At 58.1% G+C, this 113,305-nt stretch carries 109 protein-coding genes and 2 pseudogenes (1 of these 111 only partly in view); 41 read left to right on the top strand and 70 right to left on the bottom strand.

Features of this window, described 5'->3' with window-relative positions:
- Positions 1 to 396, top strand: partial view of a type I methionyl aminopeptidase gene (gene map / locus GOX73_RS07300; protein WP_171124164.1) — the end only. Its footprint begins 417 nt before the window's first position; the window shows 396 of its 813 coding nt (coding positions 418-813); its start codon lies off the left edge, out of view; its stop codon occupies positions 394 to 396.
- Here the strand turns inward: map and GOX73_RS07295 are convergent.
- From GOX73_RS07295 to GOX73_RS07285, 3 genes are read right to left on the bottom strand one after another with little or no spacing between them, the layout of a single operon-like run.
- Positions 384 to 563 (bottom strand): hypothetical protein, encoded by a 180-nt coding sequence (locus GOX73_RS07295; RefSeq protein ID WP_171122987.1) that lies wholly within the window; start codon positions 561 to 563, stop codon positions 384 to 386. The genes map and GOX73_RS07295 overlap by 13 nt on opposite strands.
- A 44-nt stretch (positions 564 to 607) precedes the next feature.
- Positions 608 to 1,165, bottom strand: coding sequence for a 16S rRNA (guanine(966)-N(2))-methyltransferase RsmD (gene rsmD, locus GOX73_RS07290; protein WP_171122989.1), 558 nt, complete (start codon positions 1,163 to 1,165; stop codon positions 608 to 610).
- Positions 1,162 to 2,373, bottom strand: a complete 1,212-nt coding sequence (locus GOX73_RS07285) for an NAD(P)/FAD-dependent oxidoreductase (RefSeq protein WP_171134839.1) — start codon at positions 2,371 to 2,373, stop codon at positions 1,162 to 1,164. Before GOX73_RS07285 ends, rsmD begins: the two co-directional genes overlap by 4 nt.
- 99 nt (positions 2,374 to 2,472) lie before the next feature.
- On the opposite strand from GOX73_RS07285, the gene GOX73_RS07280 reads away from it, so the two are divergent.
- The 4 genes from GOX73_RS07280 to GOX73_RS07265 all read left to right on the top strand — a co-directional run bounded on the left by GOX73_RS07280 (position 2,473) and on the right by GOX73_RS07265 (position 4,004).
- Positions 2,473 to 2,958 (top strand): peroxiredoxin, encoded by a 486-nt coding sequence (locus tag GOX73_RS07280; RefSeq protein ID WP_171124159.1) that lies wholly within the window; start codon positions 2,473 to 2,475, stop codon positions 2,956 to 2,958.
- Positions 2,959 to 3,059: 101 nt separating this feature from the next.
- Positions 3,060 to 3,305 carry a glycine zipper 2TM domain-containing protein gene (locus GOX73_RS20985; RefSeq protein ID WP_171124158.1) on the top strand — a complete coding sequence of 82 codons (246 nt, stop codon included), beginning with the start codon at positions 3,060 to 3,062 and terminating at the stop codon, positions 3,303 to 3,305.
- Positions 3,306 to 3,316: 11 nt separating this feature from the next.
- Positions 3,317 to 3,664: an EF-hand domain-containing protein gene (locus GOX73_RS07270; protein WP_254429133.1), complete on the top strand. Its 348-nt coding sequence runs from the start codon at positions 3,317 to 3,319 to the stop codon at positions 3,662 to 3,664.
- Between the two features lie 28 nt (positions 3,665 to 3,692).
- Positions 3,693 to 4,004, top strand: a complete 312-nt coding sequence (locus GOX73_RS07265) for a hypothetical protein (RefSeq protein WP_171122999.1) — start codon at positions 3,693 to 3,695, stop codon at positions 4,002 to 4,004.
- Here the strand turns inward: GOX73_RS07265 and GOX73_RS07260 are convergent.
- Genes GOX73_RS07260 through GOX73_RS07245 form a run of 4 tightly spaced genes read right to left on the bottom strand, consistent with a single transcriptional unit; the run spans position 4,001 to position 6,743 of the window.
- Positions 4,001 to 4,294 carry a 4a-hydroxytetrahydrobiopterin dehydratase gene (locus tag GOX73_RS07260; RefSeq protein ID WP_170387748.1) on the bottom strand — a complete coding sequence of 98 codons (294 nt, stop codon included), beginning with the start codon at positions 4,292 to 4,294 and terminating at the stop codon, positions 4,001 to 4,003. The two genes, GOX73_RS07265 and GOX73_RS07260, sit on opposite strands and share 4 nt — an antisense overlap.
- Positions 4,291 to 5,478 (bottom strand): GNAT family N-acetyltransferase, encoded by a 1,188-nt coding sequence (locus tag GOX73_RS07255; protein WP_171124154.1) that lies wholly within the window; start codon positions 5,476 to 5,478, stop codon positions 4,291 to 4,293. The genes GOX73_RS07260 and GOX73_RS07255 overlap by 4 nt, the downstream gene beginning before the upstream one ends.
- Positions 5,479 to 5,523: 45 nt before the next feature.
- A complete protein-coding gene (locus GOX73_RS07250; RefSeq protein WP_171124152.1) occupies positions 5,524 to 6,291 on the bottom strand; it encodes a glycerophosphodiester phosphodiesterase family protein in 768 nt (255 codons plus the stop codon).
- On the bottom strand, positions 6,288 to 6,743 hold the full coding sequence (locus tag GOX73_RS07245; protein ID WP_171123005.1) for a RidA family protein: 456 nt from the start codon (positions 6,741 to 6,743) through the stop codon (positions 6,288 to 6,290). The genes GOX73_RS07250 and GOX73_RS07245 overlap by 4 nt, the downstream gene beginning before the upstream one ends.
- Before the next feature lie 344 nt (positions 6,744 to 7,087).
- Between GOX73_RS07245 and GOX73_RS07240 the strand changes: the two genes are divergently transcribed.
- Both GOX73_RS07240 and GOX73_RS07235 read left to right on the top strand, forming a co-directional pair.
- Positions 7,088 to 7,858, top strand: a complete 771-nt coding sequence (locus GOX73_RS07240; RefSeq protein ID WP_171123229.1) for a VacJ family lipoprotein — start codon at positions 7,088 to 7,090, stop codon at positions 7,856 to 7,858.
- A complete protein-coding gene (locus tag GOX73_RS07235) occupies positions 7,848 to 8,456 on the top strand; it encodes a phospholipid-binding protein MlaC (RefSeq protein ID WP_171124150.1) in 609 nt (202 codons plus the stop codon). The genes GOX73_RS07240 and GOX73_RS07235 overlap by 11 nt, the downstream gene beginning before the upstream one ends.
- Positions 8,457 to 8,512: 56 nt before the next feature.
- On the opposite strand, the gene GOX73_RS07230 is transcribed toward GOX73_RS07235, so the two are convergent.
- The 4 genes from GOX73_RS07230 to GOX73_RS07215 are packed head-to-tail and all read right to left on the bottom strand — an operon-like array spanning position 8,513 to position 12,684.
- Positions 8,513 to 9,607 carry an ABC transporter ATP-binding protein gene (locus GOX73_RS07230; RefSeq protein ID WP_171123009.1) on the bottom strand — a complete coding sequence of 365 codons (1,095 nt, stop codon included), beginning with the start codon at positions 9,605 to 9,607 and terminating at the stop codon, positions 8,513 to 8,515.
- Positions 9,608 to 9,610: 3 nt separating this feature from the next.
- The gene (locus GOX73_RS07225) at positions 9,611 to 10,516 is read right to left on the bottom strand and encodes a carbohydrate ABC transporter permease (RefSeq protein ID WP_171124147.1); all 906 of its coding nucleotides are present in this window, start codon (positions 10,514 to 10,516) and stop codon (positions 9,611 to 9,613) included.
- Positions 10,509 to 11,381 carry a carbohydrate ABC transporter permease gene (locus GOX73_RS07220; RefSeq protein WP_170387762.1) on the bottom strand — a complete coding sequence of 291 codons (873 nt, stop codon included), beginning with the start codon at positions 11,379 to 11,381 and terminating at the stop codon, positions 10,509 to 10,511. The genes GOX73_RS07225 and GOX73_RS07220 overlap by 8 nt, the downstream gene beginning before the upstream one ends.
- 58 nt (positions 11,382 to 11,439) lie before the next feature.
- A complete protein-coding gene (locus tag GOX73_RS07215) occupies positions 11,440 to 12,684 on the bottom strand; it encodes an ABC transporter substrate-binding protein (RefSeq protein ID WP_171123013.1) in 1,245 nt (414 codons plus the stop codon).
- Positions 12,685 to 12,901: 217 nt separating this feature from the next.
- Here GOX73_RS07215 and GOX73_RS07210 point away from each other — a divergent pair, with 217 nt between their 5' ends.
- The gene (locus GOX73_RS07210; protein WP_171123016.1) at positions 12,902 to 13,636 is read left to right on the top strand and encodes a response regulator transcription factor; all 735 of its coding nucleotides are present in this window, start codon (positions 12,902 to 12,904) and stop codon (positions 13,634 to 13,636) included.
- Positions 13,633 to 15,075, top strand: a complete 1,443-nt coding sequence (locus tag GOX73_RS07205) for a HAMP domain-containing sensor histidine kinase (RefSeq protein WP_171124145.1) — start codon at positions 13,633 to 13,635, stop codon at positions 15,073 to 15,075. Before GOX73_RS07210 ends, GOX73_RS07205 begins: the two co-directional genes overlap by 4 nt.
- Before the next feature lie 4 nt (positions 15,076 to 15,079).
- Here GOX73_RS07205 and fliP read toward each other — a convergent pair whose 3' ends face one another.
- The 4 genes and pseudogenes from fliP to fliF form a co-directional block, all read right to left on the bottom strand.
- A complete protein-coding gene (gene fliP / locus GOX73_RS07200; protein ID WP_171134838.1) occupies positions 15,080 to 15,811 on the bottom strand; it encodes a flagellar type III secretion system pore protein FliP in 732 nt (243 codons plus the stop codon).
- A complete protein-coding gene (locus GOX73_RS07195) occupies positions 15,811 to 16,098 on the bottom strand; it encodes a FliM/FliN family flagellar motor C-terminal domain-containing protein (protein WP_171124141.1) in 288 nt (95 codons plus the stop codon). The genes fliP and GOX73_RS07195 overlap by 1 nt, the downstream gene beginning before the upstream one ends.
- Positions 16,091 to 16,687, bottom strand: a complete 597-nt coding sequence (locus GOX73_RS07190; RefSeq protein WP_171124139.1) for an ABC transporter ATP-binding protein — start codon at positions 16,685 to 16,687, stop codon at positions 16,091 to 16,093. Before GOX73_RS07190 ends, GOX73_RS07195 begins: the two co-directional genes overlap by 8 nt.
- A pseudogene (gene fliF / locus GOX73_RS07185) lies at positions 16,687 to 18,276 on the bottom strand (flagellar basal-body MS-ring/collar protein FliF). Before fliF ends, GOX73_RS07190 begins: the two are co-directional and overlap by 1 nt.
- A 119-nt stretch (positions 18,277 to 18,395) precedes the next feature.
- Here fliF and fliL point away from each other — a divergent pair.
- Genes fliL through GOX73_RS07160 form a run of 5 tightly spaced genes read left to right on the top strand, consistent with a single transcriptional unit; the run spans position 18,396 to position 23,023 of the window.
- A complete protein-coding gene (gene fliL, locus GOX73_RS07180; protein ID WP_254429132.1) occupies positions 18,396 to 18,893 on the top strand; it encodes a flagellar basal body-associated protein FliL in 498 nt (165 codons plus the stop codon).
- Between the two features lie 9 nt (positions 18,894 to 18,902).
- Entirely contained in the window at positions 18,903 to 19,403 is a 501-nt protein-coding gene (locus GOX73_RS07175; protein ID WP_171124135.1) for a DUF6468 domain-containing protein, read from the top strand.
- Entirely contained in the window at positions 19,400 to 19,972 is a 573-nt protein-coding gene (locus tag GOX73_RS07170) for a MotE family protein (RefSeq protein ID WP_171124133.1), read from the top strand. The genes GOX73_RS07175 and GOX73_RS07170 overlap by 4 nt, the downstream gene beginning before the upstream one ends.
- A 43-nt stretch (positions 19,973 to 20,015) precedes the next feature.
- Positions 20,016 to 20,885, top strand: coding sequence for a flagellar motor stator protein MotA (gene motA, locus GOX73_RS07165; RefSeq protein WP_171124131.1), 870 nt, complete (start codon positions 20,016 to 20,018; stop codon positions 20,883 to 20,885).
- Complete coding sequence (locus GOX73_RS07160; RefSeq protein WP_171124129.1) at positions 20,882 to 23,023, top strand: hypothetical protein; 2,142 nt, start codon at positions 20,882 to 20,884, stop codon at positions 23,021 to 23,023. The genes motA and GOX73_RS07160 overlap by 4 nt, the downstream gene beginning before the upstream one ends.
- Positions 23,024 to 23,072: 49 nt before the next feature.
- Here the strand turns inward: GOX73_RS07160 and GOX73_RS07155 are convergent, their stop codons facing one another.
- From GOX73_RS07155 to betB, 3 genes and pseudogenes are all read right to left on the bottom strand, one after another.
- Positions 23,073 to 24,425, bottom strand: coding sequence for an MmgE/PrpD family protein (locus GOX73_RS07155; protein WP_171124126.1), 1,353 nt, complete (start codon positions 24,423 to 24,425; stop codon positions 23,073 to 23,075).
- Positions 24,422 to 26,866 carry an FAD-dependent oxidoreductase gene (locus GOX73_RS07150; RefSeq protein ID WP_171124124.1) on the bottom strand — a complete coding sequence of 815 codons (2,445 nt, stop codon included), beginning with the start codon at positions 26,864 to 26,866 and terminating at the stop codon, positions 24,422 to 24,424. Before GOX73_RS07150 ends, GOX73_RS07155 begins: the two co-directional genes overlap by 4 nt.
- 141 nt (positions 26,867 to 27,007) lie before the next feature.
- A pseudogene (gene betB / locus GOX73_RS07145) lies at positions 27,008 to 28,464 on the bottom strand (betaine-aldehyde dehydrogenase).
- Between the two features lie 161 nt (positions 28,465 to 28,625).
- On the opposite strand from betB, the gene GOX73_RS07140 reads away from it, so the two are divergent.
- Positions 28,626 to 28,955: a hypothetical protein gene (locus tag GOX73_RS07140; protein ID WP_171124122.1), complete on the top strand. Its 330-nt coding sequence runs from the start codon at positions 28,626 to 28,628 to the stop codon at positions 28,953 to 28,955.
- A gap of 4 nt (positions 28,956 to 28,959) precedes the next feature.
- Here the strand turns inward: GOX73_RS07140 and GOX73_RS07135 are convergent, their stop codons facing one another.
- Together GOX73_RS07135 and GOX73_RS07130 are read right to left on the bottom strand one after the other, a co-directional pair.
- Positions 28,960 to 29,463, bottom strand: a complete 504-nt coding sequence (locus GOX73_RS07135; protein ID WP_171123045.1) for a potassium channel family protein — start codon at positions 29,461 to 29,463, stop codon at positions 28,960 to 28,962.
- 75 nt (positions 29,464 to 29,538) lie between these two features.
- The gene (locus tag GOX73_RS07130) at positions 29,539 to 30,444 is read right to left on the bottom strand and encodes a rhodanese-related sulfurtransferase (RefSeq protein WP_171123047.1); all 906 of its coding nucleotides are present in this window, start codon (positions 30,442 to 30,444) and stop codon (positions 29,539 to 29,541) included.
- A gap of 96 nt (positions 30,445 to 30,540) precedes the next feature.
- Here GOX73_RS07130 and pncA point away from each other — a divergent pair, with 96 nt between their 5' ends.
- On the top strand, positions 30,541 to 31,134 hold the full coding sequence (pncA, locus tag GOX73_RS07125; RefSeq protein WP_171124120.1) for a bifunctional nicotinamidase/pyrazinamidase: 594 nt from the start codon (positions 30,541 to 30,543) through the stop codon (positions 31,132 to 31,134).
- Here pncA and GOX73_RS07120 read toward each other — a convergent pair.
- The gene (locus GOX73_RS07120) at positions 31,131 to 31,664 is read right to left on the bottom strand and encodes a hypothetical protein (protein ID WP_171124118.1); all 534 of its coding nucleotides are present in this window, start codon (positions 31,662 to 31,664) and stop codon (positions 31,131 to 31,133) included. The genes pncA and GOX73_RS07120 overlap by 4 nt on opposite strands.
- Before the next feature lie 164 nt (positions 31,665 to 31,828).
- On the opposite strand from GOX73_RS07120, the gene pncB reads away from it, so the two are divergent.
- Positions 31,829 to 33,121, top strand: a complete 1,293-nt coding sequence (gene pncB, locus GOX73_RS07115) for a nicotinate phosphoribosyltransferase (protein WP_171124116.1) — start codon at positions 31,829 to 31,831, stop codon at positions 33,119 to 33,121.
- Between the two features lie 3 nt (positions 33,122 to 33,124).
- Here pncB and GOX73_RS07110 read toward each other — a convergent pair whose 3' ends face one another.
- Genes GOX73_RS07110 through GOX73_RS07085 form a run of 6 tightly spaced genes read right to left on the bottom strand, consistent with a single transcriptional unit; the run spans position 33,125 to position 40,617 of the window.
- Complete coding sequence (locus tag GOX73_RS07110) at positions 33,125 to 34,576, bottom strand: aldehyde dehydrogenase family protein (protein ID WP_171124114.1); 1,452 nt, start codon at positions 34,574 to 34,576, stop codon at positions 33,125 to 33,127.
- Positions 34,577 to 34,609: 33 nt separating this feature from the next.
- On the bottom strand, positions 34,610 to 36,208 hold the full coding sequence (locus GOX73_RS07105) for an ABC transporter ATP-binding protein (RefSeq protein ID WP_171134837.1): 1,599 nt from the start codon (positions 36,206 to 36,208) through the stop codon (positions 34,610 to 34,612).
- A complete protein-coding gene (locus GOX73_RS07100; RefSeq protein ID WP_171124110.1) occupies positions 36,205 to 37,020 on the bottom strand; it encodes an ABC transporter permease in 816 nt (271 codons plus the stop codon). The genes GOX73_RS07105 and GOX73_RS07100 overlap by 4 nt, the downstream gene beginning before the upstream one ends.
- The gene (locus tag GOX73_RS07095; protein ID WP_171134836.1) at positions 37,017 to 37,964 is read right to left on the bottom strand and encodes an ABC transporter permease; all 948 of its coding nucleotides are present in this window, start codon (positions 37,962 to 37,964) and stop codon (positions 37,017 to 37,019) included. The genes GOX73_RS07100 and GOX73_RS07095 overlap by 4 nt, the downstream gene beginning before the upstream one ends.
- Positions 37,965 to 38,004: 40 nt before the next feature.
- Complete coding sequence (locus GOX73_RS07090; RefSeq protein WP_254429131.1) at positions 38,005 to 39,081, bottom strand: hypothetical protein; 1,077 nt, start codon at positions 39,079 to 39,081, stop codon at positions 38,005 to 38,007.
- A gap of 48 nt (positions 39,082 to 39,129) precedes the next feature.
- Positions 39,130 to 40,617 (bottom strand): ABC transporter substrate-binding protein, encoded by a 1,488-nt coding sequence (locus GOX73_RS07085; protein ID WP_171124106.1) that lies wholly within the window; start codon positions 40,615 to 40,617, stop codon positions 39,130 to 39,132.
- 170 nt (positions 40,618 to 40,787) lie between these two features.
- On the opposite strand from GOX73_RS07085, the gene panB reads away from it, so the two are divergent.
- From panB to glpK, 3 genes are all read left to right on the top strand, one after another.
- Positions 40,788 to 41,627: a 3-methyl-2-oxobutanoate hydroxymethyltransferase gene (gene panB / locus GOX73_RS07080; protein ID WP_171124104.1), complete on the top strand. Its 840-nt coding sequence runs from the start codon at positions 40,788 to 40,790 to the stop codon at positions 41,625 to 41,627.
- The gene (gene panC / locus GOX73_RS07075) at positions 41,624 to 42,466 is read left to right on the top strand and encodes a pantoate--beta-alanine ligase (protein ID WP_171124102.1); all 843 of its coding nucleotides are present in this window, start codon (positions 41,624 to 41,626) and stop codon (positions 42,464 to 42,466) included. Before panB ends, panC begins: the two co-directional genes overlap by 4 nt.
- Before the next feature lie 66 nt (positions 42,467 to 42,532).
- On the top strand, positions 42,533 to 44,011 hold the full coding sequence (glpK, locus tag GOX73_RS07070) for a glycerol kinase GlpK (RefSeq protein WP_171124100.1): 1,479 nt from the start codon (positions 42,533 to 42,535) through the stop codon (positions 44,009 to 44,011).
- A gap of 13 nt (positions 44,012 to 44,024) precedes the next feature.
- Here the strand turns inward: glpK and smpB are convergent, their stop codons facing one another.
- The 10 genes from smpB to GOX73_RS07020 all read right to left on the bottom strand — a co-directional run bounded on the left by smpB (position 44,025) and on the right by GOX73_RS07020 (position 52,232).
- Positions 44,025 to 44,501: an SsrA-binding protein SmpB gene (gene smpB, locus GOX73_RS07065; protein ID WP_171123065.1), complete on the bottom strand. Its 477-nt coding sequence runs from the start codon at positions 44,499 to 44,501 to the stop codon at positions 44,025 to 44,027.
- A 41-nt stretch (positions 44,502 to 44,542) separates the two neighbouring features.
- Entirely contained in the window at positions 44,543 to 45,085 is a 543-nt protein-coding gene (gene idi / locus GOX73_RS07060; RefSeq protein ID WP_171123067.1) for an isopentenyl-diphosphate Delta-isomerase, read from the bottom strand.
- Positions 45,086 to 45,294: 209 nt separating this feature from the next.
- Positions 45,295 to 45,708 (bottom strand): cytochrome c family protein, encoded by a 414-nt coding sequence (locus GOX73_RS07055; RefSeq protein ID WP_171123069.1) that lies wholly within the window; start codon positions 45,706 to 45,708, stop codon positions 45,295 to 45,297.
- Between the two features lie 91 nt (positions 45,709 to 45,799).
- A complete protein-coding gene (locus tag GOX73_RS07050) occupies positions 45,800 to 46,840 on the bottom strand; it encodes a P1 family peptidase (protein ID WP_171124097.1) in 1,041 nt (346 codons plus the stop codon).
- 81 nt (positions 46,841 to 46,921) lie between these two features.
- On the bottom strand, positions 46,922 to 47,668 hold the full coding sequence (locus GOX73_RS07045; RefSeq protein WP_171124095.1) for an SDR family oxidoreductase: 747 nt from the start codon (positions 47,666 to 47,668) through the stop codon (positions 46,922 to 46,924).
- A gap of 60 nt (positions 47,669 to 47,728) precedes the next feature.
- Complete coding sequence (gene arfB, locus GOX73_RS07040; protein ID WP_171124093.1) at positions 47,729 to 48,148, bottom strand: alternative ribosome rescue aminoacyl-tRNA hydrolase ArfB; 420 nt, start codon at positions 48,146 to 48,148, stop codon at positions 47,729 to 47,731.
- A 263-nt stretch (positions 48,149 to 48,411) separates the two neighbouring features.
- Positions 48,412 to 49,056 (bottom strand): queuosine precursor transporter, encoded by a 645-nt coding sequence (locus GOX73_RS07035; RefSeq protein WP_171123077.1) that lies wholly within the window; start codon positions 49,054 to 49,056, stop codon positions 48,412 to 48,414.
- A gap of 91 nt (positions 49,057 to 49,147) precedes the next feature.
- Positions 49,148 to 50,032 carry an esterase-like activity of phytase family protein gene (locus tag GOX73_RS07030; protein WP_171124091.1) on the bottom strand — a complete coding sequence of 295 codons (885 nt, stop codon included), beginning with the start codon at positions 50,030 to 50,032 and terminating at the stop codon, positions 49,148 to 49,150.
- Positions 50,005 to 50,868, bottom strand: a complete 864-nt coding sequence (mepA, locus tag GOX73_RS07025) for a penicillin-insensitive murein endopeptidase (RefSeq protein ID WP_171124089.1) — start codon at positions 50,866 to 50,868, stop codon at positions 50,005 to 50,007. The genes GOX73_RS07030 and mepA overlap by 28 nt, the downstream gene beginning before the upstream one ends.
- Positions 50,865 to 52,232 (bottom strand): MFS transporter, encoded by a 1,368-nt coding sequence (locus GOX73_RS07020; protein WP_171124087.1) that lies wholly within the window; start codon positions 52,230 to 52,232, stop codon positions 50,865 to 50,867. Before GOX73_RS07020 ends, mepA begins: the two co-directional genes overlap by 4 nt.
- Before the next feature lie 130 nt (positions 52,233 to 52,362).
- Here GOX73_RS07020 and GOX73_RS07015 point away from each other — a divergent pair, with 130 nt between their 5' ends.
- The 3 genes from GOX73_RS07015 (at position 52,363) to yaaA (ending at position 55,571) form a co-directional block, all read left to right on the top strand.
- Positions 52,363 to 52,650 (top strand): YggT family protein, encoded by a 288-nt coding sequence (locus GOX73_RS07015; protein WP_171123085.1) that lies wholly within the window; start codon positions 52,363 to 52,365, stop codon positions 52,648 to 52,650.
- Positions 52,651 to 52,727: 77 nt separating this feature from the next.
- Positions 52,728 to 54,767 (top strand): DNA helicase RecQ, encoded by a 2,040-nt coding sequence (gene recQ, locus GOX73_RS07010; protein ID WP_171134835.1) that lies wholly within the window; start codon positions 52,728 to 52,730, stop codon positions 54,765 to 54,767.
- Between the two features lie 33 nt (positions 54,768 to 54,800).
- A complete protein-coding gene (gene yaaA, locus GOX73_RS07005) occupies positions 54,801 to 55,571 on the top strand; it encodes a peroxide stress protein YaaA (protein ID WP_171124083.1) in 771 nt (256 codons plus the stop codon).
- Here yaaA and GOX73_RS07000 read toward each other — a convergent pair.
- The 6 genes from GOX73_RS07000 to GOX73_RS06975 form a co-directional block, all read right to left on the bottom strand.
- The gene (locus GOX73_RS07000; protein WP_171124082.1) at positions 55,562 to 56,023 is read right to left on the bottom strand and encodes a VOC family protein; all 462 of its coding nucleotides are present in this window, start codon (positions 56,021 to 56,023) and stop codon (positions 55,562 to 55,564) included. The genes yaaA and GOX73_RS07000 overlap by 10 nt on opposite strands.
- Positions 56,024 to 56,041: 18 nt before the next feature.
- On the bottom strand, positions 56,042 to 58,249 hold the full coding sequence (locus tag GOX73_RS06995) for a response regulator (RefSeq protein WP_171124080.1): 2,208 nt from the start codon (positions 58,247 to 58,249) through the stop codon (positions 56,042 to 56,044).
- Between the two features lie 98 nt (positions 58,250 to 58,347).
- Entirely contained in the window at positions 58,348 to 60,390 is a 2,043-nt protein-coding gene (locus GOX73_RS06990; protein ID WP_171124078.1) for a hypothetical protein, read from the bottom strand.
- On the bottom strand, positions 60,387 to 63,149 hold the full coding sequence (locus tag GOX73_RS06985; protein WP_171134834.1) for a DUF4159 domain-containing protein: 2,763 nt from the start codon (positions 63,147 to 63,149) through the stop codon (positions 60,387 to 60,389). The genes GOX73_RS06990 and GOX73_RS06985 overlap by 4 nt, the downstream gene beginning before the upstream one ends.
- Positions 63,146 to 64,021: a DUF58 domain-containing protein gene (locus GOX73_RS06980; RefSeq protein ID WP_171124074.1), complete on the bottom strand. Its 876-nt coding sequence runs from the start codon at positions 64,019 to 64,021 to the stop codon at positions 63,146 to 63,148. Before GOX73_RS06980 ends, GOX73_RS06985 begins: the two co-directional genes overlap by 4 nt.
- Complete coding sequence (locus tag GOX73_RS06975; protein WP_171124072.1) at positions 64,018 to 65,025, bottom strand: MoxR family ATPase; 1,008 nt, start codon at positions 65,023 to 65,025, stop codon at positions 64,018 to 64,020. Before GOX73_RS06975 ends, GOX73_RS06980 begins: the two co-directional genes overlap by 4 nt.
- 64 nt (positions 65,026 to 65,089) lie before the next feature.
- On the opposite strand from GOX73_RS06975, the gene GOX73_RS06970 reads away from it, so the two are divergent.
- Positions 65,090 to 65,668 (top strand): DUF1285 domain-containing protein, encoded by a 579-nt coding sequence (locus GOX73_RS06970; protein ID WP_171124071.1) that lies wholly within the window; start codon positions 65,090 to 65,092, stop codon positions 65,666 to 65,668.
- Here GOX73_RS06970 and GOX73_RS06965 read toward each other — a convergent pair.
- Entirely contained in the window at positions 65,665 to 66,600 is a 936-nt protein-coding gene (locus GOX73_RS06965; protein ID WP_171124069.1) for a DMT family transporter, read from the bottom strand. The genes GOX73_RS06970 and GOX73_RS06965 overlap by 4 nt on opposite strands.
- A 179-nt stretch (positions 66,601 to 66,779) precedes the next feature.
- On the opposite strand from GOX73_RS06965, the gene GOX73_RS06960 reads away from it, so the two are divergent.
- Entirely contained in the window at positions 66,780 to 67,535 is a 756-nt protein-coding gene (locus GOX73_RS06960; protein ID WP_171124068.1) for a hydroxypyruvate isomerase family protein, read from the top strand.
- A 62-nt stretch (positions 67,536 to 67,597) separates the two neighbouring features.
- Positions 67,598 to 67,828 (top strand): DUF2798 domain-containing protein, encoded by a 231-nt coding sequence (locus tag GOX73_RS06955; protein ID WP_171124067.1) that lies wholly within the window; start codon positions 67,598 to 67,600, stop codon positions 67,826 to 67,828.
- A 51-nt stretch (positions 67,829 to 67,879) separates the two neighbouring features.
- Here the strand turns inward: GOX73_RS06955 and polA are convergent, their stop codons facing one another.
- The 3 genes from polA to GOX73_RS06940 all read right to left on the bottom strand — a co-directional run bounded on the left by polA (position 67,880) and on the right by GOX73_RS06940 (position 71,474).
- The gene (polA, locus tag GOX73_RS06950; protein ID WP_171124066.1) at positions 67,880 to 70,675 is read right to left on the bottom strand and encodes a DNA polymerase I; all 2,796 of its coding nucleotides are present in this window, start codon (positions 70,673 to 70,675) and stop codon (positions 67,880 to 67,882) included.
- A gap of 69 nt (positions 70,676 to 70,744) precedes the next feature.
- Positions 70,745 to 71,215 (bottom strand): hypothetical protein, encoded by a 471-nt coding sequence (locus GOX73_RS06945; protein WP_171124065.1) that lies wholly within the window; start codon positions 71,213 to 71,215, stop codon positions 70,745 to 70,747.
- Between the two features lie 82 nt (positions 71,216 to 71,297).
- Complete coding sequence (locus GOX73_RS06940; protein WP_171123113.1) at positions 71,298 to 71,474, bottom strand: zinc-finger domain-containing protein; 177 nt, start codon at positions 71,472 to 71,474, stop codon at positions 71,298 to 71,300.
- A gap of 197 nt (positions 71,475 to 71,671) precedes the next feature.
- Between GOX73_RS06940 and GOX73_RS06935 the strand changes: the two genes are divergently transcribed.
- The 3 genes from GOX73_RS06935 (at position 71,672) to GOX73_RS06925 (ending at position 76,098) form a co-directional block, all read left to right on the top strand.
- Positions 71,672 to 74,590, top strand: a complete 2,919-nt coding sequence (locus GOX73_RS06935; protein WP_171124064.1) for an error-prone DNA polymerase — start codon at positions 71,672 to 71,674, stop codon at positions 74,588 to 74,590.
- A gap of 48 nt (positions 74,591 to 74,638) precedes the next feature.
- Entirely contained in the window at positions 74,639 to 75,052 is a 414-nt protein-coding gene (locus GOX73_RS06930; protein WP_171124063.1) for a group III truncated hemoglobin, read from the top strand.
- Positions 75,053 to 75,159: 107 nt separating this feature from the next.
- Positions 75,160 to 76,098 (top strand): DMT family transporter, encoded by a 939-nt coding sequence (locus tag GOX73_RS06925; RefSeq protein ID WP_171123119.1) that lies wholly within the window; start codon positions 75,160 to 75,162, stop codon positions 76,096 to 76,098.
- A 10-nt stretch (positions 76,099 to 76,108) separates the two neighbouring features.
- On the opposite strand, the gene GOX73_RS06920 is transcribed toward GOX73_RS06925, so the two are convergent.
- Both GOX73_RS06920 and GOX73_RS06915 read right to left on the bottom strand, forming a co-directional pair.
- Positions 76,109 to 76,834, bottom strand: a complete 726-nt coding sequence (locus GOX73_RS06920; protein WP_171124062.1) for an NYN domain-containing protein — start codon at positions 76,832 to 76,834, stop codon at positions 76,109 to 76,111.
- 95 nt (positions 76,835 to 76,929) lie between these two features.
- The gene (locus tag GOX73_RS06915) at positions 76,930 to 78,042 is read right to left on the bottom strand and encodes an S-(hydroxymethyl)glutathione dehydrogenase/class III alcohol dehydrogenase (RefSeq protein ID WP_171124061.1); all 1,113 of its coding nucleotides are present in this window, start codon (positions 78,040 to 78,042) and stop codon (positions 76,930 to 76,932) included.
- Between the two features lie 130 nt (positions 78,043 to 78,172).
- On the opposite strand from GOX73_RS06915, the gene GOX73_RS06910 reads away from it, so the two are divergent.
- Both GOX73_RS06910 and GOX73_RS06905 read left to right on the top strand, forming a co-directional pair.
- The gene (locus GOX73_RS06910) at positions 78,173 to 78,460 is read left to right on the top strand and encodes an I78 family peptidase inhibitor (protein WP_171124060.1); all 288 of its coding nucleotides are present in this window, start codon (positions 78,173 to 78,175) and stop codon (positions 78,458 to 78,460) included.
- A gap of 61 nt (positions 78,461 to 78,521) precedes the next feature.
- On the top strand, positions 78,522 to 80,174 hold the full coding sequence (locus GOX73_RS06905) for a DUF6504 family protein (RefSeq protein ID WP_171124059.1): 1,653 nt from the start codon (positions 78,522 to 78,524) through the stop codon (positions 80,172 to 80,174).
- A gap of 3 nt (positions 80,175 to 80,177) precedes the next feature.
- Here the strand turns inward: GOX73_RS06905 and GOX73_RS06900 are convergent, their stop codons facing one another.
- Positions 80,178 to 80,903, bottom strand: coding sequence for an SDR family oxidoreductase (locus GOX73_RS06900; protein WP_171123129.1), 726 nt, complete (start codon positions 80,901 to 80,903; stop codon positions 80,178 to 80,180).
- 191 nt (positions 80,904 to 81,094) lie between these two features.
- Between GOX73_RS06900 and GOX73_RS06895 the strand changes: the two genes are divergently transcribed.
- Genes GOX73_RS06895 through GOX73_RS06875 form a run of 5 tightly spaced genes read left to right on the top strand, consistent with a single transcriptional unit; the run spans position 81,095 to position 85,301 of the window.
- On the top strand, positions 81,095 to 82,429 hold the full coding sequence (locus tag GOX73_RS06895) for an NAD(P)/FAD-dependent oxidoreductase (RefSeq protein WP_171134833.1): 1,335 nt from the start codon (positions 81,095 to 81,097) through the stop codon (positions 82,427 to 82,429).
- Positions 82,380 to 82,925, top strand: a complete 546-nt coding sequence (locus tag GOX73_RS06890; RefSeq protein ID WP_171134832.1) for a hypothetical protein — start codon at positions 82,380 to 82,382, stop codon at positions 82,923 to 82,925. The genes GOX73_RS06895 and GOX73_RS06890 overlap by 50 nt, the downstream gene beginning before the upstream one ends.
- Positions 82,925 to 84,148: an MFS transporter gene (locus GOX73_RS06885; protein WP_171124056.1), complete on the top strand. Its 1,224-nt coding sequence runs from the start codon at positions 82,925 to 82,927 to the stop codon at positions 84,146 to 84,148. The genes GOX73_RS06890 and GOX73_RS06885 overlap by 1 nt, the downstream gene beginning before the upstream one ends.
- On the top strand, positions 84,145 to 84,762 hold the full coding sequence (locus tag GOX73_RS06880; RefSeq protein WP_171124054.1) for a DUF3833 domain-containing protein: 618 nt from the start codon (positions 84,145 to 84,147) through the stop codon (positions 84,760 to 84,762). Before GOX73_RS06885 ends, GOX73_RS06880 begins: the two co-directional genes overlap by 4 nt.
- Positions 84,759 to 85,301, top strand: coding sequence for a DUF3833 domain-containing protein (locus GOX73_RS06875; protein ID WP_171124052.1), 543 nt, complete (start codon positions 84,759 to 84,761; stop codon positions 85,299 to 85,301). The genes GOX73_RS06880 and GOX73_RS06875 overlap by 4 nt, the downstream gene beginning before the upstream one ends.
- A gap of 64 nt (positions 85,302 to 85,365) precedes the next feature.
- Here GOX73_RS06875 and GOX73_RS06870 read toward each other — a convergent pair whose 3' ends face one another.
- The 11 genes from GOX73_RS06870 to GOX73_RS06820 form a co-directional block, all read right to left on the bottom strand.
- Entirely contained in the window at positions 85,366 to 86,394 is a 1,029-nt protein-coding gene (locus tag GOX73_RS06870; RefSeq protein WP_171123141.1) for a porin, read from the bottom strand.
- A 418-nt stretch (positions 86,395 to 86,812) separates the two neighbouring features.
- Positions 86,813 to 87,943 carry an energy transducer TonB gene (locus GOX73_RS06865; RefSeq protein ID WP_171124050.1) on the bottom strand — a complete coding sequence of 377 codons (1,131 nt, stop codon included), beginning with the start codon at positions 87,941 to 87,943 and terminating at the stop codon, positions 86,813 to 86,815.
- Complete coding sequence (locus tag GOX73_RS06860; protein WP_171123145.1) at positions 87,940 to 88,317, bottom strand: biopolymer transporter ExbD; 378 nt, start codon at positions 88,315 to 88,317, stop codon at positions 87,940 to 87,942. The genes GOX73_RS06865 and GOX73_RS06860 overlap by 4 nt, the downstream gene beginning before the upstream one ends.
- A complete protein-coding gene (locus GOX73_RS06855; protein WP_171124047.1) occupies positions 88,314 to 88,640 on the bottom strand; it encodes a biopolymer transporter ExbD in 327 nt (108 codons plus the stop codon). The genes GOX73_RS06860 and GOX73_RS06855 overlap by 4 nt, the downstream gene beginning before the upstream one ends.
- Before the next feature lie 31 nt (positions 88,641 to 88,671).
- Entirely contained in the window at positions 88,672 to 89,337 is a 666-nt protein-coding gene (locus tag GOX73_RS06850) for a MotA/TolQ/ExbB proton channel family protein (protein ID WP_171123149.1), read from the bottom strand.
- Entirely contained in the window at positions 89,334 to 89,765 is a 432-nt protein-coding gene (locus tag GOX73_RS06845) for a hypothetical protein (protein WP_171124045.1), read from the bottom strand. Before GOX73_RS06845 ends, GOX73_RS06850 begins: the two co-directional genes overlap by 4 nt.
- Positions 89,766 to 89,968: 203 nt before the next feature.
- Positions 89,969 to 92,572, bottom strand: coding sequence for a glycoside hydrolase family 9 protein (locus GOX73_RS06840; protein WP_171134831.1), 2,604 nt, complete (start codon positions 92,570 to 92,572; stop codon positions 89,969 to 89,971).
- A 41-nt stretch (positions 92,573 to 92,613) separates the two neighbouring features.
- Positions 92,614 to 93,549, bottom strand: a complete 936-nt coding sequence (locus GOX73_RS06835; RefSeq protein ID WP_171124041.1) for a glycosyltransferase — start codon at positions 93,547 to 93,549, stop codon at positions 92,614 to 92,616.
- 2 nt (positions 93,550 to 93,551) lie between these two features.
- Positions 93,552 to 94,622, bottom strand: a complete 1,071-nt coding sequence (locus tag GOX73_RS06830; RefSeq protein ID WP_171134830.1) for a glycosyltransferase family 2 protein — start codon at positions 94,620 to 94,622, stop codon at positions 93,552 to 93,554.
- Positions 94,603 to 95,475 (bottom strand): sulfotransferase, encoded by an 873-nt coding sequence (locus tag GOX73_RS06825; RefSeq protein WP_171123158.1) that lies wholly within the window; start codon positions 95,473 to 95,475, stop codon positions 94,603 to 94,605. Before GOX73_RS06825 ends, GOX73_RS06830 begins: the two co-directional genes overlap by 20 nt.
- 93 nt (positions 95,476 to 95,568) lie before the next feature.
- A complete protein-coding gene (locus GOX73_RS06820; RefSeq protein WP_171124037.1) occupies positions 95,569 to 96,369 on the bottom strand; it encodes a WecB/TagA/CpsF family glycosyltransferase in 801 nt (266 codons plus the stop codon).
- 260 nt (positions 96,370 to 96,629) lie between these two features.
- Between GOX73_RS06820 and GOX73_RS06815 the strand changes: the two genes are divergently transcribed.
- Positions 96,630 to 98,858, top strand: a complete 2,229-nt coding sequence (locus GOX73_RS06815; RefSeq protein WP_256367675.1) for an AAA family ATPase — start codon at positions 96,630 to 96,632, stop codon at positions 98,856 to 98,858.
- Positions 98,859 to 98,919: 61 nt separating this feature from the next.
- On the opposite strand, the gene GOX73_RS06810 is transcribed toward GOX73_RS06815, so the two are convergent.
- Complete coding sequence (locus tag GOX73_RS06810) at positions 98,920 to 99,321, bottom strand: GtrA family protein (RefSeq protein ID WP_171123164.1); 402 nt, start codon at positions 99,319 to 99,321, stop codon at positions 98,920 to 98,922.
- Between the two features lie 223 nt (positions 99,322 to 99,544).
- Between GOX73_RS06810 and GOX73_RS06805 the strand changes: the two genes are divergently transcribed.
- Positions 99,545 to 100,531, top strand: coding sequence for a glycosyltransferase family 2 protein (locus GOX73_RS06805; RefSeq protein WP_371808151.1), 987 nt, complete (start codon positions 99,545 to 99,547; stop codon positions 100,529 to 100,531).
- Here the strand turns inward: GOX73_RS06805 and GOX73_RS06800 are convergent.
- From GOX73_RS06800 to GOX73_RS06780, 5 genes are all read right to left on the bottom strand, one after another.
- A complete protein-coding gene (locus GOX73_RS06800; protein ID WP_171134829.1) occupies positions 100,528 to 102,042 on the bottom strand; it encodes a hypothetical protein in 1,515 nt (504 codons plus the stop codon). The genes GOX73_RS06805 and GOX73_RS06800 overlap by 4 nt on opposite strands.
- A gap of 124 nt (positions 102,043 to 102,166) precedes the next feature.
- Positions 102,167 to 103,474, bottom strand: coding sequence for a polysaccharide biosynthesis/export family protein (locus tag GOX73_RS06795; protein ID WP_171134828.1), 1,308 nt, complete (start codon positions 103,472 to 103,474; stop codon positions 102,167 to 102,169).
- A 41-nt stretch (positions 103,475 to 103,515) separates the two neighbouring features.
- Positions 103,516 to 104,091, bottom strand: a complete 576-nt coding sequence (locus GOX73_RS06790) for a sugar transferase (protein WP_171124029.1) — start codon at positions 104,089 to 104,091, stop codon at positions 103,516 to 103,518.
- Positions 104,092 to 104,604: 513 nt separating this feature from the next.
- On the bottom strand, positions 104,605 to 104,817 hold the full coding sequence (locus tag GOX73_RS06785) for a hypothetical protein (RefSeq protein WP_171124027.1): 213 nt from the start codon (positions 104,815 to 104,817) through the stop codon (positions 104,605 to 104,607).
- A 309-nt stretch (positions 104,818 to 105,126) separates the two neighbouring features.
- Entirely contained in the window at positions 105,127 to 106,530 is a 1,404-nt protein-coding gene (locus GOX73_RS06780; RefSeq protein ID WP_171124025.1) for an oligosaccharide flippase family protein, read from the bottom strand.
- A 378-nt stretch (positions 106,531 to 106,908) separates the two neighbouring features.
- Between GOX73_RS06780 and GOX73_RS06775 the strand changes: the two genes are divergently transcribed.
- The 3 genes from GOX73_RS06775 (at position 106,909) to GOX73_RS20730 (ending at position 110,240) form a co-directional block, all read left to right on the top strand.
- Positions 106,909 to 108,195: an O-antigen ligase gene (locus tag GOX73_RS06775; protein WP_171134827.1), complete on the top strand. Its 1,287-nt coding sequence runs from the start codon at positions 106,909 to 106,911 to the stop codon at positions 108,193 to 108,195.
- Positions 108,196 to 108,388: 193 nt separating this feature from the next.
- The gene (gene rfbF, locus GOX73_RS06770) at positions 108,389 to 109,303 is read left to right on the top strand and encodes a glucose-1-phosphate cytidylyltransferase (RefSeq protein ID WP_217350997.1); all 915 of its coding nucleotides are present in this window, start codon (positions 108,389 to 108,391) and stop codon (positions 109,301 to 109,303) included.
- Positions 109,230 to 110,240, top strand: coding sequence for an NAD-dependent epimerase/dehydratase family protein (locus GOX73_RS20730; RefSeq protein WP_371808231.1), 1,011 nt, complete (start codon positions 109,230 to 109,232; stop codon positions 110,238 to 110,240). The genes rfbF and GOX73_RS20730 overlap by 74 nt, the downstream gene beginning before the upstream one ends.
- 15 nt (positions 110,241 to 110,255) lie before the next feature.
- Here GOX73_RS20730 and GOX73_RS06760 read toward each other — a convergent pair whose 3' ends face one another.
- Genes GOX73_RS06760 through rfbC form a run of 3 tightly spaced genes read right to left on the bottom strand, consistent with a single transcriptional unit; the run spans position 110,256 to position 113,081 of the window.
- Positions 110,256 to 111,578 carry an NAD(P)/FAD-dependent oxidoreductase gene (locus GOX73_RS06760; protein WP_171124019.1) on the bottom strand — a complete coding sequence of 441 codons (1,323 nt, stop codon included), beginning with the start codon at positions 111,576 to 111,578 and terminating at the stop codon, positions 110,256 to 110,258.
- A 1-nt stretch (position 111,579) separates the two neighbouring features.
- On the bottom strand, positions 111,580 to 112,515 hold the full coding sequence (locus tag GOX73_RS06755) for an NAD(P)-dependent oxidoreductase (protein WP_171124017.1): 936 nt from the start codon (positions 112,513 to 112,515) through the stop codon (positions 111,580 to 111,582).
- 35 nt (positions 112,516 to 112,550) lie between these two features.
- Positions 112,551 to 113,081 carry a dTDP-4-dehydrorhamnose 3,5-epimerase gene (gene rfbC, locus GOX73_RS06750; protein ID WP_171124016.1) on the bottom strand — a complete coding sequence of 177 codons (531 nt, stop codon included), beginning with the start codon at positions 113,079 to 113,081 and terminating at the stop codon, positions 112,551 to 112,553.
- Positions 113,082 to 113,305 lie beyond the last annotated feature (224 nt).

Genomic DNA, 113,305 nt, shown 5'->3' with positions numbered 1-113,305 from the left:
GCCCTGTTCAAAGGCATTGAGATGGTAAAGCCGGGCAACACGTTCGGCGATATCGGCCACGCGATTCAGGCCTATGTTGAAGCGCATCGCATGAGCGTTGTGCGAGATTTCTGCGGTCACGGCCTTGGGCGCGTTTTCCACGCACCGCCCAACGTCCTGCACTATGGCCGGCCGGGTACGGGCGCAGTTTTGGAAGAAGGCATGTTCTTCACGATCGAACCGATGGTGAATCTTGGGCGGCCCGAAACCAAAACCCTGTCCGACGACTGGACGGCCGTGACGCGGGACAAGTCCCTGTCCGCGCAGTTCGAACATTCGGTGGGCGTGACGGCAGATGGATTCGACATCTTCACCCTGTCACCGGGCAACAAGTTCCACCCGACCTATTCGTCCTGATCGGCGTTCTGATCGCGCCAGAGTTTCAAGAGCAGTGTTTCAGACCCCCAAGGCGTCGCAGCGTCATGGATGAAAACCGGCGCGCGCAACGGTTTGCGCGCGGGGCCGGTATCGGCTGCGGCCTCATGTGACGATGCCCAGATCGGAGGAGTCAATACACGGTCCATGAACACAGCCTAACACAATCAGCCAAGTTCCCCAAAGGCACGCCTTATGCGTCCGAGACACCCTTCCACATCAACGTGATATGCGTGTCGCCATATTTGCGGCTGTTTTGCAGGGTGAACCCTTCGGGCGGCTGCATGGGCGCGTTTTCCTCCCACACGATCAGGGCGTCATCGGCGATCCAGCCGCGCAGCGCGCCGATTGCCTTTTCCCCCATGGATTTGCCGTAAGGCGGATCAAGGAAAATCAGATCGTAAGGCGCGTCGGGATTGTCACCCAACCGGGTCGCGTCGCGGCGGATCAACTGGGTTCGGTCGGTGCTGCGGGTCAGATCGATATTCTTGCGGATCAGCCCCTGCGCCACGCGCCCGTCATCCACGAAGGTCACATGGGCGGCCCCACGCGACAGCGCCTCAAGCCCCAACGCGCCGGTGCCCGCGAACAAGTCCAGCACTCGCAGACCGTCAAAATCGATCTGATGGGTCAGCACGTTGAACAGGCTTTCGCGCACCCGATCCGTTGTGGGCCGCAAATGCGCGCCCGCATCGCCCTTACCGACCGAGGTTAGGGCCCGACCGCGGAATTCTCCGGCAATGATCCTCACGCTTTGAGCAGCGGTTTAAGGTCCGCTGCGGGGTCGGTCACCACGGCGGGGTCAGCCGTTTTGCCCGCGTCGATCAGACGTTTGCCGACCATATAAGCGCGCGGGTCGTTCATAGCGTCCACCGCGATCAACTGATCGCCCTTGTAATACCAGAAAGACACGGTTGCGCCTTCTCCCCGCCGGGTCACAACGCGATCATAGCCGGTGTTCAACCCGGCGATCTGCAGTTTGACGTCATACTGATCCGACCAAAACCACGGCGTCGCGGTATATTCCTTGGCCGCGCCCAGCATGTTCTGGGCCACGTTCTCGGCCTGATCAATGGCGTTGGGCACGCTTTCCAGACGGATACGCCCCCCGGCATGAGGGAAAGACGCGCAATCCCCCGCCGCCCAGATAAACGGATCAGATGTGCGCCCATGCGCGTCGGTCTTGATGCCGTTGTCCAGCTCCAGCCCCGCCATTTCAGCCAGTTGAGTCGCGGGCGCGATACCCACACCCACAACGACAAAATCAACGTCAATCTCTGACCCATCGGTCAGAACCGCGCCCGTCACCTTGCCATCCTCACCCAGCAGACGGTCCAGCCCGACGCCCTCGCGGATATCGGCCCCATACCCCGTATGCAGCGCTCGGAAATAATCGCTGGTCTCGGGCGCGGCGACACGTTGCAGGATACGGTCGGCCATCTCGACTAAGGTCACTTTGACCCCGCGCTTGGCGCAAACCGCCGCAGCCTCAAGCCCGATATAGCCGCCGCCCACGATCAGCGCGCGAGCGCCGTCGGTCACGCGCGGTTCCATCTCGTGGATATGGGCCAGATCGCGCACCACATGCACGCCCGCCAGATCGCCGCCAATCGCGGCAGGCAGGCGGCGCGGGTCCGACCCGGTTGTCAGGGCTAGTTCATCATAGGATATGACCTCATCGCCCAGCGAAACGGTCTTGGCCTTCGGATCAATCGCGGTCACGCGCTGGCCCAGACGCAGGGTGATGTTGTTCTCGGCGTAAAAGCTCTCGGGGCGCAAGAACAGACGCTCCAACTCCATCTCGCCCAGCAGATAAGCCTTGGACAAGGGGGGGCGCTGATAGGGCAGATGCTGCTCGGCCCCGATCAGGGTGATGTCGCCGTCAAACCCATCCTTGCGCAGCCGCGCCACCAGCGATGCACCCGCCTGCCCGGCACCAATTACGACAATATGGCTCATCTTTCCCTCACCCTGTCGAATTCCCGTGGCCTGATCCACGCGACCACCTATATTGCGGCTAAGCCCGACTCTGCAAATCCAAACGACAGGAGCATAAAAATGATTTCAACAGGTGACACGCTGCCCGACGCCACCCTGACCCAGATGGGTGCAGAAGGCCCCGAAGAGGTTCGGATTTCAGACAAGACCAAAGGGCGCAAAGTGGTGATTTTCGCTGTGCCTGGCGCGTTCACACCTACCTGCCATTCGGCCCATGTGCCCAGCTTCCTGCGCACCAAGGACCAATTCAGCGCCAAAGGCGTGGATGAGATCATCTGCGTTTCGGTCAACGACCCCTTCGTGATGAAAGCCTGGGGCGAGGCCACCGGCGCGTCCGATGCGGGCCTGACCATGCTGGCCGATGCCGCGTCCGAATTCACCAAAGCCATCGGCATGGATTTCGACGCCCCGCCTGCCGGGCTGATCGCGCGGTCGAAGCGTTATGCGATGCTGGTCGAGGATGGCAAGGTCACCGCACTGAATCTGGAAGAAAACCCCGGCGCATGTGAAATTTCTGCCGGTGAGGGCCTGTTGGACGTTATCTGACACGGTCTGGCCCCGGCACATCCGGGGCCAAAACCTCTATTTAACTTGATAGACTGCCCCGTTGCGCGAATACTCGACCTGTATTCATCAGGGAGTTGTTTATGAGGCTCAAGGTTTTCGCCCTTTGTCTGGGCACAGCAGGCGCATTGGCCGCCTGCGGTCCGGCCCCCACCCCGCAACAACAGGCCGCCCGCCAGCATGAGATCGCGTGCCTCAGCGGCACGGTCGGCGGGGCCCTTTTGGGCGGAGTAATCGGCAACCAGTTTGGCGGCGGGTCCGGCAAAACGATCCTGACAGCGGCAGGTGCTGCGGCTGGCGGGATCGAAGGTCAGAAATTCGCATGCTGAGAGGAGGCGTCATGAAACTTGGGTTGATGACACTTGGCCTGACCGTTCTGGCAGGGACCGCAATGGCCGAAACCACTGCGGAACTGCATGAGAGCGAACTGAATGCGATAGACGCGAACAACGATGGATTCCTGTCCAAGGACGAATTCAACGCTTTTTCCGATTATGCGTTTCAGGCAATGGACGAGAATAAGAACGGCACCCTTGGTCTGGAAGAGGCCAAGCCGTTTCTGGACATAAAACAATTCCAAAGCGTTGACCGCAACCGGGACAACCTTATCTCTCGTGCAGAATACGACGCGCAGATGAATGAGGATTTTTCATCCGCCGATCAGAACGGAAACGGACAGTTGGACTAGCGTCGGTCGAACCGGACAGGAGCGTGCAATGAACAAATGGTTTACTCTGGGTGTTCTTGGCGTGCTTGCGGCCTGCGATGTGCCACAAGCACCCGTGGTCACAGGTCCCGACGGCCAACAACAAATCCAGATCAGCACCAGCGGCCTGACCTGTTATGAGTCGCGTTGCCTCGAGATCAACCCTGCCGCCAGATCCGTGCGCATGGTCGGGAACCGTCGAACCGGAATACCCGGCAATATTGATGTCAGCGACGGCACGGTTACCCCTGCCGAATTCAGGCGTCTGGGTGAAGTCGCCAGCCTTGCCGGAGGCATGGGCTCACGCGGGGATCGCGGTTAGGCCAGGCTATCCATCTTGCGGGCAAGTTTTGCGTCAAGCGACGACAGCCCGCCGACGTCATGCGTTGAAAGCGTCACTTCGACCGTGCGGTAGACATTGAACCATTCAGGGTGATGGTTCCACTTTTCAGCAAAAATCGCCACCTGCGTCATCCAACCAAACGCATGGACGAAATCTTCGAAAATGAAGGTTTTTGTAATCGCATCCCGGTCCTTGACCATGGTCCAGCCGTTCTTGAACAGCGGGTCCAGAAGGGGGCCGCGGGTCTCGGTCGACAATAATTCGGTCATTGCTGTTCCTCCGGGTTCGATTTTCTGAACGGGCCGTAATCCGTTAGAATCTCGATCTCTTCTCCCACTGCGTGGGCCTCGGCGTCCAGATATTTCTTGATCGCATCGGCAAAGCCGGGGTCGTTCACCCAGTGCAGACTATGCGTGCGCGTAGGCAGATAGCCGCGCGCCAGCTTGTGTTCCCCTTGCGCACCGGCTTCGACCCGCGCCAAGCCCTGTGAAATGGCGAAGTCGATCGCCTTATAATAGCACAGTTCGAAATGCAGGCAGTCATGGTGTTCAACGCACCCCCAGTAGCGGCCAAATAGCGTCTCACGCCCGATGAAATTCAACGCGCCCGCAATCGGATACCCGTCGCGTTCGGCCAGCACCAAGGCCATGTCGTCAGCCATGGTTTCGTGTGCAATATCAAAGAATTGCCGCGTCAGATATGGCATTCCCCACTTACGTGAGCCCGTGTCCTGATAGAACCGCCAGAACGCGTCCCAATGTTCAGGCCGCAGGTCATCGCCGCTTAGGGTATGGATCTGGCCTCCAAAACTGCAAGCCTGCGCACGTTCCTTTCGGATATTCTTGCGCTTGCGCGACGATAACGCGGCCAGGAACCCGTCGAAATCGTCATACTCGTCATTCAACCAGTGAAACTGCTGTGAATGGCGAACCATTAGACCCATTTCTTCGCCCGCGGCGGCCTCCGCCTCGGTGCAGAATGTCGCGTGAATGGAAGACACGTGATTGTCTGCCGCCAGCTGTACCGCCCCCTGCACCAGAGCGGACATACCTACCCCTTCATAGCCCGGCCGAACCAGAAACCGCCGCCCCGTTGCAGGTGTAAAGGGTACCGCGATCTGCAGCTTGGGGTAATAGCGCCCGCCCGCGTTTTCATAGGCATGTGCCCAGTTGTGATCGAAGATGTACTCGCCCTGAGAATGCGACTTGGCATACATCGGCGCCGCTCCGATCAGCATCCCGTCAAGATAGGCGGTCAGATACTGCGGCTGCCAGCCGGTGCCGCGCCCGACCGAACCGCTTTCTTCCAATGCCAGCAGAAACCGGTGCGTGGTGAAAGGATCAACCGGACGACCCCCGTCCAAGGCTTCGGGGCAGGCACAACTGTCCCACTCAGCCGCAGGAATCTGCGCGAGTGAATTCAGAACCCGAACCTCAATCTGTGCCTGATCCATGTGCCCTCCGCATCTGGTCTTTATCTGTGACGGACGGGGTTAGGTTCAACCCGGATGAGCGGCCAAATACCCCTCGAAGGTCACATTATCCGCAACCTTGCGGGCCTCTGCCTCTTGTTCGGGCGTGCGGATGGTCCAGCACAGGATAGGAACGTCCTGCGCCTTCAGTTCGGATACGCGGGCGCGCGCCAGGTCGGCGGCTTCGTGGCTGATAAAGCTGGCTCCGACCCGGTCGAAATCCGGAATGCCACGCAGATGGTCGCAAACATTCTGCGGCAACAGCTCTACCTTCGGTTCATAGGCGCAGGTTGTGATCCCACGCGGCAGATGCGGAGCGATACGCGCCAGTTCCGCCACCGAATTGGGGTTGAACGACATCAGCGCCACAGGGCCGTCATAGCCCTGCAAAGCGCGGACGGTGTCGTGCTCCAACGGGCCGACATTAGGGCCCATGGCACCATCCTGATCCTTGAGCTCGATCAAAAGAGGAACCTGGCCCGCGACGATGTCCAACACCTCGTCCAGTGCTGGAATGCCGTCATCGCCAAACAACAATGGCAGCTTCGAGGCCTCAGCCGACGAAACCTGACGGATCGGACCCGATTGGCCGGTCAAACGCGCCAAGTCATAGTCGTGGAACACCACGGCCCGGTCGTCTGCTGTCAGTTGCAGGTCGATCTCGATTCCATATCCGGCCTGAATCGCTGCGCGAATGGCCGCCCGGCTGTTTTCCGGGCGGTTGTCCGAGATGTCATGCAAGGCCCGATGCGCGATCGGGGCCTGCAGGAACGCGGCTGGTAAAGCAGACGTCATGCGATCTCGAAGATACCTTCGATCTCGACCGCCACGCCCAGCGGCAACGACGCAGCACTGACGGCCGAGCGTGAATGGCGGCCCGCTTCGCCCAGCGCCTCGACCAAAAAGTCGGATGCGCCGTTGATCACCTGCGGCTGCGCAGTGAAATCTGCGGTCGAATTCACGAACCCGGTCAGCTTGATCACGCGCACCAGCTTGTCGATATCCCCACCGCAGGCCGCCTTGACCTGTGCCAACAGGTTGATCGCGCAGACCTTCGCCGCGGCGGCTCCGGCCTCGACATCCATGTCATCGCCAAGCTTACCGGTAATCAGGTCGTCATCCTTGGAAATCTGGCCCGAGACATAGACAATGTTCCCGATACGCACGAAAGGGACGTAGTTGGCGGCCGGAGCAGGCGCGTCAGGCAAAGTGACGCCCAGGCTTTCCAGTTTTGCTGCGATGCTCATGTGATGATCCTCACCTAAATTCGACTCGGGTGGACGCTAACCGGGTTCAGGGATTTGGAAAAGCACGAAACCGGCGGTTTTTGGGGTTGCAGGCGCACTAAGCATAACTTCTCTTATTCCAGAGTGTTCCTCTCTGGTCACTTTACCTTGACCCTTCGTGCGGGTTAAACGCTGGCTGTTTCAATGTATTTGTGAAACACCTATGTGTCATCAAATTGAGCCGTCAATGCGCGGCCAGAACCAGTATTGATTAAGCGTTCGGCTGTATCGCATCCGAGCATGTTGGAGTGGCAAAAACCGTGTTGAGCAGAATTCGCTTAAAGCCCGTGATCGTCCTGTCCCTTATGGCAGTTCTTGGTGCATGTGCCACACGCCCACCCGAAGGAACGCCTCCGGGGGAAACTTTCGACCCGTATGAAAATGCCAATCGGGGCATCCACAAGTTCAATCTGGGCGTTGACCGGTTCCTGTTCCGCCCGGCCTCGAAGGGATACGTCAAGATCGTTCCGGATCCGATGGTCACCAGTTTCAACCATTTCGCCGAAAACCTGACGATGCCGGGGCAGGCGCTGGATTACCTGCTGCAAGGCAATCTCAAGCAATCCGGGAATGCCCTTCTGCGGTTCGTGATCAACACAACCGTCGGCGGCGCGGGCCTATCCGATCCTGCCAGCGAATTGAATCTGCCGCCGGTGGATACGGACTTCGGCGAAACCCTGCACGTCTGGGGTGTCGGCGAAGGCGCCTATGTGGAACTGCCGTTCTATGGCCCGTCAACCCAGCGGGATTCGATCGGCGTGATCGTCAATCTGTTCTCGAACCCCATCAACTTTACCCCCGTTCGCCCCGTCGACAATATCGGTGTCTACGCCGAGGTTGTACGCCGCATGGGGGATCGGGGCCGGTTCTCGGATACGGTTGATTCAATCCTGTACGAAAGCGCTGACAGTTACAGGCAGGCACAGACCATCTACCTGCAAAACCGGCGCTTTGAACTGGCAAGGGACGATGAAGAGGCCTATTTGGGTCTGTATGACGATCCCTACGCCGAAACCGGGACCGACCCTGTCAGGGACCCCTACCTAGACCCCTACGAGGACCCCTATGCCGAGTAACCATCTGAACCGACGCCACTTTATCGCCACCGGCTTGGCTGGTGCGCTGATGACCGCCCTTCCTGCTTTTGCCCAGACCGAAGCCAGCGCCAAGGCGTTGGTTGTCAGTGTCGTGGATGAAATCAACCGCGTGATCGCCTCGGGTAAATCCGAAAAAGCGATGATCCGCGATTTTGAGAAAATCTTCGTGAAATATGCCGACGTGCCGATCATGGCGCGCTATGTGCTTGGGGCCGATGGCCGGTCCGCCAGCCCTGCGCAACTGAAGCAATTTACCAGCGCATTTCAGGGCTATATCTCGAACAAATACGGTCGCCGTTTCCGCGAATTCATCGGCGGTCAGGTCACCGTGCGCAATGCCCGCAAAATCAAGGCCGGGTACGAGGTTCGCACCTCGGTCAAGCTACAGGGATCGTCGCCGTTTGAAGTGACCTTCCTTGTTTCCGACAAGTCGGGGCGTGACAAGTTCTTCAACATGTTCATCGAAGGCGTGAATATGCTGCTGACCGAACGGACCGAGGTCGGGGCCATGCTGGATGCCCGTGGTGGTGACCTGAACCGCCTGATCAAGGACATGAACCGGAACAAGGTGAGCTGATCCGCCTCACACTCAGACTGACGCCGCCCGATCCCTGATCGCGCGGCGCCTTTGTTTTAGTTCAGGCGCTCGCCGGTTTCTTTGGCAAAGTAGGACACCTTGCTCATGTCAAAGGCAAGGTTCAGCTTTTTGCCAGCCTGCGCACGGGTTTCCGCGTGCAGACGTGCCGTGACCTGTTTGCCGCCCAATTCCGAAACCACATAGGTATCGGCCCCCGCCGGTTCGACCATATCGACCAGACACTCGGCCTCTTGCACGCCATCACCTGCGCGGAACCCCGCTTCGGCGATGTCTTCGGGGCGCAGGCCCAGAATCACATCCTGCGGCAGCGACAAATCACGTGCATCATTCAGCACCAGTTCGCCGCCGTCGCGCGCGATGGCGATCTGGGTGCCCGAGCCATTCTTCCGCGCCTGCGCCGGGATCAGGTTCATCGCGGGCGAGCCCATGAAATCGGCCACAAACAGGTTGGCCGGGTTGTTGTAGATCTCGGCCGGGGTGCCGATTTGCTGAACCACCCCGCCTTTCAGCACGACGATCTTGGTCGCCAGCGTCATCGCCTCAATCTGGTCATGGGTCACGTAAACGATCGACGCATCCAGCGTCTGATGCAGTTTCTTGATCTCGGTCCGCATCTCGACCCGCAGCTTGGCGTCGAGGTTCGACAGCGGCTCGTCAAACAGGAACAGCTTGGGATCGCGCACTAGCGCCCGGCCCATCGCAACACGCTGTCGCTGCCCACCTGACAACTGGCTGGGGCGGCGGTTCAACAGAGGCTCGATCTGCAAAAGCTGCGCGACTTCTTTCAGCTTGGCATCCTGCGTCGCCTGATCCACCCCGCGCACTTTCATGCCGAACGTGATGTTCTTGGCGACAGTCATGGTCGGGTAAAGCGCATACGACTGGAAAACCATCGCGATGTCGCGGTCCTTGGGGCTGACATGGGTCATGTCATTGCCACCAATGGACAAGGTGCCGCCGGTGATCTCCTCCAGCCCTGCGATACAGTTCAGCAGGGTGGACTTGCCGCACCCCGAGGGGCCGACCAGAACCAGGAAATCACCCGGCTCGATCGAGATGTTGATGTCCTTTAGAATCTCGGTCGCGCCGTAATTTTTATACAGATTTTGGATATCGAGGATCGGAGCCATGATTTATCCCTTCACAGAACCGGCGGTCAGACCGCGGATGAAATACTTACCGGCAACGACATAGACGAGCAGCGTCGGCAGCCCTGCGATGATCGCGGCGGCCATGTCGACGTTGTATTCTTTGACGCCGGTGGTGGAGTTTACGATGTTATTCAGAGCTACGGTCACGGGCTGCGTGCCCGCCTGACTGAAGGACACGCCGAACAGGAAGTCGTTCCAAATCTGCGTGAACTGCCAGATCACGGTCACAACGATGATCGGCAGCGACAGCGGCAGGAAGATCGACCAAAAAATCCGCAGGAACCCAGCCCCATCGACACGCGCGGCCTTAGTCAGCTCGGCCGGGATGGTGACATAGTAGTTGCGGAAAAACAGCGTGGTGAAGCCCAAACCGTAGATGACGTGGACAAAGATCAGGCCCGGAATGGTCCCGGCGATCCCCATCATGCCCAGCAAACGCGCCATGGGCAGCAAAACCACCTGAAACGGGATGAAGCAGCCAAACAGCATGAGCGAGAAGATGATGTTCGCGCCTTTGAACCGCCACTGAGCGACGACATAACCATTCAGCGCGCCCAGCAGGGTCGAGATCGCCACAGCAGGTACCGCGATCAGGACCGAGTTCCAGAAATAAGGCCGCAAGCCCTCGCACTGAATACCGGTACAGGCACCGGACCATGCGGTTTTCCAGGCATCAAAGCTGACCTCGCGCGGCAGGGAAATCAGGGACCCGGTGCGGATTTCCTCAAGGCTTTTCAGCGATGTGGTCAACATCACGAACAGCGGCATCAGGTAATACAGCGCAAACAGGCCCAGCAGGACATAGAGCAACCATCGCAGGGCAATCTTGCCAGCGGCACTTTGGCTACGGGGTTCGGTTTGGGATTGGGGCATCGACAGATCAGTCATTTTTCGCCCTCAGCTCTGAGTAAAGATAGGGAACGACGATGGCAAAGACGACCAGCATCATGATCATCGCGGAAGAGGCCGCCTGACCGATGTCACCGCGCGAAAACGCCATGGCGTACATGTAGGTTGCCGGCAGATCGGTCGCGTAACCCGGACCACCACCTGTCAGGGCGATGACAAGGTCAAAGCTTTTGATCGCAAGATGCGCCAGCACGATAAAGGCCGACAGAAAGATCGGGGCCATCGAGGGGATGATGATCGCCGTATAAATGCGCCATGTTGGGATACCATCGACCTGGGCTGCCTTGATGATCTCTCCATCCACGGATCGCAGACCGGCCAGAAACAGCGCCATGACGAAGCCCGAGCTTTGCCAGATCGCGGCCATCACGATGGTGTAGATCGCGTAATCGGGGTTCACCAGCCAGTCGAACTCGAAATTCGTGAAGCCCCAGCCCTGCACCATGGATTCGATACCTAACCCTGGGTTCAAAATCCACTTCCACGCCGTGCCGGTCACGATCATCGACAGCGCCATCGGGTACAGGTAGATCGTGCGGATCGCCCCTTCGACGCGGATCTTCTGATCCAGCAGGATCGCCAGCAACAGACCCAGCACCATCGCAATCACGATGAACAGCGCGCCAAAGATATACAGGTTGTTAATTGCCGTATCCCAGCGGGGCGAGTCGAACAGGCGTTCATACTGGATGAAGCCCTTGATCTCGTATTTCGGCAGCAGTTTCGATCGGGTTAGCGACACCCAAGCCGTCCATCCGATAAAGCCGTAGACAAAAATCAATACGGCAATGAACGACGGTGCCAGCACCACCTTGGGCAGGTGGTTTTCCAGCCATTCGGACATTTTTTCCTCCGGGGAAAGATGCTCTGCCCCGTCAGTATAGGGGGCAGAGCGTATTGGATCAGTAGCTGTTTGCCACTGCGTCCGCCAGTTGCTGAACCGCGTCAGCCGAGGACATTTCCGAGTTGAAATGCGCGGTTACAACATCGGTAATCGCACCAGACTGCGACCCACGCAATGCCATGCCATGAGCATAGGACGGCAGCAGCGAACCGCTGGCCGAGGTCGAGCCCATGTCTTCGGCCGACAGGTTTGCGCAGATGTCAAAGTCATCCAGCGCCACGTCGGTCCGTGCCGGGATCGAACCTTTGTTCAGGTTGAACACTTTCTGGAAGTTCGGCGCGACGATCAGCTTGGCCAGCAGATCCTGACCCGCTTTCTTGTCATCTCCGTCCACGTCGAACATGGCGAAACTGTCTACATTGTAAAGGTAGCCGTCACCGGGGGTAGAGGCGCATAGGAAGTCCTCACCCGGTTTTTTGCCAGCCGCCAGAAACTCACCCTTGGCCCAATCACCCATGATCTGAAAGGCCGCTTCGCCGTTCATCACCATGGCCGTCGCCAGGTTCCAGTCACGGCCCGAGAAGTTTTCGTCCACATAACCACGCAGGGTCCGCATCTGGTCAAACACCTGCACCATCGTGTCCGAGGTCAACGCCTCGGGGTCCAGATCGACCAGCGCCTTTTGGTAGAATTCCGGTCCGCCGATGCCCAGCAGTACAGCTTCGAACACGGTCGCGTCCTGCCAGGACTGACCACCATGAGCCAGCGGAATTACTCCGGCATCCATCAGCTTGACGGCAGCCGCGTTGAACTCGTCCCACGTGGTCGGCATCTCGATGCCATTGGCGGCCAGGACATCCGCATTGGCCCAGATCCAGTCCACGCGGTGGACGTTCACAGGCGCGGCACACCATGTGCCTTCGCACATCATATGACCCGCGATCGAGGCCGGCAGAACATCGGCCCAGCCTTCGGCTTCGGCAACGGATGAGATATCGGCCAGAACGCCTTCTTCATACCATTCCTGAATCGCCGGGCCTTTCAACTGAACAGCGGTCGGCGCGTTCCCGGCCAGAACACGGGCACGCAGGGCTGTCATTGCAGCATCACCGCCGCCACCAGCGACCGGCATGTCGGTCCAGGTGCCGCCATTCGAGGCGAACTCTTCCTGCAGAACGGCTACCGACTTGGCCTCACCGCCCGACGTCCACCAATGCAGAACTTCGGCTTCGGGGCCCGCCAGCACCGACGATCCGGCCAAAACCGCCATCGTCGATACAGTGGCAAATGCAAAACGCTTCATTTTCTGTCTCCTCCCTGAGAACTTACAGGCTGCCGCAGCAGCGATAACGGCCATACTGGTGTTCGGGTGCCGTCTGGCAACGTGAAATCCGCGTCAAGCCGCTGCGATGGTCCAAATATTCACCGCTTCTGTTACAGCGTGTTACGTTGACATTGAATCTGTTTCCGTTCGTTACAATTGATGACGCCAGGAGGCAGAGCACGGGAGGACGAATACTGTGAGCATTCCGCGGCTGTTGGTGGTCGATGACGACCCGGACATGCGGTCAATGATGACCCAGTTCCTGCAGCAAAACGGCTTTATCGCCCTGCCCGCCAGTTCCGAGGCTGAAATTCGCGCACACCTGAACGCGGGCCGCATCGACCTTATTCTGCTGGACGTCATGCTGGGCGATGAGAACGGTGTTGAAATCTGTTCCCGGCTGCGTGCCGAACAGGACGTGCCGATCATTCTGGTATCCGCTTTGTCGGCAGATCACCAACGCATGGCGGGGTACGAGGTTGGGGCCGATGACTACATCGCCAAGCCGTTCAATCCTCAACTGCTGCTGGCCCGCGTGCGCGCAGTAATGCAACGGGCGCGCCGGACGCCTTCTCTGGCCTACCGCCGCCGGACTCGTAGCTTCCGGTTCGACGGGTGGCTCTATGACGGTAAACGGGATGAGGTGCACTCACCCGAGGGTTATCTGGTCGCGCTGTCGCAACGTGAAACGGCGCTGCTGAAGGTTTTGCTGGCCAATCCGCATATTCCACTGAAGCGCGACGAAATCGTTACCGCGCTGGACGTAACCGGCGACTCAGACAAGCCAGAAGCGCAAGGACGGGCCATCGACATGCTGGTTGGTCGCTTGCGGTCAAAGATCGAAGCCAATCCGAAGGACCCGCAGATGCTGCGCACTGAGCGCGGCGTTGGATACGTGTTCGCCGCAGATGTTTCGGTGCAAGAGGAATGACGTTGCGCCTGCGCAACCTCGGCTGGATCTGGGCGGTATCGGCATTTGCCGTCGGAGTGCTCTGCGCTAGCCTGTGGTTCGCGTCATCCCGCGCCTGGACCCAGTTCCAGATGCGTTCGTTTGTTGCCGGGTTTACGATCTATGAGGACCTGCGCACCGGAATGGTCTCCTCCCCTGAGTTTTCCATCACACCTTTGTCGCCTGACAATGCAACACTTGCAGAGAGAGGTGAATTCAACCGCGTTCCGGGTTTTTCCGACCGCCGGTTCGTGACCAACCTGTCCATCCTGACCGACAGTTCGTCCCCACTGAGTGGACGGGAACTGACGCTGGCCGTCCTGTCTGACCGGTTGGTCTATCCGGTGTCCGATATCGTTTCCGGCAGCGATCAGACCGGCCCCGAAAAGATGGGCAACCTGACCAAACTGCTGGCGACTTATTGCAGTGAGCCCATCGTGTTCGCGCAATTCGGACGGGGGCCATGGTACCAGGTGGATGGAACGAATATCTGGGGATGCCGGGCCGCGCCTGCCGACCTGAGATTGCCGGCAATCCTGTTGGGCGTTGTCGCGCTGGCGGTGATCATGACGTCGGTCGGGAACGCGTCGGATACGTTCACACGTTTTTCCCACGCTTTGCGAGAGCGCCAGCGGCGCGGCGGTCCGGACAGTTATGACACGAGCGGCCCCGCTGAACTGCAGGACATCGTATCGGCCGTAAACGCACATCTCGAAGCGGAACGCGCGCAACTGGAAAAACGTGCAACAGTTCTGTCCGGGGTCAGTCATGACCTTGGAACGCCGGCAACCCGTGTCCGGCTTAGGGCCGCCCTGATCCCCGATGACGAGCTGCGCGAAAAGCTCGAGGCGGATGTGGATCAGATGACGGGGATGATCGAAAGCGTCCTGACCTACACGCGGTCTGAACTCAGCGTTGAAGAGCCGCGCCAGATTTCACTGACCGCTTTGGTCGAAGCGGTCGTCGCTGATTATCAGGACATGGATCTGCCGGTTACCTTGCAAAAGGTCGATCCGGTGGCGGTGCAGGGCGCGCCTTCGGTCTTCATGTCCCGCCGGGGACAAGGCAGCCTGCCCGAGACACGGCGTATGCTGGTCATAGGGCGACCGATTTCCCTGAAACGCGCCTTGACCAACCTGATTGACAACGCCCTGAAATATGGCCGCCATGCCGAGGTGCAACTGGAAACGGATGCGCGCACCGCAACCATCACAGTTCAGGATAAGGGCACAGATCTGTCCGTTTCGGATATCGAAGATTTGATGACCCCGTTTCGGCGTGGATCGAATACGGGATCGTCCGATGGTTTCGGGCTGGGTCTGACGATTGCCGCGACAGTTGCAGAACAACACGGAGGCGCGCTGAGTTTCGAGGCCGGCGACAGGGGCCTGCGCGCGTGCCTGCAAATCACCCGGCAATAACAGGTCAGGTCATATAGCTGCGCACCAACGCACCTGCGATCAGGGACCAGCCATCCGCGATAACAAAGAATGCCAACTTAAACGGCAGCGATACTGTCGCTGGTGGCACCATCATCATGCCCATAGACATCAGTACCGCAGCTACAACCAGGTCGATGATCAGGAAGGGCAGGAAGATCAGGAAACCGATCTGAAATGCCCGAGCAATTTCAGACAACATGAAAGACGGCATCAGAATCGAAAGCGGCGCTTGGGGCGACAAGGCAATCGCCTCCCCCTCAGGACGCAGGGCGGCCATCGCATGAAATGTATCCGGATCTAGCCGAGCCGCCATAAAGCTTCGAAATGGCTGCAGGGCGCGCTCAAGCGCCGGTTCCACATCCATTGTTTCGTCGATCATTGGGCGAATGCCGGTTGTCCAGGCTTCGGTAAAGACCGGCTCCATAATGAAATAGGTGAGAAACAGCGCCAGGCTAACGATCAGCATATTGGGCGGAGATTGCTGCAATCCAATACCTTGCCGCAGGATAGCCAGAACCGTGATCAGAAAAGGAAAGCACGTGATCATGATCGCCAGTCCGGGCGCAAGGCTCAGCACTGTGATCAGAAGGATCAACTGGATGGTCCGCGCCGAGATCGAGCCGCCCTCTCCCAGCGAGAGCGACAGCTCTTGCGCCGCCGCCAGCGAGGGCATCAAAGATACAGCGGCCACGGCCACCCAAAGCAGCAAGCGCATCAACCGATCCCGTTCTGCAAGTCCGCAATCTCGGTCAACCTCACGGCTAGCTGACCCGCCTGATCGCCCTCCATCTCTTCCAACAGTCCGCGCGCCACCAAGTGATCGCCAACATACAGATCGACCGGGTCTTCGATCCGCTTGTCCAAGGTTAGCACCGCATTCTCACCCATGTTCAGCAAATCCCGGATCGGGGGACGCGCGCGCCCGACCGAGACCGTGACCTCGATCGGGACAGAGTCGAAGGGACTGGACTTTTCAGGTTTTGGGATTTGGTCGTCACTCATGGCTCAATGCCTCTTTTGCCTCAAAAACATACGCGTCGAATGCGCCTGAGATCGTTGCAAGCAGGGCGCTGCAATCTACCTCACGTTGGAAAACACCGACCTGCAAGCGCGCTTGACCGGGCTCCAATGCCGGGTCTTCAATCACCTGGGTCTCGGAGGACAGACTCCCTGGCACCATGCTCTCCAACTCGGACGCGCACCCTTCGGGCACAAAGGCCTGCATGGGCTGCCCGATGTGATCACGCGCCATTTCGGTCAACTGTTCGACCAGCCGGGCCGCAAAGCCACGGTCCAGTGTTTCGGGCAAAACGGTTCGCGTTAGACTCTGGAACATCGGCTCCAACGACGTGGACATCCGTGCAATCGCTTCGTGATATGTGAAGGACATATCCTCAAGTGATTTGGCCAGAGTTGCAGACGCCTCGCCACGGTCCTGTTCCCGCGCCTGAAGCGCGTCTTCCCATCCTGCGCTGTAGCCTTCTTCATACGCAGCCAGCCGCATTTCTTCCAGCGCGTCGTCATCCAGGAGATGCACCTTTCCTGTTCCAGCCTGCAGGGTGAAATCTTCCAGAAGGTGAGCAATTGACATCAGACCCGCTCCTCCTCTTCCTCAAGCCAACTGCGCAGGATTTCGACAGTCTCTTCCTGCTTGTCGCCGATCATCGCCCGCAGCCGCTCCACCGGATCAGCGCCGGTTGACGGAGCAAGTGCTGGTACGTTGCCTGCGGGCGCCTGCGCCTCAAGCGGAGCGAAATTGCCGTTGTCCCCGGTTGCAATCTCGCCGGTCAGGGCAGCATCTGACTCGGTTAGCTGGGACGCAGGCAACAAGGCGGTCGCTTCGCTCGGTTTCGTTAGGATTGGGCGGATCACGAACAGGCCCAAAACCAGAGCGACAAACGCCAGAACCACCATCTGAATTAACGACATCGCGTCCAAATGCACTTTTTGCCAGATCGAAGCAGACGCCAAGGTCCCCTGTGGCTCAACCACCGGGAGGTTCAGGGACTTTAAGGTAATCACGTCCCCGCGTTCGGCGTCGAAACCAACCGCTGAGGCCACCAATTCCTCAAGCGCGGCAAGTTCAGCCTGCGGCATCGGTTCGAAGCGTTCCACCCCAGCGGCGTCCACCGCTCGAGTTCCGTTCACCAAAACGGCGACAGTCAGTCTTTTGACCGCCCCCGGTGCATTGTGAACCTCACGCTCTGTCTCTGAAACCTCATAGTTCACACGTTCGCGCGTTTGCGTCGCGTTCGAGTTCGACTCATCACCGCCCGCGCCATCGCCATCCGGCAGGTTCGACGCCACCGTTACATCCGCCGATTGGTTCCGCGCACTGTCCGAGCGTTCCTCGACATCCGTGCTGATCGCGACCCGACCGTTGGGATCAAACCGACGTTCGCGTATGGATTCCGTTTTGGTCACGGTATCAACGCTGACCTCAACAACCGCGTTTCCGGCCCCGACTCGAGCTTCGACAAGGCGCAAGACCCGCTCGCGCAACTGGCGTGACTTATCATCAGCCGTGTCCGAGGCAACAGCATTATCCTGCGCGCCAATCACGGCCCCGCTGGAATCGATTACCGCCACATTCTCGGGCGCAAGCCCGCTGACGGCCGAGGCAACAAGAAACCGGATCGCCTTGGCCTGATCCGCTTTAATTTACGCCCCTGAAGACACCACATAGACCGACGCCGTCGGCGCGATGCTGCGTTGAAACGGATTGGTTGATCCATTCGCGATATGCACACGCGCCTGACTGATATGCGGGCTGCCAACGATGGTCCGGGCCAGCTCGCCTTCTTTTGCACGCCAATAAGCAGCATCGAACATCTGCGACGTCGTGCCAAAACCGCTAAGCGAATCCAGAAGCTCGTACCCCTGCGTTCCGTTGGCGGGCAAACCTTCGCTCGCCAGTGTCATGCGCAGTTCGTCCCGCTGCGACCCCGGCACATAGATCGAGCCGCCCCGAATCTCGTAGGGAACGCCACGCTGTTCCAGCGATCGGACGATATCCCCCGCCGCGCCACTTTCCAGCCCGGCATAGAGCAAGGTCATCGACGGTGCCGTCACCAATCGCGACATCGCAAGGACGCCCAAAAACACCAGCACAACCGCACTGGCAAGGATGATTTGTTTACGCCTGTCCAAACTAGCCCAGACAGTTCCGATCTGCTGCACGCTCACCTCCGACTCGCCGACATTCTGCCCGGCGCATCCCTTGTTTGGACGATTGCCCTTAACAATCGGTTAGTCCCTGCCGGGTTATGACGATCGCAGAACGGATGAATGAGGACCTCATGACCGACGCGACCGCAGAACAGGCAGAAATCTCGAAAAAATCGGGGAAAATGGGGCTGATCATCGGGCTGATTCTGGCGATGATTGGCGCAGCAGGCGGGTATTTTCTGACCACCTCGGGGGCGTTGCCAATCGGGACCAAGACCAGCACGCATGAGGCCAAGGAAAAAAAGAAAAATACGCCCGGAATGGCGTTGCCCGATGTTGGATTTGTCGACCTTCCGCCAGTGATCGTTTCGGTAAATACAGGCGCGTCCCGCCACTTGAAATTTCACGCTCAACTTGAGGTGAGTTCTGAATTCCTGGGTGACGTCGAAAAAATGAAACCGCGAATCATGGACGTTCTGAACGGATACCTGCGCGCGGTCGAAATCTCAGACCTCGAAGATTCTCTGGCGCTTATGCGTATCCGCGGACACCTGCTTCGGCGCATCGGAATAGTCGTCGGAGAAGATCGCGTGCGCGATGTCCTCGTCATGGAATTCGTACTGAACTAGGAGGCGAAGTTGGAACTGATCGCAGATATGTTGCTTGTTGCGGGGGCCCTTGGTGCGGGTTTGTACTGCTTCGTTCTGTCCCGGCGCCTGAGGCGTTTCACAGATCTGGAAAAAGGGGTCGGCGGCGCGGTGGCTGTCTTGTCGACGCAGGCGGATGAATTGAAGAAATCACTGGATGCAGCGCGGGCGGCGACTGACAAATCTGGGGATGGCTTGAAGGACCTGACCCAGCGAGCAGAAACAGTTGCGCAGCAGTTGGAACTGATGATGGCGTCGATGCACGACGTCATCACGGAAGAACCCAAGCCCGAAGCCCCCACCAAAGCCGAAACTGATACTGCGCCAGAGGCCCCAGAGGCTGAGATTTCACCAGACGTCGCTCACAGAGCTGACACATCAGAAGATGATGCGGATCACGTCCAGAAACCAGAGCAAGACAGCCCGGCCAAACGACCGGTTGGCCTGATGTTCATGCGGCATGGTCGTAATCGGGGCGAGGTCACAGGATGAAGCGCGAACCTGCCAACCGACCCAAAGGTGGTGTTCTTGCAGTGATATCCGCTTTGATGGTCGGCTCAGCCGCGATTCGAGTGGGACTTGAAGCCGGACCTGCCCTCGCCAAGACCACCGAACCAACGGCATCCGAGCCCGCCAATACTCAGGTAGACCGGCCCGGGGCGCAGGAACTTCTGACCGCGCTGTTGCGCCGCGAAGAAGCGTTGAAAGACCGCGAGGCGGCGTTGCAGGTCAAGGAAAAGGCCCTGAGTATCGCGGATCGGGCCGTTGCGAGCAGGTTGGTCGCCTTGCAGGAGGCCGAAGAAAACCTGCGCGAAATGCTGGCCTATGCCGAAAAAGCCGCCGAAACCGACCTGACACACCTGACTGACGTGTACCAAAGTATGAAACCGAAAGACGCCGCAGCCTTGTTTGAAACGATGGACACGGGGTTTGCGGCAGGTTTCCTGTCGCGCATGCCACCCGATGCGGCAGCGGGCGTTCTGGCCGGGCTCAGCCCCGAGGCGGCTTATACGATCAGTGTCATCATGGCCGGTCGAAACGCCTCAGCCCCCCAAGAATGACCTGAATCTTAACACCCGCCTTTGACTCTGCTGGAGATCACACATGATCGGACTAATCGGAATTGTCGTCATTTTCGTCATGGTATTTGGTGGCTATCTGGCTGCTGGTGGCAAGATGGCAATTATTTTGAAATCGCTACCGTTTGAAATGATGATGATCGGGGGGGCGGCTGTCGGTGCTTTTCTGATCAGCAACGACCTGAGCGCTGTGAAACACACCGCCAAGGACATCGGCAAAGTGTTCAGGGGCCCGAAATGGAAGCCCGAAGATTATCGCGATCTCTTGTGCCTGTTGTTTTCCCTGATCCGAATTGCAAAGGCCAATCCGGTCGAGGTGGAGCAGCATATAGAGGACCCCGAAAATTCATCTTTGTTTTTGGCCTACCCAAAAATTCAGTCAGACAAGGAGGCCGTTGATCTGATTTGCGACACGATGCGCTCTGCGTCGATGAACTATGACGATCCGCATCAAGTGGAAGAAGTGCTGGAAAAGCGGATGGAGGCGAATTTTCATCATGCCATGCATTCCAGCCACGCCCTTCAAACGGTTGCTGATGGCCTGCCCGCTCTGGGGATTGTCGCCGCTGTTTTGGGTGTGATCAAGACAATGAGCTCCATCGAGCAGCCACCCGAGGTTCTGGGGAAGCTGATCGGTGGGGCCCTTGTCGGGACATTTCTTGGTGTTTTTCTGGCTTACGGTCTGGTCGGACCCTTCGCCGGCAAGCTGAAAGCCGTCGTTGAGGAAGACAACCATTTCTACCAACTGATCAGGGAGGTGCTGGTCGCCAACTTGCACAACCACAATCCTGCAATGTGTATCGAGGTTGGACGTCAGAACACGCCCACCCACAACCGGCCGGGTTTCTCCGAGCTTGAAGACGCGCTGAAAGAGCTCAAGCAGGCGGCGGCATGATGAGAGCAGGAATACTCGCAGCGGTTCTAATGGGATTGGCTCAGGCGGCTGTCGCGCAGGATGTTCCGGTTCGGTCAGGTGAACACGAAGGTTACACCCGGCTGGTTGTGCAGGTGCCCGCGAATACGGGCTGGACCCTTGCGCAGACTAAAAACGGCGCGCGCCTGAGCGTCGCGTTGGATGGCGTGAAATTCGATACCCGCTCGGTCTTTCGCCGGTTGACGCAAGATCGTCTAGCGGCGATTTCACAGAGCACTCCGGGAGGAGCGCTGGAAATGCAATTCGGTTGCGACTGTGTCGCGTCCTCGTTTTTGCACAACAAGACGATGATCGTGGTGGATATTACTCCGGCGGCACTGCTCCCGGAAATCAGCGGCGACATTCCACCCCCGCTGCTGCCCAAAACGACCCCGGCGCAAAACCCGTTGAAGCAAACACAACTGCCGGAGGCGTTGTCGCTACCACTATTGAGTTTGAATGCGCAACAGCTTGAAAGCCAGTTATCGACCCGGTTTCTACAGGGTGCCGACCGCGAACTCGTCGACCTCAGGATTGCTCCGGTTGGGCCCAGAGCGTCCATCGCGCAAGAACCTGTGCTTGCGCCGATGGATCCGGGCGCAAATATCACCGTGACTTCAGTTTTGGATGAATTGGATGAATTTCTGGATGCAGGCATTATCCCGAATGAACGCCAGCCTCAGTGCCTGTCCAGCGCAGACCTAAGCTTTGGGACATGGGGCGGAACGAAGCCGTTTCCAGAACTTGTGTCAGCGCTCCGGTCAGCAATGTATCAGGAATTCGATACCCTCGATGAAACGAAGGTATTGGAATTGGCAAAGCTATACGCGTCCCATGGGTTTGGCGCAGAAGCGATTAAGGCATTGGGCTTGTTGGGGCGGAATTCGCGTGAATCAGAACGCATCAACGCGATCGCGCAGTATATGGACAACGGTCAAGTTTCCGGGTCAAACCCGTTCAATGGCCAGCAAGGGTGCGACAGCGATGCGGCATTGTGGGGGGTGCTGACCGAAGGGAACCTATCGGGTTATGTTCGGTTGAAGACAGTGGAACAGACCTTCCAGCGCCTGCCGAAACATCTACGGCGTCAGGTAGGTCCGGCCTTGGCCGAGATTTTGACTGAAGGTAAGGAACTGGAGGCCGCCCGGCGCGTATTGCGGGCAATTGACCGGGTTTCGGATTATTCCACGGCAAGCGCGTCTCAGGCCAAGGCGACCGTCGCAACGGCGGAAGGCGATGGACAACGCGCCGAAACACATCTGGCGGACGTCATCTCATCTTCGGGCACAACGGTAGAGGCTCCGCTGGCCCTTGCACGACTTGTCGAGAAACAGTGGTTCGACAGAGGCTCTGTTTCTGCGAAAGAAGTCGAATTGGCTGCCTCTTACGCTGTTGAATTCCGAGGTTCAGAGTTTCAGCCCATGACCCAGCGCACCCATGCAGTTGCCCTAAGCCTGAATCATGAATTTGATCAGGCGCTGAACCTTCTGGGGGAAATCCCTAAGGACGCGGAGGATGAGGTCGCATTAAACCGGGTCACGCAAATGCTGGTGGAACGTGCAGATGACACGACTTTTTTGCGCCGCACGCTGATCATGTCGAAAAGAAACACCTACGCTCTGTCGACAGAAACCGCCGTCGCGGTAGCAACCCGGTTGGCATCGCTTGGTTTTGCGGGTCGGGCCCATTCCATGGCAAGTCGGATTCAAGACAAGACGCAAAAATCGGATCGCGCGCGTATCCGGGCCCAATCTGCCTTACAGAGTAACCGGCCGCATCAGGCGCTGCTTGAACTGGCTACAACCCCGCCTAGGGATACTGTTGATCTTAGGGTACAGGCGTTGCAGGCAACGGGCGACTTCGCCGCCGCGGCCAACGTGTTAAGGGCCTCGGGTCAGCATGAAGCGGCTAACAGATTATTCTGGTTGGCCAATCTTAATGATAAAGTAAAAACTGAACATGACGATCGGTTTAGCCAAGCCAGCCAATCCACTCAGTTCCTTTCGCAACCTTTGACCCGCAGCCCGGACAGGCCTTTGGCCGATGCCAGAGAGCTATTGCAGCACAGTGCCAATACCCGACGGGAGATTGCTGCGCTCCTGTCGAAAGTGGCTGAATGAAAACTAGAGGAATGGAAAAATTCGTTTTGTTAGAGCCTTTTTCGATCGATTATCGAGTAACGGGGTCAAAGATTAATTGTGCCAAATCAGAATAGCGGCTTGTCGGTTCGCACCATCCCAAAAAGGCAGTTCGGATGGCATTCGCCCTTCGCTCACCCACCACAGGCGCGGCAAATTCTGTGTATTTGGCGATTACGTCTTCGCGTTCAAAGGGTACTTCGGGACCGCCGCGGGCATGAACATCGCCCGAATCCAACACTCGTCCATCTGTGGTCTGGATGCTTACATCCGCCCATCTGCCTTTCGGAAATCGCTCAGCGTGGCGCTTGGACCGAGAGGTATGAATGCGCGTCATGAACTCGGCAACAGACGGGTCGGCCAGGCCAGCCCCAGAAATATGCTCGACCCCAATCCGTCCGTAAATCGCCTGAACCGCCACGGCAAAGGGCAGGGAATACTGCGCCTGTGACGTCGTTTTGGGCATTCCCCCAAACAGGCACACAGCCTCATCAAAACTGTTGATCTGGATGGACAGAATTTGGTCGTGCGTCAGATCATTCGACTCCATGACCGCGCGAACCGCATCAATCGCCGCGTGCGCCCAGCGGCAGATCGGATAAGGTTTTACATATTGGTGTTCAACCTGCCAGAACTGACCCAGATCAGCCCAATGAGATGCCGCAGATTGGGCTTCAATCGTGATGGCCGGGGCGCCGGTAAATCCCTTTTCGGCTAGAACAGCGGCGGACAGCCCAACCAGAGCCCCCCAGCCAGAGCCGTCGTGCAGCATCGTTGGATTCGCAATTTCCCGCATCATTTGACTGCGCGGGCCGTGATACTCGGCGATCCCCATCGCCTGTCGCAATTGTTCCGATGTATGCTCCCGCAAGCGCGCGGCCATTGCCGCCACACCCAGCGCGTTCCACGCACCCGATGTATGATAATCGTCGACCGAGGCGTGCAGCGATAACCCGGCGCGCCCCGCAACCTCATACCCGGTGATCACGGCAGCCAGCGCGTCGGGTCCGGTCAGGTCGGGGCAATGCTCGGCGAGGGCGACAAGCGTGGGCAAGACGACAACGCCGATATGCCCCTTGGTCGGGTTGTACCCGTCATGCCCGTCCAGATTGTCGGTTTGGGTTGCCATGGCATAGGCAGCCCCTGCCATGCTGACCCGCCGCCCATCGAACATCATACGCGCGCTAAAATCTTCCTGCGTGCTGGCATACAGCACTGACGCTGTTTCACGGGCGATCACCCCCGCCTCCATCGGACCAGAGGCGATCAGGATACCCATAGTGTCCAGCATCATCAGGGCGGCAGCGTCCATCGCGCTTTGCGGCATTTGGTCCCCTGTCCGGCGCAGTGCAAAATCCGCGACTTGGTCGAACGTCCCCGTCATTTTACCGGGTCCGCCACAGGTTGCCTTATGTCCCGAAGGCGCAGACCTGACGGATCAAATGGCGGCTCAGCCAAAAGCGTGGCCTTGTGCGGTCTGCCCAGGATGAAAATACTCACCGTATCTCCGGGCTGGGCAACCTTGGGGTTGGCATAGCCGATCGCCAGAGACTTCCCTACGCTGTAACCGAATGCGCCAGAGGTCACCCGCCCAATCGGCGTTCCCTCCGGGGTGAAAATCGGCTCGCCACCGGATGCATCGGCATTGGTTGCCTCCACTTCAAACATCGACAGAACCTCGCGTGGGGTATTGTCTTTGACGGCCAGATACGCGTCCTTGTGCAAGAAATCCTTGTCCAGCTTGATCAGCCCGGCTAGCCCAACTTCTTGCGGCCAATATTCCTGAGAATACTCCCGCCCCCAGGAACCGTATCCCTTTTCAATCCGCAATGACCCCAACGCGCGGCCGCCAACCGGGCCGCCGCCCAAGTCATTCGCGGCCTCCAAAAGTACAGTATAGAGCCTGATTTGATCTTCTTCGGCGCAATGAAGCTCCCACCCCAGGTCACCGGTAAAGCTGACGCGGATGGCAAGACAGGACACACCCGCAACCTCGATCCGGCGGGACCGCATAAAGCTGAACCCTTCGTTTGACAGGTCCGCATTCGTGAGGCGCTGCAACAGGTCACGCGACTTTGGCCCTGCCACGTTAAAGCCCGCAATACGGTTCGTGGCGACTTCGAGCGTTGTACCTTCGGGCAGATCGACCATGTTGAAGAACCGCTGGTGATAGCGTTCTGCCATGCCCGAGCCGATCATCATGTACTCGTCCTCGGCAGTCTTGGTGATGGTGAAATCACCCGCAACTCCGCCGCGCACCGAGATCATGGGGGTCAGACAGGACCGCCCAATCTGAGTCGGCACACGGTTGGCGACCAGACGATCCAACCAATCATACGCGCCGGGGCCTTTTACGACGTAGTTGGCGAAGTTCGAGATGTCGATCACACCCACATGGTCACGCAACATCTGCGCCTCGCGGCCCACAGGTTCCCACCAGTTCTGGCGTGTAAAGCCGTTTGTGTCAGTCACTCCGGGTTGCTTGGCAAACCAGAGCGGGTGTTCCCAACCGCAGTTCAGACCAAAGACACAGCCCAAGTCTTTTTGTATCTGATAGGCCGGGCGCAGACGAGCGGGACGTCCCGCGCTGCGTTCTTCATTCGGGAAGTGGATGGCGAAACGGTGCGTATAAGCGTCTTGGACACGCGCCTTGGTGAATTTCTTGTCGGCCCAGTCGCCAAAGCGCGCCAAATCCCACGCGAACATGTCATATTGCGGCTCGCCCTCGATCATCCACTGTGCTGACAGCAGGCCAAGACCGCCCGATTGCGAAAATCCGGGAATGATCCCGGTGCAGAGGAAATAGTTCTGCAACTCGGGCACCGGCCCCCAGATCGCGTTGGAATCGGGTGACCAGATCATAGGGCCGTTGATCACCCGTTTCACACCCGCGGTCGCGGCGACTGGCACACGTTCGATAGCACGAATGACGTTTTCCATGATCCGGTCCAGATCGTCGGGGAACAGATCGTGGGCAAAGTCCAGCGGCGTTCCGTTTTCGGCCCAAAACTTCATGTCTTTTTCGTAGGCACCGATCAGCAGCCCGTTGCCCTCCTGCCGGAAATAGTACTCACCGTCCCTGTCCGCGATGGATGGCAGGCGGCGGCCCAAGGCGGCGACCTCATCAATCGCTTCGGTGACGAAATACTGATGCTCGGTGGGTTGCAAAGGCAATTCGATCCCGGCCAGCGCCGCAACTTCCCGCCCCCATAGACCGCCTGCATTGACCACCCACTGCGTGTGGATGTCCCCCTTTTTCGTGCGCACAATCCACGACCCGTCGGATTGCTGTTCAGTGCCTAATACAGGGCAAAACCGCTCAATCGAGGCGCCCATCGCGCGGGCGCCAGCAGCATAGGCGTGCGTCACGCCCGAAGGATCGACATTGCCGCCATCCGGTTCGAACATAATGCAACGGATGTCATCGAACTGCGCCAGCGGGTGCAATTCCATCGCTTGTTCGCGGCTAATCTCGTGAAAATTAAGGCCATAGAATTTTGCCTTAGCCTCTTGCAGACGCAACTGGTGTTCGCGGTCCTCGGTCTGCGCCAGATAAAGTGAGCCGGACTGGAAAACACCACAGCCCTGCCCGGTTTCCTTCTCCAGCTCTTTATACAGGTTCATCGTATAATGCTGGATGCGGGTGATGTTGTTGTTATCGTGCAGCCCGTGGATATTGGCCGCCGCGTGCCATGTGGACCCGCTGGTCAGTTCATCACGTTCCAGCAGGACAACATCGGTCCAGCCGAGCTTGGCCAGATGATACAGGATCGAGCAGCCGACCAGCCCCCCTCCGATCACAACGGCTTGTGCGTGGGTTTTCATCGGCGTGACCTCCTGCTGGCGCGCGAATAAACTCTTACCAGAAAGTCAGCCACAGGTTCCGGGGGCCTTATGTTCTGTTCCCGACGCAGAATGTCGGGAACAGGTAAGTTCTACCTCGAATAATTCTCAACCAGAGTTGAGTTAATACGGCGCCTCGACGTCGTTCATCGAAACATAGACGGTCTTCATCTCACTGAAGTGGTTGATCGCCAGTTTCGAGTTCTCGCGCCCCACACCCGACATCTTTGAGCCGCCAAACGGGGCCTCGACCGGGGCCAAGTTGTAGGTGTTGATATAGCAGGTACCCGCCTCGAACCCGGCCACGATACGGTGCGCGCGGGTCAGGTCGTTGGTGAACACACCTGCGGCCAGACCGAACTCGTTATCATTGGCGCGGGCCAGAACCTCGGCCTCGGTGTCGAAGTCCAGAACCGACATGACCGGGCCAAAGATTTCCTCGCGGGCGATAGTCATGTCGTCGGTGACATCGGCAAAGACGGTGGGCTGCATGTAGAACCCGCCGCCCTCGATCCGGTCGCCGCCATAGACCAGACGAGCACCTTCGGCTTTGCCTTTGTCGACATAGCCCAGTGCGATGTTCATCTGATTTTCGCTGACCATGGGGCCGAAATTGACGCTTTCGTCCAGCGGGTCGCCTATTTTCGCTGCAGCCAGACGTTCGGACAGGCGGGCAAGGAATTGATCCTTGATGCCTTTCTGCACAAAGACGCGGGTGCCGTTGGAACAGACCTGACCCGAGGAGTAGAAATTGCCCAGAATCGCGCCCGAAACAGCATTTTTTTAATATCCGCATCGTCAAACACGATCATCGGGGATTTGCCGCCCAGCTCCATCGTCACGTGTTTCATGTCGGCGGCGGCGGCGGCATAGACCTTGCGGCCCGTGGGCACCGATCCGGTCAGCGACACTTTGGCCACGCGCGGGTCTGTTACCAGCGACGCACCCACATCACCGTAACCCTGCACGACGTTGTAGATGCCTTTGGGGGCCCCGGCTTCGATTAGAATCTCGGCCACTTTCAGCGCGGACAGGGGCGTGGTTTCCGACGGTTTGAACACCATGGCATTGCCACAAGCCAGCGCGGGCGCGCCCTTCCAGCACGCGATCTGTGTCGGATAGTTCCACGCGCCGATGCCGACGCAGACGCCCAGCGCCTCGCGGATGGTATAGACAAAATCTCCGCCGCCCAGCGGGATATGTTCACCGGTCAGCGAGGCCGCCAACCCACCGAAATATTCCAACGCGTCAGCCCCGCTAGTGGCGTCGGCGACCAGCGTTTCCTGCAGTGGTTTGCCGGTATCGTGGGTTTCCAGAATAGACAGCTCGCGATTGCGTTCGCGCATGATGTCAGCGGCACGTCGCAGAACCCGGCCGCGCTCGGTTCCCGACAGCGCAGCCCATTCGCGTTGAGCCGTTTTCGCACTGTTTAGAGCCTGTTCGATAACTTCTGCCGTGGCGGAGTGTAGCCGGGCGATAATCTCTCCGGTTGCGGGAAAGATAACGTCGATGGGGGCGCCATTGGTGTCTTCGACGTATTCGCCATTGATGAAATGGCTCGCCTTGGGCTGGAATTTCATGACCGGGTCCTTTTCAGAAGTCTTTCTTCGGCTCTAACTTTTATTGACTGACCAGTCAATAAAAGCAAACACGGCAAACTCTCGCTGATGTGAATCACCGCCCTCTTGAATAGAAAAGTTAATGTTCCATTTATGTTCCACATAGTCAGAGGAACATTCCGATGTCTTACGCCACACAAAATTCTGCTCTGAACGGCCCATCAAACGACTATCACTTGCTGCCCGTCACTGATCGGCAAATGCGTTATGCGCGCGCGATCGCTCAACAGTCAGCTTTGGAAATCCCCGTCGAAGCACAACGGGATCGTCGGGCCATGTCGCAGTGGATATCAACCCATAAACCACATGATCCATCACCCTTTGCCAATTATCCGACCGGCAAGCAGGTGGCCTATGCCGAGCGGATTGCCCGCAGCAAACGCAGACAAATCCCGCAGGAGTGTTTTCGGGACAAACATGCGATGTCGCTGTGGATCGACCACAACAAATAGCGGATCAGTTTTCGCTGTGTGAGCGGGCGTAAATCCCCACCGCTGCGGCCACAAACAGGCCCAACAAGATATAGCCGGTGATAGCTTCGGCCACGGCCAAACCGCGACACATTCCGGCGGGGTGTAAATCCCCAAACCCAACTGTGGTGAAAGTCACGTAAGAGAAATACAAAACATCAGTTGGGCCGCGCGCGCCTACGACACACAGGTCGTAATAACCGAACGACCCATAGACAGCCGCAAAAAGAAAGGGGACGACCTGAATGAAGGAAATCCCCATCAGCAGCAGTTGCCGCCGGGGGGACTTGACCTGGGTCATGTAATACCAGGTCTGCGAAACAAGCCAGATCGTCAACAGAACGGTTGTTGCTGTGCCGATCTTGTCGCCCGCCGTGGTTTCACTTAGCCGCGACAGCCCGTACCATGCGATGAAGCTGGCGACCACCAACCCAAGGGCAGCAACCAAGGTCGATTTCCACTCTTCCAGAGTAATCGGGTCGCGGTGCATGAAACCTCCGTCAGTATGGGACACGGTTAATCATCGGGTCAGAGGCGCATACCCGCAACCTGAAAAATCAGAGGTTTAGGTCGTGCCCAGATGCTCGTGCCCGCGTTGACGCGCCAGTCCGATCTGTTTCTGCCGCTCGCGAAAACGCATTTTGTCCGCCTCGGACGTTTCGTTGATGCACCGGTGGCAGGACACGCCATGCTCGTATTCAGGGCGTTTCATATCTTCGGGCAGGATCGGACGTCGGCAGCCGTGACACAGATTGTGGGGGCCTTCGACCAGCCCGTGCCCAACAGACACACGATTGTCGAACACGAAACACTCGCCCTGCCATGTGCTGTCTTCGGCGGGCATTTCCTCAAGGTAACGCAGAATGCCGCCTTTCAGGTGATAGACATCCTCAACCCCCTGCCCCAACAGGAAGTTGGTCGATTTCTCACAGCGGATCCCGCCGGTGCAGAACATGGCAACGCGCTTGTTGTGGAAACGATCCTTGTTCTCCTCCCACCACGCCGGGAATTCGCGGAAACTGGCTGTTTCAGGGTCTATTGCGCCTTCAAACGTGCCAATTGCAACCTCGTAATCATTACGCGTGTCGATCACCACAACATCGTCCGAGCGGATCAGGTCATTCCAATCTTCGGGCTCAACATAGTTGCCAACTCGGGCGCGCGGATCGACATCCGGCTGGCCCATGGTCACGATCTCTTTCTTCAGGCGCACCTTCATCTTGCCAAAAGGTGGATGATCGGCGGTGGCCTCTTTCCATTCAAGGTCCACGCATCCCGGCAATGCCTTGATATGGGCCAGCACCGCGTCGATCCCGGCACGGGGGCCTGCAATGGTTCCGTTGATCCCTTCCTGCGCCAACAGCAACGTGCCTTTGACCGCTTGCGCGCGGCATAGCTCTAGCAGAGGAGCACGCAGGGCAGCGTGATCCGGGAATCGAGTGAAGTGATAGAGGGCAGCGATGGTATACATGCGCGCGGTCTAAACCTGCATTCAAAGAGTCGCAAGGGACCGGATTGACGCCCCCCTGCTTGCCGCCTACCGATAAGACAACGCAAGGAGGCCCCGATGACCCACGCCCTGATCGTAATCGACGTCCAGAACGACTTTTGCCCCGGCGGCGCGCTGGCCGTGCCCGAAGGGGATAAGATCGTTGCCCCCATCAACGCCATGATGAACGATTTCGACGCGGTCATCCTGACGCAGGACTGGCATCCGGCAGGGCATTCATCTTTCGCCAGCTCTCATTCAGGCAAAAATCCTTTTGATATGACTGAGATGCCCTATGGCCCGCAGGTATTGTGGCCGGATCACTGTGTGCAGGGGACCAAGGGCGCAGCGTTTCATCCCGACCTGCGCAGCGACGGCGACCTGATCATCCGTAAGGGATTTCGCAGCGACATCGACAGTTACTCCGCCTTTTTTGAGAATGACCAAACCACACCCACGGGCCTTGAAGGATATCTGAATACACGCGGCCTCAGGAAACTGACCATGGTTGGGCTGGCCACGGATTTTTGCGTTCACTTCTCGGCAGTGGATGCAGCGCGGCTTGGGTTTGACGTGACAGTGCGCATGGATATGTGCCGCGCCATTGATCTGGACGGCTCGTTGGCGGCGGCCCAATCGGCAATGCGCAATGCAGGTGTGACGTTGACCTAGGGCGTCGACCCTGAATCCGCCAGGTATTTGAGTATGACAAATATGACCACGGCCAGGCCCAATGCGACACCGACCCGTGCCGGTACGGTCCGACGTTGGGGTGTTGCAGGCGATTTGTAACGCGGATTGGGTGTCCAATCGGCCACCTTTCTGCGCTGACCGTTCCGTGGGCGAGCCGTTTTGACGTCGCGCAGGAACTTCCAAAAGTCAAATTCACCGCAATATTCGCCCTGAACCCCAAGATCACGAATATTGGCAAACAAGGCGCGTAAAATCCGCTCGCGCTCGGCCTCGTCACGCGGACGGTAAAGACCGTGCAGCAACTCGCTGCCGGTGGCGTCCAGACCAAACCCCGCATCCTGGAAGATTTTGCGAATCTTCGGCGAGGTCGCACGCAAGGCGTCCGCCGTCTTCACGTCGCGGAACATCGCGCGCAATACCGGCTTTTGCGAATACCCATCCGCGCCCGTTTCCAGACCACCATCCCCCGGGTCGACTACAACGATGTCAAAATCGTACTCGAGAACCATTCACTATTTAAACCTCGTCTTCCCTTCCATACTTTTCACTAACAAGCGAAAAGAACTCACAATATGCTCGCTTTGTGACCTGACATTGTCATTGTCCCCGAACGAGCGACTCTTGCCATTCAACGCACCGATTGATCTAACAACGGAAATCGCAGGAGTTCCTCATGGTCGATATTGCGGCGCGCGTGTACAATCATAAATGGCAGATTGACCCAATTGTCCGGTCTTTAATCGACACAGATTTCTACAAACTGCTGATGTGCCAGTCAGTGTTTCGAAATAAGCCCCAAACGGATGTGGTGTTTTCGCTGATCAATCGGTCGAATCACATCCCCCTGACCCAGCTTATCGACGAAGGCGAGCTGCGGGAACAGTTGGATCACATCCGCTCACTAAGCCTCAGCCGGGGAGAAAGCACATGGTTGCGGGGCAATATGTTCTACGGCAAACGGCAGATGTTCCGCTCGGATTTCATGGAGTGGTTCGAGAATCTGCGCTTGCCGCCCTACCATCTTGAACGCAAGGGCGATCAGTACGAACTAACCTTCGAAGGCAAGTGGCACGAGGTCATGCTGTGGGAAATCCCCGCCTTGGCCGTTCTGATGGAGCTGCGGTCCCGCGCCGTGCTGAATGACATGCGCCGGTTCGAGCTTCAGGTGCTCTATGCCCGTGCGATGACCCGCGTTTGGGAGAAAATCGAACAGCTACGCGGGATTGAGGGGTTGGGCATTGCCGATTTCGGAACGCGTCGCAGGCATTCCTTCCTGTGGCAGGATTGGTGCGTCCAAGCCATGATCGAAGGGCTGGGGCCTGCGTTCACGGGTACGTCGAACTGCCTGATCGCCATGCGGCGCGAGGTTGAAGCCATCGGCACCAACGCGCACGAGCTGCCTATGGTCTATTCGGCGCTGGCTGACACCGATGAGGCACTGGCGCAGGCGCCTTATGATGTTCTCAGCGACTGGCATGACGAACATGACGGTAATCTTCGCATCATCCTGCCTGACACCTATGGCACGCAGGGGTTTCTGGATCGCGCACCTGATTGGCTGGCCGGATGGACCGGTATCCGCGTAGACAGCGGCGATCCGGCCACTGGCGCGGAAATAGCAATCCAATGGTGGAAATCGCGCGGCGAGGATCCAATGGAAAAGCGGGTGATCTTTTCTGACGGGTTGGACGTAGACAAAATCCGCGAGCTGCACAGCCAGTTTGCAGGGCGCACCAAAGTGTCGTTTGGCTGGGGCACGCTTTTGACCAATGATTTTCGCGGGCTGGTGCCCGATGACGCGCTGGCCCCGTTTTCCTTGGTGTGCAAAGCAGTCTCGGCCAATGGCCGCCCAACGGTCAAACTGTCGGACAACCCGGAAAAGGCAATGGGCCCGGCGGACGAAATCGAGCGCTACAAGCGCGTGTTCGGAGTGGGCGAGCAAGAGTCGATCGAGGTGATTGTTTAGGCTCTAACCATGGAAACTCGCCACCGTTTTGAGTTGTGAGAACCCAAACAGCGCCTCGAATCCCTTTTCGCGGCCATGCCCGGATTTTCCCACCCCGCCAAAGGGCAGTTCCACGCCGCCACCGGCGCCATAATTGTTGACGAAAACCTGACCCGAGCGCAGACGTTTCGCCAATCGCATCTGGCGAGCACCATCGCGGGTCCAAATGCTGGCCACCAGACCATAGTCGGTTCCGTTGGCAATCTGCACGGCGTCTTCCTCGGAATCAAAGGGGATCAAGACTTGCACAGGGCCGAATATTTCGTCGCGGGCCAACGCGTGATCGGGCGGCACGTCAGAAAACAGCGTTGGACGGACATAGGCCCCATCGGTTGGCGCGTGCTCAACGATGCGGCCCTGCGCAGCGACTTTCAGGTCCACCCCCTTGGACAAAAACCCTTCGACGATGTCCTTTTGACGGGCAGAAATCAGGGGACCGAGCCGCAAATCCTCATTCGCTGGTCCAACGGTCAGATCGGCATAGGCGTCGGCCATACGGGATTTGACCTGCTCATACACTCCACGCTGCACCAATATGCGGGATGAGGCTGAACATGTCTGACCCGCGTTCTGAATTCCTGCGTTCACCAGAAACGGCAGGGCGGCGTCCAGATCGGCATCGTCAAACACCAGTTGCGGGGACTTCCCGCCCAATTCCAGCGTCACCGGCACCACATTGCGGCCTGCTGCCTGTTGCACCAGCGCACCTGTGGCGACCGACCCGGTGAACGAGATATGGTGCACGCCAGGATGACCGGACAATGCAGCACCAGCCTCGGCACCCAAACCGGGCACCACATTCAATGCACCTGTTGGCAACCCGGCTTCTAGCGCCAAATGTGCGAAGGCAAGTGCCGTCAGACAGGCTTCTTCGGCAGGTTTCAGGACACAGGCATTGCCCATCGCCAGCGCCGCCCCGACCGAACGGCCAATGATCTGCATGGGGTAATTCCACGGCACGATATGGCCGGTCACCCCGTGCGGCTCTCGCAAGGTGTAGACGGTGTAGCCTTCCAGATAAGGGATCGTGTCGCCCATGACCTTGTCGGCGGCACCGCCATAGAACTCGCAATACCGCGCCAGCGCCACAGCGTCAGCGCGGGCCTGTGTCAGAGGCTTGCCGACATCCATCGCCTCCAAAGCTGCCAGATCATCGACCCGTTCCAATACCAACTGACCCAATCGCGTCAGGATGCGGCCCCGCTCCAGCGCGGTTTTACGGCCCCAGCCACCGTCAAGGGCCGATTGCGCGGCTTGGACCGCTGCGTCGATATCTGCAGCCTCGCCGCGGGCGATACGGCAAATCTCAGCCCCGTCAGAAGGGTTGACCAAAGGTAAGGTCGACCCCGAGGTGGGATCGACCCATGCGCCTCCGATCAGACAATGGGTTGGGTTGAACCAGAGAGGATTGGGCATTTCGATCTCCTATTTCGGCTCTAACATTGGGAATTAAGCCACCTGACTGCCGATATCTGGCAGAACAGGCGCGGCGTCTATCAGGGTTCGGGTATAGGGATGCTGAGGGTTGGAAAAGACCTGTTCGGTCTCACCCTGCTCAACAATTTTACCGGCGTGCATCACCATCACGCGGTCAGTGATTGTTCTGACGACACTAAGATCGTGACTTATGAACAGATACGTCAGGTCATATGCCGCGCAGAGCTCAGCCAGAAGGTCGAGGATTTGCGCGCGTACGGATACGTCAAGCGCCGAAACAGCCTCGTCAAACAGGATCAGCTCGGGCCGGATGATCAAGGCGCGAGCAATGGCAATGCGCTGCCGCTGACCGCCCGAGAATTCGTGAATGTACTTGTCGGCATCTCTGGGACTGAGGCCCACGGCACTCAGCATTTCGTCGATCAAGTCCTGACGCGCGGCCCCTTTGGGCGGATTTTCCAATACGTGAAACGGTTCTGTGATCAACCGCGCGACCCGGTGGCGGGGGTTGAAACTGCCATATGGGTCTTGGAACACCACCTGCATCTTTTGCCGCACGGCTGGGTTTGGCTTGTGGCCCGCAAAAACGGGCTCCCCTTCCAGCCGGATGTCCCCGGCCTGAACCTCCTCTAGACCCAAAATCGCCCTTGTTAGGGTCGATTTTCCGCATCCAGATTCGCCAACCAATCCCAAACGCTCCCCACGATTGAGAGTGAAGCTTACCTGATCGACGGCACGGTGATGACCGGGTGTTTCAAACAAGCCTTTCCGCGGAAGGCGGTAGTCACGGACAACCTGCGCAACCTCAAGCAACGGGCGGGGGCTTATCGTGTCGGGTAGGGAAACCTTGTGACCAGACGCCTCGAACAGCATACGTGTGTAGGGGTGCTGCATGTCGCGCAACAGGTTTTCCGTGGCCCCTTCCTCAACAACTTCGCCGTGACGCATAACGACGATCTTATCGGCCAGATCGGCCACGACCGCCAAGTCATGCGTAATCATCAGCAGTCCCATGCCATATTCGCTGACCAACCCCCTGAGCAGATCGAGGATCTGCGCCTGCGTGGTGACATCCAGCGCCGTCGTGGGTTCGTCCGCGATCAACAGCTTCGGGCGCAGCGCGATGGCCATGGCAATCACGACGCGCTGGCGCTGACCGCCCGACAACTCGTGCGGATAGCGGGTCAGCGGGAAACGGTCAGGTGGCAGACCCACCCGGGTCAGAACCTCCTCGGCGCGTTCACGGGCCTTTGGGCGGGGCATCGCCTTGTGGATCAGGATTGTCTCCATCACCTGATCCCCGATGGTCTTGACCGGATTCAGCGCGGTCATCGGCTCTTGAAACACCATTCCGATCGCAGCGCCGCGCAGGGCACACATTTCAGCCTCGGGGCGGGTCAAAAGGTCATGGCCTTCCAGCCGGATTGCACCTGTTGCCTGTCCCCCGTTCGGCAGCAACTGCATCACGGCCAAGGCAGTCATCGACTTGCCCGACCCGCTCTCGCCGGTTACGGCCACAATCTCACCCGGGGCGATGGACAGGCTGACCTGTTTCAGGATCGGCACGCCGTGGATAGTCAGAGACAGGTTTTCAATATCCAGCAAGCTCATGCGCGCGCCACCCTTATTCGGGGATCCAGCCAATCACGCAGACCGTCCCCTAAAAGGTTCAGACCCAGCACAGTGACGATAATCGCAAGCCCCGGAATCAGAGCCAAATGCGGGGCAAAACTGACCATTGTCTGTGCGTCGGCCAACATCCGACCCCAACTGGGCGTTGGCGGTTGCGCCCCCAGACCGACATAGGACAGGCTCGCCTCGGCCAGTATGCCCAGCGAGAACTGAATGGTCCCCTGCACGATCAGCAAATTGGCAACGTTGGGCAGAATGTGTTCGGCTGATATCCGGGCGGCACCTTTGCCAGACACACGGGCGGCAAGGATGAACTCACGCTCCCACAGGGACAGCGCCGCGCCGCGGGTGATACGGGCGAAGACGGGAATGTTAAATATGCCGATCGCGATGATTGCGTTGACCGCCCCCGCCCCGAACACGGCAGTGATCAGGATCGCGATGACCAGTGAAGGAAACGCAAATACTAGATCATTGCCGCGCATGATTAGCTCATCCAGCCACGATCCATTGCGCGCTGCTGCCGCCAATCCCAGCGGCACACCTAGCGCCATGCCGATACCCACTGCGACCAAGGCCACCGCAATGGACGTTCGCGCACCGACCATGATCATGGAAAACATGTCGCGACCAAAATGATCCGTTCCGAACCAGTGCTGCGCATTTGGTGGTTGCAACTTGTCCGGGATATTCAGCGCAGCATAGTCGTAAGGCGTCCAGACAAACGAGATCAAGGCCGCCAAAACAACCAGCGACGACAAAGCCGCACCTAGAATCAGGTTGCGGCTCATGTCCGGCTCCTCAGGCGGGGATCGACGGCGGCATAGGCCAGGTCGACCAGAAAATTTACGGTGATGACGGCAAACACCAGCAGCATTACTACCGATTCCACAACGACCAAATCCCGGGCAGAGATCGCCTGAAACACCAGCCGCCCGAGGCCCGGAAGGTAGAACACCTGCTCGATAATGATCGAACCGGCCAGCAGGAACGAGAATTGCAGCCCGATAATGGTCAGCACCGGGATCAATGCATTGCGCACGCCGTGCCTCCACAAGGCTTGCCTGCGCGTTAACCCCTTTGCACGGGCGGTGCGCATGAAGTCTTCGCCCAAAATATCCAGCAGGGATGACCGCATCACCCGCGCCAGAATCGCCGCTTGCGGCAAGGCCAGCGCGATAGCGGGCAGGGTCAGGGAATGCAGGCCGGTCCAGAACCCGGTGTCCCACCCTGCGAACCCGCCGGCGTTGAACCAGCGCAGGTTGATGGCGAAGATCAGCACCAGCATCATCGCAAACCAGAAATTGGGAACCGCGATGCCCAGTTGCGTGGCACCCATCACGGTCAAATCCCCCGGTTTACCCCGTCGCGCGGCGGCATAGATACCAGCTGGAAAGGCGATCAGGGTCGACAGGGTCAGCGCGTATAACGCCAATGGCAGCGACACCCACAACCGGTCGGCGATCATCTGCGAAACTGGCGTTCGATATGTGTAGGAGGTTCCGAAATCCCCCATCAGCATCCCGCTAACCCAGTTAAAGTAACGCTGAATCTTCGAGCCATCCAACCCAAGCTCTGCACGCAGCGCGGCCAACGTGTCCTCTTGCGCGTTGACGCCCAGCATGAATGAGGCGGGATCGCCGGGCGCAACCTCGATCACGGTAAAAATAACCGCCGAGGCCACGGCCAGGCTGATCATCAGAGATATCAGACGTTTAAGTGCATAACGGAGCATTGGTGCCACGTTAGGATCACATATCGTCCGGGTCCAGCACCTAAGGGATCAGAAGATAGGCAAAAACCGCGTAACCCACGATAGCGGCATAGCCCAAAGGATAGATCCACTTGATCGCATAGTTGTCCAGCTTGCGCGCAGCCTCTTCTCGGCCCGACACTTTGAGCTTGCGCAGGGCCACGTTGAACACGATCAAAGCCCCGGTCATCAGAAACATGCACTGCAGAACAAAATCCAGAAACGTCAGGTAACCCAGCTTGGGCAGATCAGCCGAGATTGCCCAGTTGAAGGCCACAAACACCAAAAGGTTACCTCCGGCGATTTCAATCCGCCTGCGGTATTCGTCCAGAAAGAACAGCGCCCAGCCGACGGTGATCAGCACCAGCATCGGCAGGAAAACACGGATCACATAGTAGGTCAGGTGACGACTGCCTTCAAAGACCAGCGCGATCTGATCACTGTCCTGCCCCGACAGGCCCGGAACCGTCGATGCTTCGACACGGGCGTTTCCAAGAACCCACTCTTCCTCACCCAGCATGTCGCCCAGGCCAGAGTGGTCCTCGAGCGGATAGTAGGACACGTATTCCGATGGAAAGATTGAGACAACTTCAAAGAAGAAATCCTGCGTGTCGAACGGGTATTTGCGAAAATCGAAATGCGGGGCCTGCAACGTCAGATTGGATTTCTCGACATAGACCACACGACCATCATACCGCAGCGAGGCGGCGGACTCGTGTATCCACTTGTTTGACTGCTGGTTGTGAATGACGAAAGCGGGCAGCACGGCCCCGATACTTGCCGCGTGGTCGGCAAGTGCAGGTGGATTGAAAACCCGAATATCCCGACCCATGGCCTGTTGGTCGAAGGCCAACGCTGGATCGGTCCATTCCACCCGCAGCACGACGACCGCGCCGTAATTCTCGGCCTTTTGGTCAACGCTGGTAATCTGGTCAATCCTGATGCCGATACCAACCTGCAAGGGGTTTTCCGGCGTGCCTGCCAGCGCATCCAGCCGCCCGCCAAGCGCGTTTTGTGCCTGCGCCTGCGCACCCATGACCAACACGAGGCAGGTTAGGGAAACAAGCAAACAAAGGGCGCGATACACAATCATAGTCATCAGGATTCTTCTGAAAAACAGGGGCCACTCATGGAGGCCCCTGAATAGTTATTCAGACCAACTGATTTCCGTCAGGTCGATGGCGGCCGTCGGCGCGTTTTTCCACAGGCCCTGCACACCCGCCCGTGCAACACCCAACTTGGCAAGCTGGAACAGGTATCCATTGACATAGTCGTTCGAGATCAGCCTTTGGGCTTCTCCCAGCAGCTTTTTACGCTCGTCCGGGTCTGTGGTTTCGTTCAGCGTATCCATCAAAGTTTGAAAATCGACGCTGTCATACTGGAAATAGTAATCCGGACGGGCATAGATCCCGATATCCATGGGTTCCGTATGGCTAACAATCGTCAGGCCAAAATCCTTGCCCTTGAACACGGATTCCAACCACTGCGCCCATTCCACGTTGATGATTTCCGCCTGAATTCCAACCTCGGCCAATTGCGCTGCGACGATCTCGCCGCCGCGCCGGGCATATGATGGGGGCGGCAGGTGCAGCGTGGTTTCGAACCCTTTTTCATACCCCGCATCTGCCAGCAACTGGGCGGCTTTCTTGGGGTCATAGGCCGATTTTCCGGTCAGATCGACATAGGCCGGGTTGTGCGGGGCAAAGTGGGTTCCAATCGGTGTGCCATAGCCGAACATGGCCCCGTCGATAATGGCCTGTCGGTCAATGGCATGCGCCACGGCCTGCCGCACCCGGATATCATCAAACGGTGGCTGCTTGTTGTTGGTCGACAGGATGGTTTCGCCTTCGGTAGATCCGACAAGCACCTGAAACCGCGGATCAGCCTCGAACTGAGGCAGATTTTCAGGCGCGGGGAAGTTGTCGAATACGTCCACATCCTCGGCCATCATCGCGGCAAAGGCGGCGGTGGGATCCGAGATGAACTTGAACGTGGCGGTCTCTAGCGCAGGTTGTTCACCCCAGTAATCCGGGTTTCGGTTCAGCGTGATGCTGTCGCCCTGAACCCATTCGCCAAAAGTAAATGCGCCGGTTCCGACAGGGTTGGTCTTTATGTTCTCGATACTCTCGGGGGCCACGATCACCGCGTCACCCCAAGCTAAATTGAACAGAAAATTCCCGTTCGGGGCCGAGAGTGTGACCTTGACGGTCAGGGGGTCCACGACCTCGACGCTTTCGATACCGGCGAACAGGGCTTTTTGCGCATTGGCACTGTCTTCGGCGGTGGCGCGATCAAGGCTGAACTTGACGTCTTCGGCATCCATCGTTGTGCCATCATGGAACGTAACCCCGTCGTGCAGCTTGAAGGTATAGACCGTGCCGTCCTCGGAAATCTCCCAGCTTTCCGCCAGGCCGGGCACGACCGACCCGTCACCCATGAACCGCGTCAGACCTTCGAAGATATTCGTGTACACAACCGAATCGATGGCCTGCGCCGCGGCGCTGGTCGGGTCCAAATGCGGTGGTTCCAGTTGCATTGCGATGGTTATGTCGGACTTGGCCAAAGCCTGCGTTGCAAACAGGCTGGCACCCACCGCAAGGGCCGAGGCAAAGGACCGAAACATCTGCTTTGTCATAGAAATAACTCCCCACTGAATATCCGCGACCCCTTGGTTTCCGGGCCTTTCAAAGACCAATGTCACTTTAAACCTTAGGTCAATCAAGGGATTGTTGGCGCAACCGGGGTTTCTTAGCCCGTGTCCGATCTGCTATGCCGCGCTGCAACATGAATCCCGGAGGAGCGATCATGAGCGCCACCGCCCGCAAAAAGGCCCCGAATGCCGAGGATATCCGCGCCCGTAAAGGGGGCGAACCTCTGGTCAGCCTGACCGCCTATACCACGCCCATGGCACGGCTGATGGATGACCATTGCGACTTTGTTCTGGTGGGCGACAGCGTCGGCATGGTGCTGCATGGTCTGGAATCGACCCTTGGGGTGACGATGGAGATGATGATCCTGCATGGTCAGGCCGTCGCGCGCGGTTTGAACAATGCGATGATGGTCATTGATATGCCTTTCGCCAGTTACGAGCATTCACCAAACGAGGCTTTCCGCAACGCCGCCCGCCTAATGGCTGAAACGGGCGCAGGCGCGGTCAAGCTGGAGGGCGGAGTCGAGATGGCCGACACCATCCGCTTTCTGGTCAAACGCGGCATCCCCGTAATGGCGCATATCGGCCTGACGCCGCAATCCATCAACACGCTGGGCGGCTACAAGGTGCAAGGCCGGGACGACCAGGCCGAGGCTGTTCTGGCCGATGCCCAGGCCGTTGCCGAAGCGGGCGCGTTTTCCGTTGTGCTTGAGAAGGTCCCGAAACGGCTGGCCGATCGGATTACGGCTGACATCGCAATCCCCACGATTGGCATCGGTGCCTCTGCCGGGTGCGACGGTCAGATTCTGGTGGTGGATGACATGGTCGGCTTTTTCACCGCCTTCAAACCGAAATTCGTCAAACGCTATGCCGAGCTTGGCCCGCTGGCGGAATCGGCGATCGCCGAATACGCAGCCGAAGTCCGCGCACGGACTTTTCCTGCCGAGGAACACGTGTTCTCTGATCAGGCTCCGGCCAAAGGATCCGCTAAATGACTGCACCAATCCTGCGCCGCCTGACGGATCTGCGCGCGTTGACGACTCAATGGCATAACAATGGTGAAAAGATCGGCGTCGTACCCACGATGGGCGCGCTTCATCAGGGACATCTATCGCTGGTCGAAGCGGCCAAGGCGGGCTCAGACCGAGTGATCGTGACCATTTTCGTAAACCCCAAGCAATTCAACAACCCCGAGGATCTGGCCAAATATCCGCGCACCGAAAACGAGGACGCGCAGAAACTGGTCCCTTACGGCGTCGACGCGATCTATGTGCCCGACCCCGAAGAAATCTATCCGCAGGGGTTCGCCACCACCGTTTCCGTCGCGGGCCTGACCAATGTGATGGAAGGCGAATTCCGCCCCGGCCATTTTGATGGCGTGGCGACTGTGGTTGCCAAGCTGTTTCTGCAAACGCAGGCGGATCGCGCCTATTTCGGGAAAAAGGACTATCAACAACTGATGGTCGTGCGCCGCATGGCACGTGATCTGGACATTCCGGTCGAGGTGATCGGCTGCCCCACGGTTCGCGAACCCTCGGGGCTGGCGATGTCGTCGCGCAATTTGCGCCTATCGCCGGAAGGGTTGGACATTGCCGCCAACAAACACCGGATCATGCGCGACCTTGCCAAGGAATTGGCCGATGGGGCGCAGTTCGACACTTTGGCTGCGCGGGCTGAAACGGAATTGCTGGCCGCAGGGTTTACGCAGGTCGAGTATATTCAGCTACGCTGCGCCGATACGCTTGAGCCGTTGACCCATGCATCACGCCCTGCGCGCCTGTTTGCGGCGGCCTGGGCGGATGGCGTCCGGTTGATCGACAATATTCCGGTCTGAACGCACTGGCACCCGCGTCCTTGTTTGCGCTAAAGTCCCGCAAAACGAAACGGGAGGGGCGCAGGCGTGACCTTTATTCTTGCCATTGATCAGGGCACTACATCTTCGCGGGCCATTTTGTTTGACGCGGATATGCAACGCGTGGATACCGCACAGCATGAGTTCACCCAGCACTTTCCACAGGAAGGCTGGGTCGAACATGACCCTGAGGAAATCTGGGACAGCGTTCTTCGGGTCTACCGCGAAGTGATGGACAGTGCCGGCGCTACGCCGGATCAGATCGCCGGGATCGGGATCACCAATCAGCGCGAAACAACCGTTGTCTGGGATCGCGCCACAGGCAAGCCGATCTACAATGCCATCGTCTGGCAGGACCGCCGCACCGCCGAAATCTGCGCCCGTTACAAACAAGCGGGCTGCGAAGACGACGTCACCGCCCAGACCGGGCTGCTGCTGGACCCGTATTTCTCGGGTACCAAGGTGAAATGGCTGCTGGATACCGTACCGGGCGCGCGGGACAAGGCCGAGGCCGGAGAATTGATGTTCGGCACCATCGACTGTTTCCTGATCTGGCGCTTGACCGAGGGACGCAGCCATGCCACCGACGCCACCAACGCCGCCCGCACCCTGCTGTTCGACATCCATAACGGAGAATGGAGCGCCGAGATCTGTGATCTTCTGGATGTTCCGATGAATATGCTGCCCAAGGTGCACGACTGTGCCTCGGACTTTGGAACGACAACCCTGTTGGGCGGCGAGATTCCGATTTTGGGCGTCGCAGGCGATCAACAGGCCGCGACGATCGGGCAGGCGTGTTTCAAACCGGGCATGATGAAATCCACCTATGGCACCGGGTGCTTTGCGCTTTTGAATACCGGCTCAAAGCCCGTGGAATCCAAGAATCGCCTGCTGACAACTATCGCCTACCAACTCAATGGTCAGCGCACCTACGCTTTGGAAGGGTCAATATTTGTCGCCGGGGCCGCTGTGCAGTGGTTGCGCGATGCGCTGCAGATCATCGAGTCTGCGGCCGAAAGCGGCGAGCTTGCGCAACAGGCCGACCCAAACCAGAACGTCGTTCTGGTTCCTGCCTTCACCGGTCTGGGCGCGCCTTATTGGAAACCGGATTGCCGGGGTGCTGTTTTTGGCCTGACCCGCAACTCAGGACGCGCCGAATTTGCCCGTGCGACGCTGGAAAGCATCGCCTACCAGACGCGCGACCTTTGGCATGCCATGCAGGGGGATTGGGGCCAAGACACCAAGGTGACCTTGCGTGTGGATGGCGGGGCCAGCGCATCGGACTGGGCCATGCAGGGTCTGGCGGATTACTTGGGGGCTGCCGTAGACCGCCCCGTCATGCAGGAAACGACGGCACTAGGCGCAGCTTGGCTGGCTGGAATGCGCGCGGGGCTTTACCCCAAGCAACATGAATTCTCGGAAACATGGGCGCTGGACCGCAGATTCGAACCCGAGTTGTCAGAAGAAGACCGAGATGCCGCCTACGCACGCTGGCAACGGGCAGTGTCAGCAGCGATGGCATTCTGAAAAGGCTGAAGGGTCAGCTATGATCCTTCATCAACCGCTGTTTCTGACGTGACCAATCCCGTTTGGCCTGGGTTTCGCGCTTGTCATGGGTCTTTTTACCCTTGGCGATCCCGATCTTCACCTTGGCCCGACCCTTGTGATTGAAATACAAAACCAGCGGCACCAGCGTCATGCCCTTGCGCTGGGTCGCGTTCCACAGGTTCGACAATTCCTTGCGAGATACCAGCAACTTGCGGCGGCGACGTTCTTCATGCTTGAAGACCTTCGCCTGCTCGTAGGGGGCGATATAGCTGTTGACCAGCCACAACTCTCCATCATCGACCGAGGCATAACTGTCCGCAATGTTCGATCCCCCGGCCCGCAGGGACTTGACCTCGGACCCTTCCAACACGATGCCGCACTCGATATCGTCCTCGATCGCGTAATCGAAACGTGCCCGCCGGTTTTCGGCGATGACTTTGTAATTAGGGTCTGTCTTCTGCTTGGCCATGACGCGTTGATTTAGGCGGCTTCAGGCGGCCTTGCAAGCCCTCAGGTCTTGGCCGAGATGATCAGATCGGGGCCAAAAATTGTGTCGGCATGGTTATGCAGGTAGATCTTGAGCCATGGCGTGAACCGCGCCGGGTGGCGCTGCACCTCGGCCAGAAGGTCGTGATAGTCGATCCAACGAATATCCATCACTTCGTCAGGGTTCGGCTCGATGGTCAGGGGGCCGCGCACATGGGCAAGAAAAACGTCAACCACCTCATGTTCGATCATCGAGTTGCCGACATCGGCGTGATACTCCAGCCGGTGGCGGTATTCGGGGTATAGGCCAGTGATCCCCAGTTCTTCGCGCAGGCGACGCACGGCGCATTCCGAGGGTGTCTCGCCCCAATCGGGATGGGTGCAGCACGTATTCGCCCATAGGCCGGGCGTGTGGTACTTACCCATCGCTCGACGCTGCAGCAGAATTTCGGTGCCACGCACGACAAAGACCGACACCGCCTTGTGCCGGAGACCCTTTTCATGCGCCTCCAGTTTGTCCACGGGGGTCAACTCGCCATCAACCCAGGCCGGGATCATAATTCCCATTTGATGTCTCCTGCTACCGATCCTACTGAACGGCCGGATAAAATCTTCTGGCTGTCGCCGGACCGGCTTGGCTGTGCAGTTGCATCCCACCGGTGCATTTGAATCCACATAATTCCAAGGTGGCGCTGATCGACTTAGTTATCAACCGCACGAAAGGCCGCAGGTAGCTGCGGCCTTCGCTCAACTTCCCAAGCTTGTGGATGCAGACGTTATTCGCCCGAAACACTAACAATATAAGCGTACACATCCTCGGCACCCGACTTCAGCCGGAATGTCATTTTGGACTTGGCCGCCGTGTCATCCAGATAGGTTTTCAAGAAAGCCTTGGGGTCCTGAGCGTATTCAACAAATGTTGTCTCGTCCCAGACCAGACCGTTTTCACCTGCGGCGGCAAGGCTGTCACCATATTTGAACCCCTCAACCGTTCCGGCCGTGCGTCCGGCAATACCATAAAGGTTCGGGCCGGTCTTACCGCCCTTGACGATTACTTCTCCGGCGGGGTCGGCGATCAGGTGGCAGGACTTGCACTTGTTAAAAGCTTTCTTGCCAGCGTCTGCGTCGCCTTCAGCAAATGCAGGAACGGCCAAAAGGCCCATGAGTGCGGTTGCGAGGATGCGATTCATAGCTTTGCTCCGATACAAATTGGCTGACATGAATGGAAACCTGCAAGAGAGCAGAGTCAACGCGCAGATTGCCGCGTACGAAAGTCGGAAATCATACCGATCCCGAGTCGGTAGCAGCCTCACCATCCTTTTGGGACCAGCAAGGCAAAAGGTCGCCCTCTGCAGGCGTAGCAAGATAGACAGCGCGCGCAATTGCACGGGCGAGGCAGATCGAAGCCGCATGGCCAATCATGCCCAAATCGGGTCCAGTGCTACGGATCTCGCGCGCACCGGTGCTAACCCCGAACACCAAGTCCCCGTCACCTGGCGTATGGGCCGGAACAATGGCCCGTGAGATCCCGTCGTGGGCGGCAACGGCCACGCGCTGACACTGTGACTTGGTCAATGCCGCGTCTGTTGCAACGATTGCAATCGTTGTGTTTGTCTTGTCTGGTTCGGCAGGATGCATGACCTGCGCTTTACGGCTGTTCACCTGCCGCCCCAGACCGGTTGCAGGGTCGGTGCCCCGTCCGCCGAATTCCCGGTCGATTTCGAAAGGCGCGGCCCAAAAATGCCTGTCACCCGGGGTGGTGACGCTGCCCAGTGGATTCGCGGCGACAAGAGCGCCGACCGATACCCCGTTGTCCAGAACCAATGAGGCCGACCCCAGCCCTCCCTTGTGCATCGCCGTAAGTGCGCCGGTCCCCGCCCCGCTACTTCCAAGGTCGAACTGATCCGACGCGGATTCAAAGGCGCGTCGTCCGAGGGCGCGATAGGGGTTATCGTCCCAATCTTTAGCTCCTCCGTTCAACAGATCGAACAGGATCGCGCCCGGTACGATGGGAACAATCGCGCGGCCCACCTGAAACCCTCGTCTGCGTGCGTATAAAGAGTCAGAAACACCGGCGCATGCATCCAACCCAAAGGCTGATCCACCCGAAAGGACAAGTGCATCCACCCTGTCTACGGACTTGTCCGCAGCCAGCAGATCAGTCTCGCGCGTGCCCGGTGCGCCCCCCATGACATGCACTGACGTCATAAAGGGACTGTCCGACGTCAGCACTGTTGCGCCAGACTTCAAAGCATCGTCCTGCGCATTTCCGACCAAAAGGCCGGGAACATCGGTGATCAGGTTCTTTGGTCCGGGGGTCATTTGTTTCTTTGAATTTCGGGCCGAAAAGCGCGCAGGCGCGCTGCCTCCGGCGGGGATATTTTTAGCCAGATGAAGAGCGGATCAGATGCAACGGCCACCGTCGACCTCCAAAGCTGTGCCGGTGATCATGCTGGCCTCGTCCGAACACAGGAAACACGCTGCATTGGCCATGTCTTGAGGTGTCGAAAAACGGCCCAAAGGGATGGTGGACAGGAATTTGGCCCGTACCTCGGGCGTGTCCTCTCCCATGAACGATTTCAGCAGGGGGGTTTCGCCCGCGACCGGGCAGATCGCATTGACACGCACGCCCGAGGGGGCCAGTTCCACGGCCATTGTTTTCGTTGCTGTGATCATCCAGCCCTTAGACGCGTTATACCAGTTCAGGTTCGGACGCGGTGACAGCCCGGCGGTCGAAGCCACGTTCAGGATTGCCCCAGCTCCGCGCGTCTTCATCTGCGGAACAAAGGCGCGCGCCGTGAGGTAGACGGACTTCATGTTCACCGCGAAGACCCTGTCGAAATCCTCTTCGGTTACCGCTTCCAACGGGGTCGGCAAGTGGGTGACACCGGCATTGTTCACCAAAATGTCCACTGGCCCGAGCCTGTCCGCAGCGACCGCTGCCATGTCATGAACCGAAGGGCCGTCGGCGACATCTACCTGTTGCGCCAGGGCTTGCGCCCCAAGCGAGGTCGCCATGTCATGAGCCGCGTCGCCGTTGATATCGGCGATCATCACACGCGCGCCTTCGGACAGGAACTTTCGGACGATACCCGCCCCAAACCCTGAGGCGCCACCTGTCACGATTGCGGTTTTTCCTTCCAGCCTCATACCCTTGCCTCCCGGTCGTCTTTGCAGGGCAGAGTAGCAAGGCACCGCGAACTTACCAGATTAATCTTCCGATACCCGACCCCGGAGCGCCTTGACGTCCGAACGGGCCTTTTTCGCCGCCAAGCGTCGTTTTACCGAACCGTAGGTGGGTTTTGTCGCGATACGCCGTTTGGGTTTAACCAATGCACGAGCGATCAGGTCTGCCAACCGGTCGCGCGCAATCTCGCGATTGCGGGCCTGACTGCGGGTTTCCTCACACTGGATGATGATTGCGCCGTCCTTGGTCCATCGACGCCCAGCCAGCCGTTTCAGCCGGCTTTTGACTGGATCGGGCAACGAGGGCGAGCGCGCGGCTTCGAACCGCAGCTCAACGGCGGTTGAAACCTTGTTCACGTTCTGCCCGCCCGGACCGGACGATCGCACGAAACTTTCGGTCAATTCCCAATCCTGCAGGACGATATCTTCGGTGATGCGCAACATGAGTTGGACCTTACTCGGCCAGCGCGAAAACAGAAAGGGCCGCCCCGATGGGACGGCCCTTCGAAAGTACAGGAGGTCGGGTCGGTTAGATCAATCGACCAGCCGGAGCGAGCGCTCCGCCAAGGGCTGCCTTAACAGGCGATCCCCCCGGTTGTTCCGACACCTCTCTCCAATCTCTTTCTCGACACTGGATCACCTCCTTTTCTATCTGTTGCGGTTGATAGGGATGGTGACACAAGATGCGCCATTCTCAAAGCACTTTTTTACGCAGGTTGGGCGGACAGCCGCGCAACGATCACCTTGAAGGGGATCAGCGCGATCAACGCCAACGAGAGTTTTACCAACCAGTCAGCAAAGGCGAGCGTGACCCACAGCGGCGCCATCGGGCCTGACAGCATGAAAGGCACAGGCTCCCACGCCCAGTTGATCGCGGCATCGGCATTGGCACCGAAGAATGTGACCGAAGCTGAGAAGGCCAGAGTGAAGAAAATCGCGGTATCCAGAGCCGATCCAACCAGCGTCGAGACCAGCGGCGCGCGCCACCAGCGGCCACCGCGCAGCGAGTTGAACACGGTGACGTCGGTTAGCTGTGCGATCAGGAAGGCGGTGCCCGAGGCAACTGCGATCCGCAGCGGTACGGCGGCGTAGGTGAAGCCGTCACCTTGCAGCATGATCTGACTGCCGATCAGCGAACAGATGATGCCGGTGACAAACCCTGCGAATACGACCTTGCGGGCCGGGCCCACCCCGTAGACGCGGTTCATGATGTCAGTGACCAGAAAGGCCAGAGGATAGGTAAAAGCACCCCAAGTCAGCAATCCGTCAAGGATCAGGAACTGGACCAGGATGTTCGAGGCCACAACGATAGTGGCCATGGCAAGAATGCCGGGTATATAGCTGCGTTGCATTTTCAGATGCCCGTTTTGACAAGGTAGCGGCGACTTGGCCAAGGGACCGTCCCAAGGCAAGCCGCGCTTCTAGACGCTTGATCAGAGACTGTCAATCGGGCAGCAGATATTCCACCAGTTCGGTGCGCTGCAGCGCAAGGAAATTGTCATCGGACACCATTGTGGCGCGCAGGCGACCGCGGTCATCACGCCAGATCGACACGCCTTCGAGGTTGTCGTGCCCCCCCATTCCGGTGGTGAACAGAACTTCTTCGCCGGTGGGCGTGTCATCCTGAAGCCGCCACCGTCGAAGGCGCGACCGGAAACCTGTCAGCGACACCGAGCGTTCCAGAACGTAAAGCCTGCCGTCAGGTCCGAAATCGGCTGCTACGGGTAAAAACCGCCCGCGCTGAGGCAAAACGAATGGTGTCGACCAGACCTGCCCGTTCCAGCGGTAAACAGGAATGTCGCCATTCTCGGTTCGGCCTTTCTCGGTAAGGGTATAAAGCCGCTGTTTGCCGTCGATCGCCAGCGCCTCGAACGAGCCGTTATTTGGTAACTGGTCAAACGCTTTGGGGCGCGGCAGGACGCGCGCCTTGGATCCCGGCGCTGAATAGTGGGCGACGCGATGAACACGTTCGAACGAAACAAAAAAGCTGCCATCCGGCGCCACGGCCAGCCCTTCGGAGTCACCGGAAGACCCGATTAATGGCTGGCCTGTGCTGGACAGAACCGGCCATTTCCCTGTGACCTCGACACCGGTAATTGCATCGCCTTCGCGTAGAATTCTGGCGCGTACCAGAGTGGCCCGGTCACTCAGAACCGTCAAATTTTGGCCGTCCGCAGAAACATGCAGCGCGGAAAACCCTCCGAACCAGCCAGCCGGGTCGCTCCAGGCAAAGCTACCTAACTCAACGGCAGTCTTTGTTTCGACGGCCCAGGCCGATCCTGCCAGACAAAACGCGGATATCAGTTGGATTGCAGAACGGCGGCGCATTGCTGGGGCAGATCGGCCAAACGATATTCTCGGCGTTTTTTCGGTGGCGGCGCATTTGGATCAGGCGGCGGCGGGTTCAGGATATTGTTCACCCATTGCTGCGCTTCGGCGCAGCCGTCACCCTTGGGCGGCGGGTCCTGATTAACGCAGCCTCTGGACCCGCGCGGGCAGGCAAGCCGCACGTGGAAATGATAGTGATGCCCCCACCAGGGCCGGATTTTGCGCAGGTAGGCGCGGTTGCCTTTTTCCTCTTTGCACATCTGCACTTTCGCGCCGGGAAAGACGAATATTCGGGCGACGCGTTTGTCCTTGGCTGCTTCGCGCAGAACGGCGTGATGCTGCTTGGTCCAGTTGCCGTTGACGAACGCCCCATTGGCACGACGCAGGGAAACAGACGAGATATTCTCGCGCGCCTTGCGGCTAAGCCGCATGTCGTTGCCCGGAAGCATCCAGATATCAATATCCAGACCCAACTGGTGCGACCGGTGCCCTGATGTCATCGGCCCGCCCCGGGGCTGGCTGATATCCCCGATATAAAGACCATTCCAACCCGGTTGCCTGGCCGCGAATTGGCTGAGGTCCTGCACATAATCTATCGCCACCGGGTGTCCCCAGTTGCGGTTGCGCGACAGGCGCATGGCCTGCCATGTCGGGCCTGTTTCGGGCAGTTGCACCGACCCGGCGGCACATCCGCGCGAATAACTGCCGAAAGCGGCGGGTTTTTGTTGTGAACTTTGCTTTTGTGCTCCGAATAATTGCTTGGCCAGGGGTTGCGCCCCTGCGGAGCCTGCCAGTGTGATTAAGGCCAACATTGCCAAAAAACGCTGTATTATCATCTGCTCTGATCCCCTTCCGGTTTAACCCAGCGCATCAGGAATAGACCCAGAATAAACAACAGAATGATCGGTGACACCCCCAGACGCGCGCTGCCGGTTGCGGTTGTGGCAATCCCGATCAACAGAGGCGCGGCAAAGGCCGTGGCGCGACCCGACAAACCATACAGGCCAAAGCTTTCCACCGGGGCCTTGGGATCGGTGTGACGCACCATCATGGATCGGCTAGCCGATTGCAAAATGCCGCCCATACCACCAATCAGGATGCCGCAGGCAAAGAACACAAGATCCGGCAGGCCCGATCCATCGGGCAAAGTGATGCCGAAAACCTGCGTCCGGTCCATGGATACGATCGTGACGCAAACAAGGATCAGAACCCAGATGCAGACCAAAATGACCGGTTTAGGGCCGTTTTTCTTGTCCAGCTTGCCACCGACCCACGAAAAAGCAGCGGCGGCCAGAACGCTGACGATCCCGAAGACACCGATCTTGATGAGGTCCCATTCCAGCACCAGCCGGGCGTATACGCCGCCAAAGCTGTAAAGCCCGTTCAGCGCATCACGGTAAAACATCGAAGATCCCAGATAGCTGGCTAGGCTAAGCCGGTGCCGCAGGTTGGAAATCGAATGCGCCAGCAAGCCCAGCGCGTCGCGCACCGAGCCGTGTTTCTTGGACGATGAATCGTCCCGCACCCAAAGGAAATACGGCACCATGAACAGGATGAACCACCCTGCCGTGAACGGGCCGACGAACCGGGTGCCCTGCTGCTGCGCCGCATCCAGCCCAAAGGCCGGGTCCAGTCCGACCAGCGTCTTGCCGTTGTCCTGCTCGACAAACAAAAGCAGCATGATCGCCAATGAAATCAGCCCGCCGAAATAGCCGAAGGCAAAGCCCGAGCCGGAAATCTCACCCACTTCCTTGTCGTCGCCCAGATCGGGCAACTGCGAGTTGATGAAGATCAGCGCATATTCCGCGCCGACAAACCCAAGGCCAAAGGCCGACAGCATCAGCCACATGTTTGACCCATCCGGCAGCGTGTACCACAGCGCCGCGGACCCCACGACATACATGACGGAAAACCCAAAGATCCAAGGGATGCGCCGCCCTGACACATCTGCCATCGCACCCAAAAGCGGCGCACCAAAGGCGATGATCAGCCCGGTAATGGTCAGGCAATTCGCCCAAACCGTCTGTGCCCGTGCAGCCGCCGCCTGAGAGTCCAGTCCGATTCCTGCGAAATATCCCGCCGCAACCCCGGCGAAATAGGGTCCAAAGACGAACGTCACCAGAAGGCTGTGATATGGCTGCGTCGCCCAATCGAAAAACCACCAGCCCCAGATGCGCTTACGCTTGGAAATCTCTGCCATGACTGCCCCTGTTCTTGTTGCTTTTAATAAGACGGGGCTTTGGACGGTTTCGCAAGCGTTCTGTTGACCCAGACTTGCTCTTTCGGGCGCGGGCGCTTACGTCTCGTCTGACGCAAATACCGGAGGCCCCATGCTGTCACTGATCCAAATCCTGTTGCTGATTCTGGACATTGTCTGGTTCATCATTCTGGCCCATGTGATCATGAGCTGGCTGATCAACTTTCAGGTTCTCAACCTGCATCAGCAGTTGGTCGCGCAAATCTGGTACGGTCTAAACCGGATACTTGAACCCATCTACGGCCCGATCCGCCGGGTTCTGCCGAATATGGGCGGTCTGGACCTGACGCCTCTGGTCGTTCTCGTCGGCGTCTATGCGCTGCGGATCATCCTGATCAACAATATGGTCTATTTCGTCTGACCTCTTGTTCACCGAATCTTAGTATGTGATTGTCCTGTCATAAGAGCAGATAAACCTAAAAACAGGGCAATCCCCACATGTTCGACGCCGCGCCCCTGCTGCGAGATGTCTTTGGATTCGACGACTTCCGACCGGGTCAGGAAGAGATCGTCGATGCCGTGACGGCGGGCGAAAACGTGCTGGCCATCATGCCGACGGGTGGCGGGAAATCCCTGTGTTTCCAACTGCCTGCCCTACTTCTCGACGGGGTAACGGTGGTCATCTCGCCTCTGATCGCCCTGATGCGCGACCAAGTACGGGGCTTGCAAGAGGCCGGGGTTGAGGCCGGCGCGCTGACCTCGGGAAACACCCCCGAGGAAACCGATGCCGTGTGGGAGGCGCTGGAGGCTGGGCGGCTTAAACTACTTTACATGGCGCCCGAACGTCTGGCCGCCGGGTCGGCACTGGGGATGTTGCGGCGTATCAATGTCAGCCTGATCGCCGTGGATGAGGCGCATTGCGTCAGCCAATGGGGCCATGATTTCCGCCCGGATTATCTAAGGATCGGAGAGTTGCGGCGCGCGTTGAAGGTGCCCTTGGCGGCCTTTACCGCCACGGCGGATGCCGAAACGCAGGACGAGATTGTCGAGAAGCTGTTCGACGGCACCGCGCCCCGCAAATTCCTGCGCGGATTTGACCGACCCAACATCCATCTTGCCTTTGCCGCCAAGGACGGGCCACGCAAACAGGTGCTGGATTTTGCTGCTGCGCGAAAAGGGCAATCCGGCATCGTCTATTGCGGCACCCGAAACAAGACCGAAGTGCTGGCCCAAGCCCTGCGCGCCGAGGGGCACTCCGCCTGCCACTATCACGGTGGCATGGACCCCGAGGATCGCCGCAATGTCGAAACCCGTTTCGCGCGCGAAGACGGTCTGATCGTCGTCGCCACCGTGGCCTTTGGCATGGGCATCGACAAACCCGATATCCGCTGGGTCGCCCATGCGGACCTGCCCAAATCCATCGAGGCCTATTATCAGGAAATCGGACGCGCAGGCCGCGATGGTGGCCAGGCTGAAACGCTGACCCTGTTCGGCCCCGATGACATCCGCCTACGCCGCTCGCAAATCGACGAAGGGTTGGCCCCGGCTGAGCGCCGCATGGCCGACCATGCCCGGCTGAACGCTCTGCTTGGACTGGCCGAGGCGCTGGTTTGCCGCCGTCAGACCCTGCTGGGGTATTTCGGCGAACAGGCTGCGCCCTGCGGCAAATGCGATCTGTGCGACACCCCGCCCGAGGTGTTCGACGGTACCACTCCTGTGCGCATGGCCCTATCCGCCATCCTGCGCACCGAGGAATGGTTCGGTTCGGGTCATTTGATCGACATCCTTCTGGCCAATGAAACTGAAAAGGTCCGGGCGCGGCGACACGACGACCTGTCCACATGGGGCATCGGCAAGGACTGGTCCCGCCCGCAATGGCAGGCAATTTTCCGGCAGATGATGGGGCATGATCTGGTCCGTCCCGATCCTGACCGCCACGGCGCGTTGCGCATGACCGAGGCCGCCAAACCGATCCTGAAGGGCGAGGCGCAGATTAACTTGCGCAAGGACACAATCCGCAAAGCCACCCGCCGCCCGGCCGTCAAAGCGATGGTTGCCGAAGAAGACGCACCGCTGCTGTCGGCGCTGAAAGCGAAACGCCGCGCACTGGCGGAATCACAGCGGGTGCCCGCCTATGTGATCTTCCCTGACCGCACCCTGATCGAGATGGCCGAGACCCGACCCATGACGTTGGACGACTTGGCCCGGATCGGCGGCGTGGGCGCGAAGAAACTGGAACGCTACGGCGATACCTTCCTTGAGGTGATCGCGGGCGAAGCCGCCGCGCTGCACCCCGCCCGTCGCAAACTGGCCGGGCGCGATCAGGGTGAAATTTTCGATCAGCTTCTGGCGGTTCAGAACGATCTGGCGCGCGGTCCAGAAGGGATCGACAAACCGCTGACCTGCTCGGCCTCACAACTGGCCAAGGTGGCGCAACTGCGGCCCGGCGATCAGCGCGGGCTGGAACAAGTGCTGGGCGACCGTCGTCACGAAAGGTTTGGCGCGGCCTTTCTGGACGTGTTGGAACAGGCGGGCTAGATACGCCGTATCAGGCAAGAAAAGAGGGCGGATATGCTGGTAGTGATTTCCCCGGCCAAGCGGCTGGACTGGGCCGAGCGCGATGTGACAGTCACCCAACCCGATTTCCAGGACGACGCGATCCGGCTGTCGAAAACCGCCCGCAACCTGACGCTGGGTGATCTGAAAAAGCTGATGGACCTCAGCGATGATCTGGCGCGTTTGAACCGCGACCGGTATCGCGCCTTTTCCGATGCCCCCGAGGCCGACTTAACCCGCCCTGCCGCGCTGGCCTTTGCCGGGGACACCTATCAGGGGCTTGAGGCTGCATCGCTGGATGCCGATGAAATGGCCTGGGCGCAGGATCACCTGCGAATTCTGTCGGGGCTTTACGGCGTGCTGCGCCCTCTGGACGCCATTCAGGCCTACCGGCTTGAGATGGGCAGCAAGCTGAAGACCCGACGCGGCAAGAACCTGTATGAGTACTGGCGCGACCAGCTCAGTAAGGCGCTGAACGCACAAGGCGCGCAGATCGGGTCAGACATTCTGGTGAATTGCGCCAGTCAGGAATACTTTGGCGCTGTCGATCCCAAGGCGCTGAAGCTGCGTGTGATCACACCTGTGTTCATGGAGGACAAGGCGGGCACCCCCAAAATCGTCAGCTTCTTTGCCAAGAAAGCGCGCGGCGCGATGGCGCGATACATCGTGCAGCACCGCCTGACCGATCCTGCGGGGCTGTTGGACTTTGACACCGGCAGCTATGCACACCGGCCCGAGTTGTCGACCGAGGACAAACCCGTCTTCGTGCGTCCGTATCAGGCCTGAGCCAGCATTGACCGGTCGTAAGCGACCAGTTCAACCGTATTGCCCTCGGGGTCTTCGGTGAAAATCCCGCGCCAGCCAATCCAGTCGAATTGCTCAACCCGATAGGGCTGACCAATTTGTTCATACCAACGCGTGACAGCGTCTTGTTCTTCGAAAGGCAGCGACAGGGCGATGTGATGCAAAGCCGACGCGCCGCCGGTCACCGGGGATTGATCACCTGTGGGATGCAAGCCCGGACGCGGGGCGGCTGTATGGTGGAACAGGGCCAAAACCTGAGTATGCCCGCCGAAACCCTGCGCGATCTCGAAAAAAACGATCGCACTGTCATGGTCGCCGCTCAGACGCTGCAATCCGATCACTGTTTCATAAAATTCGACCATCGCCGACATATCGGCGCATCGAATGGCTATCTCGCCCAGCGCGCGAGGCTGAAAACCACGTTCATTTAACATGAGTTCAGCCTAATTTGGTTATGGCTGTCCGGCAACGACTGCCTGAGTGCCCTCCGGTTGATGCGTCAGGATCGCATGTTGGATTTTCTGTTTTTGCAGAGGTTTGGTTAGGTAGTGGTCCAAACCTGCCGACAAGATCCCCTGATCATCTCCTGACATCGCATGCGCGGTCAACGCGACAATCGGAACATGGCGGCCTGTCTCAATCTCGCGCCTCCGGATTTCACCGGTGGCCTGCTTTCCGTCCATTTTCGGCATGGAAATATCCATAAAGATCAGGTCCGGATCGAAATCACGATGGACATCCACGGCTTCAAGTCCATTTCCGGCGAACCGCAGTTCGATGTTCAGATCCTTGACCATTTTCTTCAGGATCAGTTGATTGGTCCGGTTATCTTCGGCCGCCAGAACACGCATCAAACGCCCGGCCGAAGGCACGTTCGCGTAATCGGGTTCGACGGTTTCTGGTACAGCTATTTCTGCGGGTTCGGCCCGTGTGTCCTGACCAAGAGCGGTCAGGTGCGTATATAGTTCAGCCCGGGGAATGGGTTTTTGCAGAACGCCTTCGATCAGATGTCGGGCCGGGTTTGCGTGGATGACGGCGGGATTGGCTGACATCACCACAACCGGCAGTTCGCCCCACCCGCGATCTTTCAGGATGGTCGCCAATTCCAGCCCATCCATATCCGGCAGATCGTGATCACACAAAAGCAGGTCAACAGTATCGTCAACTGCGGCCAAAGCCTCTCCACCAGACGCACACACAGTGACGCGCGATCCCAACCGGCCGAGCTGCTTCGACAGAATGGCCCGGTTGACCGCTAAATCTTCAACAACCATCACGTGGTGCAGACCCCCGCCCAGATCCGGAGGGGCAGGCTGAACGCCTTCGACGGTCGGCATCGACACGCGGAATCCAAAACACGACCCACGCCCCGGTTCACTTTCTACCCAGATCGTACCGCCCATCAGCGTGATCAGACGTTTTGTAATGGCCAGCCCCAGCCCGGTTCCTTCGAACTGGCGGTTGCGTTCATCTTCGACCTGATTGAACTCACCAAATATGTGGTCGATCTTTTCCGGTTCGATCCCGATCCCAGTGTCTTCGATCGCCACGTGTATATCGCAGGTCTTGGTATCGGTATTGGGCACCCCGGTAACGCGGATCAGAACATGGCCGTTGGCGGTGAATTTCACCGCATTGCCCACCAGATTCGTCAGAACCTGACGAACACGACCCGGATCACCAACAAATAGCGTTGGAAGGAAAAGGTCATAATCAACCAGCAGCGTCAGACCCTTGTCACGAACACTTGGCTGCAAAAGCATCGCAACCTCAAGAATACAGCGCTCAAAGTCGAACTGTTCGGGGTGCAGGATCAGCTTGTCCGCCTCGATCTTGGAATAGTCAAGAACGTCATTGATGATGACCAGCAACGCCTCACCCGAGTTGCGGATCGTGTTAAGATAGAGCCTTTGTTCCTCGTCCAGAGGGGTTTCAGTCAGCAGGTCAGTCATCCCGACAATGCCGTTCATCGGGGTGCGTATCTCATGGCTCATATTGGCCAGAAATGCGGACTTGGCGCGGTTTGCTGCTTCGGCCCGTTCGCGTGCAGCCGTCAATTCGGCCTCATGCCGGACCGAGGCCGAGATGTTAAGCGCCAGACTTACAACATCGCCACCATTGCCCCGCTGGTCGATCAGCTTGACATAATGGCCATTCCACAGGCGGATAATTTCCGCGTTGGGATGTGGTTGTGACCAACGGGCCAGCATCCTCCGGATCCAGTCCGGTGCAGCCTCGGAACCCAGATCAATCAGCCCCTCAGCGACCAAAATCTCAAGTATCCGTGGATATGCGACGCCCGGCGCAACCTCGTCGATCCCGTCAAACAAGCTAAGGTAGGCCGTATTCGCCCCGATCAGGCGGTTATCGCCGTCAAAAAACGCAAACCCGTCCTGAAACGTCTGAATTGAATGCCATAAGCGCCGTTCGGCCACCTCGATTTTGGCATTGGCCAGCGTCAGGTCGGATTTGACCTTTTCATTCTCACCCCGAACCGTTTCCACCTCGGCCTGCGTTTCGCCGATGCGTTTGGTCAGGGCCATCGCATGCAGGCCCAGCTTGCGGTTGGCGGCGGACAATTCGGCCTGCTTCATTTCCAAAAGACGCTCTGCCGCCAGACGTGCGCGTCGTTCCTGTGCCAGTTTTGTTGCAAGACTCATCTTTGGTCATCCCGGACTAACCCGAGATCAACATCCAGCCAGAGCGTGAAGAAGTGTTTAAGCGCTTACCGCGCAGTTCGGATCACAGGCGCGGGCCGTCAACGACGCCCCTCGCGCAACCAACCGCCCAACAGGAAGCCGCCCGCCAGAAGCAGCACCAACCACGGCGGCAGCAAACCGGCCTGCGTGACGTCCCGAGTTTCATAAGCGTCGCGCGGCGTCAGGCCAATCCAGCCGCGCCCGGATGCCGGTCGTCCCGCACGCACGTTGCGGATCGCGGGCAGGCCATCCTCCAACTTGATCGTCCCACCGCGCAATTCAGCCAGCAGCGGATCCAGAACGTCCGAGGTTGCGATGGTGCGCTCAAATTCTTTCGGCGCGGCCGGACCTAACCCGATAACGGCGGACAACTCGCCTTCCTGCAAACGGTAAAGTCCGATTTCCGGCCCGAAATACTGTGCCTCGAACCGGCCGGGGGAAATCATGTCGAGCGTGATGTCCAGCGTTTCCCCATTCGGGCGCGTGACCGTAACTGGACCGACCTCATCCTCAAGGGTCTGCCGAATGATCCGCATGATCTGGCCGTTGGCTTCGGCCCACAGCGCTTCTTCCTCAAGCTCGGGTTCTTTCATCATCCAATGCGCCAGCCGGCGCAGCAGTTCAAGCTGCGGCCCGCCCCCCTCGAACCCACGACTCCAAAGCCACGCATGATCCGAGGCCAGCATTGCCACGCGGCCTTCACCCACACGATCAAGAACCAAAAGCGGCCTGTCTTCAATCCCGGTCATCAGCAACTCGCCCGAGCGGTGCTTTACGTCGATCTGGCGCAACCACGCGCCCCATTGTTCGGAATCGCCAAGATCAGTCGTGACCGGATGGCGATGCCCCAGATCGGTCACCATCGGGACAAAGCGTTCCTCGATCACCCGTGCGGTTGGCTGCGCCGGCAGGATCGGGGCCAAAGGTGAGCGGAAAATACTGTCCGCGCTGGCAAAGTCAGGCCCGGCCGCGATCAGGACGGCACCGCCGTCGTTGATATAGTTGTTGACGTTGTCCAGATAGATCGCAGGCAAAATGCCGCGCCGCTTGTAACGGTCAAAGATGATCAGATCGAAATCGTTGATCTTTTCCAGAAACAGCTCTCGAGTTGGGAACGCGATCAGCGACAACTCATCCACCGGAACGCCGTCCTGTTTCTCAGGTGGCCGCAGGATCGTGAAATGCACCAGATCGACTGAGCTGTCGGATTTCAGCAGGTTGCGCCATGTCCGCCCGCCCGGATGCGGCTCGCCCGATACCAGCAGCACGCGCAAACGATCGCGAACACCGTTCATCTGGATCAGCGCCGTGTTGTTTCGGTCTGTCAATTCACCTTCGGCTTCGGGCACCGTGAATTGAATGACATTACGCCCGCCATGGGGCAGGCTGACGGGCAATTCCACGTCGACACCGATGGGAATCGAGAATTGTTGGGGCTCGGCACCGTCGACCGAGATTTCAAGCGGCGCGTTGGTCGCGCCAGTAGGGGCTGCACCGCTATCTTCTACACGCAGGGTCAGGGTAACCGGCTCACCGATAATGGCAAAGGCGGGGGCATTTCGCACAATCAAGCGGCGGTCCCAGTCGGTGGCGTGCCCGGTTTGCAGCAAATGCATCGGCGCTGGCAGGTCGGGTGCCTGATCTGCATCGTGCACAATCCCGTCGGATACCACGAGAATTCCGGCGATCCGCGCGCGCGGTTCCTCGGCCAACGCCTCGTTCAGCGCAGCCATGACCTGCGTACCTTCGTCGCCGTCACCATCACCGACTTTGATCCGGCGCAACTCGGTATTGTCGCGCGTCTCGATCTCGGCCGCCAGTTCTTCGGCTGCCAGCGCGGTCTGCTCGGCGCGGTCCGAGAGGGTCTGACTGGCGCTTTCATCCTCGATCATCAACACGATGTCCGTCAGGGGCGCGCGATCCTCGATCTGGTAGACCGGGCCAGCCAACGCACCGATCACGACAAGGGCCGCCAAACCGCGCAGGGCCCAACCGGACAGACCCTGCCAAAGGGCCAGAACCACCCCGGCAAGGGCTACCGCAGCAACGGTGGCCAAAACAGGCCACGGGATCAGGGGATCAAAGATAACGGTTCCTGTCATTGTCCCAACCTGTCCAGCAAGGCAGGCACATGCACCTGATCCGATTTGTAGTTCCCGGTCAGGACATGCATCACCAAATTGACACCAAAGCGATTGGCCAGCTCTCGCTGACGCTCACCTGCATAGCCGCGTCCAACGGGCAACAGGGCCTGTCCGTTGCGGTCAACGGCCCACGCTCCGGCCCAGTCGTTGCCGCCGATCACCACTGGCGTCACATTATCGTTGAGGTTGCGGAACGGCATCCCCTCGATCTGTTCGGCATCCAGTGGCGCGGCCTCGACCCAGACCTCGGTTCCGGCGTAGCGCCCCGGAAAATCCTGCAGCAGATAGAACGCGCGCGTCAGCACGTGGTCACGCGGGACAGGCTCTAACGAAGGAATATTCAAAGGCGCAGCCAACTGCTGCAATTTGCGTCCATTGGGGCTGGAGGCGCCAAACCGCGCCACATCCGAATCCCGCGTATCAAACAGGATCATCCCACCCGAGCGAAGGTAAGCGTTGAGCTTGGCGTAGGCTTCGGCAGACGGTTGCGGTTGTTGGGGGGTTATGGGCCAGTAGAGCAAAGGGAAAAAGGCCAGCTCATCCCGTTCCAGATCAACGCCGATCGGCTCGGCCGGTTCGACAGACGTGCGATAGAATAGGGTTTGTGCAAGACCCCGCATTCCGGCACCTGCAATGTCATCGACCTGCGCGTCGCCTGTCAAAACATGCGCCAGCACCAATTCCTTGGTGGCGTTCAGCGCAAAATCGGTATCCGCGGGCGTCTGCGCGTCTGCTTGGGGCACAAACAGCAAAACTCCGATCGCAGTGGCCGCGGCCTTGGCCAGACCCAACCGTCCTGACAGCGCCAAAGACGCAATGACATCCACCGTCAGCAACAGCAGCGCAAGGCTGAGCAGGATACCTCCGATGGGCGTTTCCGTGCTAATTTCCTGCCCCTTGATAGGCACATCCGGCGGCCAGACCGCAGGGCTAAGCATCGTGTCGCTGGTCAGAACATTCAGCGCCAGCTTTTGCTTGCCGCTTTCGTAAAGCCCCGGACGCAGATCTGCGCCAATTGCACCCGACACAAGATCGACGCCATCAACGCCCGACAGATTGCCGGCATCAGACAAGGTGCCAAACCCATCCATCACCTGAATTGGCTCCCACGTGGTGCCCTGCAACTGGGACTCCTGCCGAGACTTGGCGGCCGAGGCGACGGCCAGCCGATCCAGCATTTCGACAAATAGGCCCGACAGGGGAAGGCTGGACCATTCTGCATCAGCCGTCACGTGGAACAGCACGACCTGACCCAGCCCAAGCGCCTTGCGGGTCACCAATGGCGTGCCGTCCGACAAAGATGCAATCACGCGATCCGCCAGATTAGGGTCTGGTTGCGCCATGACCTGCGTGGTCACAGATACATCTCCGGGGACCTTAAGCCCATAAAACGGTGAGCTTTCGGGGAACGGTGCAAGCCCCTTGGCCTCACCCCAGCTCATCGCGCCACCAACGGATCGTCCGCCGCTGCGCAGGCGGACAGGCAGCAGGATATCTTCCTCATCACGGCCCAGATCACTGGCAGCCATACGCGGTCCGGCAAAGCGCAACAACAAGCCACCCTCTTCGACCCATTCAACCAGTGCCGATTGTTCGCCCCCGGACAGTTTGGCGACATCGGCCAGAACGATCACATCCGGGTTGGCCGGCAGTACGTCCAGCAATCCGCCATCAACAAAATCCGCCGTCGGGATCAAAACCTGCGTCAGGTAATGCAACGGTGACAGCAACTCCAAACCTTCGCGGTTCCGCGTCCCGGCGATCAGGGCAACTTCGCGCCGCCGCAGGCTGTCATCGGTCAGTGTCACAGCCCCCGCAGACCGTTCACCTTGAATTTCAAACCGCGTGATCCGCGCGCGCAGTTCTGACGGCAGGGCCAGTTCTATCTGGGCCTGCGTTTCGCCACCTGCAAATTCCACCTCGGCAGATTGAAGAACCCGCATCACCCCGGCCGGGTCGCGGCCCTGCGCCAGAACCGTGATGCGTTCAGCCGGGCCCGCCTCGGCCCGTTGCGCGGTCAATTGAATGACGCCATCCTGATAGCCAGCCGGCAATAGTCCAACAACCGAGGATGGCGACTGATACACAGTGACACCCCCGCGCGCCTGCAAAGCCGCAAGGATCGTTTCGCTGCGATCATATGCCAGACGGTCACTGAACCAATGCGTTTCAAATCCACCTTCAACCTCATCCAGCGCGGCCAAAGCCTGTTCAATCTGCGGCAGCGTAGGCTGCCATGGCATCGGAGCCAGCCCAGGCAATCGACCGCTCCACGCCTCGGCGGCCTGAAAGACAGGGACTTCGGGAACCGTCAGGTTAAGGATCGCGACCGTGCGCCCGGCACGCCCGGCCTCGGTCAGTTGCGCGTCGATCTGGTCCAGCGTCGAAGACCAACGGGATGCGCCCGCCCAGCTTCCGTCCAGCACCAACATCAATGGCCCTGATCCGGCTTGCTCTCGGGACGGGTTCAGAACCGGGCCAGCCAACCCGATGATAATCGCCGCCGCTGCCAGCATGCGCAAAAGCAGCAACCACCACGGGGTGCGGTCCGAAACGCTTTCTTCATCCTTCAACCCAAGCAGTAGTGTGACCGCCGGAAACAGTCTGCGGATCGGCGCTGGTGGCACGGCGCGCAGGATCAGCCACAGGATCGGAAGGGTCAAAAGACCCAGCAACACCCACGGTGCGGTAAATCCAATGCCAGCCAGAACCGTCATGCCGTTCCCCCGTCCAGCGCACGATAGAGCCACAACAGAGCCGCTTGCGCGCTGTCACCCGTGTGGTGCAGACCAAGCTGCCATCCGGTCGCGCGACACAGTTGCGTCAGCGCGTCCTTGCGACTGGCGAGACGCTCTAGATAGCGGTCCCGCAACTCTCCGGCCTTGAGGGTTTCGTGTCGCGCTGTGCCGCCAACGCTTTCAAATATGGTCCGCCCGCGATAGGGAAAGCTTTCCTCGGTTGGGTCCAGAACCTGCAACAGGACACCGCGCACGCCCCGGTCGGCGGCTTTGGTCAGGGCCAGTTCGACCTCATCCATCGGCCCGAGGAAATCGGAAATGAAGACGGCACGCGCATGTGGGATCATGGCCCTATGTTCGGGCGGGGCGTAATCGGCTGCGGCATCTTCGGACCAAGCCTGCGCCAGCCGCACGATTTGCGCGTTGCCGCGCCGGGGCGGAAGGGTTGTTCCGGTCAGTCCGACACGTTCCCCGCCGCGCACCAGCAGGATCGCCGTTGACAGACCAAGCAGGCGCGCCCGGTCCGCTTTGGTGTGCAGGGATTTGTCGGACGCAAACCGCATCGACGCGCCCTGATCGACCCAGAGCATCACCGATTGCGCGATCTGCCACTCGCGTTCACGCACGAATTGCTGATCCCCCCGCGCAGACCGCCGGTGGTCGATCATCCGACGACTATCTCCGATCTGCGCCGGTCGGTACTGCCAGAAATCATCACCCAGACCGGACCGCCTCCGTCCGTGATCACCCAGCAGGACGGTTCCCGCCAGATGTTCGGCCCACGCCAACAGGGGCGGCAGCCGGGACGCCTCGGCCTCGGATCTTTCACGAAGGGTCAGCGCGGCATTCACGCCGCAGCCTCGGTGCGGATCAAGCCGGCAGCAGTGCTTTCGATCAGCTCAGCTAGGCTGTCCCCGCGTGCACGCGCCGCAAAGTTCAACGCCATCCGGTGGCTGAGGACTGGGCGGGCCATATCCAAGACGTCTTCGGCATTCGGGGCCAACCGCCCTTGCAGCATTGCGCGCGCGCGCACTGTCATCATCAACGCCTGCGCCGCACGTGGACCCGGCCCCCATGCAACGGTTTCGGCAACACGCTCAGACACACCCGCCTCATCCGGGCGGAAGGCACGAACCAGATCGAGGATCAGCTCAACCACCGAATCTCCGACGGGCATGCGCCGCAACAGAACCTGAGCGGCCAGCAGCTCTTCTTTGGTGAAAATCTCATGCGCGTCATCTTCTTCAACGCCCGTGGTGGCCAGCAGAATGTCACGCTCGGTTTGGCGATCAGGGTATTCCACGTCGATCTGGACAAGGAAGCGGTCCAACTGCGCCTCGGGCAGCGGATAGGTGCCCTCTTGCTCAATGGGGTTCTGCGTTGCGAGCACGTGAAACGGTGTTCCAAGAGAACGATCTTCGCCCGCTACCGTCACCGTGCGTTCCTGCATCGCCTGCAGCAGCGCCGATTGGGTCCGAGGGCTGGCGCGGTTGATCTCATCTGCCATCAGCAACTGGCAAAAGATCGGGCCAGAAATGAACCGGAAATGGCGGCTGCCATCTTCGGCGGTATCCAGAACCTCGGACCCCAGAATATCGGCAGGCATCAGGTCCGGCGTGAATTGGATGCGGTTGCCGTGCAAGCCCATCACGGTCGACAGCGTTTCAACCAGTCGCGTCTTGCCCAGACCGGGCAGACCGATCAGCAACGCATGCCCGCCGCACAGCAGCGCGGTCAGGGTCAGTTCCACGACCCGTTCCTGTCCGATAAAGCGGCGGGTGATCGAGGACTTGGCCTCTTGCAGTTTGGTTTCCAGCGCTTCGATCTCGGACACGAGGTCGGCAGGTTCGGTCATGACTTTCCCTTCCGTGGACTAATATGGTTGAAGTGTATCGCGCGAAAAGGAAATGGCAAAAGTAATGAGCGGACAAAAACCTGTGACACCCTCTCCTGATGGCATTGCGGCATCAGTCAAAGCCGCCAAAACCAAGGGCTTGCCCCCGGTTCACCTGTGGAATCCTCCGTTTTGTGGCGATCTGGACATCCATATCGCCAAAGATGGCTCTTGGTCTTATCTAGGGTCACCGATCAACCGGTTCGAGCTTGTGAAGTTATTTTCCTCAATTCTTAAGAAAGAAGAGGGGAAATATTATCTTGTCACCCCGGTCGAAAAGGTGGGAATCACCATCGAGGACGCGCCCTTCGTCGCGGTCGATTTCGATGCGACGGGCACCGGCGCGGCGCAGGTGCTGACTTTCACGACACATGTCGGCGATACCGCCATCGCAGGGCCAGATCACCCGATCCGCATTGTTATCGACCCTGAAACAGATGAACCCGCGCCCTACATATTGGTGCGTGCCAACCTCGAAGCGCGGATCGACCGCAAAAGTTTCTACCGGCTGGTCGACATTGCCGAACACAATGATGATTGGTTCGGCGTTTGGTCAGATGGACAGTTTTTCCCCCTGATCCGGTCCGAGGACTTGCCGGACTAAGCCCGGCGCACCACCCGACGATCTTGCGCCAGCACCACGGCCACAGCCACGATCCCCGCGCCCAGCGCGCGAGTCCAGTTCCACTCGTCCCCCAGCACAAGCATGATCAACATCACGTAAAACGGCGCGATGTTGATGTGGAACGACGCCAGCGCCACGCCGATTTTCCCGACCGAGGCGATAAAGAACACCTGACTCAGCCCCATCGAGATCAGCGCATAGATCACCAGCATTCCCGCTTGCTGCATATCAACCGGAGCCGTTGGGATGACATCCATACCCAACTGCCCTGCCGTGAAGAACAGAAAGAAGGCCACGACCAACCCGCCCACGAATGTAATGGTACTGCGCCCGGTCTGGCTGAGTTCTGGAAAATCCCGCGCGGTTGCCATGCTGGCCCAGCAGAACAACCCCGTCGACACAATGGCACACCCTGCGCCAAGCCCTAGTTGAGCGGGGGCCACCGCGCTGGTTGCGATTAACCCACCGATGGTCGACACTATGACTCCGATGGCAAAATTCCACCGCAAACGTCGCGTACCCGTCGCCAGCTCCAACAGAGTCGCAAACAAGGGCGCGCACGAGGCGATGATGGCCACGGTCACCGGGTCGGTCAGCTTTTGTGCCAGAATGATCAGGAACATCCCAGCGCCCAGCGTTCCACCGACCAGCATCGCATGTCCCCAACGGGCGCGCAGTACGCGGGTCGGCCCGTCAAACAACACCCAGATCGGCACCATCACCAACACCGCAATCGCCAGTCGCGCCACCAAAAGCGCGACGGGGGGCCAGCTTTGCAACAGCACCTCGGCCGCCGGAAACCCGGCTGCCCATGTCAGCATGCTTGCCACCGCCAAGCCATTGCCGGGCAAGGCAGAACTGCGCCCGGCAGACACAGAAAGACTGTTCCCGCGTACGGGGTCAGGGCTCATTGCCATGGTGTCAGACCTTTTGTTGGAACGGCGACCGAAAATGATTCGCCGTATTGTCCCGAATGTCTCTGAATTGCCCCGGGCGATCTGGCCGATTTTCGACAATCTGTCGTTTTCAGTCCCTTTCCCTGAAATCACCCGACAGCTAAGGTCCGGTCACCAAAAACCCGGACCTGCCAATGCCCAAATTTGCCGCCAATATCTCGCTGCTCTTTGCAGAACTTCCCTATCTCGACCGGTTTCAGGCGGCAGCAGAAGCCGGGTTTCAAGCCGTTGAGATTTTGTTTCCCTATGATCTGGCCGCCAAGGAAACGCGGCGGGCCTTGCTGTCCAATGGGTTGGACCTTGTCCTGATCAACGCGCCGCCACCGAATTACACGGGCGGACAGCCGGGCTATGCAGCAATCCCCGGCGGCGAAGCGCGGTACCAATCGGATATTCGTCGCGTGATGCGTTACGCCGATGTTCTTAAACCGGGGCTGATCCACGTAATGTCGGGTTATGCCTCGGGGCCGGACGCGCTGGACTGTTTCGTAAAGAACCTGAAATGGGCTGCCGATTTCGCACCCCAGCAACAGTTCACGATTGAGCCGCTGAACCCGGTTTCACAGCCTGACTATTTCCTGAACGACTACGATCTGGCTGCTGATGTTTTGAACCGCGTAGACCGCCCCAATATCGGCCTGCAATTCGACAGCTTTCACGCCCATATGATTCACGGCGATGCACTGGACGTGTGGAGCAGGTTCAATGCCAACGTGGTCCACGCTCAAGTTGGCGCGGCACCAGACCGATCAGAACCCGGGCGCGGGCCAACCGATTTTCCTGCCCTGTTCACCGCAATGGATGAGGCGGGATATACAGGGTGGGTCAGCGCCGAATACGTGCCCTCAACACCGCAAACGATCAACAGCTTGAAGTGGATGCGCGCCTAGCTCTGGCATTTTTCTAAAAAATCCCGCAGATGACATGGGTCGAGACCAATAGGATTTAGTCAATGATCCCTGCCCGCTTTACCCGCGCTCTGTTCAGCCTGATCATGTCGGGCCTGATGTCCTGCATCGTCACAGGCATCGCTACGGTCAAGGCGATTGGGTTGGGGCCAAACACGGCGGGCGACTGGATGGCGTCCTGGGCCTTTTGCTGGCCGATCGCGTTCTCGGTCATCCTGATTCTCGGACCTGCCGTGCAACGGTTGGTCAATCGCCTGGTCAGGCCGCAGGACTGACCCGCTGCGAAGAGGGTCCGTCGGACCTGATGAGAAGCGCGCCGGTGCGCCTCAGTGTGCCTCGGCCCAGTTCGCCCCCTGCCCGGCATCGACACTCAGCTTGACGTCCAGTTTCACCGCCGGGTCCGATGCGCCTTCCATCACGTCGCGCGCGACGCCGATCACCTGATCCACCGCATCCTCGGCCACTTCGAACAGCAATTCGTCATGCACCTGTAACAGCATCTTGGCGGGTAGCCCGTTGATCGCATCCGGCATCCGCACCATCGCGCGCCGGATCACATCCGCCGCCGTGCCCTGAATCGGCGCATTGATCGCCGCCCGGCGCGAGAACCCGGCATGAGGCCCCTTGGCATTGATCTCGGGCGTATGGATCTTGCGGCCAAACAGTGTCTGGACATAGCCATGCTCTTTGGCAAAGGCGACAGTGTCGTCCATATAGGTTCTGATCCCCGGAAAACGTTCGAAATAGCGGTCGATAAAGCCCTGCGCCTCGGCCCGTGGAATGCGCAGGTTGCGCGCCAGACCAAAGCCTGAAATCCCGTAGATCACACCAAAGTTGATTGCCTTGGCCTGACGACGAATATCCGGCGTCATCTCGTCCAATGGCACATCGAACATCTCGGAGGCGGTCATGGCGTGAATGTCCAACCCATCCGAGAACGCCTGTTTCAACGCCGGGATATCGGCGATATGGGCCAGAATCCGCAGCTCGATCTGGCTATAGTCGAGGCTGACCATCACATTGCCCGGCTCGGCGATAAACGCTTCACGAATGCGGCGGCCTTCTTCGGTGCGCACCGGAATATTTTGCAGGTTCGGATCGGTCGAGGCCAAACGGCCCGTATTCGCCCCCGTGATTGAATAAGACGTATGTACCCGGCCCGTATCGGGGTTGATATGGGTTTGCAGCGCATCCGTATAGGTCGATTTCAGCTTGGACAACTGCCGCCAATCCAGCACCCGGCGGGGCAGTTCATGCTCGGTGGCGAGGTCTTCGAGGATGTCCGCCCCGGTCGAATACTTCCCGGTCTTACCCTTCTTGCCACCCTCAAGCCCCATCTTGTCGAAGAGAATCTCGCCCAGTTGCGCGGGCGAGCCGACGTTGAAGTTCTCACCGGCCAACTCGTGAATATCAGCCTCTAACCCAGCCATTTTCTGCGCGAAGGTGTTGGACATGCGGGACAGCACATCGCGATCCACCTTGATACCGTGCATCTCCATTTCTTTGAGAACCGGCACAAGAGGACGCTCCAGCGTTTCATAAACTGTCGTCACTTGCACCTGATGCAGTTGCGGCTTGAACAGCTTCCACAAGCGCAGCGTGATATCCGCATCCTCGGCGGCGTAAGCGGTGGCCTCATCAACCGGCACCTTGTCGAAGGTGATGGCCGATTTGCCGGACCCCAGCAGCGGTTTGATCGGAATCGGCGTGTGGTTCAGGTAACGCTCGGACAGCGTATCCATACCGTGCCCATGTTTGCCGCCATGCATCGCATAAGACATCAGCATCGTATCGTCGATCGGTGCCACGTCCACACCATAGCGCGCGAATATCTTGGCGTCATACTTCATGTTCTGTCCAATCTTCAGGATCGACGGATCCTGAAGCATAGGTTTCAGCAGTATTAGAGCCTCATTTAACGGCATCTGCCCCTCGGCCAGTGCGTCTGAGCCGAAAAGATCATCAGCGGCTCCGTCGCGGTGGGTTAGCGGGATGTAACAGGCCGAGCCCGCCTCAACGCACAGCGAAATGCCCACCAGATCGGCGATCATTTCGTTCAATCCGGTGGTCTCGGTATCGACGGCTACCCAACCGGATTCATAGATGCGGTCGATCCACGCCTGCAGCGCTGCTGCATCCCGAACGCACTCGTATTTCGCGGCGTCAAAGGAGATATCCTCGGCCTCAGATACAACCTCGGGCGCGGGGGCATCGGCGATCACCGGGGCCTCGGCCCCCAGCTTGTCTGCAATGCGTTTGGTAAGGGTGCGGAACTCCATATCCGCCAGAAAACCCAGCAGCGTGTCTGGCTCGGGGTCCCGCACCTCAAGATCGTCCAGCGTGAAATCCAGCGGGGTGTTTTCGTCCAACTGCACCAGCTTTTTCGACAGCTCGATCTGGTCGCGCTTTTCGATCAGGGTCTGGCGGCGTTTGGGCTGCTTGATCTCTTCTGCGCGGTCCAGCAGCGTTTCCAGATCGCCATATTCGTTGATCAGCAAGGCGGCGGTCTTGACTCCAATGCCCGGAGCGCCCGGCACGTTATCCACGCTGTCTCCGGCCAGCGCCTGCACATCGACCACCCGTTCGGGTCCGACGCCGAATTTCTCGAATACACCATCACGGTCGATGCGTTTATTCTTCATCGCGTCCAGCATTTCCACGCCGCCGCCAACCAACTGCATTAAATCCTTGTCGGAACTGACAATCGTCACGCGCCCACCCGCGTCACGCGCCTGAACGGCCAGCGTGGCGATGATGTCGTCGGCCTCATACCCCTCCAACTCCTTGCAGGCGATGTTGAAGGCGCGAGTGGCTTCACGGGTCAGAGGCATCTGCGGACGCAGGTCCTCAGGCATGGCCTCGCGGTTGGCCTTGTAGAGGTCATAGAGGTCGTTGCGGAACGTGTGCGAGCCCTTGTCGAAAATCACCGCCACATGGGTCGGCGCATCCGGTCCCGCGTTTCCTTCGACATATTTCTGCAGCATGTTGCAGAACCCCGAAACGGCGCCGATCGGCAGCCCATCGGATTTGCGCGTCAGCGGGGGTAGAGCGTGATAGGCCCTGAAAATAAAGGCCGATCCATCGATCAGATGCAGGTGACATCCTTTTCCGAAATTGCTCATGCGCGCTCTCCCTGTCGGTCAGGATGGTTCTGCCACAGGGCCGCGCGCGTGACCAGTCAGGAACGCGGCTTATCCACCAAACAGACCGCTGAAAACGTCCGAGAAACTGTTCAGCAGCGCCATGATAACCAGCACACCGAGGAAGGCAAAAAATGCAAAGGCAAAGAACTGAAACAGGATCGCGCCCACACCGATGACAACGCCTGCAATAGCCGGGCGTCTCTTTTCGTGGCGCAGGATACCAACAACGGACAACACAATTGCCAGCCCGCCCAACATGGCGACCCCGATACGCAGGAAATCGTCCAGATCACGGGCCTGCGCCACCGGTTCGGGCTGCTCAAGCCCGGCCGCGGCGCGCAGCGTGGATTTACCGATCTCGGCCGCCAATTCCCCCAAAGAAACCCCGGTGGATTGCTGCGGCGCGAACGGTCCTGCCCAGAACACAAATAGCGCTGCAAACAGCGCAATCGACGCAAGGCTAAACCCTGTCCAACCAAAAACAGGATTTGCTGTGTCAGTAGCGTGAAGGTCAGTCATCACTCTCACCCGGGCTGGTTCCGGTCGAGCCTTAGCACAAAAAACGCGGCGAGATTTTGGCGTTCATTCTTTGGAAGGGCGATCAGCCCTGATCTGTGCCCTTCAGGACATATTTGCAATCGCAATAGGGGCATTCGACCCAACCGGTATCCTCGGGGATTTGCAGCCACACGCGCGGATGGCCCAACGCGCCTTCGCCGCCGTCACAGGCAACTCGGGTGGTTTCCACGATCTTGGTTTCCGGCGCTTCGATGGTCACGGCTGGCGATCCTTCTTCGGTTGTCGGCCTCGCGGGGCATGTGTGACTGCGTTTATGAGCGATGCGCAAACCGGGGGCAAGTGCCGCGTGTGAGATGCGGCAATCAGGATCAACTGTGACCTGGCAAAGCCAAGCGACCCGCTTCCTGCGCAAAGGACTCGAAAAAGAACAAAACGTGAATATAATATGGAATCGCCATGTATGCCGAATTGTCGATCACGTCGAACTTCACCTTTCTCACCGGGGCATCCCACCCCGAGGAATACATGGAGCGCGCCGTGATGCTGGGCCTGCCTGCCATTGCGATTGCCGATGACAACTCGGTGGCCGGGATCGTACGCGCCCATACCCAAGCGCGCGAGATCGCCCGAAAGGTGCGCGAACGTGTGGAATGGGAAGGGCAGAACACGCCCATAGGCCCAACCTGCCCCGATCATATCCCCAAACCACCCTCATATCTGATCCGCGCGGTGCCGCGCCTAATCCCTGCGGCACGGCTGATCTTCACCGACGCGCCCACCGTCACCGCCCTGCCGCTGAACCGGCAGGGTTGGGGCAACCTGTGCCGTATCCTGTCTGCGGGCCGTCTGCGGGCCGAGAAAGGCGACTGTATCCTGCACCTGTCCGACCTGATGGAATTCTCTGACGGTCTCCACCTGCTGCTCTGGCCACAACCGACCCCGTCACAGGGCGGCGCGAACCCTTGGCGGACACAGGCACAACGGTTGACGCGCCGCTTTGGCAGGCGGATGCATCTGTTGATGCATCCCCGGTATGACGGTGCAGACAGTGCGTATTTCTCTTTATTAGAGACTGAATCAAAGCAACTTGGCATCCCCACAATCGCCAGTGCCGCGCCGATGATGCACCACGGGGCCCGTCGCAAGCTGGCCGATGTGCTGACCGCCATCCGCCTGCGCCGCAAGGTCGATGATTTGGGCCGCGACGCGCTGGCCAATGGCGAACAGCGCCTGCGGTCCGAGGCCGAGATGTTACGTATCTTCAAGAATCATGAAGGCGCCATCACCCGCGCCCATGCGCTCAGCGAAGACCTCACCTTTTCGCTTGATGAACTGCGCTATGAATACCCCAGCGAGGGCAGCGATCAGGAAACCCCGACCCAGCGCCTGCACCGTCTGGCGCATGAAGGGTTGAAATGGCGTTATCCGGCTGGGGCCTCGGAAAAAGCCAAAAAGATGCTGGCGCACGAGCTGACCCTGATCGGCAAGCTGAAATATGAGCCCTACTTCCTGACCGTTCGCGACATCGTTCATTTCGCCCGCTCGCGCGATATCCTGTGTCAGGGACGCGGATCTGCGGCCAATTCGGTGGTCTGCTTCTGTCTCGGCATCACCGAGGTCAGCCCCGAGATGGGTACGATGGTGTTCGAGCGCTTCGTGTCCGAGGCGCGCGATGAACCGCCCGATATCGACGTCGATTTCGAACATGAACGCCGCGAAGAGGTGATCCAGCACATCTATGACCGCTATGGCCGCCACCGCGCAGGGCTATGCGCCACCGTGATCCATTATCGCGGCAAGCGTGCGATCCGCGAGGTCGGGCGCGCCATGGGCCTGACCGAAGACACGATCTCGGCCCTGTCCTCGCAGCTATGGGGGTTCTTCTCAGCCAAGGGGCTTGAGGCCGAACGGATGCGCGAGATCGGCCTTGATCCCGAGGATCGCCGCCTAAAGCAGACTCTAATGCTGGTCTATGAGATCGACGGCTTCCCCCGGCATCTCTCGCAACATGTGGGTGGTTTCATCATCACCGAAGGACGTCTGGACGAGCTTGTCCCCATCGAAAACGCCACGATGGAGGACCGCACAGTCATCTGTTGGGACAAGGACGATATCGACAGTCTGGGTATTCTGAAGGTCGATGTCCTCAGCCTTGGGATGCTGACCTGTATCCGTAAGGCATTCGATCTGATCACACAGCACCACCAGACCGGCTATACCCTTGCCACCCTGCCGCCCGAGGATCCCGAGGTCTACGATATGCTGTGCAAAGCGGACTCGGTGGGGGTGTTTCAGGTGGAATCACGTGCTCAGATGAACTTCCTGCCCCGGATGCGGCCCCGCACTTTCTATGATCTGGTGATCGAGGTCGCCATCATCCGCCCCGGCCCGATTCAGGGCGACATGGTCCACCCCTATATCCGCCGCCGGAACGGAGAAGAAGAGGTCAGCTTCCCCTCGGACGCATTGGGTGAGGTGTTGGGTAAAACACTGGGCGTGCCGCTGTTTCAGGAACAGGCGATGCAGATCGCCATCGTCGGCGCGGGCTTTACCCCGGAACAGGCCGACCGGCTGCGCCGATCGCTGGCGACCTTCAAGAAGCACGGCAATGTCAGCGAATTCCGCGCGCTTTTCCTGCGCGGGATGAAGCGCAACGGTTACGAACAGGATTTCGCCGAGCGGTGTTTTTCACAGATCGAGGGCTTCGGCTCTTACGGCTTCCCAGAAAGCCACGCGGCCAGTTTTGCGCTGTTGGTCTATGCCTCAGCCTGGATCAAATGCCACCATCCGGGCATCTTCGCCTGCGCACTGCTGAACTCGCAGCCAATGGGCTTTTATGCCCCTGCCCAGATCGTGCGGGATGCCCGCGAACACGGGGTGCAGGTGCGGCCGGTCTGCATCAATGCCAGCTTCTGGGACAATGTGATGGAACCCGACGGCCATGGTGGGCTGGCCCTGCGGCTGGGGTTCCGCCAGATCAAGGGCCTGAGCGAGGAAGACGCCAGCTGGCTGACTGCCGCGCGGGGCAATGGCTACCATCAGGTTGATGACGTCTGGCGGCGTGCGGGGCTGGGCCCGTCGGTGATCGAGCGACTGGCCGAAGCCGACGCCTTTGCCGCCTGTGACCTGACGCGGCGCGAGGCGTTGTGGCAGGCCAAGGCGATTGCGACCGCGAAGCCCCTGCCGCTGTTTTCACAAGATCTGGAGGGCGAGGCATTGGATGAACCCGAGGCCTATCTGCCGCAGATGACGCTGGGCGAACAGGTGGTCGAGGATTACGTGGCCACCCGCCTCAGCCTGAAGGCGCATCCGGTGGCCCTGATCCGGCATCTGCTGACGCCAGAGCCGCGCGACAAAACCACACCTGTTGCCTGACCTGCGCCCCGGATATGTCCCGGTCTAGAGTCGAAATCCGAGACCGCCATGACCAGACCCACCTTGCCCCCGCGCTTCCCCGCGACACCGGGCCAGATCAATGCACAGGTCCGCGCCTTCTATGCTCGCGTGCGCGAGGATGCCGTTCTGGGGCCGGTGTTCAACAAGCACGTCCATGACTGGCCCGCGCATGAGGACAAGATCGCCGCCTTCTGGCGCAACGCCATCCTGTTTGAGCGCAGCTATGATGGTAATCCGCAACGGGTCCATATCGAGCGGCCTGACGTGCGCCCCGAGATGTTCGCCCACTGGCTGGACCTGTTTGAAGAGGTCGCCAGCCAGACCCTGCCGCCTGAAACCGCCACCCCATGGGTCGCGCTGGCGCGCAGGATCGGCGTAGGGATGAAGGCAGGCGTTCAGTCCGCACGCCAGCCAAAAGACGCACCGCCGATCTTGCGATAGCGCCCCAACCAAAAACCGATGTTAGCGGTAAAATTGAGGCTACCAGACTCGGCTAAATAGGGGTAAGCAACAGGCAACCCACCTGACATATTACCGAGACCTTCGGGATGACCACGCAAAACAACACCCTCAAGGGCCTTGGCTATGCTTTTGCAGGCTTTGCGGTCTTTGCCAGCCACGACGCGCTGATCAAGGTTCTGGGTGGTACCTACTCGGTGATGCAGATCATCTTTTTCGCCACGCTATTCTCGTTTGTACCAATGGCAGTCACGATCCTGACCGACCGAGCCACCGGGAATTTCCTGCCGCACCACCCGTGGCTGGTCCTACTGCGCTCGGCCCTGATGGTCACCGGCATGTCCTGCGCGTTCTACGCCTTTTCAGTCCTGCCACTGGCCGAGGTCTACTCGTTGTTGTTTTCCTTCCCGCTGATCGTCACAGTCCTGTCGATCCCCATTTTGGGAGAGGTCGTGCGCGCCCAGCGCTGGGCCGCCGTTGGCGTCGGTCTGATCGGCGTGCTGATCGTTTTGCGCCCCGGGGCGACGGACATCACGATAGGCCATCTTGCCGCCCTGACAGCCGCGTTTTGCAGCGCCTTTGCATCCGTTCTGGTGCGCAAGATCGGGAATGAGGAACGCTCGGCGGTGCTGATCCTCTACCCGATGCTTCTGGCCATCTTGGTGATGAGTCTGGCCCAACCCGCGGTCTACCTGCCGCCCTCGCTGCTGCATCTGGCGATGATGGCGCTGGTTGGTGTGTTTTCAGTGATCGCCCAGCACCTGATCATTCTGGCCTATCGCGCCGCGCCAGCCGGGGTCGTCGCGCCCAGCCAATACAGCCAGATCATCTGGGCCACGCTGTTCGGCATGGTCTTTTTTGGCGAGCGGCCCGATGGCTGGGTCGCGGTCGGAGCCAGCATCATTATCGCGTCAGGTGTGTTCGTCGTCTGGCGCGAGAGCCGGGCGAATACCTCGTCGGTCAACACACCGGTTCTACGGGTGCGGTCACCTCGTTCGGATACGGGGGCGACGCGGCCGGGGGCGTAACGCGATCCAATTATTTTTCCAAATATCGCAACCTGAAGTTTCCATTAGCGTCGGCTTCATCAAAACGACCAAGACCACGAACCAAATCGCTCAGCTTGGTATAGCCATAACTGCGCGGATCAAAGTCCGGATAAATCTTACCCAGTTGCCGTTCCACAAAGGGCAAAGTCGCCCACCCATCGGGATCGTTTGTGGTATTGACCACATTTCGTATCAACTGAAACGCGTGATTTAGGCTCTGTTTTCCTTTTGCTTCACCATCTTTGATTGCGGGTACGCAAGGCGCGGTATCCCGCTTGATATTCTCGATATAGATGAACCGATTGCAGGCTGCGACCAGCGATTCCGATGCCTTGCGCTCGCCTATTCCAAACACGTCCAGCCCCTGTTCGCGAATGCGATTGGCGAGGCGGGTAAAATCACTGTCCGAGGACACCAGAACAAAACCACTGAACCGCTCGGAATGCAGGATATCCATCGCGTCGATGACTAATGCGATATCGCTGGAATTCTTGCCTATCGTATTGGCGAATTGCTGATGGGCAACAATTGCATATTTAGCAAGGGATTTGGCATCCCAGCCTTGCGGTGCGCCGTTCGAGAAATCACCGTAGATACGGCGCAAGCTGGCTTCACCCAATGTGGCAATTTCTTCAAAAATCTCTGCCGCATGTTTCGCAGGCACATTGTCTGCATCAATCAGAACCGCAAGGCGGTCAGCATTCCGTGTCGTCAATTCAATCCCTCAACCTGAGATGGTATTCTTGAGGATGAATGTAAGAACAAAAAAGGGCGGACAAAAGCCCGCCCTGTGAATTTATTTTTTCTATTTCAGTAGATTACGACCGATCGGATGCTTTCACCCTTATGCATCAGGTCGAACCCTTGGTTGATATCATCCAGACCCATCGTATGAGTGATCATCGGATCAATCTCGATCTTGCCTTCCATATACCAGTCGACGATCTTGGGCACGTCGGTCCGGCCCCGCGCGCCGCCGAAGGCCGTGCCGCGCCACGAGCGCCCGGTGACCAGTTGGAACGGACGGGTCGAGATTTCGGCCCCCGCTGGTGCCACGCCGATAATGATCGATTCACCCCAGCCCTTGTGCGCCGATTCCAGTGCGGCGCGCATCACGCCCACATTGCCGGTAGCATCAAAGGTGTAATCCGCGCCACCTTTGGTCAGATTGACCAGATAGGGCACCAGATCGCCTTCAACCTCGGCCGGATTCACGAAATCGGTCATGCCAAATTTCGTGGCCATTTCCACCTTGGCAGGGTTCAGATCAACGCCGACGATCTGATCGGCCCCGGCCAGACGAAGGCCCTGAATCACATTCAGACCTATACCGCCCAGACCGAACACGATGGCGCGGCTGCCGATTTCCACCTTGGCGGTGTTGATGACAGCGCCGATACCAGTGGTCACGCCGCAGCCGATATAGCAGATCTTATCAAAGGGCGCGTCCTCACGAACCTTAGCCAGCGCAATTTCGGGCAGAACCGTGTGGTTGGCGAAGGTCGAGCAGCCCATGTAGTGCAGGATCGGATCGCCGTCCAAGGTTGAAAAGCGCGAGGTACCATCGGGCATCAACCCTTGCCCCTGCGTTTCGCGGATCGCCTGACACAGATTGGTCTTGGGGTGCAGACAGTATTCACACTCGCGGCATTCAGGGGTGTAGAGCGGGATCACGTGGTCGCCCGGCTTCAGGCTGGTGACGCCCGGGCCGACCTCGACCACAACGCCCGCACCTTCATGGCCCAGAATCGCGGGGAACAGCCCCTCGGGGTCGGCGCCTGACAGGGTGAATTCATCCGTGTGGCAGATACCGGTGGCCTTGATCTCGACCAGAACCTCGCCCGCTTTGGGGCCTTCAAGGTTTACATCCATCACTTCCAAAGGTTTGCCCGCCTGAACGGCGACGGCGGCACGGGTACGCATTGTGCTTGTCTCCCTGTCTTATATGCCTCGACCCTGCGTCAATTGCAGGGTGTTTTCAACTGTGCTTTCGTGACAGATTGGCTAATTGTTTGATATTGCAGTAACGACGTTGTCACGAGGAGAAACGCCAATGCATCGATTTTTACCCGCGCTGGTCCTGTTGGCAGCCTGTGCAGAGACCCCCGCGACCGAAACAGCGGCGACTCAGCCCGAAGCTTCTCCGGTTGATCTGGCCTTTTGTCAGGGCGAGACATTCGCCGATTCCGTCGGCCAACCGGTCTCGACCATTCAGGCGCAATTGCCTGAACGGTCGCGCATCCTGGGGCCCGATGGGATTGCCACGCAGGATTACCGCATTGACCGGCTGAACGTGTATGTCGATGGCGCAGGGATCATTCAACGTCTGACCTGCGGGTAAGCGTGGACTCGGGGCGTGATTCTCGAATAAGAACAAAGTGGGAACATTTTGATGTCTGCCGATGCCCAAACGCCGAATACTTTCACTCTGGTTCCCCCGCCTGGGGGCTGAACGGCTGGTCCGCGCCGCGCGGGGGCTGCAGGATGGGCCTTTGGCTGTGGTGGCCGAACAGTCGAACATGCAGGTTGTCACCTCGCTGAATGATGAGGCGCAGGCCGCCGGGTTGCGTGTCGGTCAACCGGTACGTGATGCCCACGCCATGTGCGCCGCCCTGATCACCCGCCCCCGCAACGTCCCGGCCGAGGCTGCTTTTCTGACTGCGCTGCGCCGTTGGGTGGGCAAGTTCAGCCCGTGGGTGGCCGAAGAAGCACCGGATGGGTTGATCGTTGACCTGTCGGGCTGCGCGCATCTGTTCGGTGGGGAAGAGGCGCTGCTGAACGTGATTGAGACCGACTGCGCTGATATGGGTCTCAGCGTGCAGATGGGTATCGCCGATACGCTGGGCGCAGCTTGGGCGCTGGCGCGTTATGCCGGGCAAGAGGCTACATCGGACCGCAACGGCGACGCCATCAGCCAAGAGGCGCGCGCCACCCGCGCCCGCGCCACCAAGCGGCGGCACTGGACCAAGGGCGGGGCCGCGCCGCAGGTGATGGCATTGGGTGGAGGCGCGCGGATTGCAGCACCGGGGCAATCTTATGGCGCGCTCAGCCCCTTGCCCATCGCGGCGCTGCGGCTTGAGGATCAGGTGGGGGCGCAGTTGAACCGTCTGGGCCTGCGCCGGATCGGCGACCTGCTGGGGCAACCGCGTGCCTCACTGGCCCGACGGTTCGGGCGCGGGCTGGTGCTACGGCTGGATCAGGCGATGGGCAGCGCGCCCGAGCCGGTCTCACCCGCCCGCCCGCCACATCACTTTGCGGTGCGGATGACCCTGCCCAACCCGATTGGCCTGACCGAGGATGTGATGGCCGCCATCGACCGGGTTCTGCCCATCCTTTGCTCCAAGCTGGAGGAGAAAGCCCGCGGGGTACGGACCCTGCGGCTTGAGGCACATCGCGCGGATCAGGCAGCCGAGGTTATCGAGGTTGGCCTGGCCCGTCCGACCTATGACAAAAATCGCATTCGCCCTTTATTAGAGATGAAAATTGATAAGATCGATGCAGGTTATGGCATCGACATGCTGCGGCTTGAAGCGGTGCAGACCGAACCGATCCACGCGCGCACCATGACCGGCCATGCCGAAGCACGCCGCGCCGTGCGCGAGCGGTTAGCGGGCAACACCGCCGTCGAGGACCTGATCGGTAAACTGGGCGCACGGGTCGGGTTGGAGGCGATCACACGACGGCACCCTGCGGCCTCGCACATCCCCGAGAAGACCGCGCAGGTGCTGGCTGCCGCATGGTCAGAAGCTGCGCGCGACTGGCCTGCGCCGCCGCGCCCGCGCCCCTTGCAGATGTGGCAACCCGAACCGGTGATGGCCCCAGACACTCCGGACGTGCCCAGCACCTTTCGCTGGCGTGGGCGCGACTGGCAGTTGGCACAAGCGACCGGCCCGGAACGGATCGCGCCGGAATGGTGGCTGGACGACCCCAACTGGCGCAGCGGCGTGCGCGATTACTGGGTGGTGGTGACCGAACAAGGGGAACGGCTCTGGCTGTTCTACGGACATGGCGGCACCATGTCAGCGGGTTGGTTTTGCCACGGTCAGTTTTGTTAGAGTCTATTTTCCGCGATAGACAAGAATATCAGGCAGATAGTCGATCAATCGGATCACCCAGGAAAACGGAGCAGGGAAATCAGTACGGAACCGACGCCGCGACATCGCCTTGACCACGCGATTCGCGGCATCCTCGGGCGTCATCAGCATCGGCATCTTGAAACTGTTCTTCTCGGTCAGGCGGGTTTTGATGAAGCCCGGATTGACGATCCGCACGGTCACGCCAGTTCCAGCCAGATCGTGTCGCATGGTTTCCGCCAATGAAATCAACGCCGCCTTGCTTGCCCCATACCCGATAGCGGCTGGCAGACCATGATACCCCGCCAGGGACCCGATCAAGGTAATTTCACCGCGACCGGCTTGAACAAATCCCGGAACTGTTTCCCCCAACACGCGAATGGCACCCAGATAGTTGACATCGCTCATGGCCAGGGCCGCTTCGGTGTTCCAGTCAGCACTACGCATCGGATCATAAGCGCCCGCATTATAGACCAGCCCATCAACAGGCCCGGCCTTGGCTACTGCGTCACGAACTGAGTCTAAATCGGTCACATCCATCGGTATGGACCGAGCATTGGGAAGCGTTGCGCAGATTTCGTTCAGACGATCGGCATTGCGCGCGGACAGGATCAGGTGCGCCCCCTGATGGTTAAGCGCGTCGGCCAGAGCGCGCCCCAAGCCCTCGCTTGCGCCGATAATCCAATAGGTTTTTCCTTCAAAGCTGCTCATGCGACGACCGTTTCGTTTCGTGTGATGCTTTTACGGCCACGCCAAGGCAATGGATCACGCGCCGGGACCGGAAACAGGCCTCAATGCCTAAAGATCTGGCAATATTCATTGCTGAAATTCTCATAACCCGATTGATCCACCCCGGCCCTTTCTGCGTATCTTATTGTAAAATGTCACATAACGAGGCTTGAATGTTCGACGAATCCCGGGGCGTCCGGAAAAAAATCGCAGTAATTGGCGCAGGAATCTCAGGTCTCTCCGCAGCTTACTACCTTTCAGAAAATAACGACGTGACCGTCTTTGAGGCCGAACCCAGACTGGGTGGCCACGCCAGAACGGTAATGGCGGGCAAGAATGGCGATCAGCCGGTGGATACCGGTTTCATCGTCTTCAACTATGTGACCTACCCCTATCTGACAAAACTGTTCGATGAGCTGAATGTCCCCGTCATCAAATCGGAAATGAGTTTTGGCGCGACAATCGACAATGGCCGCATCGAATACGGCCTGAACAATCTGCGTACATTGACAGCCCAGAAACGCAATCTGGCGCGTCCGGCATATTACAAGATGATCGCGGACATCCTGCGGTTCGGCAAAGAGGCCCCTATTGCGGCGCAGGATGATGACACCACCATCGGTGAATTGGTCGACCAACTGCGTCTTGGTCACTGGTTCCGCCATAATTACCTGATGCCGATGTGTGGTGCGATCTGGTCAACCCCGGTCGAGTTCGTGGATCAATTCCCGGCTCGATCTCTGGTTCAGTTTTTCCGCAACCACGCGCTTTTGGCCAGCGGACGCGCCAAACAGCATCAGTGGTACACGGTCAAAGGCGGCAGTATCGAATATGTCCGCCGCATCGACGCCGCCCTGCGCGGGCGCGGCTGCGACATCCGTCTGGCCGCCCCTGTCGATCACGTGCAGCGCGACGCGGCCGGTGTCACTGTTCACAGCCAAGGACATATCGACCAGTTCGATGAAATCATTCTGGCCACCCACTCCGATCAATCTCTGGCCATCCTCGGCGATAGTGCGACACCTGACGAAAGGGACGCTCTGGGCGCGATCCGATATCAGCCGAACACCGCGATCCTGCATTGCGACCCCCGCCAGATGCCCCGGAGACGCGCGTGCTGGTCCAGTTGGACCTATCGCTCGCAAGCTGGAAACGTGGGCGTGACCTATTGGATGAACCGTTTGCAGAACATCCCCGACAGCGATCCATTGTTTGTATCGCTGAACGCGGGTTCAGACATTCCTGCGGATAAAATTTATGACCAGGTCGAGTTCGCCCACCCGGTATTCGACAAGGCAGCCCTAAAGGCACAAGGGCAAATCCGCGAGATGCAGGGACAGAACCGAACCTGGTTTGCCGGTGCTTACAACCGGCACGGTTTTCACGAAGACGGGATCGCCAGCGCGATGCATGTCGTCGGGCTTTTGAACGGCGCCCCGCAAACCCTCGGAGCGGAAAATGGCATTCTTGCAAAAGATCCGGCCATCCCTGTCTCAGCGGATCTGTGATACCTGCTGCGCTGCACTGGTATCCCTTACGGTACTGATACCGGGGGGGCTGGCGGCCTCTCCGATCTCGCAAAACCTGTCCAACCCGCAGCAGGTCGGCAGCGCAACCTTTCGGTTTCTGGGCATACCGGTTTATGACGCGCAGCTTTTCACTCCGAACGGCGCGGCGTTCAGTTGGGACGCCGATTTTGGCCTCAAGCTGACCTACCGGAAGACCCTCAAGCAAAAGGCTCTGGTCGAGTCCACGTTGGAGGAGATGGCGCGGCAAGGGAATCCAGCACCGTCGCAAAGCGCGCTTGAGGGTTGCTATAAGGCGGTCGGCAAGGGCGATAGCTATATCGCGATATCAGAAGGCCCCAACAAGGTCGGGTTTTGGCGCAACGGACAAAAGACCTGCACGCTGTCCTATCCCGGCGCAAAACGGGCCTTCATGTCCATTTTCCTTGGCACAGACACACGGAGCGCCAGCTTTACCCGTCAGTTGAAGGGGCAGTGATGCTGTACCCGCGCGTCAGTCTCTATGCGCTGATGCTCGCTGCGGCGGGTATTCCGCTCTATATTCACTTGCCACGTTTTGCTGCCGTCAATCTTGGTATTGGGCTGGGGGTCATCGGAACCGTGCTTTTGTTGATCCGTCTGGTGGACCTGATCCAAGATCCGTTGATCGGCTGGGCCATAGATCGCTGGCCAAGGGCGCAGGCACTGTTCGCGACACTGGCCGCACTTGGCCTCGCCGTTGGGTTTCCACTATTGTTTTCGTTGCCCGATGGGGCAAAACTGTCCGTGTTAGTGTCTGTTTTAATACTTCTCTTTTCCGCCTACAGCCTTGGGACAATCCTGCTGTACGGCCGCAGCGCCACGCTGGCGAAACACCCCGAGGCCAAAGAGCTTATGACCCTTGCGGCTTATCGCGAAGGCGGGCAATTGGCCGGAGTCGTTCTTGCCGCAAGCGCACCCGCCCTGTTTGTGGCCTTTGGCGCGGGCGCTCAGGGCTATCCTGCCTTTGGACTGTTTCTGGGCGTTCTAGCCATCGTCACGCTGATCTTGACCTTTCCTATCTGGCAGCGCACCCCGATCACCGGTCAGGGATTGTCTGTTGCTGGGTTAGGCCAGTCTGGGGCGCTGCGTCTGCTGGCGCTGGCGCTGATCAACAGCTTGCCTGTTGCGATAACATCGACGCTGTTTCTGTTTTTTGTGGAAGACCGTCTGCAACTGCCCGGAATGGCCGGTCCTCTGCTGATCCTGTTCTTCCTCAGCGCCGGGGCGAGCGTTCCCTTGTGGGCACGCCTTAGCAATCGAATTGGGCCGAAACAGACTCTGATGATCGCGATGCCGCTGGCGATTGCGGGGTTTATCGGCGCAGCCACATTATCCGCCGGAAACCTGACCGGGTTCGCCCTGATCTGTCTGGCTTCAGGTGCGGCGTTGGGTGCGGACATGGTCGTGCTGCCCGCAATGTTTTCGGTCGCCCTGACCCGTGCCGGTCTGAACGCGTCGGCTGCGTTTGGTATCTGGTCCTTCGCAGGCAAGCTGGGCCTTGCTCTCGCGGCCTTCTTCACTCTGCCGTTGCTGGAACGCAGCGGCTTTACACCGGGACAAACCAATTCGGCGGCGGCGTTGCAGACGCTTAACCTCGCCTATGCCGTTTTGCCCTGCACCCTGAAACTCGGCGCGTTCGGAATGGTCCTGACGCTGCCAACTGAGGTATCAGCCAAATGAACCTTGTCGTAACCCTTCTACTCGCCATCCTCGCCATTCTTGTCGCCAGAGGCCGCCTTCTGAGTTTTCGCGCGCAATCGCCTGCGGACTATGCCGGGACAGGACCCGAATTCAAAATGAAAGAGGCGCTGAACGGTGAAATCCTGTCCGAGGGGCTGATCTATGGACCCAACGGCAAGATGTCGAACAGCTTTGTCGCCCGCATGGTTGGGGAATGGGACGGGAACACCGGAACGCTGGCCGAGTACTTTACCTATTCCAACGGCAAGGAAATGACCCGCAAATGGTATCTGACACTGGGCACGGGGAACACCTTCATTGCGACTGCGGATGACATCGTGGGCGAAGGGAAGGGTACGATTTCGGGTGCGACCGTCAAACTGACCTATCGCATCATCCTGCCTGAAGACGCCGGAGGGCATACGCTGGATGTTACCGACTGGATGTACCTGACCGAAAACGGGGTGATCATGAACAGGTCCGAGATGCGCAAATTCGGCATCAAGGTCGCTGAACTGGTTGCAACGATGCGCCCTGCACCGGAAACAAAGGCCGCCCATCTGAACGGCGCGAATGGCTATGACAGCACAACAGAAACGAGGACGGTTCAATGAACTGGCGGCGTTTTCTGATCTGGGCGATTGCGATTGTCGGTGTGACCGTTCTGGCATCCTGCTCGGCCAAACCGCGCGTGCCCAAAACCTTCTTGTCTGATCGCCAGTTGAACCTTGAAGAGTTCTTTGAAGGCAAGACCGTCGCCTATGGTCAGTTTCAGGACATTCTGGGCAACGTCCCGCGTCGGTTCGCCGTCGAAATCGAAGGCACATGGGACGGCGAAACCCTGACGCTGGTTGAGGATTTCGTCTATGATGATGGTGCCAAGGAACAGCGGATCTGGACGCTGGCCAAAACGGGTGAGGACACCTGGACCGGTACCGCGCCCGGCGTTCTTGGAACCGCCAGCGGAGTAGAGCGCGGAGACACGTTCAACTGGAAATACAAGATCGACCTGCCCGTCAAGGATGGCACGATGCGGGTCAATTTCGATGACTGGATGTGGCTGCTGTCAGACGATCGCCTGCTGAACCGCGCCTATGTCTCGCGGTACGGTGTCCGGTTGGGCGAAGTCATTCTATTTTTCGAAAAGAAGTAGAAAGCTGAAACAAGAAAGGGCGGGTCAGACGACCCGCCCTTGAACCTTGATGGTTCAGGTCAACTTAGAAGTTGAACTGAGCACCGAAGTCAGCACGGATGCGACCATCGTCGTCACCGTCCTTGATCTCGCCGACTGCGCCGCGCAGCGATGCACCGCCGCCCAGGTCGTAGATGGCGCCAACACCGATGTTGCGGGTGTCGTCGTCAGCCGAACCGTCGCCGTAAACCAGCTGCAGGGTAGTTGCTGCGCCCAGGTCGTAAGAAACCGAGAAACCGTAGGCGGTGCCGTTTTCCGCGTCGTCGATGACGTCATCGTCTGCAACGAACAGGGTGCCGTAGAAGTCGCCCAGTTCAGCGCCCAGCGTGAAGACGGTCAGGCTTTGGTCTTCGCCGTCAACCAGATCCGTTTGACCATAGGCCAGCGATGCGGTGATGTTGTTGAAGACGTAGCTTGCGAAGATGTCCCAACGGTCCGCGTCTTGGGGTTGACCCGCCAAAGCCAGGGTACGCTGGTCATACGAAGCACCGAACGACAGGTCGCCAACTGCGTACTGGAAGAACACGCCGTTTGCGCCCGAACCGGTCGAGCTGTACTCGAGGAACGAGTAGTTGACGCCCGAGTACTGACCCAGGAACTGTTCCAGGCCCGGCTCGGTACCGAAGTAGTCACCCAGGTTGTCGAACGAACCCGAAACGTTGCCGGCGTCAACGCGCAGACCGCTGTAGATGACCGAGAAACGTGCGCCGTTCAGACCGGCTTCGTTTTGCTCGCCATTGCCCGAGTCGTCGTCAGCTTGCAGACGAACGCGGCCCTGGAATTCAACGCCGCTGTCGGTTTCGACGTTTGCGTCGATGTTCAGACGGAAGCGCGAGACCAGGATGGTGTTGTCGGTGTCGACGGTAGCGCTGGCGGTGGTGCCGGTTCCACGAACGATGTCGCCGCTAGCGGTGGTGGTGAAGTTCGCAACCGTGCCGGTGCGGTCTTCTTGGTAGCCAACACCAAAACGGCCGTAACCACTGAACCGAATTTCAGCCGCAGCAACGCTTGCGGTCGCAAGCAGTGCGGTCGATGCAAAGAGTACTTTTTTCATGGTTTATCCATAAGTTTTGAGAGGAGTGTAGCCACAAAATTGCGGCTGGCCGCGTCTTCAAAGAAAATCCCTACGTGCACAATGGGTCCGCAGCATTTCAAATTGAGAGCGCGGAATTCTGTTGCATGTTTGCACAACATTTTTTTCGAAACACAAAACCATTTTGCGTGTGTTTACAGGTGGTTCAGGGTCGTCACCGGAATCGTTACAAAAATTTGAACACAAAAATACAAAACCACCCCTTTAAATCTGGGCAAGTGTACCGTCGGCTGAAATTGTAAGTTCTTCAAGCATTTGAAATTTTTACCTAATTCGAGCAGTCCAGCAAGAGAATCCTGCTCGAACAGGCATTGGTGAAGGGCCCGAATCGGCGCAAGTCGCACGCCCGGCTGTGCAATCAGCCCACATGTGGGATCCTTCAATTGCTTGTATAGAAGAACGAGAGTTTTCGGCTTACCCCACCCGGCGGCGGCGGGAAGGGCGAGGCCGCCCGCACCTGCGCTCTGGCTGCGCGGTCCACTTCGGGCGATCCGGAGCTGTCCACGACATCAACCCAAGCCAGCGATCCATCCGGGTTGATCTGGAAAAACACCTGCGCAAAGCCGCGCGCAGACACAAACACCACCGGCGCGCGGTTTAGATGTACCAGCACCCGGCCCGCGTAATTGGTCGTGTTCGAGTTCCCCGGTCCGCGCCCGCCAGAGCGACTGCCGGTATTGCCCGAAGTGAACGCGTCTATCCCCCTGCGCCGGTAAGTGGTCAGTGGCGACTCTACCTCCTGCGACGGGAACTGCAGCGCACTGAAATCTCGCGCGCCCCGCTGAATCCCCTGTCTTTGCGGGGTGGGCGTGCGCTCTGGTCGCTGCGGGCGTATCGAAGACGTCACCGCAAGGTCTGAGGTTTCGTCGGTGTCGTCCGGGGATTCAGCAGGCGTCGGCAGATCGGGCTCAACGGCTTCGTTTTCCAGCGGCACCACTGGGACAGGCGACACTTCGAGGACAGGCGCGACTTCGGGTGATGGAAGTGCGGCAAGCTGTTGCGGCTCTGGCTCCACGGGTTCAACCTGTGTTGCAACCGCGTCAGGCGCACCTTCGGGCGTTTCAACAACCTCGGACGGCTCAACCGGTGGCGTCTCGTCCACCTCCTGACTAGCGGCGTCGTCACCTTCTGACGTATTCTCGGTCTCAGCTACATCCGGTTCAACGGGCTCGGTCGCAATCGGTTGTACGACCTCTGCATCCCCTAAATCCGGCGAGGGTGTCACCTGCGGGTTGTCAGACGCAACAAGCGCCTCGCTGACGGGCACCTCGGGCGGTTCTTCCGGCGCTTCGACCGGCGGTTCAGGCGCTTCGGGCGGTTCTGGCTCAACTGGTTCGGCAATCACTTCGGCAAGGTCTTCGAACGTGTTGCCCAGCGCCACGGAGTCCGCCGGGCTTTCATTAGTTGGTTGTTCCGACAGGCTTGGGGCCGTGAACGTCAGGCCCATCACATGAATAAACAGCGATACAAGAATGGCCACAGCCGCTATGACGACCGACCCCCGGATCATTCCAGCGCCTTCTCGGTGACAACATAAACCGATGTCGCGCCCAGCCTGCGCAATTCGCCCGTAACCTCGATCAGTCGGGGGGCGGGCGCTGCGCGATCGGGAACGATCCGGACCGCGCCGGGTTCGCGACCCTCCATATAGGCTTGAGCGTCGGTCGTCTGGCCTCGAAAACTGATGCGGCCATCCTCATGCAGGATCAGGGCATCGGGCGGTTCGCGACCTTCAAGATCCGATGTGTCGACAAGATCCAGATCAGGATCCAACGGAGGCGCCACGGTTCCCGTGATCAGGAAAAAGATCAGCATCAGGAAAACGACGTTGATCAGCGCGATGGTGGAATCGCGTTTGCGGTGGGGACGCATCGACCGGATCATTCCAACACCAATACGTTGAGCTCGTCACGCCCACGCAGCCGGACCAACAGGTCAACCAGACGCTGCGACGTCGTATCGGGATCGAGGCTGACAAGAACTTGCCCGGTTTCAAGCTGATTACCCAGCTCATCCAGCGTGATCGGCGCACCGTTCAGATCAAGCCGCTCGGTTCCAAGCTGCACAAAATGCCGCTCTGCCGGGGTTTCTGAGGCCGCGCCTCCACCTGTCGCATTGCTCAGCTCGATCTCGCCGTACTTGGCGAATGTTGATGACAGCATGAAAAACAGAAGCAACAGAAAGATAACGTCGATGAGCGGGGTCATCGACAATCTTCGCCTGACGAACGGTGCAGGGTTACGCATGCTCGGGCGCGACGGCTGTCGCAGAGGTATCAACCGGGCCGGGAATACCCTGACCCGGCACCAGCACCGTGCGCAGCGCCTTGTCCGCGAAAACCCGTTCACGCGCCGTACGGCTTTCGAACCAGGACAGAACCATCGAGGTCGGCATGGCAACAGCGAGACCAACGGCCGTCGTGATCAGCGCAACCCAGATACCACCAGCCAGTAAGGACGGATCAACCGTTGAGCCTGCGGACTGAAGGCTGCGGAAGGCTTCGATCATGCCAAGCACAGTGCCGAACAGACCCAGCAAAGGCGCAAGCTGGGCCACGGTGTCCAACAGCCGGAACCCTCGCTCCAAACCTGCCAGCGCCAGCCCCGCCTCTGCGTCCAGCCGTTGATCCAGCCCCGGCGTGTCCGGCGCGTCCATAGCAACCCCAACAAGCGGAGCAAGATAGCTGCGGCTCTCGGCCAATCGCGCACGCGCGCGCCGGACATCACCGTCATCCCATGCCGCAAGCGCCTGAGACAGAACACGGTGCCGCCCAACGCCCGACACAGCAAACTGCCAGAGTTTGTAGAGCGTCACTGCAAGTGTCACAACGGACATTGCGATGAGAATTCCGACAACCGGCCCGCCAAGGGCCAGAATTTCGCGCAATGCGTCCAGCGGGCTCATCCAAGTAACTCCACTTCTGTCCGGCTGTTCAGTTTCAGCGTGTCATCGCATAATTGACTGTCCGCGCCTGCAACAACGCAGGTGTTTGCACCGTTAATCAACGCCCGACCCACCCCCGCGCATGTCATGCCCGGCAAATCGAACTGACGCACGCGCGGCCGACCCGCGGGCAGATCGCGAAAGTTGAACAGCGACAGGCTGACCACGCTGCCCGAAGCATCGAAAATCACCGTTTCGAAACTTGCGGCGTCAATTTCGGAACCGGTCTTGTTGTCAATCAGGAACGTCAATCGGCAGGCCCCTTCGACATCCTGAAGGGTGTTCAGTTCCAGCAACAGCCCGGTCTGGTCCGCGCCCTCGGACTGCGCTGCTGCTGCAAGTGGTAGTGAAACGAACATCGCGGCAAGCACCACACGGCGAAACTTCATTTGCGCGCTCCCAATTGTTCGACGCAGTCATCAGCAACCGGCATGTCTGACGGGCGCTGTAACCGTCATATCCAAGAAAGTTAGGGCACGAAAGGGTCACCGACACCATTGTGACCCCACGAGATTACGCGTGCTCGGATTTCCGCCGTTGATAGACAGCCATAGAAGTCGCTCCAATGAGAGGCCCGGAACTGGGCCGATGTCTACCCGTCATGCTCGGGAGGCGCCTCTGGTGCTTGGTAATTGACCATGGCGCAGGCGATCAGCCATTCCATCGCGTTGGCCTTGATATCGTGCTCGGACGAGATCGCGATTGTTCGGCTTTCGAAAATCTGGGCATATTTCGGCCAGGCCAGTTGATCGGCCGGGTAAATTGATCCGTCAGTCTTTTGCTGTTCCCATTTGTGCATGACACCGCCAGCGACACCAAAGCTGATCTGGCCGGGAATGGGCGGTTTGCCCCTCCCGTCAATCAACAACGGATCAGCGTAATCCCGACGACCCAGGCCCTGCACAAAGCTTACATTTGCGGGATTGCACCCCAATCCGAACCACATCCCTTCGACCACCGCCGCCTGCATTTCAGGCGGAAGCTCACCATTGGCCGCAAAGTACAGGGCGAAATGCGCCGCCCGCCAATTCGACCCCGGCCCAAACCGAAGCCAACCCGGACCCCACGGATAGGTCGCGGTGCTGTGCAATCCAAAATCACGCCCCATCCGCTCGGCCCGTTTGACGCGGAACCTAATCCAGCCTTTGATCGACTTGACGATCTCGGGGTTTGTTGGCCTGCCTTCCTGTCCCGCCTGAAGATAATCATAATACGAGAACTGGAAGATTTCCCGTTGAATGCCTTCGGCGGGATCATCAGATAAGGGCTCGAACGGGTTGTTATCCTCGAAAACCTTCAAGGCCGTCGCGTCGCCGCTGGCGCGGTAGATACTTGCGGCAGCCGCGACACGGGATCGCGACACGACGCTCACCCATTTTTCCGGCTTTGGCTCGGTCCCGTCTTCGTTCAGTGGGGCGGGTGCATAAGGATTTTTTGACAGAAACTCCTGCTCGGCCCAATACCAGGCGCGGACCGCCTCATCTATGAGACTATCGCCCAGGGTGATGTCACCGCACACGTGCTTGATAACGTAGCCCAGTTTCGCCGCACTAAAGGCAAACCAGTACGAGGCCCAGTCTTCCGGCCCATAGCTGTACGCAATCTGAACAGGGTTCCATGAAACCGAGCCGAATATCCCCGAATTCGAGTATTCAACGCCTCCGCCTATGCCGCCATCCTCGCGCTGGGTTCTGCGCCACAGGGAAATGCCCCACAATGCCTCGTGTATAAGATCGGGCAGAACTGTCTGTCCGTCCCCGCGATCGTCGCTGTTCTTACGAGCGCGCACGGATTCATCGGAAAATGGCTTGCCGCTTTCGGGAATATTCAGGTCCAGCGTCCGGGCATAGTCGAACGCCTCGACGATATGCGCCATGTGATAGACGACATCGGTGTGCTGAACACGGCGATCCCAATCCCCTGCGTCGTGCCATCCGCCCCAGGCATTTGGGTTGAGGTCCTCGGACCATGCAGCGGTGGATCCAGAAAGACCCGCGTTTCCGATTGGTTGCTCGCGCAGGATCTTGAAAACGCTCGACCCGTCATAGCCCTCGGATGTTCGCCCAAGTTGTACGTCGGTTTGCCACACCACCAGCCCGTCTTCGGGGTGGCCATTGCGTGGTCGGGTTCTGCCTTCGCCATATGGCTCGGCAATTTCGCACCCCGATCTTTGATGATAATACCAGCGCGCAGCCAACCTTAGCGCATCGGCATAAGGGGTATCGGAAACCTTGAATGGAAAGGAATCCCCTAATCCATCGACGTGCAGGTGATAATCGCCATTCCTGTCCAAATCCGAAAAATCAGCCTGATAGATATCACAGCCATTGAAGTTCTCTTCATTCCAGTGCGGTTCGGTCGCGGGTTTGACAAGCTCCAGCGTGCCGGTGCGCACAACCGTACGGTCCAGCTCATCAATCAAGCGCCAGCCGGTTTGTTCGGTCAGAATGACATCGGTGTTGCCGGGTATTCCGTTCTGATCATGCCCCCACCACTCGCCGACATAGGCTTTTTTTGGGCCCTTCACCGGATAGCCTGCCTGACAGACGTGCACGGCTTCGCTGAAGGCTGTGACGGGCTTGTGCCCTTGGATGGTCGCGACAGTGGGTCCTTTGAAGGAAAACTCTGCCCCTTGCGGAATTGGTTGGTCCAACACGAAAGTCAGAATGTGACGCTTGGTGCTGTCCCATCGGCGGACGTCCAGTGCCTCGGTCCGGATCGGGGTAGACTTGCGATACAACGCGACAACGGTGACGGGTTGTCCATTGACGGTAACGCTCCAACCTTCCGGCTGGTCTGCAAGCGCGTGCTTCTGATGCGGCTCTGATCCGGTGCGGAAACCAGACAGCCTGCTATCGCGCACCACTTTGGGCCACGCCGTGAAAAGCTGCGGCTGGGTCACGTTTGCATCGCCCGAGAAATACCCGTCCAGCCCGTTGAGCCGACCGACCGAACCAAATGAGACATAGGGGTCAGGAACCCATTCGCGATTGTCTTCGGGTTTGACCGCCACTGGATCGGATCTTTCGAACAGCGTGTCGATTACCGTGATCTGAACGGTGTCATCACCCACGAAACTCAATTGGGTTTCGATCTGATTGTCCGCGCGCAATGAAGAAACCAGCGCGATCGAAATCGGGGCGGACACTGCCAGAGCAGTACCCTGGAGCAATATGGCACGTCGCGAGAACATCATGAGCCGCATACTCTCCCGGGATCAAACAAAGCGAGCGTACCTCATTTCGCCGTCCGATCCAAACTCTGCAGGAAACGCCAGATCAGGCGGGGGCGCAGCAGGCTGTCGGGGTACAAAACAGCACCGCAGGCGCCTTCGAACAGAGCCGCCGACTTGCGCCCGTACTGGTACTGATTTCGCACGCCCGACCAGAAGATATCAATTTGCCGCGCACGCAGAAGCGACCGCAACCGCGACCCGAACCGTTCTTTCATCAAAGGATTCACCGCAATTTTTTCGATACACGGTACACGCCGCGCAAAGGCCGGGCCACGCGCCCCGAAATTGGCGCCACTGGCGACTTGGCGATAGTTCAGCAATGCAGGCCCCTGCACGACGGTGAATTCACCCAAAAGGGCCAGTCGGCACCAGAATTCCCAGTCTTCGCCATTGACCAAAGACTCGTCGTACCCACCGCAGCGTTGGGCGCTTTCGGTTCGGACGGCTAGTGCCCCCCCATTGACCACAAAGTTCTTTCGCAACAACGCGGCCAACTGATCCTGATCAGGCACAAGGTGGCGGTTGTCGGCCCCGCGCATAGGGTGCCCGTCCACGTCGATCCTCTGCACCCCTGCTACGGCGGCAATGGCGTCGGAGTTTTTCAAAGCTTCGGAAAACGTGCCCAACGCCTGCGCATGCAGCAGGTCATCAGCGTCCAGAAACAGAACAAACTTTCCTTTGGCCCGGCTCAAGCCAAGGTTTCGGGCCGCGCTGACACCTTTGGCCGGGCCGTCCACGGCGTGAAACCTGTCGTCCGATTGGGCAAACCGATCCGCAATCTGTCGGGTGTTGTCCGTTGAGCCATCGTCGACGCAGATCACTTCAAAATCAGCAAAGGTCTGGTCCTGCACACTCTGAAGCGTTTCTTCCAGAAACTGCTCCATATTGCGGGCCGGAATGACAATCGAAAAGACCGGTTCGTCAGAGGTATGCGCCACAATCACCCCTCCTTCACGCGGTCGACTTTGACGGCCGCGCTGCTGTATTCGGCAAAGTCAAAGCGCAGCAGCCCCGCAACCATGCCCGCCCCCCTGAGGATTTCGAGCCACCCCCTGTAAAACCTGGCCCGAGAGCCGAAGCCGAGGCACAAACAGGTCAGCGCACCCCAGCCCATGGCCGCAACGCTTTTCAGGGCGCGCGTTGCGATACCCTGCCGCCGGATCAGGGCGATGCGACTTAACGTGTTGCCCATTCGGAACCACCGTCGGCCAAGCCAGCGCAATGTCATGCGGTTTTCAGGGACATCATCCCAAACCAATGCATCTGCTGCGGCCCGGATCATTCCACCGCCGTCCCGCAGCCGAGAAAAGAACTCTTCGTCTTCGCCCCCGGTGATATTGAATCGCGGATCGAACCGCAGGCCACGTTCCCGAATGATTGCCGCATCCGCCATCGCGTTATTCGTCGCCGCAGCCGGCAATGCAGCCCCCTGCACATAAGGTCCCATGCGAAAAAGATTGAGCGCCTCGATCCAGTCCGGTGGCGGCTGCCTGTACCGGGGCTCTACCGTTCCCTGCACGGCCACGGTGTCCGGCAGAGTCATCGCTTGCAGCATCTGCGCCAGCCAGTCCTCGGACGCTTCTTCATCATCGTCCAGAAAGGCGATGTAATCTGCGTCAACCGGGGCTTCGTTCAGTGTCCGGTTCCGTGCAGACACGATTCCGCGTTCGTATTCAATGGTGTAGATGACCGGCCAATGGCTGAGTTCTCCGATATCGCCCAGTGCCTCGGTCGCTGGCGCGTCAGGCGCGTTATCGGCGATCACCAAGGTCACACGAATTCCAGGGGCTTCTAGTACTTGCCGGTTCAGGCTTTCGACCAAATTCCGCAGTCCTTCAGGCCGCAAGTAGGTTGCAATGCAAATGGCGATATGCGGCGCAGCTTTATGTGATTGTTCAACCGTCATCGGCGAAGCAAGTTTCCGCTCTTGCAGTTCCGGTTTCTTGCACCGGTCCTGTCTGGGTTTTGCGTCGGCGATGATCCTTGCATGGTTATCCCTTTTGCTCGGCATCCGCTGGTCGCAGATCGCTCCAGGTGGACCACGGCAGGGTTTCACGCCCTGTAAGTTCGGCCACAAATTCCATGTCGGGCCTGAACTGGTTCGCCAGCCTTTCCCGCGTTTCAGATGTGGGAGGCGGAACCATGATGTTCAGATGCTGCTTGTTCATCGACAACATCTGTTTCAAACCCGGAAGGGTCTTCAGCTTTTTCACCCCGTCACCCATTCCCAGCGATCGCATCATATCGCCACCGAACCGAAGCGACTTTTGCAAAGTCTTGTTCCTGTAGGTGATGTTTTCATGAAACCTTTCTGAAATCGCCTCTGACCCTTCCCGGGCCGAAAGGCCCAGATGCTCGCAAATCTGATCATAGGACTCGTCTGGATTTGCGGCCACTTCTTCGGAAAACAGCACCAGCAAGGCGTCCCGGTCAAAGTGCTGCAGCCAGTTTTCCAGATTGGTCTTGTACTGGCTTTGCTGCACATAGGCGGGGTTTTGGGCCAGACCCGCCTCGACCGAAGTCGAGGGCGCAATGTGGCCTTTGCGAATCTCATGCAAATGGTTCGAGAACACGCGCCCAATCGGATCCCTGAGGATGCAGATCAGCTTGAGGTCCTTGTTATAGGCCCGCGCCCGCCGGGGCGCATCTGAACTGAAGAAGTAGGTTGGAGAACACTCTCCACATATGTTTCCGGGCGGGGCGTCTGCGAAACAGCTTTCGTACCATGCATAGCCCCGGTCAAAATTCGCGGTGAAGAAATTCAGCTCTTTGGTGTCATTCGTCGTCACCGAACTGTGTTCGGACAACACGTGATGCAGCCAAGTCGTCGCGGCCTTTTGCGCACCGATTCCTATGAAATCCACCTTCCCCACACGAAATCCCTTCTGAACAAACCAACTTACCAATACTTCTGGCAAAACTCCGGGAAATTCAGTTCAGCCAGTCTTTGCGCCTCTCTACCTACGCTCGAACCGCTTCGGCACATCTTTTCTAAGCACAATGCTCAACGCATGCGGCAGCGTCCGCATATGCCTTCTGAACAGATACCGCGGACCGGTCGCCATGCGATGCAACCACTCTAGCCCCATTTTCTGCATCCACAAAGGCGCGCGCGGATAATCCCCGACGACAAAATGAAAACAGCCGCCGCAGGTCACTATCCAGGCACAATGATCCAGTTTTGAGGCTATGTGGTTGGCAAACAACTGCTCTTTTGGCTTTCCAAGCCCGACCCACAGGATATCGGCCTTGCTAGCGTTGATGTCGGCGATAACGGCCTCTTCCTCTGACGCATCAAAATACCCGTTTCGCCGGCCCACGACCTTCAGACCGGGATACAGGGCGGTCAACTCTTCAGCGCATCCGCGATTAATCTCTTCGGTGCTGCCCAGAAGGTAGAATCCCACATCGTTCTTCGCCGCCGCCGCAGCGGCTGAGTGAATGAAATCGGTAGTGGCCGTGCGTTCGGGAATGCCCTTGGACCCCTGTGTCCACTTCGAGGCCCAGACCACGATCTGCCCATCGGCATGAATGATATCGGCCGCGTCTATCGCCTTGGCGAATTGTGCATCTTCGGCATAAAGCGAGATTCCCTGTGCGTTCGAATCGAACACTGTCAATGTGCGGTGGTTTTGCCCGGCCCTGCGCCGTTCGACATCGTCCAGCATCGCCGACGTAAGCTCGGCGTCGCTGACGAGAGCGACGGGCATACCGCCTACAATTGTGTGCGACAAACGCTTGTCGAGAATCTTGTTCATCTCATAGCCAACTGGTTAAAACACATACAGTAACGGCAGGTTATCAGGACTGCCGATTCTCGCTAATACATACTCCACGAACTGCTCAGTTAATCGGCGCAGCCCCGTGCGAATTAGCAAACCCTCCTAAACTTCCTATCTTTTCGCAGCCAATCATGGTTTTCTAGACCCATTGTTGACGCCATCTGTTGATTTCACTGTTGATACAAGCCCGCTGACACTATGCTCGGGCCTATCCTTACCGCACGTTGTTTTTTGTCATGACTGATCAGTATCGCCGAGGATTAGATGTGGAGCTCTCTGGGACGGGTCTTGCTTCGGCAGGCGACCCAGAGCTTAGAACGCTGTCCAATATTGCCTGGGCCATAAGGCGCTCACTTCCGTGGATCATGGTAATGGGGTTTGTGGGTGCTGTTATAGCATACATTTTCACGTACACCTCGGACACAAGATACACGTCCAGCGCAAAAGTCATGATGGAAACCCGTGTTCAGACCGAAACGCAGTTCACGCCTTACGTTTCAGGCCTGCCGCTTTCGCTGACATCGCTGGAAAGTGAACTTGAGCTTTTACGCTCTACCGACTTGATCGAAGGTGTTGTCGACCGGATGCAGCTTTATCTGGATCCCGAATTTTCTGGGGAAGACACCAGTATCAACCTGTCGCCAATCGCACTGGCGCGTAGCCTAAAGAATAGTCTGGTCGACGCCCTGAGCGGTGATAATGACGAAGAGGTGGGCAGCGATTCCTCGGCGGAAGAGCTTGCGCGGGAAACGACCATTGAGAACCTGCTGAAATCGACACGGATCGAACAGATTGGCGATATTTCAGCGGTCTACCAGATTCGCGTCACGGCGAAGTCGCCGCAAAAGGCGGCCGACATCGCCAACAGCCTTGCGTCAGAATACCTGTCAAATCTGACGACCATGAAACGCAATGATCTGATTCAGTCCCAAAGTTGGCTTACAACGCGGATCGGGCATCTGCGGGATGACCTGAACAAACTGAGCTCGGATCTGGAAACACATTCTATTGAAATCCCGTATTCCCCCGACGAATACGCAACCATCAAGGCCCAGCGCATTAAGGCCGAGCGGCGCGCCCAACTGGTGGAAAATGAGCTGGCCCGGATCAAAGAGCAAACCAGCGCGATCCACAGCCTGCGCGCGCAAGGAAAATCCCAAGAAGCGATCGACTTTGCCAAGAAAATCGGGTTGCTTCCGCCGGACCTTGGACAGGATGCCAATACCGAGGAAGCGCTAAAGCGCCTCAGCGCCGCGCAGGACATTGCCGAAAAACGGGTAGAGCAGTTGGACGACCAACTGAACGACCTGAACCGCAGCATCGAAGTGTTCCGCGCGCAGCAGGCCGAACAGGTTCAGCACGACTCGGTCACCAAGCGGATCGAAAATGAAATTCTGGTCACCGAAGCGATTTACCGGGACTTCGTATCCCAGCTTGGGCGCAGGGCCGAACAAGGTGATTATCTGGACGCTGGTGCGCATCTTATCGAGCGGGCCCGTGTCTCGGTCGACCCGTCGGAACCCAAGCGGTCGCAGACATCCATCGGCGTGATGTTCATGATCATCTTCGCCGGTCTCGGCTGGACCGTGATGCGCGAAATCTTCCAAAAGCGGCTCAGAACCACCTATGAATTCGAAAGCGCAACAGGGGTAAAACTGTCTGCGATCCTTCCCGAGATCAAAAACGCCCCGCAATTCGAGGCGTTCTTTACCAATGACGGAAAGCTGGACCCCGAGTTTGTGCGATATGGCAAAAAGCTATTGGCCAGCAGTGACGTTGGATTGCGATCCCTGCGCCAGCAGGGCGAGCCGTCCTTCTCGCAAGCGGTCGAGTTTTTCTCAAAAAGTCTGGACGGCAAGCCCAACCAGAGCTTCTCGAACAATGGGTGCGTCATCTTCTCTGGCGCGTCCGCGCTGCCGGATGAAGGGAAAACATCATCCCTTCTGTTGATCGGATCCGTCTGCGCCAAGACAAAATTCCGGACGCTGATTATTGATTGCGATACGGTCGCGTCTGCTTATCGAGATCTGTCAAAACTGTCGGTCGATGAACTGAAATACTGCACCGCTAATCCCTCATCCTTTCAGGAACACATTGTTGCGACGCCTCAGGATGGGTTGGATATCCTGCCGCTTGCCGGCAATCTGGATTCCGAGACAAAGGTATCGCTTGTTGAAGAGTTCCTGCGCTCTCCGGCCTTCATTAATTTGTTGATCACCCTGTCCGATATGTACGAAGTGATCCTTCTGGACACACCGCCCCTGCTGGCGGCGGTGGAATCTGCGTATCTGTCACAGATTTCCCAACGGGTCATTTTGTTTACAAGATGGAACGACACGCACAGAAATTCCGTCTTTCAAGCGATACGTGAGTTGGAAAACGCTGATGTCAGACCTGCGGCCCTGGTTGCGACGCGTGTCGATCTGAAACGCGCCAAAAAATATGGTGATCCCAACCTGGGATAGCGCCTGACACAACAAGTTTTCCTGTAGGCATTTTCAGACTGCACATGTTGCTAGCCCGTTTTCATTGTTCCGTGTTCTGGCCCGACCCCAAAATGCGCCGCGAGAACAGAAAGTTTATAACCATCCCGGCCAGCGTCGCTGGCACCAATGCAATGACCGGATAGGCACCTGCTGTCTCGTTGAGGCGGATCAACGCCACGAACACCGCGTAGTTCACCGCCAGACCAAAGCTCATTGCCAACACATAGCTTGCGAATTCTCTCAGTGTCGGACGGCTGACAGTGGCGAAAGTAAAGGTCCGGTTCAAATACCAGGTTGTCGTGACGGCCCCGCAGAAAGAGATAATGCGCCCGATCTCGGGGATCAGTCCAAACCACTCGGTTGTCAGCAACAGCAGACCGGCATCCACGAAGAACGCGATACCACCCACGATTACGAACCTGAAAAACTGAGAGGAAGGCATGTTCACAAGTCCATCGTCGCCATTGATAAAACAATCTCATTTCCAGTGGCCGGGCTTTTCTTGGACCCCACCGAAAGCTCTGGAAAGACCGCAGCAAATTGGCCGCAAAACAGGTTAGAGCTTTGACCCTTATGTCAATTTTTCTTTTGGCATAGGCGAATATCTGGTATCCCAAAACATATTCTGTCAATCCGTGTTTTTGTTTTTTTGGAGGATGAGTGCCGTGTTGAAGGATGAGGCAGCTTCGGGTGTGAAGGGTAGCAACCCAGATCACGTTGCTTCGGATGATGCGGTTCGGATTGCGATCATTTTACCCTGCTACAACGAAGAAGCGGCGATTGAACTGACCGTTTCTGAATTCAAGGAAGCCCTGCCAGACGCCGACGTGTATGTGTTCGACAACAATTCATCGGATGCGACGATCGAGGTGGCACAGCGCGCGGGCGCGACCGTCCGATCCGAAACAAATCAAGGCAAGGGAAACGTGGTTCGACGCATGTTCGCGGACGTGGAGGCAGACGTTTATATCATGGCCGACGGCGATGCCACCTATGACGCCAGCAATGTCACTGAACTGATCGCATTGCTGCGGAACAACAACCTGGACATGGTGAACGGGGCACGAAAACACTCGGATGACGCAGCCTATCGGCCCGGCCACAAATTTGGCAACCGGATGCTGACTTCATTGGTCAAGCTGTTCTTTGGCCGAAACCTTGAGGACATGCTGTCGGGGTACAGGGTGTTCAGCCGACGGTTCGTCAAAAGCTTTCCCAGTATGTCCAGCGGGTTTGAGATCGAAACCGAACTTACCGTTCACGCGCTTCAAATGCGGCTTCCGATTGATGAGGTACAGGTCAAGTATCGCGCACGGCCCGAGAATTCGGTGTCCAAGCTGTCGACCTATGGAGATGGTCTGAGAATCCTGCGCATGATCGGCTTTCTGGTGAAGGAAGAGAAACCACTGTTGTTCTTTTTCTCACTCGCCGGGCTGATCTTCATCCCTTCGGGCCTTGTGTTCCTATCGGTACTTTTGGAGTTTCTGGAAACAAGTCAGGTCGCACGGTTTCCATCCTTATTCGCGGCACTGACCGGGTTCCTGATGTCAATTGTCTGTATCGCCTGCGCCCTGATCCTCGACACCGTTTCGCGCGGCAGAAGAGAGGCCCGCCGCCTCAGCTATCTGCAGTATGAGGCCCCCAAACCCTAAGACCCGGCGCGACGCTGATTGATATGAAATACAAGGTAGGTCGCCAACAGCGGCAATAGCCAGACAACGCGCGCCTGATACCGGTGATGCGGATCCGACAGAACGCCGCATACCACCGCATTTACCACAAGCGTTGCCAAAATCAGAATGCCCAAAGCCAAGGCCGCGTCTGAAACAGGTCGTGACGCGTAGATGTAAAACACTGTCATCAAACTGAAGGCCGCAACCACATAGATCAGGGTTGACAATGCAACAAACGGATAGGCTCCGGTGACGGCCTTCGAGTCCCCGTAATTTTTCAGATCGACCTCGGACATGAACAGCGGTGCCTGCTCAAGAAAGACCCGCTTGGCCGTTTCAAACTCGTACAACCCGAACAGGCCGAACTGTTCGGCCGAGTTTTTTAGCGACGCCGCGATTTGCATCCCCGGGTATTCCAGTGCCGCCGTCAGAAAAACCGAGGCGTCCTCATTGCTGAGTTGCAGCTTGGTGTCCGGATCGGACGACCGGAAAAACCCGTCCGGGTGCCACAGAAAATGCTGCGAGTCCCGGCTTTGTAACGGAGCCGCGCCGCAGATTGTGAACCCGTGCTGTTCGCAGTCATTGTCAATTAGTTCCGCAACCGGTCCATCTTCGATCCCCCGTGCGGTCAAAAAGGGGATGCTTTGCGGCCAGCTTCCGAACATGGTGAAGGCGACATAGGCGAACAGGAAAACCGCAAACACACCTGCGCCAAAGGCGGAACAAGATACAAGCAGACCGGAAAACGTGGGCCTGAGCCGCGGCCAGATCGACATGAACAACAAGATTGTCAGCAATCCGAAGATCACCAGAATATGGCTGTTATGAAAGGCGGCGGCGGCGGCCAACGTGACCCAACAGAACACTTTCTGAAGGACCGACAGATTCTTTCTGCCGTAACACAGAAGGAACAGGCAAATAGGTGCCAAAGCCGCAAATATGTCCGGCATGGTGTAAGTCGAAAAATACGGCAGCGGTGTCGCCAAAGCGCAAATCGCCCCGGCGGCCAGATAGGGTTTTACAGGATCAACTGGGCACAGCTGCCTGATCGTCAACCACGCAGCATAGCCAACTATGAGCGACTGAAAAAACGCTAGCAAGTAAGGCTGAACACCGAAAAAGACGTACACGAAAATCCCGTAATACGGGGACCGTGACATGGGTACCGCGAACTTGCCGCCGTTTTCCGAGTTTCCCGGTTGCGCAGTTGTCTCTTCATTCGCGCTCTGCGCTTGTGATCCGGTGTTTTCAGCGATCAACTCTTCGGCAGGTTTTCCGGCAATCGTCTGAACCACCGCTTCACCCGCCTTGTGATACCCTTCCGTGTCAAAGAAAACGAAAGGAAACCCGTTTATGGCCGCTGGCAACATCTGCATGACCGCAAATGTGACGACCAGCATCAAGGCCTTCAAAGTGGTCATGTTCGCTGTATCTGATTGCGGGGAAACACCGACACCAATGGACGCCACGCTGGATGCTTCGTTTTTCATGCTAAAAACCACATTCGAAATTCGTTACCCGTTTAACAACTATGGCGAGGCAGACGGACACCCGCTTTTCAAACTTGCGCCGCGCCGAATGTGCCTCCTCTGACTGGTGATGTATTTGCTGGGCTCACTCGGTCAGAGGCGCTTCGGGCAGCAACTCTTCAACCTTGATCTCCAGGCTGTCACCCGGAAGCAAACGTGTTTGCTTGTCCCCCTGAACCGCCTGCAATTCACCTTCGATCAAACGATAAATTCTGACCGTATAGTCGATGTCGGTAATTAGACTATCAATCCCCATCTCATTGGACGCCCCTGCCAGATATTTGGCGATCGTGTCCATTTGCAATGTCGATTCCCTAATGGCCAGATTCGCATCCCGCCGCTCCTGCAACAGACGCAAAGACCGCTCTTGTTCGTATTGTTCGCGATCCCGTCTGAGCCGGGTCAGGACCAGACTGGTCGCAGCAAGGTCCTCGTCTACATCCAGCAGACGTGTTGCGGACAGAACGGTTGTACGACGGGTGTCGGCGATACGAGAACCCGGCGCCAGACCACGATCCACAAGACTGATGACCCGCGCTTCTTCTTCTTCGTCGGCAGCCAGCGCCTTAGCCAGTTGGAATTTTTGCTTTTGAAGGATCGCGATACGCTCGCCTGCCTGTTCCTCGGCATCTTCAAAGAAATGCCGTTCACCCGTTTCATTGGCCAGGTTCACCGTGCGAATCTTAATCTGTTCAGCGATCAGATCTGCCAGTACTGTTTCCGATACGGAAACATCATCAATCATAGGCTCGGGGTGGTTCATATTTTGCAACAATTCAGTTGTGACACGCCATTTCCGGGTCAGCGCTTCCGCTTGGTCCAGCGCCGCCTGACCATAGGCTGTTTGCCAGCGCATCAGTTGAATGGGGTCAATGGTGACGTCATCGGTCAAAAGCTGGCTTCTGACACCGCCAGCCAGCGCGACGGCTTCGCGGGCTGTGACACCGGGTCGATAATCAATCTGGCCCGTCCGCGCGACATCCCCGCCAATGATGATCGGTCGATACCCGTTCCGGGAAATCTCAATCTCATCACCATCCAACTGAATGATGAATATCTCACCGTTGTTGTTGTATTGCTTCACGATTTTGCCAGAGGCGTCCAGGCGCACGCGCTGCTCCAGTTCCTCCAGCGACAAACCCTGTGCTTCAAACTGACCAAGCCATTGCAGGTTCACGTAACCATGTACGTCTATTACCGATTCGAAAGACAGGTAATCCAGTCCTGTAAACGTCACACGGACGTTATCGCCGGGCTCAAGATCGAAATCCGCAAGGGCGGCTCCGGCGTAAAGAGTAAAAAATATCGCAACCAGGCCACGAGCAAACGACCGAAATTGATCACCAATCCAGCCGGACGCCTTTCCACACAAATCACACAGTACAAATGTCATCTCGGTCACCACTTAACATGCAGGCAACAAGCCCGGAAATTTCAGTAACCGGTCGCGTTACACACTGCGCCTACGGTTCGGAAGAGTATCTTGAGGTCGAACCAGAACCCGATTTGCCTTGCATAGTCGCTGTCAAACAGCGCGCGATGCGAGAACTCTACATCGTTGCGATCGGAAACCTGCCACAGACCGGTGATTCCGGGCTTCATCAAACCGTATTCCAGACCCGGATATAGAACCTGCTGTTCAGGCAGCATCGGACGCGGGCCAACCAGACTCATATCCCCCACAAGGACGTTCCAAAGCTGCGGCAGCTCATCCAGCGATGTCATACGGATGAACCGGCCGAACCGTGTGACCCGTGGGTCATTTTCCAACTTTTGATGCTTGCGCCATTCAGCGGCCGCCGCCGGGCATTCTTTCAGATGTTGTTCCAGCATCCGCTCCGCATTCGGAACCATCGAGCGGAATTTCAGAAAGTCGAATTCCTTGCCGCCGATGCCCACACGTCTTTGCCGGTAAATAGCCGGACCACCATCCAGTTTAACAAGAATCGAAATGACAAGAATGATTGGCAGCACAAATGGTGCACCGATCAGGATAAGAAAGATGTCCAACAGACGCTTACCCTTGACGGCGTAAAAACTTTTTAAATTGCAGAACTCGACAACTTCAGAAATAGAGTTTTGATTTGGTTTGCAAATTTCAGAATCTTCTATCCGAATAGAACTTCGAACATGGTTCATAATAACCCCCAAGACAACACAACAGCACTCAAAACGTCGGCGACAAAACATGCCACATACGCTTCGCCACACGCTGCTCCGTTAAGTGCGGATGCAGCGGCGACTACAAATTCTATTCGCTCGAATTTGGGGTACAGCGCACCTAGTGCGTGATCCCACCCATGTTATAGCCCGACTCGGTGCCAACACCGACCGGGATTATTGCCCCGCAATATGATCGCACCTTTAAAATAAAGAGACAACTTATTTGTTGGAGATTATCGGAGCTCACAAACTTTTGCATCGAAACAGGGCATCATGGGGGTCAGCAGATGGCCAACCGACTGCAATAGTTTCCAAATTGGAAACAGTAAGGCACATTTCTGTGCGCCGTTTCCAAATTCGTTACTGACCGATCTTCGAAGGCAGTTTACTGAACACTTTCAGGCGCAACTTACGGCTGAACGCGAAATGCAAAACGGCAACCAGAAACGGCGTAAAGCATCCAATCAGCAATCCACCCAGCACAGCCACCCCCGTGCTTGCGCCCGTGAGAATCAGCGCGACACAGCACAGAACGGCAACCAGCGGCCCAGAGAGAAGATAAACGATTACCATCTATTACGTTGCTCTTGTTCGGTCTTTTGTCATCTTTATTTCACCTGCCATTTTGACCTCATGCTCTTGTGTGCTCAGGCAGTTGGCTTTGAATATAGATCGCCCCACACGATAAGCCATCAAGTGACACAAAATCTTGAGATCAGTGACAATCTAACATCATATTCAGCTAACCACGAGGGACCCAATCGCCCGATTCAAGAAACCCATGGCAACTGGGCAAAATTATGCCCACACACTGAAGGAACTGTGGCCAAACAGAGGTTAATATATTGTTAAGTATAATTTTTCCGCAGTGGCAAAGTTCGGCTAACGCGCCCGAGGCCGTATTCTATTCCAGACTGTGACAGCCGCGGTTTGCCGAATGAGTACAAGAGTGACGAACATCGCCAAAGACCCAGCCAAAAGCAAAGCGGCCTGAACGAGCAGCGTTGTAGCGTCTTCAGCCATCACACCGAACGGCACAAAAATCAGCCCCCCTGCAAAGGCTTTGGTCAATTCCCGAACGGGGACTTTCAGCGGATCGACCTTTCGTCCGATGTAGAAATACACGACAAAACTGACAAGGCTGCTGACCAGGAACGCATAAGATGCGCCGGGGGCTCCGAACAGGTTGATGACAGCCAGCGACAGCAGGGCATGCACGATCAGCGTCCCGAACGTAATGACCAGTTGCAAGCCGGTCTTTTTGGACCTCATGAACGAATAGCTAAAATAAGCCCCCTGCAGGCCCGTCACAAAAGCCGCGATTGCCAGAACACGCAGGTATCCGGCCGTTTCCTGAGCAAAGCCGTGGTCAAACAGCAGGTTCGCGAATACGTCTGCCGCGCTGACCAGCGCCACGACAATGGGCATCGAAATCAGCATCAGGAACGAGAAATAGCGATCAAGAACCGAGTCGGAATGCGCAATTCCCTTAACCTCGTGCGCTTCAAAAACCGACGGCGCAACCACATTCGAAAGCGTACTCATCGTCAGCACAAGGGACCGCATGGTCAGCGCCTGAGCCGCCGCAAAATAGCCGGCCGCCTCGATCCCCACCAGCACCGCCAGCAACGATTGGGTGGACATCGCACGAAAGACCGAGGTTGACCCGACCACGGCCAATGGAAAGCCAAAGAAAAGGTATGTTTTCGCCTCGGCCCGTTTGGGGAAATAGACGCGCGACCGTCCGACCGTAACAAGCACCGCATAGGCCCCTGTCAGCGCGGCCCCAAGCGAAATTCCGATCACGGCGCTTTCGTAACCGCCGCCATTGACGATGAATGCGACGGCCAAAGACACGCCCAGCGCATGACGCAGCAGTGTCACGGCCGCAAATTTCGGCCCTTCGTTATACTGCCGCAAGCAAACGGCGCCGATCTCGTGGATCGCATGGCTGATGCAAAACACGGCAGCATAGAAAAAGCTGTTTGCCCAGGCAAAGGGCAGAATGACGTAGGACATCGCCACGATTGCCAGCAAAGCAAAGACAATCAGGACGGCAGCCCCCAGAACCGTTCCGATAGTTCTGCCTTCGAACTCCTTGGCGTGGTGAAAGCGCCCGACTGAAATCACCAGCCAAAAGAATGTGAACGAGAACAACAGCGTGCCCAGCAGCAGGGTCAGGGTATAGCGCCCAAACTCTGCCGGCCCCAGCACACGCGTCATCACCACGAGGATCACAACAGACAGGAATGCGGACAGCATTCTGGGAACAAAATACCACGTCATGAAAGTCCGTTATGCGTAATAGGGCGCGGAGCCGTCATAAAAATACCCAACCGTCAGAAGCTGACATCAACTCATAAGACACAATGCACCCGGAAGTTTTCACATGGGGCCGCTCCCATCAGCTTGCGGGCCAATTCCTGAAAATGCTTCGTGACTACCCGGCGCAGAAACCGAATTCGTTAAACCATATTCCGCGCGCGATGTCGATTTGCTGAAATTATTGGTGAAACTGGGATTTGCCGCGCGCAAACTATCACGGAAACAGCACGAAGATGGACTCAGGCCGTTGGGCTTTGCTAGGCTTGGCTTTGTAGTTTTCTGAGTGATCTGTTGAATCGCGTATTCAGCATTTGGGTATTTGGGTTTGTTGGCCGTGTCATGAGGCATTCCTTTAGCAGTATTCCCTATCAGCAGGTGGCGGGCACTTCGTTCCACCACAATGTCCTGCTGATCTGCATGGTCTTTCTGATTCTGGTCGGATCGGACCTTCTGTCTGTCGTCCTGTATCGCAACAACCTTGCCAATCGGATCGAGATCCTCACGCTGTTGCCGATCCTTGCAACCGTTGCTCTCTACTATCGGCACCTGTTGCGCGGCGCATTCGCCTCACCCGAAATCGCGCTCATGATTATCATTGCCATTCTGTCTACATCCTGGAGCGATTACCGATTGCTTACGATGGAGCGCACCGTTCCCTTGGCGGCGACCACCCTGTTTGGCCTGACCTTGGGCAGCATGATGTCCATGCGGGGTCTGGTGCTGTTCGTGGCATTGTATTTTGCCCTTTCCATGGCCCTGTCCCTGGCCGCCATCGGAGCGCTTCCGCAAGCACGTGGATTGCCGCCGTGGGAAAACTCGTGGAACGGCATCTATCTGCACAAGAACGAGCTGGGCGCGAATTCAGTAATGGCAATTCTGTCGTCATTCTTCGCGATGAAGATCACGACCGGACGGCTGCGCATGTTCTTTCAGATCACAGCAGGTGTAGCGGTTGTTCTTTTGATTGCCTCCGATTCAAGAACGGCGCAGATCATCGGGCTGTTTGTGATCTCGGGTTTCCTCATTACCAAAATAATGCCCCGGCTCGAGTTTCTATGGGCCTTGGGCTTCATACTGTTTTCCGCGTTTGTGATTGGAATGGGAACACTTATCCTGGCCTCCGACATTGCCGAGCCACTATTTGCGATGATCGGGCGTCAACCCACGCTGTCCAACAGGATTCCCATTTGGGAACTGACCTGGCCCTATGCCATGGATAGGTTTTGGTTGGGATATGGGTATGCTGGCTATTGGCACGACGCGGCCCCCCATATGCGCATCTACGAAAATCAGTACCAGCTTGGATTCACGCCCTACTATTCGCATAACGGCCTGATCGAAACCTGGCTGAACATCGGTTTTGTTGGCGTCGTGCTGCTGTTTCTTGCCTTCTTTCGGTTCTTCAGCTCGGTGTTTTACTGCATGCGACACCTGAAACCCCGAGATGACTTTGTCCTCGTGTTCGCGCTGAGTGTGGGTTTCATCTTTCTGAATATTACTGAAAGCAATGTTATGGGGCGTCTGGACGGGATGTGGATCCTGCTGGTCATGTACATGACCAAAACGAATCTTGTCGCCAAAGCGCTGGTCGCAGATTTCAGGTTGCGGAGCGCGTCATTGGCATGAGGTACTTCTGCGAAGACAGACAACAGGTTTTTGGGCCGTGCGCTCAAATCAAATCCATCAATTCGATGTCGCCAGCCTTAGTTCAAGGCCTCAGGTTTCAACGATTGACAGCGGCCTGCCCTGTATTGTCGACTTTGACCATTCGTCGTTTTGAATCTTTTTTCCAACTTTTGTATCCGTTCGGGAGGCACCATTGAAAACAGCCATTTTTGCAGGTGGTAAGGGTTCTCGCCTGATCGAGGAAACCCGCGTTCGCCCCAAGCCATTGGTCGAAATCGCCAACCGGCCGATCCTGTGGCATATCATGCAGCACTATTCGACCTATGGGCATCATGACTTTGTGCTGGCCCTTGGTTACATGGGTGACCTGATCAAACGCTATATTTCCGATCTGTGTCAGTATGACGGGAATCTCAGGATCGACTTTGCCAAGCGCGAATTGTTTGGCGAGCCCGATTATCACAACAGTGTTCTGGATGCGCAGATGCCGCCCTGGACAGTCGATCTGATCGACACCGGGACGGAAACCATGACAGGCGGGCGACTGGCCCGACTGCAACCGTATCTGGGCGACGAAACGTTTATGCTGACCTACGGCGACGGTGTTTCAAACGTCGATCTGGACGCTCTTGTTGCCTTTCACAAATCACACGGAAAGCTGGCCACGATCACGATGGTGCGCCCGCTGACGACATTCGGGCATCTGCAAGTGCGCGAGGACGGGTTGGTCGAAGGCTTCATGGAAAAGCCCGAGACAGCCGCCGACTGGATCAATGGCGGGTTCTTCGTGCTTGAACCCGAAGTGTTCGACGCCGTCGCCAGCGTGAATGGCGACGAGATTATGTGGGAAGAAGGACCCCTGCCCAAGCTGATGGAATTGGGTGAGTTGATGGCCTACCGCCATCCTGGTTTCTGGTATTGTATGGACCATCTGGCGGATAAACGCCGGCTTGAGGAGATGTGGAAAAATGGCAACCGACCGTGGGCAACATGGGAAAATTCAAAAGGTTCTGTTAACGGGTCATCTCGGCTACGTGGGGACGGTCACCGCCCCGGTATTGGCCGAGGCGGGAATCCAGGTGACTGGGTGCGATATAAATCTCTTTGACCGGGCCGATTTCGCGCCCGGCGGTGCCGTTCCCGAAATCCCGAACCTGGGCAAGGACATTCGCGACCTGACGGTTGACGACCTCGAAGGTTTTGACGCGGTGGTGCATCTGGCGGCCCTGTCGAATGATCCCTTGGGACAGCTTCGCCCCGGCCTGACACAGCAGATCAACCACGAAGGCACGGTCCATGTGGCTAAACAGGCCAAGGCCGCTGGTGTGCGTCGGTTTGTTTTCGCGTCCTCCTGCTCGAACTATGGCCGGGCCGGAGAGGATTTTGTCGATGAAGATGGCCAGCTTAACCCACAGACGGATTACGGCGTATCCAAGGTTCTGGCCGAGCGAGACCTGAAACCACTGGCAGATGACAGCTTCACGCCCACTTTCCTGCGCTTTGCGACCGCTTATGGTGCAAGCCCCCGAATGCGGTTCGACATTGTTCTCAACAACCTGATCGCACATGCCTATACCTCGGGTCGCATTCTGATGATGTCAGATGGCACGCCGTGGCGTCCGATCATCCACGTCGAAGACATGGCCCGTGCCTTCCTCGCCACGCTCGAAGCCGATCCTACCGAGATTTCGGGCGAGGCGTTCAACGTTTGCCGAACCGAAAACAACTATCAGATCCGCGATCTGGCCGAGATCGTGGCCGACACGGTTCCGGGTGCGAAAATCGATTATGCGGCCGATGCCGGGCCTGACAATCGGTCTTACCGGGTCAGTTCAGCCAAGATCGAAAAGTCCATCCCGGGCTTTCAACCCAAATGGGACGCAGTCCGGGGGGCACAGCAATTATATGATGCCGTCAAAGCCTGCGACCTGCAGGTCGAGGATTTCGAAGGTCGCAAATATAAGCGACTGGCCCAGTTAGAGGCCCTATTGCAGGAAAACCAACTGGATCAGGATTTTCGCAGAACCGTGCCGATCGCTTCGTGATCGGCACGCGCCGCGCTAGACGGCCTGAAGCTCTTGAATGACGGTTCGGGCGCCGCGCTCACCGGATTTGAACGCTTCATCCGTCCACTGATAACCCCACTCCCCGAACCGCCCAACATAGGTAATGCCAACCTCGTCCAGCCACTTGTGAACGATTGGCAGAGCTTCCTCGCGGTCAAGGTCGAAGATGATGTTGGCGTGAGTAATCAACCGGGCATCCGTGTGCAGAATCTTTTCGTCCTCGGCGATCAGGCCAATTTTGACGAGGTCATCAATCACCGGCTGGATCAGCTCTTCGGGCGCGACGTCCAGCGGCCTGTATTTATGTGAATAGTAGCATTCCGCCTGAATAGAGCCGCATCCTGGCGGGCAAGTCCGGGTCGACATCTTGTGGGGGAAGCTCAACCGGGTAAAGACGATGTCCTCATCGTAAATATATGTCCAAGTCGCAGGCGTGAAATCGTCGCGCGCCAGCCCGATATTCACAGTCACACATGTGGTACAGGCCAGTTTTGCCGCAGCATCCAGAACATGCTGGGGCGCCCCTTTGACCATGGGGATCAGGTCAGGCAGCGGGATGGATGAAATCAGCTTGCCATATTCTTCGGTCACGCCGTTTTCAAAACGGACAGTTTTTGCAATGGGATCAATGGCGACAACCTTGTGATCCAGATGCAGGTCAGTCTTTTTCATGAACGGCTTGAGATAGGAAATGAACCCACCTTCGGTCGGGTAGCGGAAGTCAGTGATATAGTGCACGTCCGGCGTTTCCGCGAAAACCGCGCCGCGGATCACCTCTTCCATCGACGGGCGGTACAAACGCGGCCCCATCCAGACCGTGCTCATCTGATCGGCGTCAACGGTATGGTATTTCTTGCCATAAACCGCTGGAAAATGCGTGGCAAAGGTCTCACCAAAGACCGAGATTAGCCATTCCAGATAATTGGCGGGTTTTTCCACCACGTCCCGCTTGGAGGCTTCGATAAAGTCCAGAATACACTGGGTTTTCAGCTCATCCGGCAAGTTGTGCAAATTCGCCTGCGCCGGATGTTTGACCCATGCGCCGTGGTAATAATTGTTCACGTAAGCCTGCAGTTTCTCAAACTTGCCATCCACATTGCTTGAAAACAGCTCTTGAATGCGGGGGTCCTTCGAGAACGAGATATGCGGGCCGTCGTCAAAGATGAAACCGCTGTCATGCGCGAATGTCGCGGTATGACCACCGGGGAACGGGTTTTTGTCATACATTCTGCTCGTCACGCCCTCAGAATGTAGATGATGCGCAGCGCCGAGTCCGGCCATGCCAGAGCCAAGGATAACTATGTTCTCGTTACTCATATCAGGATTCTTTCACAATTTCGCGGCGCCACCAGGCGATGGTATCCGCAACTCCGGTTTCCAAATTAAACTTCGGGGACCAACCCAGCTCGCGACACAGGCGCGAGTTGTCAGCCTCGACCAAGGGCGGATCACCTGCGCGTGCTTCCCGTGCGCCCAACCGAACCAAGTCTTCGGCGCCGATCTGACGGGCGATCTCGGTGATCAGGTCGGCCAGCGGGATCGCGGTACCGCTGCCGATGTTCAACGGACCTTGCAGATCGCTGCCCAACAGATCAACCAAAGCGCGGGCAACATCGTCAACATGTAGAAAGTCCCGTTTCTGACGACCATGCGTGCACAGGGCTTCGCGACCTTCCAGCAGCGAAACGATCACATCTGCCGCAAGCCGTTTTGGGCTTTCACCCGGTCCATACAGGAAGAACGGCCGCGCCCATACACCAGATAGCCCCAGCGCAGCACACATCCGGTCAAACGCAACCGAAAGACCGGCCTTGGCCGCGCCATATTCCGTGGCCGGAACCAGCGGAGTCACGCCTTCGCGGAGTTTGACGGGCGCACTCCAGTCATACTCCATGCACGAGCCGCAAAACACGACACGCTGCCCCCCGGCCTCGGCAAAAGAGAACAGCAAATCCACCGAATGCTGTACCCAGCGAAAGTTTTCCAGCGACTGCTGGTTGCCCGGCCCCATATACCAGGCCAAGGCCAGCAAGTGGCTGGGCTTCTGGCCCTGCAACAAGTCTCTGACCGCAGCGGTATCTTCCATGTCGACCTTTACCCACTCCACATCGCAATCCATTGGCGGCGGTGGATCAGTTCGATGGGTCGCGATGACCCTGTACCCGGCAGCAGCAAGGTTTCGCACACAAGCCCGACCGATGAAGCCAGAGGCACCCGTGACCAGCACTTTTGAATTTTGGGTCTTCAAGTTCATCTGGTTTCAAGCTCCGGTCACAGAATCTGTGGGCGTTACGTGTCTAGCAGAGGCCAGGACGCGTCCTTTTCGGAAACAATACTGACTTTAATAGGCCATTGTATCCCGAGAGAAGGGTCATCGTATCGAATCCCCCCCTCCACACCGGGCGTGTAGAATTCACTGGCGGAATAGAACGCCTGCGCGCCGTCCGTCAGTGCAAGATAGCCATGCGCAAACATCTCTGGCACGTACAGCGCACGACGGTTCTGCGCGGACAGCTCAATTCCGAAATGCTGTTGATAGGTCGGGCTTTCCGGCCTTAGATCGACGATAACGTCGTATATAGCGCCCGAGATACAACGCATGAACTTGGCCTCGGCCGCAGGTGCGTTTTGGTAATGCAGGCCACGGATCGTTCCCTTTTTCTCGTTATATGAGAGGTTTACCTGTGCGACCGCTGGTTTGAGGCCGTGCTGTTCGAATTCCTCAGCACAGAAGGCGCGGGCAAAAAAACCGCGATCATCCGAGATTTCCTGCAGATCGACAACAAAAGCGCCCTGCAAAGGCGTTTCAGTAAAAATCATTAACCATCCGCCTGCTCCAACGGTCACCAAATATCGGGTGGTTCAGATTCTGAGACCGGGCATGGATCAGTGGTAAGAAAAATGACCCTAAAAAAGAGCCCGCGAAGTGAACCAGACGTAAAAACTTAACCAGACAACGCGGATTATTTCCATAGTTTTTGAAGCGGTCAGCCGATATCGTCCGGGCAATGCTGAAATCTCGATCTTACAGGGCAATCAGCCGG

The sequence above is a fragment of the Ruegeria sp. HKCCD7221 genome (assembly GCF_013031225.1).
GTDB lineage: Bacteria > Pseudomonadota > Alphaproteobacteria > Rhodobacterales > Rhodobacteraceae > Ruegeria.
Note: the sequence above shows the minus strand (reverse complement) of the source record. Positions and strands in the feature narration are given on the sequence as shown.

Excerpts from the sequence above, each read along its gene's own strand:
- GOX73_RS07295 (WP_171122987.1), bottom strand. The coding sequence starts at position 563 with ATGGACCGTGTATTGACTCCTCCGATCTGGGCATCGTCACATGAGGCC.
- GOX73_RS07285 (WP_171134839.1), bottom strand. The coding sequence starts at position 2,373 with ATGAGCCATATTGTCGTAATTGGTGCCGGGCAGGCGGGTGCATCGCTG.
- GOX73_RS07280 (WP_171124159.1), top strand. The coding sequence starts at position 2,473 with ATGATTTCAACAGGTGACACGCTGCCCGACGCCACCCTGACCCAGATG.
- GOX73_RS20985 (WP_171124158.1), top strand. The coding sequence starts at position 3,060 with ATGAGGCTCAAGGTTTTCGCCCTTTGTCTGGGCACAGCAGGCGCATTG.
- GOX73_RS07270 (WP_254429133.1), top strand. The coding sequence starts at position 3,317 with ATGAAACTTGGGTTGATGACACTTGGCCTGACCGTTCTGGCAGGGACC.
- GOX73_RS07265 (WP_171122999.1), top strand. The coding sequence starts at position 3,693 with ATGAACAAATGGTTTACTCTGGGTGTTCTTGGCGTGCTTGCGGCCTGC.
- GOX73_RS07260 (WP_170387748.1), bottom strand. The coding sequence starts at position 4,294 with ATGACCGAATTATTGTCGACCGAGACCCGCGGCCCCCTTCTGGACCCG.
- GOX73_RS07255 (WP_171124154.1), bottom strand. The coding sequence starts at position 5,478 with ATGGATCAGGCACAGATTGAGGTTCGGGTTCTGAATTCACTCGCGCAG.
- GOX73_RS07250 (WP_171124152.1), bottom strand. The coding sequence starts at position 6,291 with ATGACGTCTGCTTTACCAGCCGCGTTCCTGCAGGCCCCGATCGCGCAT.
- GOX73_RS07245 (WP_171123005.1), bottom strand. The coding sequence starts at position 6,743 with ATGAGCATCGCAGCAAAACTGGAAAGCCTGGGCGTCACTTTGCCTGAC.
- GOX73_RS07240 (WP_171123229.1), top strand. The coding sequence starts at position 7,088 with ATGGCAGTTCTTGGTGCATGTGCCACACGCCCACCCGAAGGAACGCCT.
- GOX73_RS07235 (WP_171124150.1), top strand. The coding sequence starts at position 7,848 with ATGCCGAGTAACCATCTGAACCGACGCCACTTTATCGCCACCGGCTTG.
- GOX73_RS07230 (WP_171123009.1), bottom strand. The coding sequence starts at position 9,607 with ATGGCTCCGATCCTCGATATCCAAAATCTGTATAAAAATTACGGCGCG.
- GOX73_RS07225 (WP_171124147.1), bottom strand. The coding sequence starts at position 10,516 with ATGACTGATCTGTCGATGCCCCAATCCCAAACCGAACCCCGTAGCCAA.
- GOX73_RS07220 (WP_170387762.1), bottom strand. The coding sequence starts at position 11,381 with ATGTCCGAATGGCTGGAAAACCACCTGCCCAAGGTGGTGCTGGCACCG.
- GOX73_RS07215 (WP_171123013.1), bottom strand. The coding sequence starts at position 12,684 with ATGAAGCGTTTTGCATTTGCCACTGTATCGACGATGGCGGTTTTGGCC.
- GOX73_RS07205 (WP_171124145.1), top strand. The coding sequence starts at position 13,633 with ATGACGTTGCGCCTGCGCAACCTCGGCTGGATCTGGGCGGTATCGGCA.
- fliP (WP_171134838.1), bottom strand. The coding sequence starts at position 15,811 with ATGCGCTTGCTGCTTTGGGTGGCCGTGGCCGCTGTATCTTTGATGCCC.
- GOX73_RS07195 (WP_171124141.1), bottom strand. The coding sequence starts at position 16,098 with ATGAGTGACGACCAAATCCCAAAACCTGAAAAGTCCAGTCCCTTCGAC.
- GOX73_RS07190 (WP_171124139.1), bottom strand. The coding sequence starts at position 16,687 with ATGTCAATTGCTCACCTTCTGGAAGATTTCACCCTGCAGGCTGGAACA.
- fliL (WP_254429132.1), top strand. The coding sequence starts at position 18,396 with ATGACCGACGCGACCGCAGAACAGGCAGAAATCTCGAAAAAATCGGGG.
- GOX73_RS07170 (WP_171124133.1), top strand. The coding sequence starts at position 19,400 with ATGAAGCGCGAACCTGCCAACCGACCCAAAGGTGGTGTTCTTGCAGTG.
- motA (WP_171124131.1), top strand. The coding sequence starts at position 20,016 with ATGATCGGACTAATCGGAATTGTCGTCATTTTCGTCATGGTATTTGGT.
- GOX73_RS07160 (WP_171124129.1), top strand. The coding sequence starts at position 20,882 with ATGATGAGAGCAGGAATACTCGCAGCGGTTCTAATGGGATTGGCTCAG.
- GOX73_RS07155 (WP_171124126.1), bottom strand. The coding sequence starts at position 24,425 with ATGACGGGGACGTTCGACCAAGTCGCGGATTTTGCACTGCGCCGGACA.
- GOX73_RS07150 (WP_171124124.1), bottom strand. The coding sequence starts at position 26,866 with ATGAAAACCCACGCACAAGCCGTTGTGATCGGAGGGGGGCTGGTCGGC.
- GOX73_RS07140 (WP_171124122.1), top strand. The coding sequence starts at position 28,626 with ATGTCTTACGCCACACAAAATTCTGCTCTGAACGGCCCATCAAACGAC.
- GOX73_RS07135 (WP_171123045.1), bottom strand. The coding sequence starts at position 29,463 with ATGCACCGCGACCCGATTACTCTGGAAGAGTGGAAATCGACCTTGGTT.
- GOX73_RS07130 (WP_171123047.1), bottom strand. The coding sequence starts at position 30,444 with ATGTATACCATCGCTGCCCTCTATCACTTCACTCGATTCCCGGATCAC.
- pncA (WP_171124120.1), top strand. The coding sequence starts at position 30,541 with ATGACCCACGCCCTGATCGTAATCGACGTCCAGAACGACTTTTGCCCC.
- GOX73_RS07120 (WP_171124118.1), bottom strand. The coding sequence starts at position 31,664 with ATGGTTCTCGAGTACGATTTTGACATCGTTGTAGTCGACCCGGGGGAT.
- pncB (WP_171124116.1), top strand. The coding sequence starts at position 31,829 with ATGGTCGATATTGCGGCGCGCGTGTACAATCATAAATGGCAGATTGAC.
- GOX73_RS07110 (WP_171124114.1), bottom strand. The coding sequence starts at position 34,576 with ATGCCCAATCCTCTCTGGTTCAACCCAACCCATTGTCTGATCGGAGGC.
- GOX73_RS07105 (WP_171134837.1), bottom strand. The coding sequence starts at position 36,208 with ATGAGCTTGCTGGATATTGAAAACCTGTCTCTGACTATCCACGGCGTG.
- GOX73_RS07100 (WP_171124110.1), bottom strand. The coding sequence starts at position 37,020 with ATGAGCCGCAACCTGATTCTAGGTGCGGCTTTGTCGTCGCTGGTTGTT.
- GOX73_RS07095 (WP_171134836.1), bottom strand. The coding sequence starts at position 37,964 with ATGCTCCGTTATGCACTTAAACGTCTGATATCTCTGATGATCAGCCTG.
- GOX73_RS07090 (WP_254429131.1), bottom strand. The coding sequence starts at position 39,081 with ATGACTATGATTGTGTATCGCGCCCTTTGTTTGCTTGTTTCCCTAACC.
- GOX73_RS07085 (WP_171124106.1), bottom strand. The coding sequence starts at position 40,617 with ATGACAAAGCAGATGTTTCGGTCCTTTGCCTCGGCCCTTGCGGTGGGT.
- panB (WP_171124104.1), top strand. The coding sequence starts at position 40,788 with ATGAGCGCCACCGCCCGCAAAAAGGCCCCGAATGCCGAGGATATCCGC.
- panC (WP_171124102.1), top strand. The coding sequence starts at position 41,624 with ATGACTGCACCAATCCTGCGCCGCCTGACGGATCTGCGCGCGTTGACG.
- smpB (WP_171123065.1), bottom strand. The coding sequence starts at position 44,501 with ATGGCCAAGCAGAAGACAGACCCTAATTACAAAGTCATCGCCGAAAAC.
- idi (WP_171123067.1), bottom strand. The coding sequence starts at position 45,085 with ATGGGAATTATGATCCCGGCCTGGGTTGATGGCGAGTTGACCCCCGTG.
- GOX73_RS07055 (WP_171123069.1), bottom strand. The coding sequence starts at position 45,708 with ATGAATCGCATCCTCGCAACCGCACTCATGGGCCTTTTGGCCGTTCCT.
- GOX73_RS07050 (WP_171124097.1), bottom strand. The coding sequence starts at position 46,840 with ATGACCCCCGGACCAAAGAACCTGATCACCGATGTTCCCGGCCTTTTG.
- GOX73_RS07045 (WP_171124095.1), bottom strand. The coding sequence starts at position 47,668 with ATGAGGCTGGAAGGAAAAACCGCAATCGTGACAGGTGGCGCCTCAGGG.
- arfB (WP_171124093.1), bottom strand. The coding sequence starts at position 48,148 with ATGTTGCGCATCACCGAAGATATCGTCCTGCAGGATTGGGAATTGACC.
- GOX73_RS07035 (WP_171123077.1), bottom strand. The coding sequence starts at position 49,056 with ATGCAACGCAGCTATATACCCGGCATTCTTGCCATGGCCACTATCGTT.
- GOX73_RS07030 (WP_171124091.1), bottom strand. The coding sequence starts at position 50,032 with ATGCGCCGCCGTTCTGCAATCCAACTGATATCCGCGTTTTGTCTGGCA.
- mepA (WP_171124089.1), bottom strand. The coding sequence starts at position 50,868 with ATGATAATACAGCGTTTTTTGGCAATGTTGGCCTTAATCACACTGGCA.
- GOX73_RS07020 (WP_171124087.1), bottom strand. The coding sequence starts at position 52,232 with ATGGCAGAGATTTCCAAGCGTAAGCGCATCTGGGGCTGGTGGTTTTTC.
- GOX73_RS07015 (WP_171123085.1), top strand. The coding sequence starts at position 52,363 with ATGCTGTCACTGATCCAAATCCTGTTGCTGATTCTGGACATTGTCTGG.
- recQ (WP_171134835.1), top strand. The coding sequence starts at position 52,728 with ATGTTCGACGCCGCGCCCCTGCTGCGAGATGTCTTTGGATTCGACGAC.
- yaaA (WP_171124083.1), top strand. The coding sequence starts at position 54,801 with ATGCTGGTAGTGATTTCCCCGGCCAAGCGGCTGGACTGGGCCGAGCGC.
- GOX73_RS07000 (WP_171124082.1), bottom strand. The coding sequence starts at position 56,023 with ATGTTAAATGAACGTGGTTTTCAGCCTCGCGCGCTGGGCGAGATAGCC.
- GOX73_RS06995 (WP_171124080.1), bottom strand. The coding sequence starts at position 58,249 with ATGAGTCTTGCAACAAAACTGGCACAGGAACGACGCGCACGTCTGGCG.
- GOX73_RS06990 (WP_171124078.1), bottom strand. The coding sequence starts at position 60,390 with ATGACAGGAACCGTTATCTTTGATCCCCTGATCCCGTGGCCTGTTTTG.
- GOX73_RS06985 (WP_171134834.1), bottom strand. The coding sequence starts at position 63,149 with ATGACGGTTCTGGCTGGCATTGGATTTACCGCACCGTGGGTGTTGCTG.
- GOX73_RS06975 (WP_171124072.1), bottom strand. The coding sequence starts at position 65,025 with ATGACCGAACCTGCCGACCTCGTGTCCGAGATCGAAGCGCTGGAAACC.
- GOX73_RS06970 (WP_171124071.1), top strand. The coding sequence starts at position 65,090 with ATGAGCGGACAAAAACCTGTGACACCCTCTCCTGATGGCATTGCGGCA.
- GOX73_RS06965 (WP_171124069.1), bottom strand. The coding sequence starts at position 66,600 with ATGAGCCCTGACCCCGTACGCGGGAACAGTCTTTCTGTGTCTGCCGGG.
- GOX73_RS06960 (WP_171124068.1), top strand. The coding sequence starts at position 66,780 with ATGCCCAAATTTGCCGCCAATATCTCGCTGCTCTTTGCAGAACTTCCC.
- GOX73_RS06955 (WP_171124067.1), top strand. The coding sequence starts at position 67,598 with ATGATCCCTGCCCGCTTTACCCGCGCTCTGTTCAGCCTGATCATGTCG.
- polA (WP_171124066.1), bottom strand. The coding sequence starts at position 70,675 with ATGAGCAATTTCGGAAAAGGATGTCACCTGCATCTGATCGATGGATCG.
- GOX73_RS06945 (WP_171124065.1), bottom strand. The coding sequence starts at position 71,215 with ATGACTGACCTTCACGCTACTGACACAGCAAATCCTGTTTTTGGTTGG.
- GOX73_RS06935 (WP_171124064.1), top strand. The coding sequence starts at position 71,672 with ATGTATGCCGAATTGTCGATCACGTCGAACTTCACCTTTCTCACCGGG.
- GOX73_RS06930 (WP_171124063.1), top strand. The coding sequence starts at position 74,639 with ATGACCAGACCCACCTTGCCCCCGCGCTTCCCCGCGACACCGGGCCAG.
- GOX73_RS06925 (WP_171123119.1), top strand. The coding sequence starts at position 75,160 with ATGACCACGCAAAACAACACCCTCAAGGGCCTTGGCTATGCTTTTGCA.
- GOX73_RS06915 (WP_171124061.1), bottom strand. The coding sequence starts at position 78,042 with ATGCGTACCCGTGCCGCCGTCGCCGTTCAGGCGGGCAAACCTTTGGAA.
- GOX73_RS06910 (WP_171124060.1), top strand. The coding sequence starts at position 78,173 with ATGCATCGATTTTTACCCGCGCTGGTCCTGTTGGCAGCCTGTGCAGAG.
- GOX73_RS06905 (WP_171124059.1), top strand. The coding sequence starts at position 78,522 with ATGCCCAAACGCCGAATACTTTCACTCTGGTTCCCCCGCCTGGGGGCT.
- GOX73_RS06900 (WP_171123129.1), bottom strand. The coding sequence starts at position 80,903 with ATGAGCAGCTTTGAAGGAAAAACCTATTGGATTATCGGCGCAAGCGAG.
- GOX73_RS06895 (WP_171134833.1), top strand. The coding sequence starts at position 81,095 with ATGTTCGACGAATCCCGGGGCGTCCGGAAAAAAATCGCAGTAATTGGC.
- GOX73_RS06890 (WP_171134832.1), top strand. The coding sequence starts at position 82,380 with ATGGCATTCTTGCAAAAGATCCGGCCATCCCTGTCTCAGCGGATCTGT.
- GOX73_RS06885 (WP_171124056.1), top strand. The coding sequence starts at position 82,925 with ATGCTGTACCCGCGCGTCAGTCTCTATGCGCTGATGCTCGCTGCGGCG.
- GOX73_RS06880 (WP_171124054.1), top strand. The coding sequence starts at position 84,145 with ATGAACCTTGTCGTAACCCTTCTACTCGCCATCCTCGCCATTCTTGTC.
- GOX73_RS06875 (WP_171124052.1), top strand. The coding sequence starts at position 84,759 with ATGAACTGGCGGCGTTTTCTGATCTGGGCGATTGCGATTGTCGGTGTG.
- GOX73_RS06870 (WP_171123141.1), bottom strand. The coding sequence starts at position 86,394 with ATGAAAAAAGTACTCTTTGCATCGACCGCACTGCTTGCGACCGCAAGC.
- GOX73_RS06865 (WP_171124050.1), bottom strand. The coding sequence starts at position 87,943 with ATGATCCGGGGGTCGGTCGTCATAGCGGCTGTGGCCATTCTTGTATCG.
- GOX73_RS06860 (WP_171123145.1), bottom strand. The coding sequence starts at position 88,317 with ATGATCCGGTCGATGCGTCCCCACCGCAAACGCGATTCCACCATCGCG.
- GOX73_RS06855 (WP_171124047.1), bottom strand. The coding sequence starts at position 88,640 with ATGACCCCGCTCATCGACGTTATCTTTCTGTTGCTTCTGTTTTTCATG.
- GOX73_RS06850 (WP_171123149.1), bottom strand. The coding sequence starts at position 89,337 with ATGAGCCCGCTGGACGCATTGCGCGAAATTCTGGCCCTTGGCGGGCCG.
- GOX73_RS06845 (WP_171124045.1), bottom strand. The coding sequence starts at position 89,765 with ATGAAGTTTCGCCGTGTGGTGCTTGCCGCGATGTTCGTTTCACTACCA.
- GOX73_RS06840 (WP_171134831.1), bottom strand. The coding sequence starts at position 92,572 with ATGATGTTCTCGCGACGTGCCATATTGCTCCAGGGTACTGCTCTGGCA.
- GOX73_RS06830 (WP_171134830.1), bottom strand. The coding sequence starts at position 94,622 with ATGCCGAGCAAAAGGGATAACCATGCAAGGATCATCGCCGACGCAAAA.
- GOX73_RS06820 (WP_171124037.1), bottom strand. The coding sequence starts at position 96,369 with ATGAACAAGATTCTCGACAAGCGTTTGTCGCACACAATTGTAGGCGGT.
- GOX73_RS06815 (WP_256367675.1), top strand. The coding sequence starts at position 96,630 with ATGACTGATCAGTATCGCCGAGGATTAGATGTGGAGCTCTCTGGGACG.
- GOX73_RS06810 (WP_171123164.1), bottom strand. The coding sequence starts at position 99,321 with ATGCCTTCCTCTCAGTTTTTCAGGTTCGTAATCGTGGGTGGTATCGCG.
- GOX73_RS06800 (WP_171134829.1), bottom strand. The coding sequence starts at position 102,042 with ATGAAAAACGAAGCATCCAGCGTGGCGTCCATTGGTGTCGGTGTTTCC.
- GOX73_RS06795 (WP_171134828.1), bottom strand. The coding sequence starts at position 103,474 with ATGACATTTGTACTGTGTGATTTGTGTGGAAAGGCGTCCGGCTGGATT.
- GOX73_RS06785 (WP_171124027.1), bottom strand. The coding sequence starts at position 104,817 with ATGGTAATCGTTTATCTTCTCTCTGGGCCGCTGGTTGCCGTTCTGTGC.
- GOX73_RS06780 (WP_171124025.1), bottom strand. The coding sequence starts at position 106,530 with ATGACGTGGTATTTTGTTCCCAGAATGCTGTCCGCATTCCTGTCTGTT.
- GOX73_RS06775 (WP_171134827.1), top strand. The coding sequence starts at position 106,909 with ATGAGGCATTCCTTTAGCAGTATTCCCTATCAGCAGGTGGCGGGCACT.
- GOX73_RS06760 (WP_171124019.1), bottom strand. The coding sequence starts at position 111,578 with ATGAGTAACGAGAACATAGTTATCCTTGGCTCTGGCATGGCCGGACTC.
- GOX73_RS06755 (WP_171124017.1), bottom strand. The coding sequence starts at position 112,515 with ATGAACTTGAAGACCCAAAATTCAAAAGTGCTGGTCACGGGTGCCTCT.
- rfbC (WP_171124016.1), bottom strand. The coding sequence starts at position 113,081 with ATGATTTTTACTGAAACGCCTTTGCAGGGCGCTTTTGTTGTCGATCTG.